A 115,343-nucleotide genomic window follows, 5' to 3' on the forward strand; every position below is an offset into this window, starting at 1 on the left:
ATGGCGACGACGCGGTCGGTCGCGACGAGCCCGAGCATCATCCTCAGCGACGGGACCGACACGCTGCGCTTCCTCGATCCCCAGACTTTCGCCGTGCGCCGCCGCGTTCATGTCGCCGATCACGGCGTTCCTGTGAAGGAGATCAACGAGCTTGAGTACATCCACGGCCAGATCTACGCCAACATCTGGTTCGAAAAGCGCATCGCCCGCATCTCTCCAGCCACCGGTAAGGTCCTCGGCTGGATCGACCTCAGCGGCCTGGTGACCGATGCCGGCGTCACCGACGATAATGCCGTACTCAACGGCATCGCCTACGACGCCAGGCACGATCGCCTCTTCGTGACCGGCAAACTCTGGCCTAAACTCTACGAAATCAAGATTGTGAAGAAGCCGTAGGCTCAGATAGCAGCACAAAACGCCTGTCGTTCCGGCCGGAACGAGCTAAAGGCAAGCGAAGAGGATATTGGTGCCCCGTCCAAGCTCTGCTAGGGCGAGAGGGCACAACTCCCGATCGTCCTCACAAACGGATCAACCAGCGGGAGCGCGGGCAGAAGCCAGAAGGCCCGCAGTGGCCGGTCCCCGCGCAGCACCTCGTATAATCAGAATGGATATCTTTGTGCTGTCTGCGGCATTCCTGCACGAGGAATGCCCGGCGCATGGAATACGGGGCTTACGTTTGACCGATCAGATCGTCATCCGCGGCGCGCGGACTCACAACCTGAAAAATATCGACGTCGATATCCCGCACGGCAAGCTGACTGTCGTCAGCGGTGTTTCCGGCTCGGGCAAATCGTCGCTCGCTTTCGATACGGTCTACGCCGAAGGCCAGCGCCGCTATGTCGAATCGCTTTCGGCCTACGCCCGCCAGTTCCTCGAGCGTATCGAAAAGCCCGACGTAGACCTCATCGATGGCCTCGCGCCTGCTATCGCCATCAAGCAGAAGAACTCCACGCGCAACCCGCGCTCCACCGTCGCGACAGCCACCGAGATCTACGACTACATGCGTCTGCTCTGGGCGCGCTGCGGCACCGTTCATTGCATCGTCTGCAATGGCATTGTCCGACGCGATTCGGTGGACGAAATCGCCGCCGCTGTTCTCGCTCTTGATGAAGGCACACGCCTGCACGCTCTCTTCCCCATCAAGCCCACGCCGCGCCCTGAGCCTGCGGCGGAAACCGCGGCCGAGATCACGCCGAAACCGACGCGCGCAAAGAAGACCGCCCGCAAGACCACGAAGAAGGCTGCGGAAGAGTCGCCCCTAACGGAGGAACTGAAGGAGCGCCTGGGAGATCTGCGTAAGCGCGGCTTCAACCGCCTCTATCAGAACGGCAACATCTACGAGTTCTCGACGCCCGAATCGCTGCTTGAGATCAATTTCGCGCTGCCCGTCTTTATCCTCGTTGACCGCATCGTGGTCTCGCCCGAAAACCGCGCCCGCATCGTCGACGCTGCGGAAATCGGCTACCGCGAAACCGGTGAAGTGCTCTTCGAGATCGTTCCCCGCGCGCCTGAGGCCGACGGCCATCAGGAGCCCGAGCGCGAACGCCTGCGCTTCTCCGCCGCCTTTGAGTGCAAGAACTGCCACCGTCTCTATCGTGAGCCGGAGCCGCGCCTCTTCTCGTTCAATAACCCTTTCGGCGCCTGCCCGCGCTGCCAGGGCTTCGGCAACACCATCGACTTCGACCTCGATCTCATCATCCCGGACAAGTCGAAGACCCTCGACGACGGCGCGATCGATCCATGGAATCGTCCGAAGTACCGTACCTACTTCACCGAACTCAAGCGCGCCGCCAAGCAGCACGGCATCCCCATGGATGTGCCATGGTGGGATCTCACGCTCGACCAGCAGACTTTCGTTCTCGATGGGCACGGCAGCTTCCTCGGCGTGCATGGGTTCTTCAACTTTCTCGAGACCAAGAAGTACAAGCTGCATGTCCGCGTGATGCTCTCGAAGTATCGCGGCTATGCGACATGCCCGGAGTGCAAGGGCCAGCGCCTTCGCGCAGAAGCCCGCGCTGTGCGCATCGCAGGCAAGAACATCTGCGACGCCGCCGCGCTCACCATTCGCAATGCGAACGATTTCTTCCAGGCCATCGAGCTCTCGCCCATGCAGCAGGAGATCGCCGGAAGCATTCTTATCGAGGTACAACAGCGCCTGCACTTCCTCGACGAAGTCGGTCTCGACTACCTCACGCTCGACCGCCTGGCTTCGACACTTTCCGGCGGCGAGTCGCAGCGCATTCAACTCGCGACCTCGCTTGGTTCGCGTCTCGTCGGTGCGCTCTACGTGCTCGATGAGCCTTCCATCGGCCTGCACACGCGCGACACTGCCAAGCTCATCCGCATTCTCGAGAGCCTGCGCGATCTCGGCAATACCATCCTCGTTGTCGAGCACGATCCCGATGTCATCCGCGCCGCCGATCACCTGCTCGATCTCGGCCCCGGCGCGGGCGAATTCGGCGGCAAGCTGCTGGCCAGCGGTACCGTCGCGGAGGTCGAGCGCAATCCCGACTCCATCACCGGACGTTATCTTGCGAACCACTTCACCATTCCTGTGCCCACCCAACGCCGCGAGCCCGGCGGCCCGAAGGACTGGATCAATCTGCGCGGAGCCCGTGCGAACAACCTCAAGGGCCTGAACATCGATATTCCCATGGGCATGCTGGTCGCCATCACCGGCGTCTCCGGCTCGGGTAAATCCACGCTGGTGCATGAAGTCCTCTACCGCGTGATCGCGCATCAACTCGGCAAGACCGAGGGCGGCGACCCGTCGAATCTCTACAAGGAGATCAAGAACGCCGATCGCCTGAACGACATCGTCCTTGTCGATCAGAACCCCATCGGCCGCACGCCACGCTCGAACCCTGTCACCTACATCAAGGCCTTTGACGCTATTCGCGAGCTCTTTGCTTCGCAGCCAGAGGCTCAGCGACGCGGCTATGGTGCGGGACACTTCTCCTTCAACGTGCCCGGCGGACGCTGTGATGTCTGCGAAGGCGACGGCACTGTCACCGTCGAGATGCAGTTCCTCGCGGACGTGGAGCTGCCCTGCGAAGAGTGCGGTGGCACGCGCTACAAGGCAAGCACCCTCGAAATCAAGTACAAGAGCAAGAACATCCACGAAGTCCTCGGCATGACGGTCAAAGAAGCCCTGCGTTTCTTCACCGGCACACCCAAAATCGTCGATAAGCTCGCTGTTCTTGAAGAGACCGGCCTCGGCTATGTGCGCCTCGGCCAGTCCGCCACCACGCTCTCCGGCGGCGAGGCGCAGCGCGTCAAACTGGCCGCGCACCTGGCCACCGTACGCAGCGATCCGAAGAAGCAGAGCCGCGTGCTCTACATCCTCGATGAGCCCACCACTGGCCTGCACTTCGACGACGTCAGCAAGCTTCTGACTGCCTTCCGCAAGCTCATCGACGGCGGCGGCTCACTGGTCGTCATCGAGCACAATCTCGATGTGATCAAATCCGCCGACTGGGTGCTCGATCTCGGCCCCGAAGGCGGCTCTGCCGGTGGACAACTCGTTGCCGCAGGTACGCCCGAGGAGATCGCTGCCAACGAGTTTTCGCACACCGGCTACTGGCTTGCAAAAGTCCTCGCCGCTCGCCGCGAGCCTGTTAACGAATCTGTTTCTTAGCCGTCCGATGTAGGTGAACTTCTTGCAGCCTGTTCGTATCAAGCTTTTGTCGTTGCTCGTGCTTTCTCCCCTGGCTCTCAGTGCGCCCTTCGTCCACGCGCAGGCCAGCCAGCTGCCTCCCGGCACATCCGATCCGGATCAGACTTCGGCAGCCCAGCAGTCTGCCGCGCCGCAATCTACGGACGGTCCGCTGGCGAACATCGAAAGCGAGATTGAGCAGAAGCACTTCGACCAGGCCCGCACCCAGCTTGACCAGTACCTCGCCACGCATCCGGACGATGCTCGTGCCCTCTTCGATCGCGGCTACTGTGATGATGCTGAAGACAAGGGTGACCAGGCCCTCGCCTGGTATCGCAAGGCCGTTGCCGCTGATCCGAAGCAGTTTGAAGCACAGATGGCGCTTGGACTGGCCCTCGCCGATCAGAATTCTACGGACGAGGCCGTCAAGGCCCTGCAGGCCGCCGTCGCGCTTGAGCCCAACCCGCCGAATCCTGCAGCCAAAGCACAGGCATATCGCACCCTGGCCCGCCTGCTGGCAAAGTCCGATCCTGACGATGCCCGCGATGCCCTGCTCGCTGCCCTCAAGCTGACCCAGGAAACGCCCGAGGATACGCTCCTCACCGCCTCCATTGCCGAGGCCGAAGACGATCCCACGGTCGCTGAGCAGGCCTATCGCCAGGTTCTCAAGGCACAGCCCGAGGATGGCACAGCCATCGCTGGCCTGGCCCATCTGCTCATCTCCGAGAAGAAATTCGACGAGGCCACCCCGCTGGTCCACTCCGCTCTGCTCCGCGACCCCGACGATCCGGCCCTGAACGCCCAGTATGCGGCCCTCCTCGCCGCGCAGGGAAAGGGAGACGAGGCTACCGCAACGCTCGAGAAGCTGCATACCCTCAAGCCACAGGATCGCCAGGTTTCGCAGATGCTCGCGGATGCGTACGTCAGCGCTGGCGCTCTCGATAAGGCCGACGCCCTCTATGCGGCACTGCTCTCCGCCTCTCCCAACGATCCCGACCTGCTCTCCGCTCGCGGCCAGCTGCTCATCGGGGAGCAAAAGTACGCCGAAGCCCTGCCGCTATTTCAGCAGGCAGTAAAGCTCGCGCCTCAGGACGCCGATGCATGGAGTGGGGTAGCCTTTGCCGCATCCAAAACCGGCAATCCCACCCTGGAACTGGACGCCCTTGCAGCCCGGTCAAAATTGGCGCCCGAAACCCCCGCTACTTACTTCCTGTGGGCCACCGCGCATGATCATCTTCACCACACGAAGCAGGCAGTGGAGTATTATCGTCTGTTCCTGAGCGCGTCTCAGGGCAAACTGCCGGACGAGGAGTGGCAGGCAAAGCAGAGGCTGGCGCTTCTCTCCAAGTAGAAATCCCACGTGGTCCTCGACGTTCCGTAGCACCCAGGAGGTGCATCATGCGGTTCGTAAGACTAGCAATCCTCACCGTCGCCGTCTCCCCCGCGGCTGTGATCTCACCCACCGCCCAGGCGGCCACCGAAAAATTCCTCGACAGCCAGCAGATCACCGCACTTGAAACTCGCGCCGCGCAGGCTGCTCCCAAAGAACAGTGCTTCCTCTACGCCGAGCTTGTGCACTCTATGGCACAGATTGCCGGTCAGCAGCTCAATGCCGGGAATGAGCATGATGCCGCCGAGTCGATACGCACCATGCAGCGCTACGCGGACAAGATCCACATGAACGTGGCGGACGACACGCGCAAGCTGAAGAACGCCGAAATTCTCATGCGACAGACCGCCTTCCGCCTTAAGTCGATCATGCTCGACGCCTCGCTCGACGACCGGCCCTCGCTCGAAACCACGCTCAGGCAGCTCGATCAGGTGGAGTCCGAAATCATGATCCAGGTCTTCCGGCACTAGAGCGATCGCACGGGATATCAAAAAGTTGCCGGAAAGCATCTATTCTGTTGCAGTGAAAGAGACCCCGGTGCCAGTCCGTCGACCATCCAGCCGCTCTCGTACCCGGCTGGCGTTGCTTTGCTCTCTGCTGCTGTGTGCAGGCCTTTTTTTGCCCGCGCCGCTCCGCGCTCAACAAGACAAAGACCCGATGAGCGATCAGGAAGTCGATCAGGTCCGCGAGCTCCGGGATCAGCCCGTCCAGCGCATCAAGCTATACCAGAAGTTCATCGAGCAGCGGATCAAGGAAATCAAGGAGATCGGGGCACACCCGAAGAACGACGATCGCAAGGCGGAACTTCGCGCCAAGCTTGAAGAGTTCACGCGCCTCGCCGAAGAATTGCAGGACAACCTCGAGACCTTCGATACGGCACACGCCGATATCCGCAAGGCGCTGAAGGATCTCGTACCTGCCACCTCGAAATGGCGCGAAACCCTTCAGGCGCCGGAGCCGAATCCGGTTTACGATTTCGCCCAGGAGACCGCACTCGATGCGGCCCAGAGCACCATCGATCAAGCGCGCGAGCTCCAGAAGAGCCAGCAGAAATACTTTGCCGAGCACAAGGACGAAGCGAATAAGAACGGTACCGGCCCAGGCTAGAGCACCAGCTAGAGACTCGCGCATTCACGATTTTGCAGCGCGCTTCTTGGTATCCTTGAACCAGTGAATCCTGAGCTCGTCCGCTGGTTTGAAGAGGAGTATCGTGTGCTGCGCCCACGCGCACCGATGCCCGCCATCGAAGTCCGCTTCTACCGCTTCACCAGCCTCAACACCACAATTCGTCTGCGGGAAGGCGTGCTCAAGGTTCGCCTTTCCGACATCCTCGAAGGCGCGCCCGAGTCGGTGCTCCGCGCCATCGCGCACATCCTCATCGCCAAGCTCTATCGTAAGCAGATTGAGCCCTCGCACGCGACGCGCTACCGCCGTTACACCGCGAGCGATGCCGTCGTGCGCCACACGGAGCGCATCCGCCAGTCACGCGGACGCAAGCGCATCTCGACAGCCAAGGGCGATCATTACGATCTCGAAGAAGTCTTCGAGTCCATCAACGTGCGCTTCTTTCATGGATTGCTCGGACGCCCCATGCTCACCTGGAGCGAACATCGCGCGCGCCGCCTGCTCGGCCACTACGACGCCGCACACAACACCATCATGATCAGCAAGGTATTCGATCGCCGAAATACGCCACGGTACGCGATCGAATACCTCATGTATCACGAGATGCTGCACCTCAAGCATCCGGTGAAGACCCGCAACGGCCGCCGCTGCGTACACTCGCGCGAGTTTCAGGCCGACGAGAATCTCTTTCCTGAGCTGGATCAGGCCAAGGCCTTTCTCCGCACGTTATAGACACTCTTCCCTGTTAGACTCACCTTCGGGCCGGGTTCCATCCGGCCTCGATTTTTCTCAAGGAGTCACCGTGTCCGAAAACCAGCCCCAGAATGAAGTCAAGATCACCGTCCGCCCCAACGGCCCTTTCCGCATTGAAGGCGCCGTCAAGCTGGTCGATGCTCAGGGAGGCCAGTGGGATCTGACCGGCAAGCCGGCGTTCTCGCTTTGTCGCTGCGGCGCCTCCGCCAACAAGCCCTTCTGCGACGGCGCGCACAACAAGATCGCCTTCCAGGCCAACGACACCGCACCGCCGCCGGTCGTTCCGCCCGCAGCCACCGAAAACAGCTAGTTCCTATCCAACACCAGACCGCCGGCAGCGCGATTCTCCATCTGCCGGCGGTTCTTATTGCAGCGATCACTGTTTTCGATCGCGAGTGCATGCTTCCTGGACTCGCCATCGGCCCGCAAGTGGCAGACAATAGAGGCATGAGCACCGCAAGCCCGTTCACCGATGTACCCGGAGCCCTGGCAGAATTCCGCGCCGGCCGCATGATCGTTGTCGTCGACGATGAGGATCGCGAAAACGAAGGCGATCTTACTCTTCCCGCTGAGTTTGTAACTCCGGAAGCCATCAACTTCATGGCGAAGTACGGCCGCGGCCTCATCTGCCTCACGCTGACCGAAGAGCGCGCCGACTATCTGCGCCTCGATCCGATGACCCAGCAGAACTCCTCGCGCTTCGGCACCGCGTTCACTGAGACCATCGAAGCCCGCGAAGGCGTCACCACCGGCATCTCCGCCGCGGATCGCGCCCACACCATCAAGGTCGCCATCGATCCCAGATCCACCGCGCACGACCTCGCCCGTCCCGGACACGTCTTTCCACTTCGTGCCCGCCGCGGCGGCGTGCTTGTCCGCGCAGGGCAAACCGAAGCTTCCGTCGATCTCTCCCGCATGGCCGGCCTCGTCCCTGCCGGCATCATCTGCGAAATCATGAATGACGACGGCAGCATGGCTCGCGTGCCTGACCTCATCAAGTTCTGCGAAGAGCACGACATGAAGATGCTCACCGTCGCCGAACTCATCCGCTACCGGCTGCAGAACGAGCGTTATATCTTCCGCGTGGCCGAAAGCACGCTCGCCACGCCTCACGGCGAGTTCCGCGTCATTGCCTACGAAAGCGAAGTCAACGGCGGCGAGAGCCATCTCGCACTCGTAAGAGGCGATGTCGGCAAGGGTGATCAGCCGGACCTCGTGCGAGTCCATTCGCATTGCCTCGCCGGCGATGTATTCGGCGCATCCACCTGCGACTGCCGCCATCTTGTCCAACAATCGCTCAAGCAGATTGCGGAAGCCGGACACGGCGCCCTCATCTACCTGCACAATACAACTCGCGGCTTTGACATTGACCGCACGGTGCAGCCGAATCGCATACTCTTTCACCGCGAAGCTCGCCCCAACGAGGCCGATCGCCAACAGCGGATCCTCCGCCAGGTAGGTCTCGGCGGCCAAATCCTGGCCGATCTCGGCATTACGCGGATTCGCCTGCTCTCGAACACGCCCACGCATGTACCTGCGCTTCAGGGGTTCAACGTCGAGATCGTCGAACAGGTTCCGGTGCTCGCGGCCACCCCACAGGAAACCGCCTGATCGTCTTTAAGCGGAACTTTTCATAACTTGTTTACGTAGCCGGTGAAGGCGCTCTTGCGCCAAAGTTTCAGTCCCGGAGCCGATCCTATGCGACGCCTGTTGTACGCCGCCTTCACCGCCCTGCTCTTCTGCGTGGCCGCACACTCCGCCCACGCAGAAGGCGACCGGGTCTCCTTTCTGCACGACATCCAGGTAAGTAACGATGAACAGGCGCACGATCTGGTCTGCTTCCTGTGCTCCATCCATGTGGAAGGCCCGGTGCACGGAGACACGGTCGCGCTCCTCGGCAGCATCGACAGCAATGCTCCCATGCACGGAAGCGCCGTCGTGATCCTCGGCAGCATCAAGCTTGGCCCCAATGCCCATGTCGAAGAGGATTGTGTTGCCGTTCTCGGCGCAGTCTTTCAACAGCAGTTCAACCAGGTAAGCGGCGATACCGTTCAGATCCCTGTCATCCTGATCCTGATTCCCTTCCTCGTCCTGGCCTTCCTCATCTACATCATTCGCGCGATCTTCCGCCGTCCGCGTCCACCCTTTCCTATGGCGCCCCCGCCTCCGTTTCGATAGCACTCCGCGTCTTCTCGAAAACCTGCATCTATCTATCAGCCGGAAACGATTCAGGCGGACTCTGCTCAGCCTGCAGCCGCGCGCCCTCCCCTCGCGCCGCTGACACATCTGTTTCTGCGCACAAACAGGTTTTCGAGGAGAAGTCGAATGAGCGTCATGCTGCAGGCGTTTTACTGGGATTGTCCTGCCAAGGAAGATAAGGTCGGCGAATGGTGGAATTTTGTCGCCGAAAAGATTGAAGGACTCGCCAAATCCGGATTCAACTCCATCTGGCTGCCTCCTATCTCGAAAGCCGCAAGCAACACGTCCATGGGCTATGACCCTTACGACTTCTTCGATCTCGGCGATTACGACCAGAAGGGCGGCACCAAGACGTTCTTCGGCAATCGCGCCGAGCTGGAAGCACTGATCAAGAAGGCCCACGAGCATAATATTCAGCTCTACGCGGACGTAGTCATCAATCACAACTCCGGCGCAGACGAGGAAGAAGTCAACCCGCTCGACGGAGAGAAGCGCTGGACGAAATTCACGCCCAAGAGCGGCCGCTTCCCGCGCGACTGGAACTCCTTCCATCCCTCCCGCTACGAAGAGACGCTCGAAGGCGAAGTGTTCGCGGGCTTTCCCCACCTCTGCCATCGCAATCCCCACGTTTACACCAACATCATGGAGTACGCGCAGATGCTCATCGAAGAGCTTGGCTTCGACGGCTTCCGCTTCGACTTCGTGAAGGGCTACGGCCCGTGGATGGTCGGCACCATCGCCAAGTATCGCTACGAGCGCAACGGCGAGCGCATCACGCCCTTCGTCGTCGGCGAATACTGGGAGGACGGTGAAAGCATCGACAACTGGCTCACCAAGGTCAACGGCTTTACGGATACTCAGGTCGCGGCCTTCGATTTCCCGCTGCGCTATCGCCTGAAGGATATCTGCGATACGCCGAATTACGATCTGCGCAACCTCACGCAGGAAGGCGCGATTGTCACCAAGCGCCCGATGCACGCCGTCACCTTCATCGACAACCACGATACGGTGAACGAAGGCAACGGCATCGTGAACGACAAGCTGCTGGCCTACTCCGTCATCCTTACCCACGAAGGCTATCCCTCCGTCTTCTGGCTCGACTATTTCAATTTCGAGCTGGCGCGGCCGAACACCCCCAACGGCATCGACGCACTGATTGATGCGCACCATCGCTACGCCGGCGGCGAGTCCTCGATCCTGCACTGCGATCCGGATCTCTACATCATGCAGCGTGAGGGCTTCAAGGACGACACCACCGATCAACCGGGCCTCGTCTACGTTCTCAACAACCTCGGCAACCAATGGAGCGGCACCTCGGTGAAAACCAAGTGGCCCAACCAGAAGTTCAAGCCTCTTGCCTGGGACGGACATGACCAGGTAGCCAAGCCGGAAGAGCGCACCACGGACGCGGAAGGCAATGCCGAGTTCCCCGCTCCGCCCCGTGGCTACGCCATCTACGTTCCCGTCTAGCCCATAAGCAACGAATCCGGGCGTCCCACGTCTCGACTCTGAGACGTGGGGCACTCACCCTGTGCCAGCTTGCGACCAAAGGGAGCAGAAGCCGGAGGCGAATCGCCCTGCGCGAAGCAGACGAAGGCGAATCGCCTGCGCGAAGCAGCAGTTGATATTCTCGATAGAGAATCCTGCAGCACATCGAGGCACATTGGTACCCGTTCGACCCTTTGAGTATCCCGGCAGCAAGGCTCCGCTTTCCTGCGGGCCCGTTTCCCTCGCATCGCTCGCCAAGAAGCACGGCACGCCGCTCTATGTTTACTCGGCCGACGCCATACGCTACCGCTTCGGCCTCTTCCAGCAGGCCTTCGAAGGGCAGCGCCATCTCATCTGCTACGCCGTGAAAGCGAACTCCTCGCTTGCCATCCTTAAGCTGCTGGCCGCTGAGGGCGCAGGCTTTGACATCGTCTCCGGTGGTGAGCTCGAGCGCGTCCTCGCCGTGGCTCCGGAAGCGGCGAATCGTGTCGTCTTCTCCGGCGTAGGAAAAACTGCCCCCGAGCTCGACCTTGCATTGCGCTCCGGCATCCTGCTCTTCAATGTCGAGAGCGAAGGCGAGCTCGAACTACTCGCCGAACGCGCCGCGAAGCTCCGCAAACGCGCCCGCATCGCCCTGCGAGTGAACCCTGACGTCTTCGCCGAGACGCATCCTTACATCTCCACCGGTCTGCGCGAGCATAAGTTCGGCATCGATATCCGCCGCGCCCGCGCTGTCTATCGCCGCGCCGCGCAGGACAAGTGGCTCGACCCCGCAGGCATCAGCGTCCACATCGGCTCGCAGATCCGCTCGGCCGATCCCTTTGGCGCCGCCGCGGATCGCGTTGCAAAGCTCGTTCGCGATCTCCGCAAGGAAGGCCTGCCCATCCAGTACCTCGACGCTGGCGGCGGTCTCGGCATCGAATATCATGCCTCGCAGCCGTTCCATCCCGAAGAGAAAGTGCAGCAGTACGCCGCCGCCGTGCGGAAAGCGGTCAGCGAACTTTCCGACCTCACGCTGCTACTCGAGCCCGGCCGTTTCCTCGTCGCTCAGGCGGGTGCGCTCATCGCGCGTGTTCTGTACGTCAAGAAGAATGGCGAGAAGACCTTCGTGATTACCGACGCAGGCATGAACGATCTCATTCGCCCCACGCTCTACCAGGCGCATCACGAGATTCTCCCCGTTGAGCCGGCCGCCTCGCGCCGTACCATCACGGCCGATGTTGTCGGTCCGGTCTGCGAAAGCGGCGACTTCTTCGCACGCGATCGCGTGCTGGCGCCCGTGAAGCCGGGGGATCTTGTCGCCATCCTCGACGCCGGCGCCTACGGCATGTCGCTGGCCTCCAACTACAATACCCGCGGCCGCGCAGCCGAAGTGCTGGTGGAAGGCAAGCGCGCACGCCTCATTCGCCGCCGCGAAACATTGGCTGACATGTTAAGCACTGAACAACCGTAACAACCGGTTGCCGATTTCACGTCGGCCCGGTTATGGTGATGGGCGTGATGACTCGCGCCCTGAAAGCCTCTGCCCCTTTCGTCTTCGCATTCTCACTCGCAGCCCTGGCCGCCAATCCTCTCGTCGTCAAAACCGACAAAGGCAAGGTCCAGGGCGCGTCCACTTCCGACGGCCAGGTCATCGCCTTCAAAGGCATCCCCTACGCCGCTCCGCCCGTCGGCGACCTTCGCTGGAAACCTCCGGTACCCTCCGAAAAGTGGAGCGGCATCCGTCAGGCAACCGAGTACGGCTCGCACTGCGTCCAGACCAATCCCTTCGCCGACATGGTCTTTCACGATCCAGGTGAGAGTGAAGACTGCCTGACGCTGAATGTCTGGGCTCCGAAGGACGCCAAGCCAGGATCCCTGCCCGTGATGGTGTGGATCTATGGCGGCGGCTACTACGCGGGTGGAACCTCTGAGGCACGCCAGGACGGCCAGTTCCTCGCGCATCGCAACGTCGTCGTCGTGACACTCAACTACCGCCTCGGCATCTTCGGCTTCTTCGCACATCCCGGCCTTAGCGCCGAATCTCCGCATCACGCCTCCGGCAATTACGGCCTCCTCGACCAGGCTGCGGCCATCGATTGGGTTGTGCGGAATATCAAGGCATTCGGAGGCGATCCGAAGAACCTCACCCTCTTCGGTGAATCCGCCGGCTCATTCTCAGTAAGCGCGCAAATGGCCTCGCCTCTTGCAAAGGATCACCTCCAGAAGGCCATCGGCGAGAGTGGCGCGGCCTTCTACAGCAGCGGGCTTGCTTTCCCCGCCCGCGAAGCTGCGGAAAAGACCGACTCCGACTTTGCCGAAGCCACATTCCACACCACGAACATCGCCGATCTTCGCAAAATCTCCGCTGCCGATCTGGTAAAGGCCTCGACCGCAAAAACCACGCCGCCTCCGCCGCGCTTCGGACCCGATGTCGACGGCTACTTCCTGCCGGATAGCGTGCCGAACATCTATGCGGCGGCCAAACAGGCGCATATTCCTGTGCTTGCCGGATGGAACGCGGATGAGATCCGTGCGGCCATCCTGCTCGCTCCGCAGAAAATCACGGCAGATCGCTTCAAGACGCAGGCCAATGCGGAGTTCACCACCAACGCGGATAAGTTTCTCTCGCTTTACCCCGCAAATACCGACGAAGAGGCTGTGCAGTCCGCCGGTGACTACGCCAGCGATCGCTTCATCGCCTACTCCACCTGGAGATGGATTGAGGCGCAAGTGAAAACCGGCAGCGCGCCGGTCTACCGCTATCGTCTCGATCTGGCTGCTCCCACGGACAAGTATCATCCCGTCGCGCCAGGAGCATTCCATTCGGATGACATCGAGTACGTCTTTGGCACGCTCGACTCGCGTCCGCAGGCAACGTGGCGTCCCGAAGATCGGAAGCTGTCCGACCAGATTCAGCAGTACTGGACGAACTTTGCCCGTACTGGCGATCCGAACGGCGGCGACCTGCCCAAATGGCCCACCTACAGCGCTGCAGATAACTGGCAGGTCATGCACCTCGACGCCACCTCGGAAGCAAAGCCCGATGCCCAGCGCGATCGCTACCTCTTCCTCGATAGCGTATGGACCACTCCAAAACAACCGTAGCCTCTGACCATGCAAAAAAGACCGCCTGGCTCCGAGACGGAACCAGGCGGTCTTTCTTTCTCCTCGAGAAGACTACGACTTCGCGGCTACAGAATCGACCGTAATCGTATCGCCGTCAATCGCACCGGTCACGGTCACATTCTCACCGGCATGCGAGGCAACAGCGTCCGTTTTGCCCTTCAGCTGATAGACCTTGCCGTCCTTCACCAGTACCGGCTGGCTACCGCCCTTGAGGCAGCCCTTGATACACTTCGTCGCCTCAGCACTCGGAGAACTATGCTCGGTGCCGCAATGCGACTCGCTCACATAACCGCTGATCGTTTGCGCAGGCTGTGCGAAGAGAGCCGGAACGCTCAGTGCCAGGGTTCCCACCATTGCCGCCACACGAATCTTCATAATGCCTCCTAAAAGCTGCTCTAACGTTACTGCTGGCTATCTCCGGCTGTAAAGCCGGTCCACGGGCCCGCTTTCATATCCTTCAGAACAGGGGCTTGCCATGAATACTCCGGATGCTGCTCCAGGAATGGCTTCACCAGAAAGTCCTCTCCACAGGGATGCCCGGCGCGCGCCACGATGCTCATCTTCGCAGCCATATCGCTGTCCGTGGCCTTGCCCTGCACCGCGCCTCCGGGATAATACGCACCCCAGTCCCATTGCGGGACGCCTTCCTTCGTCGAATCCACATGTCCGCACAGCGAGCGCTGGTCCGCGTTCCGCTTCTTGATAAAGCTGTCCTCGTGATCGGCCAGGAACTGCTCTGCCATCGGAACGTCAATCTTTCCCTTGTTCTCCTTCATCAGCTGCTCCCAGCGGACACGTCGCGCATTCGGCGAGCTGGAAAGATCATTGATGTCGAAGTGATCCGTCTCATCTTTGATCAGGCTCGGATCACGCGCAAAATTCGAGCTGACGAAGTAGCCATCTTTCTTGCGCCAGACGGGCGAATGCTTCAGACCCAGTTCGAGATAGGCAATCTCGCCCGTCTTCCGATCGCCGATCAGCCAATCGTTCGCATAACCACCGTTATTGCCCTCGAGCATCGTGGCAACGTAATCGTCGATCGAGCCGGCGTATTGCAATGCCTTGCGCGAGCGCATGAACTCGGGCTTGCCTTTCGAATCCCATCCCTCGAACTGGGTGATCGTCGTTTCGGTGATCATGATGCCTGCGTCGTTGATCCCAAAATCGTCCGCGCTCGTAATCAACCCGGGCGCACCGTCCATCAGGATGCGATGCCCCTTCGCCGGCTGAATATCGAAAACAACCACCCAGCGTTCGCCATCCGCATACGAGGACCAGTTGTTGTGCGCGATGACGATCTTGCCATCCTTCGTGTAACTGCCCGTCGCAATGAACGCACTGCAGTTACCGGGAGCCTTCGGATCGGTCTTCGCCAAATCAGGCCTCGCGCCTGCAGCCACATTCTTGCCCTTGTCGAGCCACGGGACGTAATACTCCGTCAGCTCGATGTCGCCGTTCATGGCCACAATATCCCAAAGATCGAGATTGCCGCCGTGCGCCTTCACCCCGGCCGCGATGCCCTTCAACTCCGCCTGGTACTCCGGATCGATATTCGGCCAAAGCACCGTCCGCCCCGCATCACGAAAGAACGCCCAGTCACGATGCGTCGAATGCTCGGCCTCGAGCTTCAGCGTCTTGTAATTGTCCTCGATCGCATCCGCCAGCAGATAGCCATGCTGAAAGCCGATGGCGTCCGGGCTACCCTGCAGATGGATGTACGTCCAGCCGCCACGCTCGAAGCGGTAGGCATGTTCCAGACGCGGATCACTGTGATTCTGACCTGCCGCGAGGCCGGTCAAAGGAACAAAAGCAAGGACAGCAAAGAGGCCGCGAAGAAATCGACACATGCGTAAATTGAGCTCCCGTACCGAGGCTGGACTGAGGATGGTCTTCATCCTACAGGCACGGGGGCTCTTCCAAAGAAAAAGAGAGCGGCGAATTTCTTCGCCGCTCTCTGGCTATTGCTGAATGCGCTGATTAGCGCTTCTTTGCTGCTGGCTTGGCCACAACCTTCTTTGCGGGGACTGCCTTCTTCGCCGGGGCCTTTACCGCTGCCTTCACTGGAGCTGCCTTCTTTGCGACAGGCTTGGCTGCCGGCTTCGCAGCTTTTGCGGGTGCTTTAACCGGGGCCTTCGCTGGAACCGGCTTCGCCGATTTGGCTGGCGCTGCGGGCGCGGATTTATGCGCCGTCTTGGCAGGTGCATGTGCAGGTGCAGCCTTGACCGGAGCAGCTTTCGCTGGCGCAGCCTTGACCGTGGCTGTTGCAGCCTTCACTGCGACCGGTGCAGCTTTCACCGGCTTTGCCGCAGCCTTGGCAGCGATCGCTACGGGCTTCGCCGCAGCCGCCGATTCCTTTTTGGGCTCAGCCTTTGCTTCGACTTTCGCTTCCGACTTCGCCTTGACTTCCGGCTTAGCAGGAGCAGTCTTGGCGCGAACCGGAGGCGGCAGAGGCGCGTCGTCCTCCGAGTCCGTCTCTTCGTCGGCGTCGAGATCGTCGTCGAGGTTATTCTCCGCCTCGTCTTCAAGCTCTTCACGCGACGGCAGATCCTGCTCGTCCAGATCTTCGTCTTCGACTTTGATCTTGGCGCTGCCGCGTTTGCCACGCGAGCGCTTGATACTTACCGGCGGCGGAGGTGCGGGTGGCGAATGCGGCTCAAGGAAGGCACGCATCGCCTCATCCGTCGTCAGGTTTCCGTCCATCAGCTGGAAGAAGATCTCCTGTACCAGTGCTTCATAGCCGGGAAGATCCGGCGTAATGCGCATCTCCAGCATCAGCGTGGTTGGAATCTTCTGACGGAACTCCGGCCACACGGTCGAGAAGTTCTTGAATTTCGTCTGTACGGCAGCGTTCTTGCTGGTATACGCCAGCCAGAGCACCGCTTCGGGCGCATAGCTCGTCAGCAGCTTCCAGGTGGCCGAGGGAGAAGCATTTTTCTTATCCAGCAGCTCCTTCTGGAACTCCTTCGCCGACTCGTCCAGCTGCTCCCACTGGTGCACAAAGCCGTGCTGCGGGAAGAGCTTCTTCAGCGCATCCAGTTCCTTGGCCGGCAGCTTTGCCGTCAGCAGCTGCATCTGCGCCGCTGAATGGTCCGGATGGATTCCCTGCATCAGCAGCTGAATTAGCGTCGTATGCAGCGACTCGAGCGCATGCGCGTCCGCTTTCGCCGAGGTCCACGCCGGCTCGACTATCTTCAGCCAGCCTTCGGCCTCGAGCGCCTTCAGCGCCTTCAGGCCGTCGTCCTCGTGGCCGATCTCTTCCAGCTCGTATCCCTTGAGATACGGAGAGATCGCCGCGATCGAGTTTTCTTCCTTGGCGTTGTCGTACCGCGTCCGGGTCCGCTCGTCCATCTCCCAGCCTGTACGGGCCAGAAGACGGGTCGCACGCAGCAGGCGCGAGGGATCTTCGATGAATCCGTAGGGGCTGACCAGCCGGAGGATCCGAGCTTCAAGATCGGCAATGCCGTTCAGCGGATCGAGCAGCAGGCCGTACGAGCCATCGTTCAGCGAGACCGCCATCGCGTTCGCCGTAAAATCACGACGACGCAGATCCTCGAGGATCGGCGCCCACTCATAGACCGGTTTTCCAGGCTTCGGAAAGCTCTCACGCCGCGCGCTCGATACCTCGATGCGCACACCGTTCAGCCAGAAGAAAAGAGTACGGGAGGGTTCGTGCTCGCCCCATAATGCAGCGCCCGCTTTCTCTAAATCTTTCTTGAGCTTAAGGGCATTTCCTTGAACCGAAAAGTCAAGATCGCGCACCGGAAAGCCTGTCGTCAGGTCGCGAACTGCACCACCTGCCAGAAAGACATTCATGCCGTGCGCACGTGCGACATCGCGAACTATGGTCAGGGAGTTTCGCTGCGCCAGGGAGAGACGGTTTTCCAGGAGATAAACGTAATCGGGCATGCCTGAACGAATTGATGCAAAATCGACGCCTGGACTTCAAACATTGCCTAACTATTTTTACTGCAATAGCTTAGGAGCACTTCCCGGGCGTTTCCAATTGTTCAATGTAACACACCGCACACAACTTGGCTACACATTTGCACAATTCCTGCTGCAGTGAGTGACGTTCATGCAACAATTCTCTATCCTTACTGGAAAGTTTTTGACGGATCGCGCCGCATGTCTTCCAGCCGAAAGAAGGTCATCGTCCGCAGGCTCGCCCGCGACTGGGTGCCGGGATATCTTCCGTCCGAAGGCTTCGTGCGCGGCGGTTCGGTCGAGCTTCTGGGGCTGGACGGCAAGGTGCTCTTCGTCGATGTCTCCCAGGTGAAGTGGATCGCCTACGTGCGCGATTTCAATTCCGGCGATCCCTCGAACCCGGAGCGGCTTCTCCGCAAGACCTTCACCGGCCGCCCCCGTGCCTCCGGAGTCTTTTTCCGCATCCGGATCGTTGACGGCGATCTCGTTGAAGGCGTCGCTGCGAACGATGCAAGCCTGATTGCCTCTCACGGCGTCTTTCTCACGCCGCCCGACACCCGTTCCAACACGCAGCGCCTATGGATCCCTGCCGCCGCAGTCAATGAGCTCGAAGCCGTCGCCGTCATCGGCAGCGCCGCGAAGCCCAAGGCTACACCCGCACCTGCACCGGCACATCTGGAAACCCAAGAAGAGCTCTTCTAAGTCACTCGCTGCGCAGCGCCCGCGCCGGATCCACCGCAGCCACCCGCAGCGCGGGGAACAGCGAAGCCGCCAGCGCCAGCAACAGCAGCACCGCGATGGAAACCGCCAGCACCAACGGATCGGCCGCGCTCACTTCAAAGAGAAAACTGCCCAGAGAACGCGCGGCCACGATGGCCCCGCCGACACCCAGCAGGCATCCCCATAGCGAAAGACGCGCTCCGGATGCCAGCATCAGCGAGAGCACATTTCCCCGCCCCGCCCCCAACGCCATCCGGATCGCCATCTCCTGGGCGCGCCGCGCTGCCGTAAAGGCAATCACGCCGTACACCCCGGCCGACGAAAGCAGCAGAGCAGCCAGCGCAAACGCCGCCAGGATATGCGTATAAAAACTGCGCTCACCTTCAGCCTCATCGATCTGCGCCGTCATGGTGCGCACATGACGAAGCGGTAGTTGGGGGTCGAGCGACCGCACTTCGCGTTCCAGCAGAGGCATCGCCGCCTGGGGTTCCATCCGCGCACGCAGGACCATCGTCCCTGCGGAGCCATAGATCATCGAAGCGTTACCCACGGTTCCCAGCATGACGACCCCTTGATCCACAGCCTCGTAGAACTGCACCTTCCGTGGCCCATCCGGCGCACCCTCCGGCACATCCGCAACCTCGCCAACTACAGTCAGCCATTGCGTACCAGGGGTTCCAAGCCGGATGCGCCGGCCGATCGGATCCTGTCCCGGCCACACCTGTTCCGCCAGCCCCCGGCTCACCACCGTCGCCAGAGGCGCAGCCGCATTGTCCCGGGCATCCAGATAGCGCCCCCGAAGCAGAGGAATCCCCATGGCCTGGAAGTACTTCCCCTCGATCACGACTAGTGTCGCCAGGTCGTGCCCCGAGAGCGATTCCGCATTCCCCTCAGCAACATACGGGGAATCCTGATCGAATCCTGTGGCCGGCAGAATCGACGTCATTCCCGCAGCCTCTACTCCCGGCTCGGATTCCAGCCGGCGGATCAGCTCCCGATTGAAGCTATCCACCTTCTGCTGGGTGTCGTAAATCCTCCCCGGCAATCCAAACTCCGCCACCACCACATTCTCCGGGGCAAAGCCTAGGGGGACGGCTCGCATTCGCGAAAAACTGCGCAACAAAAGTCCTGCGGAAGCCAACAGGACCAGCGCGACGGCCACTTCAAGCACCACCAGCCCGGAGCGCAGCCGCCCGTGGGTACTGCCGGAGCTCGACGTCCGTCCACCTTCACTCAGGGTCGCATTGACCGGCACACGGACCGCTGCAAAGGTCGGCACCAGCGCGCAGATCACTCCGGTCGACACCGCCAGCCCCAGCGCCAGCGCCACCACCGGCAAACTCAGGTGGATCGAATCCAGCCGCGGCAGCGTCTCCGGCAGCATCGCAACCAGAACACGGTCGGCTATCGCTGCTCCCACGATCCCCAATAGTCCACCAACGAGGCTCAGCAGGAGGCTCTCCGTCACGGCCTGACGCAGCAAGTCAACCGGACTGGCTCCCAGCGCCAGCCGCACTGCGATCTCCCTCTGCTGCTCGATCGCCCGTACCAGCATCCAGCCCGCGGTATTTGCGCAGGCAATCAGAAGCACCACGATGACCGCGGCGGAAAGCGTCCTCAATAAAGGACGAGAAGCCTCCACCGTCTCTTCGAGAAGTCCGCGCACGACCGGGCGCACGGTATAGCCAGCCACTGCCGCGGCATGTTCGCGTACTGTCTGCGCGGACACGGCAGCTGCGTCCTGAGCCGCAGCCTCGCGGCTCACCCCCGGCTTCAGCCGCCCAGCCATAAAGAATTGCCAGTCTCCGGCCTCGATGGTCAGCTCCTCCGGCGTCAGAGCCATCGGCACCCATAACTCGCTGTGCCCTTCGTGTCCCAGCACCAGCGGGAAATCGAAGCCCTGCGGCATTACCCCGATGACCTGGTACGGCCGCCGGCTCAACTGCACGGTCTTTCCCACCACGGCCGGGTCTCCATGAAAGCGCGACTTCCAGGTGCCGTAGCTGAGAACCGTTACGCGGTCATGCTGCTCATCTTCAGCCTGCGTATACCAGCGCCCCAGAAGCGGCTGCACCGCGAGCGCGGTGAATACGCCGCTCGACATCCGCGCTCCACTCACAATGGCCGGCTCGCCCACGCCGCTGAGCTCATAACTGACACTTAGGTATCCACCCAACCCGTCAAAGCTGTGGGTCCTGTGGATGTAATTGAAAATATCCGGTCCGGTGACGCCCTCTTCGCCATTCCCGGTAACACCCGGCCCCTGCAAAACGTCCGTCACCACCATGAGCCGGTCAGCATCCGGGAATGCCAGCCGGTGCAGCAACACCCCTTCTACGACGGAGAAGATCGAGGTTGCCGACCCGATACCGAGAGCCAGCATGAGAATCACCCCGACAGAGTACCGGGGAGTGGCGAGCAGGCGGCGAACCGCCAGGCGGATGTCCTGGTTCACGAGCGAAAACACCTCCAGGCAACGCGAGGAAAGAGCTGAAGATATACGCTTAGTAAGCCGTCAAAGCTCCTCAGCGGTCAAGCGTTATGCACTTCACCCTTCATCCGCGCACGATACAATCGCCTCCATGAAGCTCGCTGAACTGGCGCTGTTGCTCGAAGCGGAACTCCACGGCAATGGCGATCTCGAAGTCCAGGGCGTTGCCGGCATCGAACACGCCGGCCCCCAGCATGTCACCTTCGTCGCCAACTCCCGTTACACGGCCCTGGCCCGCACCACCACAGCCGCCGCTGTCATCGTGGCTCCCGATTTTCCTGAAATCGCCGCGGCCACACTGCGTCTGAAGAACCCGTACTTCGCCTGGTCGAAGACGATACGCATTTTCCATCCCGATCCGGTCTACGCTCCCGGCATTCATCCCAGCGCCTCCATCCATCCCACCGCGACCATTGGCAAGGATGCGCACATCGGCGCATTCGTCGCCGTTGAAGAGGGTGCAGTTATCGGCGATCACGCCGTGCTGCTGCCCCACGTCGTCATTTATCCCCACGTGGTGATCGGCGATCACTTCTTCGCCCACGCCCATTCGGTCGTCCGCGAATACTGCCGCATCGGCAACCACGTCGTCCTGCAAAACGGCGTCATCGTCGGCTGCGACGGCTTCGGCTTCGCCAAGGACAACGCCGGCGCGTGGCAGAAAATCCCTCAGCCAGGCCCTGTTGTCATCGGCGACAACGTCGAAATCCAGGCCAACTCCTGCATCGACCGCGCCAGCGTCGGCGAGACCCGCATCGATTCCGGAGCCAAGGTCGATAACCTTGTCCAGGTGGGTCACGGCTCGATCGTCGGCGAACATACCCTGCTCTGCTCACAGGTCGGCCTCGCCGGCTCTTCCGAAATCGGCAGAAATGCGATCCTCGCCGGACAGGCCGGGGTTGCCGGCCACTGCCGCCTCGGCGACGGCGTCATTATGACGGCGCAGGCGGGCGTCTCGCACGATGTGCCGGACGGCAAAATGATCAGCGGCTCGCCGGCCTTCGACAATCGCCAGTGGCTACGCTCCACCGCCCTTTTCTCCCGGCTTCCTGATATCGTTCGGCAGATGCAAAAACGGGACAAAGCCGAGAGAGCGTAGACTCAAGAGCGGCAGATTCTTCCACCAGCGCATCCAACTCGTTGTCCATGTCCAACGAAACAGAAAACTCGCGCAGTCGTGAAAGCGATTCCTCTCAGGCCCTTGCTGACCCCATCCGGGTGCTCCTGCTCGACGATCACCCGGAGAATTTGCTCCTGCGCTCCACGATTCTTCGCAAGCACGGCTATCTGACCGAGACCGCATCGACCGTCGAGGAAGCCATCAAACTCCTCGACGAGATCGATATCGCTGTGCTCGATTACCACCTTGGTGCTGGCCAGTTCGGCACCGAGGTTGCCAATGCCCTTCGCAGGCAGCGTCCCGAGGTCCCCATCATCATTCTCTCGGCCACGCTCGAGCGACGCTTCGGCGGCGTTGAAGACATGCACCTGCTTAAGGGCTACAGCTCGATCGACGACCTGGTTACCGCCCTGCGCTCCTTTGAAGCCAAGCTGCGCGGCAAGCCGGTGGTAGTCAATGCTCGAGACTTCTTCTACTCCCGCATCAACATGGCTGTAGGCGAAGACGTCTTCCTCGAGGTGCTCGACAGCGAAGGCAACTGGCAGTATGTGAATGATACCTGCGCCCGCCTGCTCGAGCGCCCCCGCGACTGGTTCCCCGGCCGGAATATCTTCGTTGAGATGCCGGAACTCGCTTCGGACTGGCGCGATATTCTGCGCACTGTCGCCGTAACCCGCGAAACCTACATCGACCGCACCTATCGCGGACTCCTCAACCTTCCCCGCAAGGGAGAGGAATGGGTCTGGAGCGTACTCGCCTTTCCCATCACTCTGCACAACCGTGAGACCGGGGTGGTCGTGACGGCGCGGGCGCTTGAGCGCAAACCAATGGTTTAAAGCCCGGCCTTAAGGCATCATGAACCCAATGAACCTCAGGCCCCAGAGCATCCAGTCTGCCTGCAATACGTGCAGGCTTGTCCGTATTGCCGCCGCTCTCGCTCTCTGTATGGCGTTTTTCCTACCGGTCGGCTGCCGCTCGGCATTCGTAGATGCGTCAATCCGCAATGATGGGGACAATCCGATCCGCCTTGTCGAGGTCGACTACCCCAGCGCCAGTTTCGGCACCCAGACGCTTGCCGCGCACACAACCTTCAACTACCACTTTAAGATTCAGGGCTCGGGTCAGGTCTCTCTCAGCTTCACCGGCGCTGACGGAAGTACGCACACGGCCAAGGGCCCTGATCTCTCAGAAGGCCAGGAAGGCAAGCTTGGTATCGAGATCGACTCCAGCAATCGCGTCAGCTGGTCCGAGCGCCTGATGAAATCCCGCTGAGCCTATTCTGGCGAAGGCATGGTCGGATGGATAGGAGCAGGCGCTGCCGGTTGAGTCGAACCAGATGCAGGCGTCGATGTCGATGACTGCGCACTTCCTTGTGCCTGTCCACTCGAAGTAGCTGTCCCCGCTGCGCCACTCGTGGAAGATCCATTCGTTGAACTGCTTGTCGAACTGCCGCCGCTTCCCTTGGGGAACTGTACCGGCCCCGTCTGTGGCGTGTTTTTGTCATCGTCCGAGGGCAGCTTTTCCCCCGGCATCCGCAGCGTTGGAGGCGCGTGTGCAGCAGCCTCAGTATTCGCGGGGGCCGGCTGTGCGTCGCCCAGCCTCACGATGCGTGCATTTTCATTAGGCTGGGTATCCCAGTAGTCCCCCATCTCGTTCTCGCTGTGGATCACCGGCGGCTCGCCCACCTTCGCTATTTCCACCCGGATGACGCGGTTTCCATTGAAGCGAACGAACTGGACCGGCTCCGGCGGCTCTCCGTAGATCCATTCCTCAAAGGGCGTCTGTCCCTCTGTCTCACGCACCTTGTCGTGCGGCGTGCCCAGAGCGCTCAGCACCATGCGGTCGCTCATGCCCACCAAAACATGGTGTTCGAGAATGGTCTTGCGCAGCGCGGATGGCAGCGTGTCCGTGTAGGCCTGCTGCGGTGACTTCACGGCAAAATCGACTACCGGCTTGAGCAACGCTTCGACCTGCAGCCCGGTCACATCCGGAACGCCATGCTCGAATTCGAGCACGACCCGTGAGCCGCTGGGTTTCTCGGGATCGTCATGCACCACCGGGGTGTCCACTTCGGGCGATGCCCCTACCGAAACATGCCGCAGGAATTTGTGCTTGTGCTCCGGACCACCGTTCAGATCAAGGATGATGCGATCTTTTTCAACACGCACATCGGTGATATTCACCCGTTCGCCAGCTTTTACAGACAGCCCGTGATTGCGTACGGCGTCAGCATAATCCGATCCCGAAGGATGGAGCGCGCCGTTGGCATGGAGCGTGAGTGTCGTGATCGGCAAAGGGCGCATCGAAAAGCCCTGCTCGGCCTGGAGAAAGCGCAGCAGATCCTGGCGATTGTGCGTCGTCAGCGGTGCAGTCGGAAGAGGAATGCTGGTCGGCTCAAAGTCGAGATACCGGGCCTCCACGCCTTCGGGCGTCACTGTAAAAACCTGGGCAAAACCGGCTGGCACTGAAATCAGAAAAGCCACGCAGAAGAACGGCACTACCGCGGACAGATACCGCGAAGGGCAGGCATATCGCAAACAGCGAAAGAGCGCGTGGCCGGAAAGGAAAGTGGGTGAGAAGACTCGCATCGCGGCCTCCTATGTGTGCACAAGGATGATCCCATTCCCGGGAATTGGCAAGCTGAGTGCCCTGTGATGAGCCGCTCGCCTCTCTACGGGGCAATGCGAAGTCAGGATTTGCCAAAGCTGCTCTTCAGGCAGACCAGGACGCGGTGCTCTCGGCTTCCCCGTTCGCGCCCGGCGGCCCTGACGGGGTTTGCTCGAAGGACGAACGCTGTAAGAGTTCTAAGACTTCCGGATCGCGCGCGACCACCTGCCATGCCTCTCGCACATCACGCACGCAGGCGATCGCCTCTTTCAGGCGAGCCGTAGAGGCCAGCCGTGACCCCTCGATGCAGAGCGCGAAAATGGCCGCATAAAACTCCGAGAGAGACCGCGCGGAACTCCCTCCGGTATCCGTACGCAACCTGGATTGCAGGTGCATCAAGATGTCGAGAGTACGCTTGATCGCGATCCTCCGCTCAGCGATGTCCCCTGCATCGATCGCATCGATCGCGCGGTACAGAAAGCGGATCATGCCATCGTACAGAGCCACAATCAACTCGACGGGATTCATCCCCGCAATGGCTTTTTGCTGGTAGCTCATATGCTTTTACGCCACGCTCCCCGCCCGGAAAGACCACGATCAGCCATTCGGGTTCTCGTTATAACCGGTGATGGCGCTATAAAGCTCATTCACCTCGTCTATCTGTTCGGGAATCTCCTGCAGGGTATAGTTCGCCTCGGTCAGCTCCGTCGTCAGGCTCGATTGCTGCGCCGTAATGTACTCTTCTTCATTACTGATATCGGTCTCGAGCCCCGACTCGGTACTCGAGTTGCTGGAAATCGCGAGGCTCAGCACTCCACTCGTACTCGAGGTGCCGAGGTTATCGAGAACCGTGGACAGATTGTCTCCGAAGCTGTTGTAGGTCCCACTCGGTTCGAGAAAGTTGATGACATCCTCATAATTACTGTCGAGTACCGATTCCAGCGTGCTCGAGTCAAGGCTCAGCGTGCCGTCACTGTTGGCTGTAATCCCGAGCTGGACGAGCGAGGTAATGGCGTTGCTCTGGGAAGACGAAAACGTAATGCCCGCGCTTGTTGTAGCGTCCGTCAGGTTGCTCGAGTTCACAGTAATCGCACCGGCGGTTCCCGACGTCGCACTTGCGAGGCTCAGCACGGCTGTCGTTCCCGAGGTGATGATCGTCGCGGTTACGCTGATGCCGGCGCTATTGATGGCCGAGGCCAGGTCGGCCAGGGTGCCGCCGGAAGGTACATCCACTTCGGTCGCACTCCCCGAACCCACCTGGATCGTCAGGCTACCGGAAAGCGTGTCCGAGGTCCCGATTGTGCTGGTGGATCCGACGGCATTGGCCGCCTGCGTGTAATTGAGCGCATCGTAGAGGCTCTCCTGCAGTGTGGCGACCGTCGGATTGCCGTAAAGCGGTTCGGCATTGCCGGAGCTGTCGGTGCCCTCCTGCGCATTCAGATCGGAGACAACCGTGTTGTAGGCGGAGACGAAGGTCTCAAGCGCCGACTCGACCGCGGAGTCGTCATTGGTGATCTCTACCTGCACCGTCTCGTTCGCGTTATAGCCAAGCAGCTGGAAGGTAACCCCGGGAATTCCATCCGTGACCATGTTCGAGGCCGAGCTCTGCGTAATGCCGTTGATGGTAAAGAGCGCATCCTGCCCGGGCTCACCTTCCGTAAAGTTCACGGCAGTCCCGCTGGCATCGGTCAAACTGCCGCCGACGGCGATCTGTCCGGCCGCGCCCGTAGTATTGCTCTGCAATGCCAGCTCTTCGCCTGACGTGCTGTTCACCACGCTCGCCGTCACCCCGTAGTTCCCGGCGTTGATGGCGCTCGCAAGGCTCGAAAGCGTGTCGTTGGTCGAATCGATGGTGATCGTCTGCGTGCTTCCACTGCCTACGCTGAGGGTGAGCGTTCCGCCCGTGGCCAGCGTATCGGTCGAGCTCAGCGCACTCGAGTAATAGCTCGAAGTCTGCGCCAGCTGATCCACCACCACTGCATAGGTGCCGGCCACCGCCGTGTCATCGGCAGACGTCAGCTCAAGAATCGAGGTATCCGAACTCGAGCCTTCCTTGCCGGCAAGCACTCCTTCGAAATCGGTGAGGTCGCTCAGAGCCGACGATAGCGTGCTGAGGTCTGAGCCGATCGTACTCAGCACTGTGTCCTGTGATTCGAGGGAGGTCAGCTGCGTCTGCCAGGGGTCTTCGACCTCACGCAGGTTGGCCACAATCTGGCTCACCGTGCTGCTGACATCAAACCCCTGCCCGCTGGTGGGCGATCCAAAAGAAATGCCTACCGTGCTCATGGGACCTCCATCGTCACAAGTTGATCGCGACTTGATGCATGCCAATGCAGCAGGCGTACCGAAGATCCGGCCTCATCTTAGAAATGTCTCAGAGAATGTCCGGGGACAAAGTATGACCTTCGCCCCCGGATACCGCTACTGCAACAGCTTGGTCACCAGCTGCTGCGTCGTGTTTGCCTGGGCCAATGCGCTGATGCCTGTCTGCTCCAGGATTTCGTACTTCGAAAGATTCGAAGTCGCCGACGCATAGTCCGTCGCCTGGATCGAGTTCTGAGCCGATGCCACGTTGACCTGCTCCGTGCTTTCGACGTTGCTCACCGCCGTCAGCGTATTGCTCTGCGCGCCGGTGTAGCCACGTTCGGCGGCGACATCCTGCACGGCGTCATAAATGTCAGTCAGCGCCGTCTGCGCGGCGGCGGTTGTGGACAGGTCGGTCGTGCTCAGATTCTCGCTGTCCGCCGCCACCGGCGTGTAGGTTAGTGTCGAGGTCGCCGTACCGCCGCCCGAGGTGTAGGTCAGGCCGGACGAACCAGTAGCGTCACCGACAGCGGCACTCGTGAGCGCAGCCAGCGTGATCGTATCGGTGAAGCCGCCGCCACCCGTCGCATCACCGGTGTAGACCATGAAGCTGCCGCCGAAGATGGTTTGCCCGTTGTACGTGGTGGTGCTGCCGATATTGTTGATTTCGTCGAGGATCGACTGGTACTCCGAGTTCGCCGCGCTCAGCTGCGTGGTGTTCAGCGTACCGTTCGAAGCCTCGGTGGCCAGCGTGATCGCGCGGTTCAGCAGGCTGGTGACCTGAGAAAGCGCGCCATCTGCCACCTGCAGCAGACCCACACCTTCGCTTGCGTTGGTCGAGGACTGCGTCAGCGCAGCGGAGTTTGCGGCGAGACCATCGGCCAGTGAAAGTCCAGCCGCGTCGTCCGCGCCGGAGTTGATACGGGAACCGGAAGACAGCTGCGTCAGCACGGTCTGCAGGCTCGCATCGGTCTGGTTCAGGTTGTTTTCCGCGTACATCGCGGAGATGTTATTCAGGACACCCAAGGACATGGGAATCACTCCTTTGTATCGGTGTAAGCCGTTCGTTCGATGGGTTCCTGCTTGCGACGTTTCCCGGTCCCGCCGCGCCATGCGCCGGCCGGTCCGTCCAGGGAAGGAACCGTGACCCAATGCCTGTATCGGCATGGGACGCGGTGCCTTTATCCTCTCCGGTGGTTTTGGCCCCTCACGTGCACGCGGCTTTTCGTCATCCTTGCCGCCACACCGCCGATAAGCATCACAGGAGGCCTACGTTGATCGCCCTGACACGCCTGAACGGAAGCCGCTTCGTCCTCAACAGCGACCTGATCCAGACAATCGAATCCTCGCCCGACACCACCGTCACGCTGATGAGCGGCGACAAGATGCTGGTCCGCGAAGGCGTCGACGAGGTGAAGGAGCTGACGCTTGCCTTTCGCGCCAGGCTCATCGCTGACGCCGCCCGGCAGTCGCCCGAGGGCCTGGTCATCGCCACCGGGCAGCTCTGGCACGAATCCCCTGCCGCCTCACTGGGGATTGCCGCTCGCAGAGCCCCGCATTCCCTGCCTGACATCGATTCTGATTTCGAATCCGATCGCGATTCCGACCTGGATTCCGATTTGGACCGCCCGCTTTAATCGCCACCACGGAGAAAGCTGACCCATGGACATCAGCAGCGCTCTCGGGATCATCATCGCCATCGCCGGCATCCTGCTCGGCCTGCTCATCGAAGGCGGACATGTCGGGCAGGTCCTGCAGCCCACCGCCGCCATGATCGTGCTCGGAGGCACCACCGGTGCGGTGATGCTGCAGTTTCCGCTGACCACCGTCGCCACCGGCTTCGTCCGATTGGTGCAGGTCTTTCTGGTTCCACGCTCCAACTCCGAGGCCATCCTCAAACAATTGCTCGCCTTTGCGCATAAGGCACGGCGCAACGGCATCGTCTCGCTAGACCAGGAGACCAACTCCGTGCAGGATCCCTTCTTTCGCCAGGCGCTCATGCTCGCCGTCGACGGGACAGAGCCCTCGGAGCTGCGGGACATCATGGAGCTGCGCATCCATATCTTTATGGAGCGCGAAGACAAGATCCCTGCTCTCTATGAGGCAGCCGGCGGCTTCTCCCCGACGATCGGCATCATCGGCGCTGTCCTCGGGCTCATCCAGGTCATGCAGCATCTCGATCACATCGACGAGGTCGGCCGCGGTATTGCCGTGGCTTTTGTCGCGACCATCTATGGGGTTGGCGCCGCCAACATCATCCTGCTACCGGCCGCCGGTAAATTGCGTCAGCGGATCAAGGAACAGCAGGCCACCATGGAGATGATCCTCGAAGGCGTCGTCTCCATCCTCGAAGGCATGAACCCCAACATGATGGAAGTGAAGCTCAGCGCCTTCCTTCCCGGACGAAAGACCACTCCGGGGAAGCCGATGAAGGTAGAACGGGGGGCTGCATGAGACGCCGCGAACGCCGTCACGGACACGTCAACCATGAGCGCTGGCTGGTCTCCTATGCCGACTTCATTACGCTGATGTTCGCCTTCTTCGTTGTGCTCTACGCCAGCTCCCAGGCCGACAAGCGCAAACAGGCCGAGGTCTCGCAGTCGATCAACCAGGCCTTCCGTGCTCTCGGGCTCTTCCAGAACACCAGCGCAACACCCAAGTCCGGTCTTTCCTCCGCGCAGGATGAATCCGTATCGCCGGTCAACGTCGTACTCGGTGAGGAACTGGCCGCCTCGGAAGACGTCAAGCACGACCTCACCCGCATCCAGCACCAACTCGAAGGCAAGCTCTCGAATCAGATCGCGCACCATGTGGTCGCTCTCAAAATGGGCCGCGATGGGCTGGTCATCTCCCTGCGCGAGGCGGGCTTTTACACCAGCGGTTCGGCGACGCCGAACCCCGGCTCTATCAGTGGACTCGACCAGATTGGCCAGACCCTCGCGGCCACGCCATACGATATGCGCATTGAAGGCCATACCGACAACGTGCCCATCCATACCGGGCAGTTCGCCTCGAACTGGGAGCTTTCCGCCGCACGCGCCACGGCCATGGCCGAGCTTTTCATCGATCGCTACCGGATCATACCCGGCCGGCTCTCAGCCGCTGGCTATGCAGAGTTTCATCCTGTCGCTTCGAATGACAGCGAAGAAGGCCGCTCGCAGAACCGCCGCGTCGATGTCATCGTGCTCTCACGCATCAGCGTGCCGGGCGCAAATCCGAATACGGCAGATCCATCTTCCGCTGGAGCAACACACGAGACAGAACCTCCGGCCGCGAAATAGCTAAAATGGGCGCATGCCGCTCACTCCGCAACCGGAGCACGTTTCACCGGGGATCGATGCCCAATCGCTTTACGATCTTGCACTCGACGCTCTCGCCGACGGCGATGTCTCCACAGCCGTTGCGCGCTTCCGTGCCAGCATTGCTGCCGATCCCGCATTCGCCGATGCCCGCCACGGCCTGATCCATGCCCTGCGTGACGCAGGCGAATTCGAGACCGCCATCACCGAAGCTCGTGCTCTCATTGCTGACTACCCGGACGATCCGCTCGGCTATACGAGTCTGTCCATCCTGCTCCAGCAGCAGAACCGCATCGAGGAAGCCGAAGCAGCCGCCCTGCAGGCAAAGCTTGCAGGCTGGAAGCAGCAATTGCGACAGCCATCCGGGGCACCATCCTTCGTCCCTGAACGAAACGAGCCGTGAACAAGCGTGTAACCTCATCCCCGCAACATTCCGCTTCTCACACCGCAGTAATCTCCAGAGATCACGCCCGTCGACTGCGCGCGCTCTATACGCATCTCGCAAAGCACTTCGGTCCCCTTGGCTGGTGGCCTGCCAATAGCGCCTTCGAAGTTGTCATCGGAGCCTATCTCACACAGAACACTGCCTGGACTTCCGTAGAGCGCTCGATCGCCAACCTGCGCGAACATGGTGCGCTGACACTCGATGGGCTGCGCGCACTGCAGGAAGACGAACTGCGCCTGCTCATTCGCCCATCCGGGTATATGATCCGCAAGGCTGCCGCCCTCAAAGTTTTTGTCGCATGGCTCGATGACCGATATGGCGGCTCCCTCGACGCGCTTGCGCAAGCACCCATGGAACAGGCTCGCGTCGAACTGCTGGCGCTGCCCGGCGTAGGTCCGGAGACCGCCGACGCGATCCTGCTCTATGCCCTGCATCAGCCTGCCATGGTTGTCGATGAATATCTCCGCCGCATCGTCACGCGCCACGGTCTGCTTCACGCCAAGCCGCGTCATGCGGAGATTCAGTCGCTCGCCATCGCGGCCTTTCACGGCGATGCTCCCGATAGTCTGGTCCGCCACTTCAACGAATTCCACGCTGTCATCGTCGAAGTGGGCAAGCGCTGGTGCCGCCCGACTCCACGCTGCGAGGAGTGTCCACTCGCCTTCGATCTCAAGCAGATAGGCGGCAGGCCGCTATCCTGATAAAGACATGCTGAAGCTTTTTCTCGCTACCACCAACGCTGGCAAGATCCGCGACTTCTCCGCCGCCGGCCTTCATGACGCCACGCTCGAACCGTTACCCGGCCTCAAAGATGTCCCTGCACCCGAGGAGAATGAAGTCACCTTCTCCGGCAATGCCGTGCTCAAAGCGGTGTACTACAGCCGTCTTGCACCGGGAGAGATCGTTCTCGCCGACGACTCCGGTCTTGAGGTCGACGCGCTCGACGGCCTGCCCGGCGTGCGTTCGGCCCGTTTTGCCGCCGATGCAAACTTCTCGGTGCCCGGCGTCACTGAGACTGACGCCATCAACAACCTTCTACTCCTCAAACGCCTCGATGGCATTCCTGAAGCAAGTCGCGGTGGTCGCTATCGCTGCGCACTGGCGGCAGCCCGCGATGGCAGACTCCTGCTCACCGCCGATGGCTCCGTGGAAGGCCTCATCCTCGGCGCTCCCAAAGGGACCGGTGGCTTCGGCTACGATCCACTCTTCTTCCTGCCGGAATACAACCTGACCATGGCCGAGCTCGATCCCACAATCAAGATCGCGATCAATCACCGAGGCCGCGCCCTGGCAAAGCTCCTGTTAACGCTTTCGGGTGCAGCACTTAGCTAGCCGATCGACCCAATTCCGGAAGAATGCCGAAACCGAAATTCCGACCATTTTGGTCGCAAGTCGTTTCCTTGACGGGCTTTGCGCGGAACACGAATAATAGGTGTTGATCCTTTCACAGATCAACTAAGAGTTTTGCTGACGCAGTTCCGCCTCGGGCCGGTGTCAGCTGCAGCCGTCCGCATCGGCCTCCGGCATCCCTCCGGTTCCCTGTTTCGTGCGGCCATAGGAACCGCCCTCGTGAGAACAGATGTTTTCCGGGGACGAACATCAATCATGCGGATGATTCCGCCAGCCGATACTCAAGGAGTGCGACTGTGAGTGCAGCAACCGCGGTGAACGTCGGCGAAGGCCGCGCGCCCAGCTTCTGGCAATCGACCAACGGCAAGAAGGCCGTTATGGCCGTCACCGGAGCCATCCTTTTCCTCTTCGTCATTGGCCACGTAGCGGGCAACCTCCAGATCTTCGAGGGCCGCGACAAGCTCAACGCTTACGGCCACTTCCTGCACAGCATCGGCGAGATCCTCTGGGTCGTCCGCGCCGTGCTGATTCTGAGCATTGTGCTGCACATCGTCGCGACCGTTCAGCTCGCGCTGCGCAACAAGGCTGCCCGCCCGGTCGGCTACTCGCGCAAGAAGGCCATCAAGTCCTCCTATGCTTCGCGGACGATGTACTGGAGCGGCCCGATCGTGCTCGCCTTCGTCATCTTCCACCTGCTGCAGTTCACCGCCGGCTACATCCATCCCGAGTCGCAGTTTATTGAGGGTGATGTCTATCACAACGTCGTCGCCGGCTTCCAGGTATGGTGGGTTTCGGTGTGGTACATCCTCTCGGTCAGCCTGCTTGGCCTGCACCTCAGCCACGGTCTCTCGAGCCTCTTCCAGTCGCTGGGCTTTCATCATCCGAAGCACACGCCGCTGCTCAAAAAGGCCGCTGTCGTCATCGCGCTGCTCATCACCCTTGGCTACATCTCCATTCCGATTAGCGTTCTGGCGGGGTTTGTAAAGTAATGACACTCGATTCGAAGCTTCCCTCCGGGCCGATTGAAACCGCGTGGCAGCGGACCAAGTTCGACCTCAAGCTGGTTAATCCAGCCAACAAGCGCAAGCACACCCTAATCGTGGTCGGCTCCGGTCTCGCAGGCGGCTCGGCTGCCGCGACCCTTGGCGAGCTTGGCTACAACGTCAAGTGCTTCTGCTTCCAGGATTCGCCCCGCCGCGCGCACTCCATCGCCGCGCAGGGTGGCATCAACGCCGCCAAGAACTACCAGAACGACGGCGACAGCGTCTATCGCCTCTTCTATGACACGGTGAAGGGCGGCGACTTCCGCGCCCGCGAAGGCAACGTCTATCGCCTCGCCGAGATCTCGGTCTCGATCATCGACCAGTGCGTAGCGCAGGGTGTTCCCTTTGCCCGCGAATACGGCGGCGCGCTCACCAACCGTTCGTTCGGCGGCGCGCAGGTCTCGCGTACCTTTTACGCACGCGGACAAACGGGTCAGCAGCTGCTGCTCGGCGCCTACCAGGCGCTGGAGCGCCAGGTGCAGGCCGGCACCGTCACCATGTTCCCGCGCACCGAGATGCTCGACCTCATCGTCATCGACGGTCGCGCACGCGGCATCGTGGCCCGCAACCTGATCACCGGCGAGACCAGCATCCACATTGCCGACGCGGTCATCCTCGGCTCGGGTGGTTATGGCAACGTCTACTACCTCTCGACAAACGCCAAGGGTTCGAACGTCACGGCGAGCTGGCGCGCACACAAGCGCGGCGCACTCTTCGCGAACCCCTGCTACACGCAGATCCATCCGACCTGCATCCCGGTCTCGGGCGACTATCAGTCGAAGCTCACGCTCATGTCCGAGTCGCTGCGCAACGACGGCCGCATCTGGGTGCCGCTGCAGAAGGGCGACAAGCGCTCGCCCGATCAGATTCCCGAGGCGGAGCGCGATTACTATCTCGAGCGCCGCTACCCCAGCTTCGGCAACCTCGTCCCGCGTGACGTCGCCTCGCGTAATGCGAAGGCCGTTTGCGACGAAGGCCGCGGCGTGGGCGAATCGGGCCTCGGCGTCTATCTCGACTTCACGGATGCCATCAAGCGCCTCGGCAAGCACGTCATCCAGGAGCGCTACGGCAACCTCTTCGACATGTACCAGCGCATCACCGACGAAGATCCTTACAAGGTTCCGATGCGTATTTACCCCGCCATCCACTACACCATGGGCGGTCTCTGGGTGGATTACCACCTGCAGAGCACCATCCCCGGCCTGTTCGTGGTGGGCGAGGCAAACTTCTCCGACCACGGCGCGAACCGCCTGGGCGCGAGCGCGCTGATGCAGGGCCTCTCTGACGGCTACTTCGTCATTCCCTACACCGTTGGCAATTATCTGGCCTCGACCAAGCTGGCCAAGGTCGATGCTTCGCATCCCGAAGCGCAGGCTGTGCTCGGCTCGGTCCGCGCGGATGTGCAGAAGCTGCTCTCCATCAAGGGCAAGCGTACCGTCGACTCTTTCCATCGCGAGCTCGGCAAGATCATGTGGGATTACTGCGGCATGTCCCGCACCGCCGAAGGCCTCAAGGAAGCCATCGCCAAGATCGATGTCCTCCGCGAAGAGTTCTGGACGAACGTCAACGTGCCCGGCTCGGGCGATGACCTCAACCAGAGCCTCGAAAAGGCCGGCCGCGTCGCCGACTTCTTCGAACTCGGCCGCCTGATGTGCGTCGACGCACTCGAGCGTAACGAGTCCTGCGGTGGACACTTCCGCGAGGAATACCAGACCCCCGATGGCGAAGCACAGCGCGACGATGAGCACTACTCCTACGTCGCGGCCTGGGGCTACACCGGCATGGGCCAATCGCCGGAGCTCAACAAGGAACCGCTCGAGTTCGACTACGTTCACCCCAGCCAGAGGAGCTACAAGTAATGAAATTGACGCTGAAAATCTGGCGCCAGAAGAGCAAGGGCGACAAGGGCAAGTTCGTCGACTACAAGATGAACGACGTGAACCCCGAGATGTCCATGCTCGAGTGTCTCGATGTTCTCAACGAAACCCTCATCGAGAAGGGCGAAGAGCCTGTCGCGTTCGAACACGATTGCCGTGAAGGCATCTGCGGCTCCTGCGGCTTCATGATCAACGGTGTGGCGCACGGTCCCGAACGCGCCACCACCGTTTGCCAGCTCACCATGCGCCACTTCAAGGATGGCGAAGAGCTGGTGGTCGAGCCTTGGCGTGCCGCGGCCTTCCCCCAGATCAAGGACCTCGTCGTCGATCGCCGCGCCTTCGATCGCATCATCGCTTCGGGCGGCTACGTGTCGGTTTCGACCGGCAACGCCCCTGACGGCAACGTCCACCCCATCGGCAAGGAGATCTCCGACCGCGCCATGGACGCCGCCGCCTGCATCGGCTGCGGAGCCTGCGTCGCAGCCTGCCCCAACGCCTCGGCTGCGCTCTTCACCGGCGCCAAGATCGCTCACCTTGGCATCCTGCCCCAGGGCAAGCCCGAGCAGGATCGCCGCGCCGTCGGCATGGTATCGCAGCTGAACACCGAACTCTTCGGAAGCTGCACCAACATCGGCGAGTGCACCGCCGCCTGCCCGAAGGAAGTGCCTCTCGAAGTCATCGCCATGATGAATCGCGACTACGTGCGCGGCGCCTTCAAGAAGCGCGACGACGAGGTCAAGGTCACGCAGCCTGTAACCGGCTGGGCCAACGGCAGCAAGTAACACTGCTCTCACTCCAAATGCGAAAGGCTTCCGCAGTGTGCGGGAGCCTTTCGCACTGCATCTGCTACTCGTTCCGCAACGCCGAGATGGGGTCAACCCGCGCAGCTTGCCATGCCGGAGCAGCGCTCGCAATCAGCGCCAGGAAGGCCACCAGCAGAGCGACGCAGCCGTAGGTCACCGGGTCGAGAGCCGTCACTCCGTAGAGCAGGCTCTGTACATAGCGCGTGAGCACCGCCGAAGCTGCGAGGCCGATCGCCAGTCCCACCGCGGCGAGGCCAGCCCCCCGCTTCAGCACCAGCCGCAGCACGTCGCCGCGTTGCGCGCCCAAAGCCAGCCGCAGCCCCATCTCGTTCTCCCGCTGCGCCACCATGTAGGCCAGCACGCCGTAGAGACCAAGTGCCGAGAGCAGCAACGCCATGCCTGCAAAGGCACTGAGCAGAACCATCTGGAAGCGCCGGCTGGACGCCGCGCCGGAGAGCAGATCTTCCAGCGTATGCACGTCATAGACCGGAACGTCCCGCCGAAGACCTGCGACCTGCGCACGCACCGCCGGAATCAGCGATACGGGGTCACCCGCTGTACGAATCACCAGAAGCGGTGGCGTAATCACACATTGCGTGATCGGCAGGTAGATAGCCGCCGGCGCCGCGGTCGTGAGACGCTGCCCCTTCACATCGCCCACCACCGCAACAATCCGCCGCATTGGATGAACGTGAACATCGTCCGAGATCTGAGGCGCAATCATCTTGCCCATTGGATCTTCATTCGCAAAAAACTTCTTCACAAAAGCCTGGTTCACGATTGCGACAGGCTGCGATTCGCCAGTATCTGCTGCGCTGAAGTCACGCCCGCGTAGCACCGGAACTCGAAGTGTCGCGAAGAAATTCGGCGTAATCACGCTCACGTCTACGATTGGTCTATCGCCAGGGGCCATCGGCCGATCTGCGAACGCAACATCCACTCCGATACCACTGTTTGCGAGCGGCACGGGAAATGCGCTGGCCACCGAACGCACACCTGGCAAAGCAGCAATCCGTGGCAGCAGCTGATCGTAGAAGCGCACAACTCCCGTCGTGAAATCCTTGTCTCCCGGATAATCCAGCCTCGCTGTCAGCACGTTGCGCCCGTCAAATCCTGGATCGATCGACGTCACACGCAGAAAGCTACGGAGAAATAGCCCGGCCACCACCAGCAACACCAGCCCCAGCGCTGTCTCCGCGATGACCAGTGCAGCATGCAGCCGTTGCTGCCCCCGCCCTGCCGTCGTCGACCGCGTGGAATCTCGCAGCGCCAGTGAAGGATCCAGCTTCGACATCCGCCACGCGGGAAGCACGCCAAAGAGTAGCCCTGTCACGACCGATACACCAACAGCGAAAGCCAGGACAGTGCCATCCACCGTCAACGTGCCGATGCGTGGCAGATCCTTTGGCAACAGCCTGCTCATCGCTTCAAGGAAGAGCGTCGAAAATGCCAGCCCCAGCGCGCCGCCGAGCAGCGAAAGGATCAGTGACTCGATGAGGATCTGCCGCATGATCAGGCCCCGGCTTGCGCCGAGAGCCGCTCGCAGCGCAATCTCGCCGCGCCGCTTTGCCGACCGCGCCAGCAACAGGCCGGCTACGTTCGCGCAGGCGATCAACAACAGCAGACCTACCGCCGCAAAGAGCACATGCAGCGCGGGCCTCACGTCTCCCACCAGCTGTTCCAGTTCGGGCCTCACAAACGCCGAACTCAAGCCCTTATTCGAATCCGGAAATTCCTCCGCCAGGCGCGCATCAATGGTACTCAGATCTGCCTGCGCCTGCTCCGGCGTCACACCGGCCTTGAGGCGTCCGATCACATGCAGCATGTCGTTACCACGCTGCGCGGAGAACGGCGTACCACCCCCTGGATCGAAGGAGTCCTCTGCCAGCGTCATCCACATCTGCGGCCCCGGATTCTCAAGCGGGAAACCCACGCCTGCAGGCATTACGCCAATCACGACACTCGACGCCCCCTCCTGCTGGATTGGACGCCCGACGATGTTCGGATCACTGCCGAAGGCCGACTGCCACAGAGCGTGGCTGAGAATGACGACGTTCCCTGCGTGCTCATCCGCCGCCGTGAAGTCCCGGCCAAGCTCCGGGTGCACGCCAAGCACGTGAAAGAACTCGGACGAGACAATCTCTCCGTTCAGTTCTTCAGCATGCCCCTTCGTTATCAGCTTGAAGGAAGTGTCCCGGTAACTCGCCATCGCCTCGAAGGAGTGATTCTGCGTGCGCCAATCGAAGAAGTCCGGATAGCTGATCGTATTCGGCGTGACCAGTCCACCGTTATGAAAAGCATGCTCAGCCCACATCAGCTGTTCCGAGTGAGGAAACGGCAGCGGCCGCAGCAGCACCGCGTCCACGAGGCTGAAGATGCCGGTGGCCGCGCCAATGCCCAGCGCAAGGGTGAGCACCACAGTGAGGGAGAAGCCCGGATTCTTGCGGATCTGGCGGGCAGCGAGTCGCAGTTGAGAGAAGAGATCGATCATGGCGGTTCCGTCAGATCTATGTGCACGATCCGTGCCAGAGGGACCGCCGCTAAGTAATTGATTCTTTGTGCCAGCATGAGGCGTCTCCTGTCCGTATCCGGAGAACGGTGTTCACCCTGAGACATATCTAAGGGCGACTGAGCACGCAAAAGGGGAGAGCCCGATGGCTCTCCCCTTTTAAGAATCGACCGGAGACGAGTTAGATCGCCTGGACGTTCTCGGCCTGCAGGCCCTTGGGGCCGCTCACCACGTTGAACTGCACACGCTGCGCCTGCTGCAGGCTGCGGAAGCCGTTCGAATTGATGGCCGAGAAATGCACGAAGATGTCTTCGTTGTTGACGTCGCGGGTGATGAATCCGAAGCCCTTGGCGTCATTGAACCACTTAACGATACCCTGTTCCATTTGGGGTGTTCCTTTGGTGTTGATTTGCGCTTGAAGATTTCGAGGAAGGTGTATCGGCAGGCAGTGCTTTGAAGGGCATTACAACCGGTGTTACCCACTCGGGTACGAGCGTACCCTTAGTATAGCCCAAATCACAAAATGACGTCCGAGTCACCCTTTTTTTAGACCCTTCTCAACGCTCGAAAATACCGGCAAATTTCGTCCGGTAATACGCAAAAACCACCAGCCAAAGTACGGTGCAGAGCAGGCCCATCTGGATCCCGGTATGGAACAGGAAAAGATGAAAGAGCAGGATGTTCACCAGAATCGGACCAAAGATGAGCAGCCCGAGCGGCACGAAGAAACCGGTCAGCAGCAGAATGCCGCCCAGCACCTGCAACGCCGCGACAATCTGCATGTAATGTGACTGACTTAACACCGTCACAAACTCACCGGCAGCACCGGGCGGCACCATATTCGAACCCGGCAGGAAGTGGAAAAACACATTCAAGCCAAAAACCACGAAGGCCAGTCCCAGCAGAATCCTTGCGATGATCGCAGCAATCTTCACGTGCGGTCCTCCATGACGATGGGTACCTTTGTACGCCACAAGCGATACAAAATACAGGCTCTAGCGATGGGCAGTCGACTCATCCGCATAAAACGCTTCGATCTCTGAAGCGTATTTCTCCGCGATGACACGGCGCTTTAGCTTCATACTCGGGGTCAATTCGCCGGAGTCAATCGCCCACTCAGTTAGAACAAGTCGGAAGCGCTTGATGCTTTCGTAATTCGAGAGCCCCGCATTCACCTCGTCGATAATCGCCTGGTAGCGCGCGGCCACTCGCGCATCACTCAGCAGTTCCCTGCGCGTCATCGCCGTGATGCCTTCCGTCCGCGCCCAAGCCTCCAGCGCAGCGAAGTTTGGAGAGATCAAAGCAGCCGCGAACTTGTGCCGGTCGCCCACCAGCGCAGCGCCGCCTACAAGCAGGTGCGACTTCAACCGGTTCTCGATCGGCTGAGGCGCGATCAGCTTCCCGCCTGAAGTCTTCAGCAGCTCCTTCTTACGGTCGGTGATGTAAAGAAAACCATCCACATCCGCGTTTCCAATATCTCCGGTGCGAAACCAACCTTCGGCGTCGAAGCTCTCTTCCTCATGCGGCGCACGCTTCCAGTAACCGGAGAAGACATTCGGACCTTTCACCAGAAGCTCTCCGTCCTCGGCGAAGCGGTACTGCACCTGTGGCAACGCCTTCCCCACCGAGCCCATGCGGTAGGCAGACGGCGTGTTAATCGCCAGCACCGGCGAGGTCTCCGTCAGCCCGTAGCCTTCCAGAACACGAATCCCAACCGAGGCAAACCACTCTGCCGTGTCCTTTCCGAGAGGGGCGCCGCCCGAAATGAAATAGCGCACACGGCCTCCGAAAAAGTCCGTCACTTTGCTGTAGACAAGCTTGCGCGCCAGCTTCCAGCCGATCGCACCCGGCGCCTGGCCGCGTGCGATCTCGGGCTTGTGCCTGCTTCCGGTTCTTACCGCCCAGTCGAAGATGCGTTTTTTCGCCGGTGACAACCCGGCTTTGCGCTCGACTTCCTGCCTGACTTTTTCGTAGACCCGCGGCACGGCGACCATGACGGTCGGCCGCACCTCGGCCAGTGCAGAAGGCAGCTGCTCGAAGGCCGCGCAGTAGGCCACGGTCGCCAGCTTTGTGTAGATCGCGTAATCGAGATGCCGTGCCGTGATGTGGGAGAGCGGCAGAAAGGAGACACAGCTGTCGTTCTCGCCAATCTCGAAGCCCAGCAGCGACTCGTTCAGATTCGAGGCGATATTGCCGTGCGTCAGCGCCACGCCTTTTGACTCCCCCGTAGTGCCTGAGGTGTAGATCAGGGTTGCCACATCGTCAGGCTGCACGTCGTAGGCATGACGATCGAACTCCGCATCGCGGCCTGTCACGATGTCCGCGCCTTCGAGGAGCGTAGCTAGCGGAATGCCGTCCGGCGTCCCAACGTTGTCCATCACCACGATGCGCTCGATGGACGTCTCACCACGAATTGCGGCTACTTTTTCGTACTGCGCGCGAGACGAGACAAATGCCACGGTCGCACCGGAGTCCGCCAGAAGCGTTGCCGTCTGCTCCGCGTGCAAGGTGGGATAGATCGGCACGTCAATCGCCCCGATTGCGAGCGCCGCGAAATCCACGACAGCCCATTCCCAGCGATTTTCCGCCAGAATCGCGACCCGGTCCCCTTTGGATATGCCCCAGTCGTGCAGCACCCGCGCCAGCCTGCGGACACGCTGGTACACCTGCCCGCTCGTAATGGGTTCCCACTTGAGGCTCCCGCCCGCTTCAGCGACCGGAGTCAGCATCACCCGCGCCCGCTCGCCGGCGGTGAGCAGGAAGAAAATGTCGTTCAATGTCTGCAGATTTGCCACGGCGCACCACTCTAGCGGAGCCGCGCAAGCACAGACAAGCCTGTCCGAAGCCGCCCGTGCAATTTTGCCGCCCCATTCCAGATGCAGCCCTGCTAGCCTATATGTGTATGAAAATCGGTGTTCTTGTCTTCCCCGGCTCCAATTGTGACCATGACACGTATCACGTCATCTCCGAGCTCGCCCATCAGCCGGTTACGTTCCTCTGGCATGATTCCTCCAGCCTCGAGAACTGCGACGCCATCCTCGTCCCCGGCGGTTTCGCCTACGGCGACTACCTCCGCACCGGCGCTATCGCCCGTTTCTCGCCCGTCATGCAGTCGGTAAAGAAGTTCGCCGCCGACGGCGGCCTGGTTCTCGGCATCTGCAACGGCTTCCAGATCCTCTGCGAATCCGGTCTGCTGCCCGGCGCGCTCATGCGCAATGCCGGCCTCAAGTACATCTGCAAGCAGGTTTACCTGCGTACCGAGACGACCGAGACGCCGTTTACGCACCAGTTGAACAAGGGCGACGTGGTCAAGATTCCCATCGGTCACATGGAAGGCAACTACTTCTGCGACGATGCAACGCTCGCGCAGCTCCGCGACCAGGATCGCGTGGCCTTCCGCTATGCCACCCCTGAAGGCGAGATCACCCGCGACGCAAACCCCAATGGCTCGCTCGATAACATTGCAGGCATCCTCAGCGAGGGCCGTAATGTTCTTGGCATGATGCCCCATCCCGATCGCTCGAGCGAAGCCTTGCTCGGCTCGGCCGATGGTTTCAGGATTTTCCAGTCCCTCGTCTCCTCGCTCGCCGGACAGACGGCAGCGACCCGCTAACCGGAACCGGCCACTCGCGCAGGGATTGCATCCATGATCGATATCCATCACCACCTGCTCTTCGGTCTCGATGACGGCTCGCCCGACATCGAGACTTCGGTAGCCATGGCAGAGGCGGCAATTGCAGACGGCATCACCCATGTCGTCTGCACGCCCCATGCGAGCGGCCGCTACGAGTACAAGCCGGAGCTCAACCAGGAACGGCTTGAGGCATTGCGAGAGCGTCTCGGTGACCGGATCACCCTCGGACTCGGCTGCGACTTCCATCTTTCTTACGACAACATCGAAGACGCGCTTAAGAACCGCAGCCGGTACACCATCAATCAGAAGAAATACCTGCTGGTTGAGTTCAACGACTTCATGATTCCGCAGAACATCACGGAAGTCTTTTATGAGCTCACCATCGCGGGTCAGCGGCCGATCATCACTCACCCCGAGCGCAACGCCGTGATCCAGCGCAATCCCGAGCGCATGAAGGATTGGATCCGCGAGGGCGCGCTGGTGCAGTTGACGTCATCTTCGCTCACCGGTCGCTTCGGCAAGACTGCGCAGTCGCTCTCACACCAGTTTCTTGAGAAGAACTGGGTCCACTTCCTGGCGACCGACGCACACAACCTCACCTCACGTCCGCCAAAGCTCAGCGAAGGTTACGAAGTGCTTGAGAAGCGCTATGGTAAGGAGACCGCCGAACGCCTTTGCGTCGCCAACCCGCGCGCGGTTTTCTATGGGGAGGATCTGCCTCGCCAGCCACGGTCTCTCGACATCGGCGAGGATGATGGTGGACGCCCTGAAGCCAGGAAAGGCTTCTTCGGCAGGCTGTTTTCGCGCGGCTGACCCCAGCCGCGCGCCAGTTCCGACTAAAGCCCGAGACCGCCGTCCACGCCAAGCAGTTGGCCGGTGATGAAATGCGGGCCCGAAGCAAAGAACACCACCGCTGCCGCCACTTCCTGCGGAGAGCCGTTGCGCTGCATCGGCGTTTTCTTTGCGAAGTGCTCGTACTCGGCTGAGACTTCCCCGTTCACAATCATTCCCGGTGCGACGCAGTTCACGCTGATCTCAGGCGCAAAGGCCTTCGACATTGTCTGCGTCAGCATGTGCAGCGCCGCCTTCGATGTGCAGTAGTGCGCGTGCGTAGGCCAGGGATGAATCCCGCCCAGCGAACCGATGTTGACGATCCGTCCGCGCGCCGCCTTCAGGTACGGATGCGCAGCCTGCGCTGCCAGAAAAGGGCCACGGGTGTTCGTCTCGAACATCGCATCCCACTGCTCCACACTGATGTTCTCGATCGCCGCGGTCTCGAATCGGCCGGCGTTGTTCACCAGCACATCCAGACCACCGAGAAACTCTGCAGCGTCCTTTACGGCCTGCCGGATGCTTTCGGGCTTCCGAAGATCGGCATGCACCGCGCTCGCGCGGACACCTTTTTCCTGAAGCTCTTCCACCGTCCGCGCCGCCACATCTGACGATTCACGGTAAGTGATCACCACATCGGCGCCTTCAGACGCCAAAGCCAGCGCGATGCTGCGCCCAATTCTCTTTGCAGCGCCGGTTACCAGCGCTTTCTTTCCAGCGAGAGATGACATATATCTCAATTTTAAATGCCGATAAAAACATTGCGCCTGGCGCAGACAGCCTTTTTGCCGTCTGCTACATCAAAGCCCCTGTTCTTCCATAAATCCGGAGCTACGCAAGTCGGTGTCCGCCCCTTACGACCGTCCTGATTCCCCTATGCGGGATCCTCTCTCTGCCCTTGCTTCTGCTCGTACCCGCGAACCGCTTCTGACGGCCGGTCTCCTTCTTGTCCTCGTCATTATCTGCGCCAACTCATGGTTTGCACTGCGCTCCATCCAGGTCCTGAACGAGAGCGAGTACTGGGTCGCACATACCTGGGAGGTCATTCAGCAACTGGAGCGCGTCATCAGCTCCGCAAAGGATGCGGAGACCGGCAGCCGCGGTTTTCTGCTCACCGGGGATGACACCTACCTCGAGCCCTACACTCAGGCTCGCCACGATCTTCCGGCAGCCATCGACCAGGCCCAGCAACTCACCATCGATAACCCTGTTCAGCAGCGCAACATTACAGAATTGCGCGCGGTCACGGAAAGCCGCCTCCAGCTTCTCGAAGATGGAATCGAAGGCAAACGCAGCGGCGATGCCACTCCCCTTCAGCTGATGGTTCTGAGCGGCACCGGCAAGGCCGAGATGGACCACATGCGCCAGCTGATCGACGCCATGCAGTCGGAAGAGAAGAGCCTGCTCCAGCAGCGCACCTCGCGCTCCTCGACGGCCCGTCGGCAGGCCATCTGGACAGTTCTCTTCGCCAGCATCTTCGATGTCGCAATGATCGGCCTGGCCTTCTGGCTGCTGACCCGCGAACGCGGCCTGCGCCAACGCGCGGACCTCGCTGCAGAGCGCCTCGAAAAGCTCCAGTCGATCAGCGACACTGGCCTGAACCGCCTGGACAGCAGCGAGCTGACCACAGCACTTACCGGCCGCCTGCGTGCCGTGCTCCAGGCGGACGGCGTCGTGATTTGTAACTGGCACGATGGCGAAATCGAAGTCGTGCATGGCGACGGTGTCCCCGTTCGTCCTGGCCGCAAGGTGCGGCTCGACCCCGCCGGCCCGCTCTATCGCGCCGGCTCGGAAAAACGCCTCGTTGTCGCGCAGGGCGCTGAGTCCAAGGCCATCCCGCTCACCGGCCTCAGCGCAAATATGGCGGCTGTTCTGGTGGCGCCGGTCATCGTAGCCGGTGAAGTTCGCGCCCTGCTTCTTGCAGGCACCCACAAAACGGGATTCTTCACCTCGCAGGATGAGCAGCTTCTTGTCCTCGCCGCTGACCGCATCGGCCTCGCGATCGACCGAGCCCGGGCTTATGAGGCGGAACGCACGGCCCGCGAACAGGCCGAAGCCTTGGCCGCCGAGGTCACTACTCTCAACTCAGAGCTTGAAGACCGTGTGCGCGTCCGTACCGCCGAGCTCGAGGCAACGAATCGCGAGCTCGAAGCATTCAGCTACTCGGTTTCCCACGATCTCCGTGCCCCGCTTCGCTCGGTCGATGGCTTCAGCCTCGCGCTCGAAGAGGACTTCCTAGAGTCGCTCAATGAAGAAGGCCGCGACTTCATCCGCCGCATCCGCACCGGCGTACAGCGCATGGGACAGCTCATCGATTCCCTGCTCCAGCTCTCGCGCATTACGCGCGCCGAGATCAGCCGTGAAGACTTCAGCCTGAGTGAGCTGGCGGACGATGTAGCCCGTGAGCTGGCGTCCCAGAATTCCGAACGCTCCCTGGACTTCCACATTCAGCCGGGGATGGACGTCAACGCCGACCCGAGGCTGCTGCGCGTCGCGCTGGAAAACCTCATCGGCAACGCCGTCAAGTTCACCGCTCGCAAGCCGGAAGCCGTCATCGAGGTCGGATATTTCCCCGAATCCGACGAGTATTACGTCCGTGATAACGGCGCCGGCTTCGATATGCAGTACGCGAATAAACTTTTTGTCGCCTTCCAGCGTCTCCATGGCGACAAGGACTTCAAAGGTTCGGGCATTGGCCTCGCCACCGTCGCCCGCGTCATCCGCCGCCACCATGGCTCCATGCGTGCCGAAGCGCAACTGAATGAAGGCGCAACCTTCTGCTTTACTTTAAGATAGAGGTGCCATGCCAGAGCCTTTGAAAACCATCCTCCTCGTCGAAGACGACCCCGACCACGAAGTATTAACCATTCGCGCGCTGCGCAAATCCAATATCGCGAATGAAATCCGGGTCGCACGGGACGGTGAGGAAGCCATCCGCATTCTTTTCGGCTCTGACCCCGACTCGCTGCAGTCCGCACCGCAGGTCATCCTGCTCGACCTCAAGCTGCCGAAGATCGACGGCCTCGAAGTTCTGCGCCGCATCCGCGAAAGCGACAAGACACGAATGCTGCCCGTTGTGATTCTCACCTCCTCGGACGAAGAAAGCGACATCGTGCGCAGCTATCGTCTTGGCGTCAACAGCTATATCCGCAAGCCTGTCAATTTCAACGAATTTGCGGAAGCTACCCGGCAGTTAGGCATGTACTGGCTGGTATTGAACGAATGCCCACCTCTCAGCAACTAAACGGCACCCCATTACGCGTCCTCCTCGTTGAGGACAATGCAGATGACGCTTTCATCCTCGAGCGTCATCTGCGCCGCGCTGGCTATAGCGTTTTCGTGCGCCGGGTCGAAACAGGCGAAGACATGCGCGAGGCGCTCAGCGCCGAGTCTGCCTGGAATGTCATCCTCGCCGACTATCATCTGCCCACGTTCAGTGCGCCCGCCGCTCTTACCCTACTCAAGTCCACCGGGCACGATATTCCTTTCATCATGATGTCCGGCGCTGTCGACGAAGAGACAGCGGTCTCTGCCATGCGCGCCGGCGCTCACGATTACATCGCGAAGCAGAACCTCGCACGCCTTGTCCCTGCGATCGAGCGCGAGGTGAAGGAAGCGGAAGCCCGCCGGGCCCGCCGCCAGACAGAGTCCGCTCTTCGCTCGATGGAAGAACGTTTCCATCGCCTCGTCGAGGCGATGCCTCTCGCTCTGCTGATCAGCGATATCGATGGCCGCATCACTTACGCGAACCAGGGCATCGAGAACCTGCTCGGCTACTCGCAGGCGGAAATCGCCAGTGGCGCGGTAACACTTTCGCGCATCTTCGGAACCTCCGGCATCGGGCTTCCCTGCGCGGTTGGTCCATCCAAGACCAGCGAGCCCGCGGAAGTGGAATGCATCAACGCCTCAGGAGCGCGCGTCCCTGTTCTTGTGGGTTCGGCCGAGCTCAATCCCGGATCACAGGACAGCGCCCCGCAGATCGCCGCTTTTCTTGTGGACCTTACCGAGCAGCGCCGAAGCCAGGAAGTCCTTCGCCGCACCGAGAAGCTGGCGGCGGCAGGCAGGCTCGCAGCCTCCATCGCGCACGAAATCAATAACCCGCTCGAAGCGGTGACGAACTGCCTCTATCTCCTTGGCCAGATGCAGTTCGACGAGCAGGCCCGTACCTTCCTCGATCTTGCGCAACGCGAGTTGAACCGCGTCGTCCACATCACCACCCAGACGCTACGCTTCTATCGCCAAAGCACCAAGCCCATTGAAACCGACCTGCACGAGCTGCTCGAAACCGTCGTCGCTCTCTATGAAGGCCGCCTCCGTTCACAGTGCATCCAGATCGAGCGCGAATACGGCCAGCTGCCTCCGGTCGTGGTGCATGACGGCGAGATTCGCCAGGTCATGGCCAACCTGCTCGGCAACGCGATCGATGCGATGGCCTCCAGCGGGGGCCGCCTCGTTCTACGCACTGCAGTCAGCCGCGACTGGGCGACCGGCCGGGAAGGTTTCTCCTTCACCATTGCCGACACCGGCACCGGCATCGACGCGGCCACGCGCGCCCATCTTTTTGAGCCGTTCTACTCCACCAAGGGCATCACCGGCACCGGTCTCGGCCTCTGGGTAAGCCGCGGCATCGTAGAAAAGCACGGAGGCCGCATTTCGCTGCGCTCGCATGCCGCGCAGAACGGGGGCACCGTATTCCGCATCTTTCTGCCCTTCGCCGCACCGCCTGTCGAGATCGCCAGCACGCCGTTGTTACAAGTCACCGCCTGAGCGAAGACACAAGCAACGTTCCTGTCCCCGCGTGCCTCTGAACGAGAAAATACCGTCTCAGAGGATCGCGAGGACGTTCGATGGAACTCAAGCTTCTACCCGGGAAGCCTTACCCGCTTGGCGCAAAGTGGGATGGCACCGGGGTTAACTTCGCTCTCTTCTCGGAAAACGCCACCGGCGTCGAGCTTTGTCTCTTCAACGAGAACGACGAGCAGACCCATCGCCTGGAACTGCGCGAGACCACAGCGTTCGTATGGCACTGCTATATCCCCGGCGTGCATCCGGGCCAGCGCTACGGCTATCGCGTTCACGGCCCATGGAATCCCGAGCAGGGACAGCGCTTCAATCCCGCAAAGCTTCTCGTGGACCCTTATGCGCAGGCCATCTCCGGCCGCGTCGACTGGAGCCAACCGATCTTCCCTTATCAGTTCGGAGGAGAGGACGCCGATCTCAATCGCGATGAGCGCGACAGCGCCGCAGGCGTGCCGAAATGCATCGTAGTCAATCCTTACTTCGACTGGGAGCATGACCACCCGCTGCGCACGCCGCTCGCGGACTCAGTGATCTATGAGACCCATGTGCGCGGCTTCAGCATTCAAAACCCCGAGGTCCCCGAACAACTGCGCGGCACCTATGCCGGGCTTGCATCGCCTGCCAGCCTGCGCCACCTGAAGAAGCTTGGAGTCACGGCCATCGAACTGATGCCGGTGCATCACTTCGTCAACGACAGCCACCTCGTCGAGAAGGGCCTCACCAATTACTGGGGCTACAACACCCTCAGCTATCTCGCGCCCGCTGGCCGCTATGCCGCAACTGGAGAAGACGGCAACCAGGTCTCCGAGTTTAAGGCCATGGTCAAGGCTCTGCATCGCGAGGGCATCGAGGTCATCCTCGACGTGGTCTATAACCACACTGCGGAAGGCAATCATCTTGGGCCGATGCTCTCCATGCGTGGCATCGACAACGCGACCTACTATCGCCTTGTCGCCGACAATCCGCGCTATTACATGGACTACACCGGCACCGGCAACAGCCTCAATGTGCGCCATCCACAGGTGCTCAAGCTCATCATGGACTCGCTCCGTTACTGGGTCACCGAGATGCATGTCGATGGCTTCCGCTTCGATCTTGCCGCCACTCTCGCGCGCGAGTTGCATGACGTCGATCGCCTCAGCGGCTTCTTCGATATCATTCACCAGGATCCGACGCTCGCCGACGTCAAGCTCATCGCAGAGCCATGGGACGTAGGCGAGGGCGGCTACCAGGTCGGCAACTTCCCGATCCTGTGGGCGGAGTGGAACGGCAAATATCGTGACACAGTGCGGCGTTACTGGAAGGGCGACGACGGCCAACTCTCCGACCTCGGCTATCGCCTCACAGGATCGAGCGACCTGTATCAGCACGATGGCCGCCGCCCCTATGCGAGCATCAACTTCATCACCGCGCATGACGGCTTCACTCTGCATGACCTCGTCAGCTACAACGACAAGCACAACGAGGCCAACGGCGAGAACAATCAGGACGGCGCGAACGACAACAACTCCTGGAACATGGGCGCTGAGGGCGAGACTCATGACGAGGGGATCTGCTACGCGCGACAGCGGCAGATGCGCAACCTCATGGCGACGCTTCTTCTGTCACAGGGCGTACCCATGATCTCCGGCGGGGATGAGATCTGCCGCACGCAGGGCGGCAACAACAACGCCTACTGCCAGGACAATCCCATCAGCTGGTATGACTGGTCCCCCACAGAGGAAAAAGAGGCGATGGTGGCATTCGTCTGCCGGCTCATCGAGATGCGCAAGACGCATCCGAACCTGCGTCGCAGAAAGTTCTTCCAGGGCCGCGCCATTCACCACTCCGCCGATATCGCCTGGTACGGCACGAACGGCAAGGAGCTGAGCGAGGCCGCGTGGAATGCCGGCTGGATTCGCAGCTTCGGTATGCTGCTCAACGGGCAAACACTCGAGGCCACTGACGAGCTCGGCAACCAGGTGAGCGACGACACCTTCCTGATCCTCTTCAATGCGCATCACGAGGCCGTGAGCTTCGCTCTTCCGCGGCCGCCCGCCGGTGGCCGCTGGCGCGTCACCATGAACACCAACGACCTCGCCAATCCGTTCAAAACGGTGCATACCCGCACGCGCATCAAGGTCGAAGGCCGCTCGACGATGTTGCTCTGCGAGAAGAAGGCGAAGGAAAACATCCTGCCCTGAAGGCTTGCATCATGCGTGGGCTGGCAGCTGACTACTTAGCGCACCGGCCCCGCATGCTTCTTCAACTCTGCCAGGGGATAGAAGGTGCCGCGCCACTGGACTCCGCCGCGCGAGAGCGTAACAACCATTGAGCGCAGAATGGAATAGACCATCACGCACAGCCCGATGGGGAAGGTCACGCAGTACCACGTGGCGATACCGGTATAGCGGCGGTAATAGCGATAAAGCAGGAACAGCATCAGCAGAACCGTCACTGCCGGCCAGACCAGCGCGTGCCCTAACGACGCTGCCGCAAATGGTCCTACGCAAAATGCCGTCATGCCTGCGCACGCCAGTACAGTGATCCATACGGTAAAGCGGAAGACCGCGAAGAAATTCTTCGTGATGTTGCGGACCATGCCGGCGAGTCCCACAGCCCAGCGCACTCGCACCATGCCCTTGCCGAAGGCCACGCGCTGACGGTATCCCTGCCGCTTTACCTCGACGCCAAAGCGCAGATCCTCAAGCACCTCAAGCCTCAGCGCCTCAAAGCCACCCATCGCGCGATACACATCGGCGCGCACCATGTTGAAGGCGCCCACGCCGATCGACTCCTTCGCCTTCGGATCGGGGATCTTCCAGAAACGCGACGAAAGCGCAGCGATGCCTTGAAAAACGGCAATCATCATACGTTCGCCGAACGACTTCAGAATCAACGTCGGAAATACGACGAGATGATCGGCCTCATGCTCCTTGGCCACGCGCCCTTCCGCGAAGTTCACAGCACGGAGCAGCGAGTCGGGCGTGTAGAAGATGTCCGCATCCGTAAAGAGCAGCCATCGTCCCGAGGCTTGCCGCGCGGCACAAGCCATCGCATGCGTCTTGCCCATCCAGCCTTCAGGCAATGCTTCGATATGCACAACGCGCATCAGGCGGCCGGCTGCCGTTGCCTCGGCCGCCACGCGATCCATGATCGCGCCGGTCGCATCGGTCGAGCGATCGTTCACTGCGACGATCTCGATCGTCAGCCCCTCGACCGCCAGCAATGTGCGCAGCGCAGCTTCGACCGCTTCTTCTTCATTTTTCGCCGGTACGATCACCGAGATCTCCGGCGTCTCGCTCTTTTCGCGCGGCAGACCGAACCGCGCATCCAGCAGATCGGGGATTCGGGGCAGGTTCCGCAGCGCCTGCAGCGTCGAAACCACCCACAACAGCGCAATCAGCCAGTCCACTGACAGCAGGGCTACGTGCATCGTCGTTCTATTTCTCTTCCTCAAGCGGCATCGCAAAGCGCGCCCCTGAAAACAAAATGATCCCTGAAATAAAGAGCGCCACAACCGTGATGCTCAGTCCCACGCGCAGATTGAACCTGTCCGACAGCAGCCCGACCAGATGAGGCGAGGAAGCATCACCCAGCGCGTGAATAAGAAAAAGGTTCAGCGAAATCGCCGTGGCGCGGATCGGCGCTGCAACCGAGTTCACAATCGCTGCATTCAGCGGCCCATTGCCAAGAAACAGGAAGAACTCTGCCGCGAAGGCCGCCGGAATCAGCAGCTTCAATGGTCCGAAGAGCACCAGCGCCACAAAAGGGATCGAGAGCAGCGAACCCCATCCCGAAACGAGATAGAGCGCGCGATGATTTCGCCGCATCCATCGCTGCGCAAGCCATCCACCCACAGCCGTTCCAACAAGGCCGTCTACCACAGTCACTGCGCCTGCAACGGTCCCAGCCTGCCCAACACTCATGCCCGCGAAGCGATGAAAGAAAGTCGGCAGAAACGTAGAGAGAGCGCCGACCGCGAACGTCCATGCAGCGAGCCCGAGCGTTGCCGTCCAGAAGGACGGATTCTGCCGCAGCCCGCGCAGCGTGGCGCGATTCTCTGTCGCCTGCAGGCGATCCGCACTGCCCTGCTTCGGCTCCTTCAAAAAGAAGAATGCAATGGCGATGAGCACACCCGGCAATGCCGCCACATAAAACGGTGCGCGCCACCCGTAATGATCTCCCACGATTCCGCCGGTGAGATAACCCAGCGCGCCGCCGATCGGAATCGTCAGGTAGAAGATGCTGAGCACGCGATTGCGTGCCGTCTCCGGATAGAAGTCCGCCAGAAGCGACGGCGCGAAGATGCTGAAGGTCGCCTCACCGACGCCCACCAGGGCATGCCGCAGCAGCAGCGTCTCATAGCTATGGACCTTCGCCGTGTAGAGCGTAGCCACGCTCCATAGCAGAGCACTGATGATGATCAGGGGTTTGCGGCGAAAACGGTCCCCGAGCCACCCCGTCAGCGGTGCGGCAAGCATGTATGTGAAGAAGAACGCCGAAGTCAGCAGCCCCATCTTCGCGTCGTTTACGCCGAACTCCCGCTGCACCAGCGGCTGCACACCCGGCAAGATGTAACGGTCGATGAAATTTAAGAGGTTGAGCGCTGTGAGAAGAAACAGCGCAAGCCCTGCCGTGCGCGCGGCAGGAATTCGTGCGCTCGCTTGGGTGGCTGCAGGCATTCCGATGAACTAGAGGATAGCTGAAACCGTGAATCTAGGTTGAGTCCTGACAAAGAAACGCGGCCCGTTCGAACCGGCCGCGTCTTTGTTGTGATCCTGCTGAAGACTATTCTTCGATTTTGGGCCGGGGCCAGCGAGCCTCGACGATGGTCGAGATGCCGCCACGCGGACGAAAATCACCGGTCACAACTGCCCAGACCGGGTCGCACGCCTTCACCACATCTTCGAGGATCTGGTTCACGACGTTTTCCTGAAAGATGCCCAGATTGCGGTAGCAGAAGAGATATTCCTTCCACGACTTGAGCTCAAGGCAGCGTTCGCGGGGCATGTAGCGCAGCTTGATGACGCCAAAATCCGGCAGGCTGGTCTTGGGGCACACCGAGGTGAACTCCGGATCGTCGATCAGGATCTCATAGGCCGGGAATTGGTTCGGCCAGGTGTCGATCGGAGGAAACGCGAAGTCGAGACCTGCGCTGGCGTGGTCGTCGGTGTAGCCGGTGCGCTGGGTATTGGATGTGCTCATACCCCGATTGTAGAAGATCTCGACGCAAACCCGACGGAGCGAGCTTCTGCTTTCTGTCGTTCCCGGTGGTCCGGAACTGTGTCAGACATCACACAGTCGCATATTTTTTGACGCCCACTCCCATCTTCAGGAGTCTTATATACTTACAAGGTTTTGAGGTGGTTTTCACCCACGCATGGTTACGAAGAGTAAATCGCGAAATACCCGTTGGATTTGGCTGGCGACTGCCATTGCCCTGCTGCTGATCTTTTACGGCGTCCATATGCTGACGCGCACCAAGGTGCCCATCCGTGTCGCGGAGGCCGAGCGCGGCGAGCTTCGCAGCACGACCTCCACCAATGGCAAGGTCGAGCCCCAGGTCAACTTTGAAGCGCACGCCCCCTTCCCTGGCGTCGTCAAGGCGCTGTACGTGCATGAAGGCGAGAAGGTGAAGGCAGGCCAACTGCTGCTCGAACTGGACGACTCCGATGCGCGCGCGCACGTCGCCGCCGCTCTTGCCACGCTGCGTGCCGCGCAGTCCGGCTATAGCGACACCCTCGCCGGCGGCACACAGGAAGAGCGCCTCTCACTGAACAGCGATCTTGCCAAAGCGCAGATGGATCGCGATCAGGCAGCGCGCAGCCTGGCTACGCTTGAGAAGCTCCAGCTTACCGGCGCCGCTTCCGCCAATGAAGTGAGCAGCGCAAAAGATCGTCTTGCCGCCGCGGATCAGTCGCTCGCTTCGACGCAACAGCGCAAGACCAACCGCTACAGCTCCGGCGACGTCGGCCGTTCAAAGAGCACGCTCGAAGAGGCACAGGCGGGCTACGCCGCCGCGCTCGACAGCCTGAATCAGGCGCACGTGCATGCTCCCTTTGACGGCACGGTGTATGCCCTGCCCGTCTCCCGTACTGAATACGTCCAGCAGGGTGATCGTCTGCTGCAGATGGCCGATCTCGAAAAGATGCAGGTACGCGGTTATTTCGATGAGCCGGAGATCGGCAAGCTGAAGGTTGGTCAGCCTATCACCATCGCCTGGGATGCGCGCCCCAGTGAGATCTGGCATGGCTCCGTCTCACGCGTGCCATCCACGATCATCACCTACGGCACCCGCAACGTGGGTGAAGTACTCGTAACGCTCACGGACGCGGACGGCAACCTGCTCCCTGCTACCAACGTGCGCATCACCGTCACCACGGCAAACGAGAGCGACGCACTTTATATTCCGCGCGAAGCCCTGCACACCGAGGCTGGCCAGGACTACGTCTTCCGCGTAGACAAGGGTATCCTCCATCGCGTCATCGTCATCCCCGGCAACATCAACCTGACCCAGGTTGAGATCCGCAGCGGCCTCAAGCAGGGCGATGTCGTCGCGCTGAGCAGCACCAACGGCCAGCCGCTGGGCAACCGCACGCCAGTCACCCCCGTGCAGTAGGTAGCGTTCGATTGTTTCGTCCCCGCACTCTCGTTCTGGCAGCGGCGCTGGTGACCACCACCATCGCCGCGCACGCCCTGTCTGCGACAACCACGGGCGAGGCACAGGATGCCCTCAACCGTGGCCAGGCGGATCGCGCCCTTAGCATTCTCAATGACGATCTTCAGCAGAATCCCACAGACGCCCTCGCGCTGAACCTGCGCTGCCGGGTTTATTACGCGGAAGAGCGCTGGGATGAAGCCATCGGCGACTGTGCCCAGGCCGTGCGTCTCTCGCCGCAGAACAGCAATTTCCATCTCTGGCTCGGCCGCGCGTACGGCGAAAAGGCCAGCCGCGTAAATTTCGTTACCGCCTACAAGATTGCCAAGCTTACCCGCGAAGAATTTGAAGCTGCCGCCAGCCTCGACCCTCACAACGGAGAAGCTCTCTCGGACGTTGGCCAGTTTTATATCGAAGCACCGGCGGTACTCGGCGGAGGCGCCTCCAAGGCGCAGGCTGTAGCGCAGCAACTCCAGGCCTATGCCCCGATCCGCGCACACGAACTCCTGGCCCGCATCGCCGAACAGAAAAAAGACTACGGCACCGCAGAGCAGGAGTTCCGTCAGCGGGTCACACTCGCAGCCGACCTCACGCCCGCTGATGCCGCCCAGACATGGATGGATCTCGGCAGTTTCTACCGTCGACGCGCGCAGTGGGATCAAATGGAGTCCGCCTTGCTCAGCGGAGCGAGCAAGGCTACCGATCACGGCCCGGCGCTCGTGGACGGCGCATCGACGCTCATCGAGACGAAACGCCATCCCGAACTCGCCACACAGTGGATGCAGCAGTATCTCTCAGGTAGTTCCCTTAGCGAAGATGCCCCCGCCTTTGTCGTGCTGGACAAACTCGGAAGCCTGTACCGCAGTCAGGGAGACACCGTGCAGGCCGAGAAGTCCTATACAGCCGCACGCGCATTAGCCACAGGCTTTACCGGCACGCGGCAGGAATCAAAGAAAGTGCAGTCCGGACGTTAGTCCACTAACCCGTCCGGTCGATAGCCCGTGCCGGCGAACACAGATCGTCACCGGGCAACTGGCAAGAGGACGATAGAATGAAGCTGTTTTCTCTATGAATCAAAAGGCATTCCATACCCGGATCGCCGTTGCGCTCACGGCCTGCGCTCTTGCCGCGACCCCTCACGTGCATGCCCAGGTTTCGCTGGCCTCGGTCGTCGACCTCGCCATGCGCAACAGCAGCCAGGTCCGCATCGCCCAGGCCAACGTGCAGAAGGCCGCAGCCGGCTTATCCGAATCCAAGGACGTGTATCTGCCCAGCGCCGTACTCGGTTCGAGCCTTGGTTACTCCTACGGCTTCCCGGTCGGCCAACCCTCCGTCTACAACGTCGCACTGCAGTCGCTTATTTATTCGTTTTCGCAACCGGACTACATCCGCTCGGCGCGCGCATCGCTGGAATCGGCACAGATCAGCCTGAAGGACGACCAGGAGCAGGTCGCCCTCGACACCACGACTGCCTATATCCAGCTTGACAATGATCTGCAGCAGATCGCGGCGTTGGATGAGGAGAAACAGTTCGCGGACAAGCTGGTCTCGATCGAGCAACAGCGGCTGCAAGCCGGCGTAGACGGCCGCACCGAGCTGACCAGGGCCGAGCTTACCTCTGCGCAGGTCGACGAAAAGCGCATGCATCTGGAAGACGATGCCGACGAGATGCGCCAGAAGATCTCACACCTGGCCGGCATCCCGACTGCAGGCCTGACCACGGACCGTGCCAGCGTCCCAGCCGAGCCGAACTTCACGGATGCCTTGGACTCCAACGCGATCGCGTCGAATAACAGCATCCGCGCGGCTTACCTGAATGCCAAGTCGAAGACGCAGATCGCGTTCGGCGACGAAAAGCAAAATTACCGCCCGCAATTCGGTTTCGGCCTCGAATATAACCGTTACGCCGAGTTCAACAACTACAACGAGTACTACCTGCGCTTCCAGCACAACAACTTCGACGTCGGCGTCCAGATCACCTTCCCCATCTTCGACGCAAGCCGTCGCGCCAAGGCCCGCGAATCGGCGGCCGACGCTGCGCGCGCCAATGTCGAGGCCAATCAGGCCAAGGAGAAGGTCAGCGAACAGGTGCTTGTACTCAACCACGGCATTCGTGAACTGAAGGTCCAGCGCCGCGTTGCGCAACTCCAATCCGAGCTGGCGCAGGAGCAGCTCGCCACCGTCGAAGCACAGCTTCAGGGGTCTGGCAGTGGCGGTTCGCAGCCGCAGGTCACCCCTAAGGATGCTGCTCTCGCTCACATTGAAGAGCGCGAGCGCTACGAAGGAGCCCTCGACGCGCAGATGCAGCTGATGCGCTCCGAGCTTGGACTGATGCGTTCGCTGGGCGAGGTTGCGAACTGGGTCCACTCGTCGGTAGCCGCCACGCCGCAGCCCTGAGCACACCCCGTACCGTTCAGGTCAACGATTTTGATTTCTTTAAGTTAGCCGCGCTTTGATGCGCAAATGGTAAAATAGGTGAGATTGCCATGCCTCTGAAAACACTGTTTCTGAATCCTCCATCCTTCGAGAACTTCGACGGCGGCGCAAGCTCCCGCTGGCCTGCAACCCGCGAGATCGAGTCCTACTGGTACCCGGTATGGCTGGCTTACCCTGCCGGCATGCTCGAAGGCTCCAAGCTTCTCGACGCTCCGCCGCATCACGTCTCTGCGGAAGAGACGATCGAATTGGCGAAGAGCTTCGACTTCCTGGTGCTCTTCACCAGCACCCCGGGCTGGACGGGCGATCAGAAGCTGGCTGAGGCCATCAAGCGCGCCAACCCGAACATTCGCATCGCCTTCGTCGGGCCGCCGGTCACCACCTCGCCGGATCGCGCACTGAACGAGTGCTCCGTCATCGACTTCGTTTGCCGCCGAGAGTTCGACTTCTCGACGGTCGAGTTTGCCAACGGCAAGCCGCTCGACGAAATCCTCGGGATCAGCTACCGCAAGGACGGCCAGATCGTACATAACCCGGATCGTCCGCAGGTCGAAGACCTCGACGCGATGCCCTGGGTCACGGATATCTACGCCCGCGACATGGACGTGACGAAGTACAACGTTCCGTTCCTGCTGCACCCCTACGTTTCGCTTTACTCGACGCGCGGATGCCCAGCGCAGTGCACCTTCTGCCTCTGGCCGCAGACGCTCTCGGGCCACGCGTGGCGCAAGCGCTCCACCGATGACGTCGCCGCCGAAATGGCGCACGCCAAGAAGCTCTTCCCGCACGTAAAGGAATTTTTCTTCGACGACGACACCTTCAATATCCAGAAGGCTCGCACCATCGAGCTCTGCGCAAAGCTGAAGCCGCTCGGTCTCACCTGGTCCTGCACCTCGCGCGTTACCACCGACCGCGAGACGCTGAAGGCCATGCGCGAAGCCGGCTGCCGCCTGCTCATCGTCGGCTACGAGTCGGGCGATCCGCAGATCCTCAAGAACATCAAGAAGGGCGCCACCGTCGAGCGTGCGCGTGACTTCACGAAGGATTGCCACGATCTCGGCCTGACCATCCACGGCGACTTCATCCTCGGCCTGCCCGGCGAGACGAAGGAATCGATCCGCAACACCATCAACTTCGCCAAGAGCCTGGACGTTGAAACCATTCAGGTCTCCATCGCGCACGCCTACCCCGGCACCGAGTTCCACGAGTACGCCAAGGCGAACGGCTTCATCATCAACGACGGCAAGATGGTCGACGAAGAAGGCCACCAGCTCGCGCACATCGAGTACCCTGGTCTGCCCAAGGAGTACGTGCTCGAGATGGTTCACCGCTTCTACGACGAGTACTACTTCCGCCCCAAGGCAGCATGGCGCGTCGTTTCGAAGGCGATCATCAACCGCGACCTCAAGCGTCTCTATGCCGAGTCGAAGTCCTTCCTCAAGCTCCGCGCGCAGCGTAATCGCGTTGTGAAGCAGGCCAAGGCGCAGCAAGGGTCTGAAACCACTACGCCGGCCAAGGCTGGCGCATAAACCTGAGCAGCAACGGGAAACGGCCAGCAGATTCGCTGGCCGTTTCTTCTTTTCGAGCATCAAACACCTGTCTTAGCCTTTGTCCGGAACGTAGATGACCAAATCCACCATGACATTGCCGCGCTATCTGGTGCTGGCTGTCGTCGCCGTCACAGCCCCACTGGGTGACACCCTACTCAGCGTAGGCATGAAGAAGGTCGGCCCGGTCGATCTACACCACCTCTCCTCGCTCATCCACGCCATCGCCGTACCCCAGGTATTTCTCGGGATCGCGCTGCTCATCGGATTCTTCGCGTCGTATCTCGCGTCTCTCTCGTGGGCCGATCTCACCTATGTTCTGCCCGCAACTTCCATCGGCAATGTCATCGTTGCCCTGCTGGCAAAGTTCTGGCGTCATGAGCAGATCTCTCCCCTGCGCTGGCTCGGAATCCTGCTTATTACCATGGCTGTTGGCTTTGTGGCACAAGGCCCCTCCTACACAGAAGTCGAAGACTCCGGCAAGGATCACGCTGACTCCGATTCAGCCGCGTTGCCGCAGCGGGAGCGTGTCTCGTGATGATTCAGAATGCCGGCGCCGATGCCCTCATGATCGGCTCAGTCGTCGTCACCGCAACCGTTGGCGACATCATGATCGCCTCCGCCATGCGCTCCATCGGCGACCTCGATGAAATCCGGGCCAAGCGCGGCATCTTCGGCGCAATCGGCGCCGTTCTGAGCAGCGTGAAATTTATCACCGGTGTGACGTTCATGGCCCTGAGCTTCTTTTCGTTGCTCTTCGCCCTGAGCAATGCGGATCTGAGCCTTGTCGCTCCGGCGACAGCGTCACTCACCTTTGTGACCAACGCCGTCGCTGCAAAATTCTTTCTCAAGGAAGCCGTCGATCGCCGCCGCTGGATCGCCGCGATACTTGTTTGCGCCGGTGTCGCTCTCATCACGCACTAAGCAATTTGCTCACGGCGCGCTTAACGCCACGCCGTGAGTGAATGCCCGTCGTTCAGTGCCTTGTCGAGATAGGTCGCCGCACTGATCAACGCAAGATGCGTAAATGCCTGCGGAAAGTTCCCCAGGTGCTCGCCGCTCGATCCAAGCTGCTCGGCATAGAGTCCGAGATGGTTCGCATAGCCCAGCATCTTCTCTAGAAGTAAACGCGCCTTGTCCACCTGGTGCGAACGCGCCAGCGCCTCCACAAACCAGAAGGAGCAGGCTGTAAAGCTGCCTTCGCTTCCGCTCAGTCCATCCACATTGTCAGAAAGATTGTTATAGCGATAAACCAGTGCGTCCTCGGTCAGGCGCTCCTCGATCGCCTTCAGCGTCGAGAGCCAGCGTGGATCTGCCGGGCTGATGAAACGCATCAGCGGCATGAGCAATACCGAGGCATCCACAGTTTCCGCCCCCTTGTACTGCACAAACGACTGGAGATTCTCGCTCCAGAATTCCTCGAAGATGCTTTCGTAGATCTCATCCCGCACTTTGAGCCATCGTTCAAAGGGTGCGGCGAGCGACCGCTTTTCTGCCAAGCGGATCATGCGGTCAAAGGCAACCCAGCACATCAGCCTTGAGTGGAGGAACTCTTTCGCGCCGCCGCGCACCTCCCAGATGCCTTCGTCCGGCCGTCGCCAGTTCTTCTCCAGCCAATCCATCGTGCGCTTGATGCCCTTCCAGCCGTCATAGGTGATCGCGTCACCGTACTTGTTGGCCAGATAAACGGCGTCCAGCAGCTCACCGTAAATATCGAGCTGAAGCTGTTGATAGGCGGCATTGCCGATGCGCACCGGGCGGGAATCACGGTATCCGCGAAGATTTTCGAGGATTTCCTCATCGATCTCCTGATTGCCGTCGGGGCGATACATCACCTGCAGCGGACCATGCTCGGCATCTTCATGCACGCGCTGGCGCAGCCAGCGCGTAAATTCCGAAGCCTCTTCGACGAATCCGAGTCGCATGAATGCATAGAGCGAGAAGGCTGAATCGCGCAGCCACGTGTAGCGATAATCCCAGTTTCGCTCGCCACCCACGCGCTCCGGCAGCCCGAAGGTTGCAGCCGCAATCAACGATCCATACTCCTGGCTGCACATCAACTTCAGCGTGAGCGCTGAGCGATTCACCATTTCGCGCCAGCGACCCTTATAGTTCGATCTCGAAATCCATTCGCGCCAATAGCGTGCTGTCTCTTCAAAGTGCTCGACGATGTTCGCCTTGTCGAGCTCCGCGTAATCGGACTTCTCTTCCTTGTCCACTTCACCGAAGGCCAGCATCGCAGTTTCACCGGCTTTGAGCGTGAACTTCGCTACTGTGTCGTTACCATCAATTTCGATCGGAAAAGTCGCGTGCAGAGCCATGCTGGGCTGCTGTTCCCCTTCGGGCACAAAGCACACTGCATCCTGATTCCTGTTGGCCGTATGGCTTGATCGCGCATAGTTGAAGCGCGGTGCGCAATGCATTTCAAACGGCACATCTCCCTTCACCACGCGCAGCATGCGGATGATGTGGTGCCCGTAATGGCTCTTCGTCGGATCCTCCACGACCGGCATGAAGTCCGTAAGCTCCACCACGCCATCTTCCGACAGAAACCGTGTCAGCAGGATGTTTGTATCGGGCAGATACATCTGCTTGATGCGCATATCCGGCATGCACGGCGCGAGCTTTAGATGGCCACCCTTGTCCGGATCCAACAGCCCGGCAAAAACACTCGGTGAATCGAAATTCGGAAAGCAGAGGAAGTCGATGCTGCCCTCGATACTGACCAATGCGATCGAGCGCATATTGCCGATCACACCGTAGTTCTGAATGGGCTGGAAGGCGGGTTCGTTCTTTGTGTCTGGCATGTCACTGGCTTAGAGTGCGCAATCCCCCGGAAAGGTTGATACGTATTTCCGAGAGAGTTCGATGTCGCCGAACGCCTATGTGAAAAACTTCATCCATCCCGTGGGCTGTAGGTCAGGGACCAGAAACTTTGTTTCGTCCTGATTCGTATGCGCAAGGGCCTCAGCTGCGATGTAACCGCTGCGCACGCCGCTCTCCATTGAGGAAGGCCAGCCCGTCGCCGTCCAGTCCCCTGCCAGATAGATGCTCTTCCACGGGCTCTCCGGTCCGGGGCGCAGTGTATCGAGCGGCGGTGGCAGGTTGCAGGTTGCGTGCATTTCCTTGATGACTGTGGCCTTCACCAATACCGCCTCCGCCACTTCTGGCAGAAAGCGCGCCAGCTCTTCCATCGCAAGGTCGATGATTTCGGAGCGCTGCATCTCGGCCATGCTCTTTGACGAAGTGACCACCAGCTCGATATAGCTGCGCCCCCCGTTGGCGTGGCCCGGTTGCAGCTTTGACTTGTGAAAGAGCCAGTGGAGCGGCGAATCGAGCAGCGCCGCATGCGTAAGATCGGTGACCTCCCGGTCGAACCACAGGTGCACGCTGACGATCGGTGCATGCGAAAAACTTCCGAGGCCTAAAGTCAGTTGCCGGCTCGCGTCGCTGCGGGGCAGCCCGGACATCAGCTCATCCAGCGCGTCGACAGGCACAGCCAGGATCACATTGTCACTATGGAAGGCTTGCCCATCCTCAGTGCGTGCCCTCCACTGTTCGCCAATGCGTTCAAAGCATGCGACGTTCGTGCGCAGATGTACCTTCCCGCCCCGTGCTTCGATGTACTGCTGCGCGCGGCCGTGCAACTCGCTCAGCGGCAGCCGCGGGATGCCCATGCTTCCGCCCTCCGCAGAAAGCAAGAAGGCTTCGCGAAAAAGTTTTACCGCATGCTTCAGCGGAATATGCTCTGGCTCCTCGTTCAGCGCGTTCACCAGCAGTGGATGCCAGAAACGCCGGATTGCGGCTTCTGTCTGCTGGTGATGCTCAAGCCATTGCGCAAGGCTCTCTTCTTCCCCGTCGGGCTTATGAAAAAGGAAGGCGCGTATACCAGCCGCAATCGTGATCTTGTCAGAGGTCGAGAAGCAGCTGGCCTTGAGGAGCGAGGCGGAGAAGTGTAGCGGCGCTGGCATCGACGATGGCTCGAGGATGCTCCTTCGTCCACCAGGTTCAAGCAGTGTCAGTGCACGGAACCATGAGATTTCATCTTCGAGACCGAGCCTGCGATAGAGGTCGATGAGATTTGTGCAGCAGCCCAGCAGCACATGCTGGCAGTTATCTATCACTTCCCCAGTCCCCGGGTGCTCATATGAGCAGGCGCGGCCACCGAGATACGATTGCCGCTCCAGCAACTGCACGCGATAGCCATGATCCGCCAGCGCGCATCCCGCCGCGATTCCCGCAACGCCACCGCCCACTACAATCACGGCCTGGCGAGCGGGAGGAGGCATCAGCGTCCTCCGCTTACCCTTACCAGCAGAGTCCTCAGGATACCCAGCCCCAGGAAGCTGAGTTTCTTCGCCGTGGAAACCTGTACCCGCTCCGTGAACACATCGAAGCGCTTCAACTCGATCTCGCGCAGCAGCTGGTGGTAGATGCGAATCAGCACCCACAACGCAGGCCGAGCGTCGGACGAAATCAGTGGCAGCAGCGCCTGGCCGGATTTGTAATAGTGCTCGGCACGATTTGCCTCGAAGGCCAGCAGGCGCCTTACATTCTCGTTCGGAGCGCCGCCACGTTCAGCCAGCGTAGCGAGACCATCCAGCTCCACACCTTGCGCACGCAAATCTTCAAGCGGCAGATATACTCGCCGACGTTCAACATCTTCCTTCACATCCCGCAGGATGTTTGTGATCTGAAAGGCAATACCCGTCTCTTCCGCCAGCTTCTCCGCGCGTGGATCGGTATAACCGAAGATACGAATGCAGACCAAGCCCACCACCGACGCAACGAGATAGCAGTAGTGATAGAGCTCCTCGAAGCGCTCATAGGTCTCGAGCGGCATAGAAGCGAGATCACTCACCGCGAGTGCATCCCGGCGTAGATCCATCGTCACGCCCTCCACCAGCTGATCGAGCAGCTCATGCGAGATGGAGAAACGCACCTGAGCGTCGCGCAGCGCGATGAATACCGGGTCGGACGTTGCGCCGCCTGCCGCGGCTGCATGCCATGCCGCCAGCCATGCTTCCATCGTCCTGCGCCGCTCGGAGAGAGGTACCCGTTCGTCATCGGAGATATCATCGGCATGGCGCATGAAAGCGTAAACCGCGCAGATGGCATTCCGTTTCGCTTCGGGAAGCGCAAGGAAGGAATAGTAGAAGTTCTTCGCCTCGCGCCGCGCGATCTCGCGACACGTACGGTAGGCTTCCTGAATTTCCGGCGAGTTCTTGAGGGTCACGCCGCAGCCACCGGCTGCCGCATCGGCAGCGCGCACTGAGCTTTCGCGCCGTTCATCTTGGAAATCATCTTTGCAGTCATCTGCCGTGGACCTTACGGAATAATCGCCGTCTTGATATCGCCCAACCCATCCTGCCGCGTGCGCTTCAGATAGCTCTGCAGCACCGCATCCAGATCCGCCAGCGGAGCGCGCCCGGTAATCGTCTCGCGGCTCTTGTACTGGCCGCTGCGAATCATCTCGAATGCGCGGCGTACAGTACCCGGTGTGTGATGGAACGTAGCCTTCAGCGTGATGTCGTTATAGTGCAGGCGATTCGTATCAAGTTCCACCTTGGTGCCCGAGGCTGGTCCACCAAAGAAGTTCACCGTTCCGCCCTTGCGCACCATGTCCACGGCCCATTGCCAGGTCTCGGGAACCGCGACCGCTTCGATGGCGATATCCACACCACGGCCTTCCGGCGTCAGGGCACGCACCGCTGCAATCGGATCCTCGACCTTCGTTGTCTGCACCACCCACTCGGCACCGAAGGTCTTCGCCGCGTCCACCTGGGCGTCATGCTTCACCACCGCGATCACGCGCACGCCAGCGATCTTCGCTGCCTGCATGAACATCAGCCCGATCGGACCCGCGCCGATGACTGCCATCAGATCGCCCGGCTGCGCCTGGCTCTCTTCGAGGCCTCGCACCACGCAGGCCAGCGGCTCAGTCAAAGCTGCGTGCTCGAAGGGTAGCTCTTCCGGCACCAACAAAGTGTTCTTTTCGACGATGCGCGCCGGGATGCGGATGTACTCCGCATATGCGCCGTTGTTGAACAGCAGGTCGTCGCAGAGATTCTGCTGACCTTTCCTGCAGAAATAGCACACATCGCATGGAGCCGAGTTCAACGCCACAACGCGGTCGCCTTCGCGGAAAGCCGTCACACCCTCGCCGACTTCATGCACTGTACCGGCCAGCTCGTGACCAAAAGGAATGGGTGGCTTCAGCATGCGCGCGTGATAGCCCCGCCGATAGACCTTCAGATCGGTCCCGCAGGTGAGCGCCGCATGCACCTTCACGACGATCTCACCCGGTCCGGCCTTCGGTACGGGCAGCCGTTCAATCCGCACATCCTCTCGCCCGTAGAGGACCGCCGCTGTCATTTCCTGACCCATTTTCTGGTACGTCTCTTCCCTGTTTATTCTCTCAGACCGCTATTCATGACCCGGATGGATGAATATCTTCATCGACTGCGCCGTAGGATGCGAAGCAACATCAATCGCCTCGACCGCCTGCTCAATCGAATAACGGTGCGAGATCAGCTTCGTCAGATCGAAGCCGTTCGCGTAGCCGTCAAAGACCAGCTGCGCACCTTCGTCCTGAATCTCAACGGACGCACTGTACGAGCCGATCAGAAACTTCTCATCCATACAGATCGCCGCCGGATCAACCGTCGCCTCGCCATGCTGCGTCTGCGCGAAAAGCAGTACACGGCCACCGGGCCGCGCCGCGTCCATTGCCGTCTTTATCAGTGAATCCACGCCCACTGCCAGGATCACCGCATCCGCCCCGCGGCCTTCGCTCGCTTCACGTGCAGCAGCGACCATATCGGTCTGGCCGGAGAGGATCGGATGCTTCAGCCCATAGCTCGCAGCTACGGCATGGCGCTCCTCATAGAGGTCCGCAGTCAGCACCTTCGCGCCCGTGCGTGCTGCCAGCGCCGCAAGCAGAATGCCGATCGGACCCTGGCCAATCACCAGCACAGTCTCGTCCGGCTGCAGATCGAGGTTCTTAATCGCCTTGTAGCAGGTATTCACCGGCTCCACGAACGCCGCCTGCTCGAATGGCACGCCATCGGGAATGCGAATCACGCCACCGTCCACGATCCAATCCATGACGCGCACATATTCCGCAAAGCCGCCGCCCGAAGGCTCGAAGCCCGCCGTGATACCAACCTTCTTGTAGACCGCACACTGCGCGAAAGTCTTCTTCCGGCAGTAGTAGCAGCTTCCGCACGGAATATGATGGAAGGCCATCACGCGGTCGCCCACGGCAAACTTTGTCACACCCTCGCCGACAGCAACCACCGTGCCCGCGGTCTCATGCCCGAAGATACGCGGAGCCGAATGCGAGCCGGTGTGAATCTTCTTGAGGTCGGTACCGCAGATGCCGCACGCCGCCACGCGGATCAGGATTTCGCCCCGGCCGATCTCCGGCACCGGGACCGTCTCCACCCGCACATCGTTCACGCCGCGATAGACAGCAGCGCGCATGGTCGTGGGAATCGCACCGCCTGCGACTTCATTCGTTACTGCAGAAGCTGTAGCCATGGTTATCCCTTTGATTATAAAGACTGGCGCAAAGACTCACGCGTGAGGTCCGCCAGCTCCGCCGCGGCTTTGCGGCTATTCGTGCCGAGCTTCGCCAGGGAGCGCCAATACCACGGCCGCATCCCCACAAACTGTAGAAACGGCAGCATGCGCAGCTGGCCCTGGTTCGAGATAAAGCGCCCGAAGTCCGGCAGATCGTCGAGATATCCGTCCGAGACGCCTTTGAAGCAGTAGAAGCCCAGCCGATACTCCTTCGCCAGCCGCGCCACCGCCGCCGCTTCCATATCTACGAGAACGGCGCGGTTTTGTTCCGCGAGCTTGCGCTTATCGGCTGCCCGCGCCACGTAGTTCAGCGTCAGCAGCCGTGTTCCTTCGGCGTTTTGCGACTCATAGCGCTTGCCAGAAGCCAGGTGCACCACCTCGGTGATGCCGCTCGCCATGCCCGGCTTCAGCCCGCAGGTCAGCGCTCCAGCCCAGCCATAGGAGACCAGCACCTCCGGCTCGAAGCTGCCGCGCACCGCATTTACCGCGCGATTCGCCGCCGCTGCGCCCATGCCCCCCGCCACGGCAACGCACTCATGCTCACCCAGCTTGCCGGACCAGCTATACTTGCCCGTCTGCTTCCAGCCTTTTACCAGCGGAGTCAGCTCGCCGGGAATCGCCGCCACAATTGCAATCCGCGTGCTCATGATGCGGGCGCGTACCCGTGCGCGCGAAACCAGTCGATCGCTGTCCGCAGAGCCTCGTACACCGGGATCACCCGGAAGCCGAGCTCACGCTGCGCCTTCGCCGACGAAGCGAACATCTTTTTCTTGCCCATCCGCACCGCCTCTACCGTTGCCCGCGGCTCCTTGCCGCGAATCTTCCCCGTCCACGTCTCGTCGAAGAACGCAAAGGCCATGGCCACGTTATGCGGCACCTTCATCGTGGGAGAAGGCAGGCCGGTGATCGCAGACATCTTGTCGAGAATCTGCTTCAGCGTCAGATTTTCGCCGCCGAGAATGTACCGCTCACCCGGTCGCCCGACTTCAAGCGCAGCAACATGCGCCTTCGCCACCTCGCGCACATCCACCAGATTCAGTCCGGTGTCGACATAGGCTGGAAACTTCTTATTCAAAAAGTCCACGATGATGCGCCCGGTCGGCGTCGGCTTAATGTCCTGCGACCCGATCGGCGTGGTGGGATTCAGGATCATCACCTGCTGCCCTGCACGCGCCGCTTCAATCGCTACCTGCTCACCCAAAAACTTCGACCGCTTGTAGTGGCCGACCATGTCCGCGAGCGAGACCGGTGTTGTCTCGTCCACGATCGTGCCGTCTTCCTTGAAGCCCATCGTCGCTACGCTCGAAGTGCAGATGACGCGCCGCACTCCCTCTTCCTGCGCGATGCGCAGCAGTGAGCGTGTGCCCTCGACATTCGAGGCATACATCGTCTCCGGTTCGCGCACCCACAGCCGGTAGTCCGCGGCCACATGCATCAACGCATCGCAGCCCCGGATCGACGAGCGAAGCGTCTCCGGCTTCAGCAGGTCGCCGACGATGGTTTCCGCAGGCAGCCCTTCAAGATTAGTGAGCTTGCTGGTCGCGCGCACCAGCAGGCGCATCTCCGCGCCCTGCGCTGCAAGCGCCTTCGCGACATGCGCGCCGACAAATCCCGTTGCTCCAGTAAGAAAAATTTTCATACGTTGCGTAAAGGCTTATTTTACGGGAAGAAAGGCGCATTCCCCGCTCAGGAAAACTTACCTTCTCAGCCTCGTTATACTGGCGCCCATGCGAAAGATATCCATGGAGGATCTGGCAGCCGCGATCGAACACGCCGGGCTGCCCCCGGAGACACTCGTCCGCATCCAGGCGGAGCTCCGCCGAGAGCCGGACACCGTTCCCAACTTCGAGGCTGCGCACGTCAGCTATTACCTGGGCGCGCTGCTCATCATCGGTGCCATGGGCTGGTTCGTTACCAGCTCATGGGATACGCTCTCCGGCCAGATGCTCAGCGCCATCGCACTCGCCTATGGCGCACTCTTCGGATGCACCGGATGGCTGCTCTTTCAAAGAAACGCAACAAAGATTCCCGGCGGCCTACTTGTCGCGGTAGCGGTTTCCATGACGCCGCTTGCCATTTATGGGATTGAAAGAGCCGTCGGCTGGTGGCCGGTCTCCGATCCCGGCGGCTACAGCAACTTCCATCCCTACATCAATGGCAGCTGGATCGCGATGGAGATCTCAACTGTCGTAGTCGCGCTGACCGCTTTGTGGTTCGTCCGCTTCCCGTTCGTCGCCGCACCTGCGGCCTATGCGCTGTGGTATCTCTCCATGGACGCATCCGCATATCTCTTCCACGCAAATTGGAGCTTTCATCAGGAATGCATGATCTCGACGGCCTTCGGCATCGGCATGCTGATCTGCGGCTATCTTTTGGACAGTCTCTCGGAACTCGACTTTGCTTTCTGGTTCTATCTCTTCGGCCTGCTCGCCTTCACCGGCGGATTAAGCCTGATGGGCAGTGGCAGCCAGCTCGGACGTGCCGTCTACTGCCTTATTCACCTGCTGATGATCGCCGTGTCCATCATCCTGCAGCGCAGAGCCTTCCTGGTCTTCGGCGCACTCGGGGTCTTCGCATTTCTCGTAAGCGAGGCAGAAGGCTACTTCCACGATTCTTTTGGATTCACGATCGCCCTGACCGTCATCGGCGCGCTCTTCATCGCGCTCGGCATTCTCTTCAAGCGCAACAGCGAGGCCATCGAAGGCCGGCTGGCACCGCTCGCGCCTGAGCACATCCGCCGCCGCAGAGAAGCTCACCGCTCACTGCGCCTTCAGCCTTGAAACGCAAAGCGCGGCCGAATCCGGCCGCGCTTTGCGTTTCGTGATCAGGTTTAGTCGTAATATTCCAGACCCAGGTGCGTGATCAGTTCCTCGCCCTTGATATGGCGCAGCGTGTTCTTCAGCTTCATCTGCTGGATGAACAGGTCGTGCTCCGGGTAAAGCCCCTCGGCCGTCTGCGGCGACTTGAAGTAGAAGCTCAGCCACTCCTGGATGCCACGGTGCTTCAGCCCCGGCGTGCGCTGTGCAAGGTCGAGGAAGAGGACGAGATCGAGCGCCAGCGGAGCGGCAAGGATCGAATCACGGCAGAGGAAATCCACCTTAATCTGCATCGGGTAGCCGAGCCATCCGAAGATGTCGATGTTGTCCCAGCCCTCTTTGTTATCGCCGCGCGGCGGGTAATAGTTGATGCGGACCTTGTGGTAGATGTCCTTGTAGAGCGCCGGATGGAGCTCGGGCTGCAGGATGTAATCGAGCACGCCGAGCTTCGACTCTTCCTTCGTCTTGAAGGACTCCGGATCGTCCAGCACTTCGCCATCACGATTGCCGAGGATGTTCGTCGAGTACCAGCCGCTCAGACCCAGCATGCGCGACTTGAAGGCCGGGGCCAGCACCGTCTTGATGAATGTCTGACCGGTCTTGAAATCCTTGCCGCAGATGGGCGCACCGGTCTGCCGTGAGAGCTCGATCATGCACGGTAGATCGACGGTAAGGTTCGGCGCACCGTTCGCAAACGGAATACCTTCCTTCAACGCCGCGTAGGCATAGATCTGCGAAGGTGCGATGCCGGGATCGTTGTCGACCAGACCCTTCTCAAACGAAGCCAGCGTCTGGTGAACCTCGGTCGGCTCCAGGAAGATCTCCGTCGAGCCGGTCCAGATCATCACCACGCGATCGACCTTCTGGCGGAAACTCTGGATGTCGGCCCGCACCTGCTGCGCAAGATCACACTTGCTCTTGCCGGTCTTTACGTGTGTGCCGTTCAGGCGCTTCACATAGTGCTGATCAAAGACCGCGGGCATCGGCTTGATGCTCTCAAGGAATGGCTTGATCGTCCGCAGATGGTCCTTGTCGAGCACCGCGGCATGGCTCGCCGCCTCGTACATGTCTTCCGGAAAAATCTCCCAGCCGGCAAACTCGATATCGTCCAGCGATGCGAGCGGCACGAAGTCCTTGATCAACGGGGTGTTATTGTCGGTCCGCTTCCCGAGCCGGATCGTGCCCATCTGGGTCAGCGACCCGACCGGCTGGGCCAGCCCTTTACGCACTGCCTCTACGCCGGCGATCAACGTGGTGGCCACGGATCCCATGCCGACCACCATCACTCCAAGTTTTCCGTTTGCTGGCTGAATGGTTTCAGCCTGAGGTGTAGACATCGCTTGCAGGTTCTCCTCACTGATTTGCCTGTGCACCAGACATGTCAGTCTCACCCGTTCAAGCATGAATCGACAACACCAAAAGGCCCAGTCGCGAGAATCGCGGGGCCAATGGCAGCAGGAGCGATATGTCCTGCATTTTCATAAATTTGCAGGCGATTAAGCGTAAGCGCTTAAGCCTTGGGCCGCGATTTTGCGTCGCCTTTCGCGGCCACAATCAGAGTACCAGAATTACGCTTCCTGGGGGCGGACGCGATCCTTCCAGTGCGTCCATACAAACCAGACAATGCCCACCAGCAGAACCACAACAACCGCAGTATGGAAGCGATGGAAGGCCGTCTTGAACGCTGGATTGGTCTCCCACGCCTGTCCCAGCTTCATGCCCACATAGGCGAGCGCGAAGCACCACGGCCACGAGCCCAGGAACGTGTAGATATGGAAGCGAAGCTGCGGCATTCGTGCGATTCCCGCGGGCAGCGCGATGAAGGTGCGGATCACCGGCAGCAGGCGGCCGACAAACACGGTGATCGAACCGTATTTCGAGAAGAAATGCTCTGCGCGGTCAAGGTCACGGTGGTCCAGCAACACGAAACGCCCGTATTTCGCAATGAAGGGCCGGCCGCCAACGGCGCCGACCCAGTACGCCACGGCCGAACCGAGATTGCAGCCAAGAGCTCCGGCCGTCGCCACGCCCAGCAGGGTGAGCGTGCCCATATGCACCAGGTAGCCGGCAAACGGCATGATGATTTCCGAAGGCAGCGGCACGCAGGCCGACTCGATTCCCATCAGCAGGGCCACTCCGGCGTATCCGGAAGCAGAAATAGTGGCAATGATGAAGTGGGCAAGAAGCGCGAGAATTTTCTCTGTCATTCGTGGGCAAGTATACGTGATTGCCTTTACGCCTCCGCCATGCGCATTTCCGTCATCCCACTGGATATGGAGAGTGGCGAATGAAGGTTCCCATCAGCCAGTGCCAGCCAGAAACGGGTGTCGTGATTCCCGTTATCGATCGCAGCCGCTGTGACGGCAAACAGGACTGCGTGGCTGTGTGCCCTTTCGATGTCTTCGAGATGCAGCGGCTCACGGCGGAAGATACGTTCTGGCTTCCTGTCTCGGCGAAGAAGCGCCAGAAGCTCGTGGGCCGCTGGCAGGCCTTCACACCGAATGCAGACCGATGCCACGCCTGTAATCTCTGCGTTGTGGCCTGCCCTGAAGATGCGATCCGTCTTGTCCGCCAGACGCAACCGGACGCCGAGGATGCAGCGAGCGCTGAACCGTGACCCTGGCTAGCCTGCGACTCGTTCATCGCGGAGAGTGATCCACACCCCGCTTGCGATACAGAGCAGAAATGCCAGCAGTCCGCCAAGAGCATAACTGCCCGTAACAGCGTTTCCCGTCACAGCATTCATCGACACGTCGAGGTGGGAAAACATCGGGGTGATGCTCGCGGCAGCTGTCTGCACAGTATTGAAGTTCCCCAGATGCGAGAGCAGATGCAGCAGCCACGCCGCCACAGCCAGCCCGTAGGCCACGCCCACCACGCGCAGCGCATGGAAGATCGTCGTCGCACGCTCCAGTGCCGCTTTCTTTCGCCGGCTCGCGACCTCGTTCAGAATTTGGGCCAGCGGCGGGATCGTCGCCGCGTGAGTCAGCTGTTCTTCTTCCTGCTGAAAGAGCGCGGCTAGTCTCACTGTCTGCATGCATCCCGTGCAAGCCTCCACATGCTGCCGAAGCCCGGCATATCCTTCCGATTCGATTCCACCATCGCGCATCGCGCGCCGTACTTCCTCGTCACGTTCACATCCAGAAAATGTCATACGCGCTCCTTCCTCGAGGGCTCGAGAAGCTCCGCCGCCTTCTTTCGTGCGCGAAAGAGGAGCATCTTCACGCTCAGCCGGTTCAGCCCGGTCACCGCTGCGATTTCCGCGTGGTCCATGCCTTCGACGTACGCCAGCCACAGCAATTCCCGTTCGCGCGGCTTCATCTCCGCCAGAGCACGCTGCAGGTCGAGCTGCATTTCCCGCTCCAGGCCAGCCTTTGCCGGGAGTTCACTTCCCAGCTCATCCGGCAACGCCTCTTCAGCGCCGCGCCCCTTGCGACGCCAGACATCGTGCATCAGGTTGGTGGCGATGCGGAAGAGATATCGCCGCGCCTCGACCTCGTCCATGGACGTATAGCTGGCGGATTTGCGGTCGCCGGAGCGCAGCAGGTAGCGGCAGAAGGTCTCCTGAACGAGGTCGTCCGCCACATCGCGGCGTCCGGAGACACGCGCCAGATAGGCCCAAAGCGGACGCGCCGTGCGCTCGTAGAGGACGGCGAATGCCTCCTCCCCGAGCGCTTGCTCATTGCCAGCCCGTGCGCCGCTGCTCCTGATAGCAGCAGATTGCGAAATTGTCTCCGCCACCGTCATCCGAGCCCGTTAACCTCTGCGCACCGAATCCACTTCAAGCAGCCCGAAGGACCGCGACAGGAGGTAGGAAGCTGCTCCCGAGATGCCGAAGCCTATGCCCAGACCCACCGCCAGAGTTCCGAACACCGTGAAGCCCTCCTCCGGAAACTGAAGCTTTGAGCGCAGAAACAGCATCGCCGCGCCGAAGCAGGTGAGGATAATCCCCGCCTGAACGCTGTTGAGGATACGGCTGTAGGGCGTCCGCTGTTCCCGCTCGAGCGTCAGTCCGTCGAGAAATTGGCGCCCGGCCTCGGTCTGAGAATAGGCGAGCAGGCTTTGAGAAGACTCCAGCTTGTGCAGAACGATCGCCTGCAATTCCGCCTGGCGACGAGCGATGCGCGAACGCCTGAGGTTGGTAAAAACAATGCTTGCCAGCCAGATAAATGCAGCGAAAAATCCGAGCGGAATGACGATGTTGTCTGACATGGAAACTTCCCCCTGAAATGTAACCTTCACCCGCTATAACGAAGCGGTCCCCTTCCCGGTTAACAACTGTTTCAAACTTTTTCTGGCCGAACCGCTATCCTGATCAGGACGCCCTATGCCCACCCAGCTCGAACCCAACGAACTCCGCGTCCTCGGCTCACTGATCGAAAAAGAGATCACCACCCCCGAGTACTATCCGCTCTCGCTCAACGCGCTGGTCAATGCCTGCAATCAGAAATCCAGCCGCGAGCCGGTAATGCAGCTCGATGAGATTGCCGTGGAGCGCGCCCTTTCTCAGCTCGAAGACCTGTCCCTGGTCCGCCGGGTACACGATTCCCGCGTGGCCAAGTACGAGCACCAGGCTCGCAGCCTACTCGACCTCAAGCGTCCGGAGATCGCGGTGCTGTGCCTGCTATTGCTGCGCGGCCCGCAGACGCCCGGCGAGCTGCGCAGCCGCGCCGACCGACTTTATACCTTCGACGACATCGGAGCTGTCACCTCTACACTTGAGCGCCTGAGCCGCCAGCCGTCGGAAGAGGACTCCGCACAGCGCCGCGAACACGCTCCTCTCGTGACCCTGCTGCCCCGTCAGCCCGGCGAGAAGGAAGCCCGCTATGCGCACACCTTGGGCGGCACGCCAGTCTTGACTCCGCGCGAAGCCTCACCCGCTACGGCATCGAATACCGCCCCGTCGTACGACCGCATCGCCGTTCTCGAAGCAGAAGTAACCAGCCTCCGGGCAGAACTCAACGAAACACGGGAGCGTCTGGCGCGGCTCGAAAGCCTCTTCGGCATTGAGACTGCCGAAACAAATACTGGCGGCAACCCGAATTAGCTTTTTTCTAATCTGACAGTGATCCACTCCAAATAACTCCACCATGGCTACGACAAAGAGCGCCGCAAAATCCGTGAAGAGCCCCGCGAAGAAGACAGCCTCCGCGGCAAAAAGCAAAGCCAGTCCAAAGCGCAGCGCGAAGACCGATCTCGCCCCGGAGCGCATTGACGAGATTCTTCGCCGCCTCGCCGCCGCTTATCCCAATGCGGAGTGCGCGCTGCATCACCGCAACGCGTGGGAACTGCTGGTTGCGACGATTCTTTCCGCGCAATGCACGGATGCCCGCGTGAACATGGTTACCCCGGAGCTCTTCCGCAAATATCCAACCCCGGAGGCCATGGCCCAGGCCTCGACGACTGCGATCGAAGAAGAGATTCGCTCTACCGGCTTTTATCGAAATAAGGCAAAATCGATCGCCGGCGCGGCGCGGCGCATCGCTTATGACTTCAAGGGCAAGGTGCCACGCACGCTCGCCGAACTCATCACCGTGCCCGGCGCAGCTCGCAAGACCGCCAGTGTCGTACTCGGTGTCGCCTACGGCCTTGCCGAGGGCGTCGTCGTCGATACGCACGTACTGCGCATCTCACGTCGTCTCGGCCTTACCCAGGCCACTGAGCCCAAGAAGGTCGAGCAGGATCTGATGAAAATCCTGCCCCAGGACCGCTGGATTCAGTATTCCCACGAAATCATCCACCATGGACGCCAGGTCTGCATCGCGCGCAAGCCACGTTGCGTGGACTGCACTCTCGAAGACCTTTGCTATTCCACGGACAAGACCTGGTCCAGCGTGGACGCGGAGAAACTGCGCTAGGCCAGCACCTTCACAAGCGCCTCTACCAGCCCGTCGAGATCATGCGGGGCCGCTTCAACAGCAGGTTCCCATCCCGCTGCGCGCAATGCTTCGCTGGTGATCGGACCGATTGAGACAGCTCGCAGGCCAGCCGGGCGTGCCAATCCGGCGCGCTCCAGCAATGCGAGGAAATTCGTAACCGTGGATGCGCTTGTAAAGGTCGCGGCGTCCAGCTTCGGCGCTCCTTCTGCAAACAATGTGCGGATCATCTCGATCGAGCTCTGCGGAATCACCGTCCGGTAAGCGTCGGCAACGGTTACCTCCGCGCCCTGCGCCCGCAAGCCTTCGGGGAGCACATCCCGCGCCACAGCTGCTCTTACCACCAGCACCAGCTGCCCGGCAACATCCTCACGCAATGCGGCCAGCAGCGACTCGGCTACATATTCTTCCGGAATCACATCCACCCGCACACCGGCTTCACGCAGAGCCCGTGCCGTCGCAGGACCGATCGCAGCCACGCGCAACGCAGCCAGAGCCTCGATGGAGACGCCCGCCCGCTGCATCCGCTCAAGCAGCGGCGCAACCGCATTGGCGCTCGTCAGAGTGAGTAACTGATACCGTGACAGATCGCGCAAAGCCGCATCGAGAATCTCGAACGACTCCGGAGGCTCGATCGCTATGGCTGGAATTTCTATCGCCTCGGCCCCCAGCTCTGTCAGCTTCGCCGAGAGACGGCCGGCCTGGACCGATGCCCGCGTGACCAGCACGCGCCGTCCCGTGAGCGGAAGGCTCATATCCTCAAGCCCTCAAATCCGGGGCGCATCGCCCAGCAGCGCAAGGATATCTCCGGCGCCCTGCTCCAGCAGCCGGGCCGCAAGCTTGTGGCCCAGGGCGGCAGGGCTTTCGCTCGACTGACATTCCAGCTCTGCCCGCACCAGGCTCGTGCCATCCGGCGCAGCCACCGTGCCGAGAATGCTGTAGCCGCTGCATGCCGCATTCAGAGGACGACAGTGAATGCCGATCGGCACCTGGCAGCCTCCGCCGAGCGCCGCAAGTGCTTCGCGCTCTGCCGTTACCGCGAAGCGCGTCGGCGCGTCATCGAGAAACGCCAGCGCCGCAAGCGTCGTTTCGTCGCCTGCGCGCGTCTCTATTGCCAGCGCGCCCTGCCCGGCTGCCGGGCAAACGATCAGCGCTGGGAAACGTTCGCGTACATGCTCTGTCAGCTGAAGCCGCTCCAGACCAGCGGCTGCAAGGATAATCGCTTCGACCTGCCCCTCGGCCAGCTTGCGCAAACGCGTATCGATATTGCCGCGAAACTCCACGTAATCGAGATCGTGCCGCTGCGCGCGAAGCTGCGCCTGCCGGCGCAGGCTACTCGTCCCCACACGCGCGCCCTGCGGCAGAGACGCAAACGTCTCGTGATGGATGGACACGAAGGCATCGCTCGGATCGACACGCGGCGGGATCGCCGCCAGAGTGAACGGAGCCTCGAGCGTTGTCGGCAGATCCTTCAGGCTATGCACGGCAAGATCGATGCGCCCTTCGAGCAGCGCCTCTTCGATCTCCTTGGTGAACATGCCTTTCGTGCCCACCTGCTTGAAGCTGACCGTCTGCAGCGCATCGCCCGTGGTGCGGATGATCTCGATTTCGACGCCATAACCCTGCGCCCTCAGCTTGTCCGCAATGTAGTTGGCCTGCCACAACGCCAGCTGTGAGCCGCGCGAGCCGATCCGGAGAGGCTCTGCGCTCTCTGCCATGCTAGGGGAAATCTCAGTCATGATCCTCTTGCAGCGCCAGCCGCTCATGCAGCGCGGACGCAGAATCTGCAGGGCGCGCCATCGGCTCATCGATGGTCGGGCCCAGGTGGAATGCCGTACGGATGGCGTCGATCGCCGTCACGTCACCTTCCCGCGCCGCGCTCTTCAGCGCCTGCAGCGGATGGTGGAGAAACTTGTTCACCAATCCGCGGGTGACAGCCTCCACAGCTGCCATCTGATCCGGGGTCAAAGCCTGCAGGCGTGCCTGCGCACGGCGCAGCTCACCCTGCCGGATCTGCTCGGCATACCCTTGCAGCTCGCGCAACGTAGGCACCACGTCCAGCGTTTCCAGGCGGCTGCGATAGCGATCGATCTCTTCATCGAGAATCGTCTCGGCCATCTGCGCCTCGCGCTCGCGATCGACAAGATTGCTCGCTGCCACCTGCTGCAGATCGTCGATGTCGTAAACGAACGCGCCTTCCAGGCGATTGATTTCGGGATCGACATCGCGCGGTACGGCGATATCGATAAACACCATCGGCCGGTTCTTGCGCCTCTGCAAAAACTGCTGCGCATTCGGAGCGGAAAATAGAAACTCCGGTGCGCCGGTCGATGTGATGAGGATGTCAGCCTCATGCGCCCGCGCGTAGATATCTTCGAAGCGAATCACCTGGGCGCTGAACTTATCCGCCAGCCTTATAGCGCGCTCATGTGTACGATTCGAAATAATCAGCGAGCTCGCGCCTTGCTGCATCAGGTGCCGTGCCGCCAGCTCGCTCATCTTGCCGGCGCCTACCAGCAGCACCCGCTTGCCCTTGAGCGAACCGAAAATCTTGCGGACAAGATCGACTGCAACCGAGGCGATCGACACCGATGAAGAGCCGATCTGCGTCTCCGTGCGCACCTTCTTCGCCGCCGCGAATGCGCCCTGCAGCAGCCGCTCCAGGTTACCGCCCATAGCCCCGGCTTCACGCGCCGCGGCGTAAGATTCCTTCACCTGCCCCAGGATCTGCGACTCCCCGACGACCATGGAATCCAGGCTTGCAGCCACACGGAAAAGATGCCGTGCCGCGTCCATTTCGCGGTATTCGTAGAGATGCGGGACCACCAGTTCCCGCCTGACCGCATAGCGCGCCTGCAGAAAATCAGGCAGTTCAGGCTCTGGCCCCTCGTAGGCCACCAGCATCTCCACGCGGTTGCACGTGGAAACGATCATCGCCTCACGAACGCCCTCGTGCTCCAGCAACGCCGCCGTCTCCACGCTCAACCGGTCAGGCGAAACGGCCAGCCGCTCACGCAGCTCCACTGGCGCCGTTTTGTGATTCAAACCTGTGAGGAGCAATTTCATGGAGCGCTGAACCTGTGGACCGTACTGAATAGATTCGCGGCCCATACACTTAGCATCACAAGAAATACAACCGACGAGAGATACACCGCCCGTCTGCCGCGCAGTCCCCGGCTCCGCCGTACAAACAGCATCACCATGTACAGCGCCCACATCACGAAAGACAGCACGACCTTAGGATCGGCAAAATACGCCGCGCCGACACTCTCCTGCGCGATCAGCGAACCCGCCAGCAGACCCACAGTCATCCCGTGGAAGCCCAGCACCAGCGTCTTCTGCGCGATCTGATCCATCGTCTCAAGCGGCGGCAGCCAGTTGAGGAACGCAGGCGAGCGTGGGCTCTTAAGCCTCCGCTCCTGCATCAGGTAGAGGCTGCTGGCCGTAAGGCTGAAGAGCAGCGCCGCGTAAGCCAGCAGCAGGGCTCCGATATGCAGGAACAGCCACCCGCTGCGAATCATCGGCGAAGAAAAGGTGTACTTGTCCGGTCCCAGCGCGGGCACGACCGTGAGCAGGAACGCCAGCGGCAACGCAAAGATTCCAAAGGAGAGCGTGCGGTAGAAGATCGCAACCGCCAGGAATACCGTCACGATCAGCAGAGCCAGCGCCGACTGCACCTCGTGCGTGCCGACAGGCAGCCAGCGGTGCGCCAGCACCAGCCGTTCTACCGTTGAAGTCAGGTGAGCGAACCACGCTGCGCCAGCCAGCGGCAGGCAGACCTTGCGCCAGCCTTCCCGGTTCCCGAGCACCGCCGCAAATGCCGACACCGAGGCGCAGCCATAAAGTACCACCGCCACCCGGAGCCAGAGTAGAAACATATCTCTCCTAAACACTTGCGTAATCTTTAGTATACGCGCCTTTTCCAGAGGAATTTGTGAGCTGCGACACACATCCGGCGCGGTTTCCGCGGTGATCTCACCAATAACGCCGCGGCCTGGCTTTCATCCAGTGACAAACTTCGCCTTCCCCTGGCCGAGCAGCTCGGCCTCCTCGCATCCCAACCAGCAGAACGACAGAAAACGAAATCCAGAATGCGGAGAGTGCAATATGACGGACTATCGCGTGAAACCGGGCCAGGTCCATGAAGATCAGGTCACCTCGTATCTCGAAAGCCAGTCGTCGAAGCTGCCTTCCAGCTTCTTCCTCGGCGCAGCGCTTGCCTCGATGGCGACATCCCTCACGCTGAAGGCCTTCGGCAAGCACCAGACCGCGCTTTTCGTCGGCCAGTGGGCCGCCCCGTTCCTTCTGCTGGGTACCTATAACAAGATGGTCAAACAGCACGGCAGCGACGCCATCTCCCATATCGCAGACGCCGCTTAGCCCGATCACAGGGGGTCACACTACACGCCAGCCTATCCTTCGCGATATGCTGGCGTTTCCGTGTCTGATATCACCGCATCGCAAAATGAAGCCGCGCAGACTCCGCTCATGCGCCAGTACTGGGCCGCCAAGCGCCAGCATCCCGACGCCCTGCTCTTCTTCCGCATGGGCGACTTTTACGAGCTCTTTTACGAGGACGCCAAGGTCGCCTCGCGCGAACTGCAGCTCACGCTGACCGCCCGTGACCGTGAAAAGACCCAGCCCATGTGCGGTATGCCCTACCACGCGGTCGAGGGCTACATCACTCGCCTGCTCCGCAAGGGCTACCGCATTGCCATCTGCGAACAGCTCGAAGACCCGAAGCTCACCAAGAAAATCGTCAAGCGCGATGTGACCCGTGTACTCACGCCGGGCACCGCCATCGACCCGACGCTCGGCTCCAGCGAGAACAACTACCTCGCCTCCGTCCATGTCGACGGCCCGACCATCGGTCTCGCCTTCCTCGATCTCTCAACCGGCGACTTCCGCGCGACGGAATTCTCCGGCCCGACTGCGCAGCAGCAGGCCGCCGATGAGTTGGAAAAACTCGGGGCCACCGAGGTGCTCGCCAACCCCGGCAGCAGCCTGCTGAATGAGAGCCAGGAGCTCTCAGCCGCGCTTTCGCGCACACGCACCAGAACCAGCGTCGACGATTACGCCTTCAGTGCGGATTACGCCCTGCCGCTGCTCGAGCGCCAGCTCGGTGCACTTTCTCTGGAAGGCTTCGGACTCTCACAGCATCGGGCGGCCGCCGTTGCCGCCGGCGTGATCGTCCATTACGTACGGCAGACGCAGCAGAACGACGCTACGCACGTCGACGCCATCCGCTACTACGAGCGCAGCCAGCATATGCACCTCGACCAGGTGACGGTGCGCAATCTCGAGCTGCTCGATCCCATCTTCACGGACGCTGGAACCAACGCGACGCTCTTCCGCTCGCTCGATTGCCTGATGACGCCGATGGGCAAACGCCTGCTGCGTTCTTCCCTGCTTCGTCCACTGCTTGAGCCTGTAGAAATTCAGCATCGCTATGATGCCGTCGCCAAAGTGCGCGGCGATCTCATTCAGCGCGAACAGATCCGGCGCGGCCTCAGTGGCATCCTTGACCTCGAACGCCTGCTGGCACGCCTCTCGCTCGACAGTGCAGGCCCGCGCGACCTCATGGCAATGGCAGCATCCATCCGCCATCTGCCGCAGCTGCGCGCCGACATCGCGCCGCTCAACGCGCATCTCTGGAAGAGCGCGAACAACCGCCTCGACACGCTCGAAGACCTACACCAGGAGATCTCTGGCACTCTCATCCCCGAACCTCCGCTCACGCTCGCGGATGGCGGCGTGATCGCGACCGGCATTCATGCTGAGCTCGATGAGCTGCGGGCTATCAGTCACAGCGGGCGCTCGTCCATCGCTGCGATTGAAGAGCGCGAACGCCAGCGCACCGGCATTTCATCCTTAAAGGTTCGCTTTAATAACGTCTTCGGCTACTACATCGAAATTACGAAGTCGAACCTCGCGAATGTGCCCACGGATTACGAGCGCAAACAGACACTCGTCAATGCCGAGCGATTCACCACGCCCGAGCTGAAGGAATACGAAACCAAGGTCCTCACCGCTCACGACCGCTCTATCGAGATTGAGAAACAGATCTTCGGCGAACTGCGCCGCCGCATCATGGCCGGCTCGGGCCGCATTCGCAAGACCAGCGCCATCGTCGCCGAAATCGATCTGCTCACAAGCTTCGCGCACCTCGCCGCATCGCGCGGATACACGCAACCGCTGCTCGCAGAGACATCGGTTCTTGAAATCGTTGCGGGTCGGCACCCCGTCATCGAGTGCCTGATGGAGGAGGCAGGCGAAGGCCGCTTCATCCCCAACAACCTCTATCTCGACACGGATGGCCCAAGCCTGCTGCTGCTCACCGGTCCGAACATGGGCGGTAAGTCGACCTACCTGCGGCAGGCTGCACTGCTCGCCATCATGGCGCAGATCGGCTCCTTCGTTCCTGCCGAGCGCATGCGCTACGGCATCGTCGATCGCGTCTACACCCGCATTGGTGCAAGCGACAATGTTGCACGAGGCCGTTCGACATTCATGGTCGAGATGATGGAGACCGCGACCATCCTCAACACAGCCACGTCACAATCACTGATCCTTTTAGACGAGATGGGCCGCGGCACCTCGACGTACGACGGTCTCGCACTCGCCTGGGCCACGGTCGAACACCTGCATGCCCGCGTCGGCGCACGTACTTTGTTCGCCACGCACTATCACGAGCTCACCATCCTCGCCGAGCAGTTGACGAAGCTGAAGAATCTGCGTGTCGCCGTGAAGGAGTCGCCACAGGGCATTGTCTTCCTGCATTCCATTGAAGAAGGTCCCGCGAACAAGAGCTACGGTATCGATGTCGCACGGCTTGCCGGATTGCCGTCGCAGGTCATCCAGCGTGCACGCCAGGTTCTCAAGCAGCATGAGCGCTCCGAACGTATGCAGGTCGCTGCGGAAGCTGAAGCACCCATGCAGATGACCATGTTCACGCCGCTCTCGCAGCATGTGATCGATCGCCTGGAAGCGACGGACATCAATGCCCTCACTCCATTGCAGGCACTCAACTTTCTCGAAGAGTTGAAGACCGAGATCAAGGCAGGCCAGTCGACGCGATGAACTCACTCCGCCAGCGTGTCGGGAAACTGCTCTTCGTTGGGCTCGAAGGCAAAGCGATTACCCCCATGGAACGCGCATGGCTGAGGCTGATCGAGCCAAGCGGTGTGATCCTCTTTCGTCGAAACATCGAGGAAATCCATCAGACCCGTGCATTGCTGCAGGATGCACAGAGCCTCTCGTCACAACCGCAGTTCCGCTGTGTCGATCTCGAAGGCGGCCTTGTCGATCGCCTTCGGGATCTCATCGCGCCGATGCCTGCACCCGCCGCGGTGTTCGCCACCGGCAAGTCCCGCTTTTATCAGCGTCACGGTCGCCTGATCGGCGCAGAAGTGCGGCTCGCAGGCTTCAATATGACGCTCGCACCGGTGCTTGACCTCGCCCTGCCCGCGTCGTCTGCGGTAATGCGCACGCGCGTCGTTGCAGAAAATCCGGAGCACGTCGCAACCTACGCCAATGCCTTCCTCGATGGCCTTGCGCAGGAAGATGTCCTCGGCTGCGGCAAGCACTTCCCTGGCCTTGGCGGTGGAACGCTCGACTCGCACCATGCCATGCCCTCGATCGAACGCACATGGCCGGAACTATGGAAGAACGACCTCGCGGTCTATCGCGCGCTCGCACCACGGCTGCCCATGGTGATGGTTGCACACGCCTCTTATCCTCAAACACAGGACACCGCACCCGCATCCGTCTCGCGCTTCTGGATCGACAGTGTGCTACGAAAGAAAATTGGTTTTCGCGGCGTCGTCATCTCGGATGACATGGAGATGGGCGGTATTCTCACGCAGCGTTCCATCGAAGACGCGGCCGTAGAAGCCGTCGCGGCCGGGACAGACGTCATCGAGATCTGCAAGGATCCCGTTCTAACCCTCCGCGCTTTTGAAGCGCTGCTACGCGAGTCCGAGCGTTCTGCCACATTTCTCCGGCGTATCGAAGCCGCGGGACGCCGTATCGACACGCTGCGCCGCAAACTGCCAGCCGCAACGCTTGATCGCCGTATCCCGCAGGATCGCATTCTCCGCATGCGCACCGTAGTCCAGAAGTTCGCTGAGGAAATCGCCCGATGAAGAACAGCATGCTCGTCGCAGGCATCATGAGCGGCACTTCAGCCGATGGTATCGACGTCGCACTCGTCCGCATCACTCCCGGCGCCAATGGCCCGCGCCTCAAACTGCTTACCCATCACGCAGAACGCTACCCGGCGAAGCTGCGCGCGGCTGTTCTCGCAGCCATGAACTCGCCTGAAATCTCTACCGCAGAGCTGGCGCGTCTCAACTGGCGGCTCGGTCTTGCCTATGCCGCATCTGTCACAGCAGCGGTAGCAAATGCAGGTGTGCGTCCTGATCTGATCGGTTGCCACGGCCAGACGATCTACCACCAGGGCAAAGCAGAACCGTATCTCGGAGAAAGATTCGCCTGCACCTGGCAGCTCGGTGAGGCTTCTCTCATCGCAGCGAAGGCCGGCATTCCCGTCGTCTCCAACTTTCGTCCTGCCGATATGGCCGCAGGTGGCCAGGGCGCACCGCTGGTTCCCTTCCTCGACTACACACTCTTCCGGCATCCTCGCCGCGCACGCGTGCTGCAGAATCTCGGCGGCATCGCAAATCTTACCGTAATCCCCCGCGATGCTGCTCCCGATCAACTGATCGCCTTCGATACCGGCCCGGCGAACATGATCGTCGATGCGCTCATGGAGCAGCTCTCCGGCAAACGTTTCGATCGCAACGGCTCCGTCGCTCGCCGCGGCACTGTGATCCCTGCGGTGCTGGCCGAACTTCTGCGCGATGCCTACTTCGCTGCCGAACCTCCAAAATCCTGCGGCCGCGAGCAGTACGGTGCGGATTACACAGCACGCTTCCTCTCACTCTGCCGTAAGCACAGTCAGAAGCCGGAAGACGCCATCGCTACAGCCACAGCCTTCACCGCGGAGACAATCGCCAATGCCTGGCAGCGTTTCGTCGCACCACGCATTGCCGGCCAGCCGGTCGACTACATCGTGGCCGGCGGCGGAGCGCAGAATCGTACATTGATGCACATGCTCACCGAGCGTCTGACTCCGTTCGGCGCCTGCGTCCTCACAACAGACGAAACCGGCATGCCTGCACAGGCAAAAGAAGCAGCGGCGTTTGCATTGCTCGCATGGCAAACGTGGCACCATCAACCTTCGAACATCCCAGCCGCCACCGGCGCCGCGCGCCCTGCAATCCTCGGTCAGATTACCTATGTCTAAGCGGATTCTCAGCGCAGTAGCCACGTCGCTCCTCGCCTGCACACTCACTGCATGCGGACACCACGCTTCGAACAGCGATACGGTGACCATGCTCATCGAGAGCAGCCCCACGAACCTCGATCCACGCATCGGTACCGATGCACAGTCAGAGCGCATTGACGCGCTCGTCTTCGACGCACTTGTCGCACGCAACAGCCACTTCGGCCTCGACCCCGCGCTCGCGCTGCGCTGGGAAACGCCCGATCCACAGACTTACATCTTTCATCTGCGCAGCGGCGTGCATTTTCAGGATGGCCGCCCGCTCACCTCGCGCGACGTGAAGTGGACGCTCGACACGATCACCAATGGCAGCGTCGTCACGGTAAAGTCCGGCTCTTATCGCACGATTCAATCGGTGGAGACACCCGATCCCCTCACAGTCGTCATTCATCTCAAGAAACCCGACCCCGCATTGTTGTGGAACCTCTGCGACGGTGCTTTCGGCGTGGTTCCTTATGGCAGTGGCAAGGACTTCTGGCGGCATCCCATAGGCAGCGGCCCTTTTCGCTTTGTGAGCCAGACGATCGATAAAGATGTGCTGCTCGATCGATCGGAAAACTACTGGGCAGCACCAGCTAAGATCCCGCACCTCGCCTTCGCCGTCGTGCCGGATGCGACCACCCGCGCACTCGAACTCGAGAAAGGTTCAGCCGACGTGGAAGTCAATGCGCTGACGCCGGATATGGTGGAAACGCTACGCACACGTCCCAGCCTCACGGTGGAAGACGGTCCCGGCACGACGCTGGTGTATACCGTCTTCAATATGCACGACGCGCCGCTCAGGGATAGCCGCATCCGCCGCGCCATCGCACTCGGCATCAATCGACCGCTCATCATTCAGTCGCTGCTGCGCGGTGAAGCCCGCGTGGCAGACAGCATTCTGCCACCGGAACAGCCTCTTTATTGGAGTGCTCACGGCACGCTCGACGCAGTCAGCTATGATCCAGGCGCCGCCAATGCACTGCTCGATGCAGCTGGTTATCGTCGCGGCCCAGATGGAATTCGCTTCCATCTGGGGATGAAAACTTCGACCGACGAAACCACGCGGCTCCTCGCCGTGATTCTGCAACAACAGTTGTCACAAATCGGGATTTCACTGGACCTGCGCAGTTACGAATTCGCGACGTTCTATGCCGACCTCGTAAAAGGCGCCTTCCAGCTCGCGCCGTCACGTTGGATCGGCGGCAATGAGCAGCCGGATATTTTCCATTATGCTTACGCCGGTTCCAGCATTCCGCCTCATGGCGGCAATCGCGGATACTATTCCAATCCGCAGGTAGATGCCCTGCTCGATGACGCCGCAGCTGCCACCAGCGATGCACAGCGTGCCGGCGATTACCGCCAGGTACAGCAGGTTCTGGCACACGACCTTCCGTCACTCAATCTTTGGTACCTCGATACCGTCATCGTGCATTCGCGGCGTTTAACGAACGTCACCACATCGCCATCCGGAGACTTTGCGTTTTTACGCACTGCGGCGCTGGCACGCTGATCGTTCCCTCATGCATCGAGTCAATCCGGATTAGCACTCGTATCCCGCCGCAAATTCACTCAAGGAAAGATTGCATCCCATGTATCATCGAGTGGAATTCCAGCTTCGCGAGAACCAACCATGATCGGCTTTCTTCTGACAGTAGGCCCGAAAGAGGGCGGTATCGCAGTACAAGCAATTCAATCCATCCTTCGCCACTACCATGATGCGAAGATATGGGTTCGCGACGATGCTACGACCGACGGCTCTTATGAGCTCTTGAAAGGCCTCGCCGACCAGCATCCGGATCGCATCGACCTCGCACGCAACCCGCAGCCGATGGGCTACCGAGGCATCCCGGTTTCTATCTTCCGCTCCTACCATCGCATTGCGAATGCGCCGGAAAAACTGGAGATGCTGATTCAGCTCGATCCCGACGTATGGCTTCGTGATGGCATCGATGAGCTGGCCCGGAAGAAGTTTGCAGAGCAAGGCCCCGGCATCGTGGGATCCTACATGCGTTCACCTTCCCAGACCACGCGCAGCCATTCCTGGCACCGCAATAACATGATCCGGGATCTCTTTCCCCTTGGCTGGGACAAAGCCACAAAGAAGTTTCGAGCGGGCTTTCCGTTCTATCTTCCCTACTTGTCCACAGCGATGCGCAACGGCTATAAGCCTGGACATCATGTCCTCGGCGCCTTCTACATCATGAGTGGCGAAACGCTCTATGCTTTGGAAAAAGTCGGATTCTGGGACTCCATGCCCGACGCAGGAAGCCGGATCATCAAGGAAGATGACCCACTCGTCTCCATAGGAGCCTTCATCGTGGGCCATAAACTTATCGAGTTACACGATGAAGGCACGCCGAAAGTATGGATCCAGGTGGCGAACCCGCTTCCCTTTTCCGCGCAGGAGATTCTCGAAAGGAATTACATGGCCGTTCACCCGCTCAAGTACGATGAGCGGGCGCTTGCCATTCGTCGTGAACTCGCCGAGGCGACCGCGGTCGCCTGATTCAGCAGCGCACGATCTTTTCCGAGACAATCCCCTTCGTCGCGTTGCGCGTATCCACGATCAGCTTCGATTCGCGCACGATGCGCTCGTAGTCGTAGTCCGAGTGATCCGTCACAATCAGCACGCAATCGTAGCTGCCAAGGTTTTCGAGCGGCGCGCAGTGCATGTCGAGGTGATAGTGCCGTCCCTGTCCAACATACGGGAAATACGGGTCGTTGTAGGAAACGATCGCGCCCTTCTGACGCAGTAACTCAATCACGGTAAGTGACGGCGATTCGCGCAGGTCGTCGACATCCCGCTTGTACGACATGCCCAGTACCAGCACCTTCGCGTTCTTCAACGCCTTCTCGTGCTCGTTCAGCGCGTCGGCCGTGCGCTCGATGACGTAATACGGCATGGCCGTATTCACTTCGCCTGCAAGCTCGATGAACCGGGTGCGGAAATCGAACTGCTTCGCCTTCCACGAGAGATAGAACGGGTCGATCGGGATGCAATGGCCGCCGAGCCCCGGACCTGGATAAAACGCCTGGAAGCCGAAAGGCTTGGTCTTCGCCGCATCGATGACTTCGAAAATATCGATCCCCATACGCTCGCAGAGCTGCTTCAGTTCGTTCACCAGCGCGATGTTCACACACCGATAGATGTTCTCGAGCAGCTTGGTCATCTCGGCTGTGGCAGGCGTCGAAACGGGCACCGTCCGATTGAAGATCGTGGCATAGAGCGAAGAGGCCAGCTCCTGCGCAACAGGCCCGGCACCGCCCACCACCTTCGGGATATCGCGGCGCGCCACAGTGTCATTGCCCGGGTCTTCCCGCTCCGGCGAGAACGCCACGTAGAAGCCCTCTGCCTGCGCATCCCGTGCCACGCGAAGACCACCGGGATTCTTTGCCTCGAGGATCGGGATCAACTCTTCTTCTGTCGTTCCCGGGTAGGTCGTGCTTTCGAGCACAACCAGCTGCCCCGCGCGCAGATGCGGAGCGATCGCCTCGGCCGTCGCCTGCACATAGCTCAGATCGGGTTCATGGAAGTCCGTTAGCGGTGTCGGCACGCACACGATGACCGCGTCCATCTCCGTAATCGCTGCAAAATCGGTAGTCGCCAGAAAGCCAGCCCGCTGCGCGGCCTGGATCTCGGTAGCCGGGATGCGAACGATATAAGAGCCGCCCTGGTTGAGCGTCGAAACCTTCTTTTCGTCGATGTCAAAACCCGTGACACGGAAGCCGGCCTCACTGAAGAGGAGCATCAACGGCAGTCCTACGTAACCCATGCCGATTACGCCGATTCGCGCTGTGCGTCCCTCAATCTTCTTCAACCATTCCTCGGCCGCACGGCTCACTGCAACTGCCATAACTCTTGCCCTCGCTTCACTTTTCACTGTTCCGAAATGCTTCTTCCTTTATGATATCAATCAGTTTCCTCTTATCTGCAGTCGTAGCTTCCGCGTCATCGCGGAGGTGCGCCTTGGTGTCGAAAATCAGCACGAGTAACCTTGGTAACGTATATAAGGTACTGTTGCGCGTAAGCCGAATTACTGTTAGGGTCTTTACATCCCCCTAGGCGCTGCCTGCTCCTCCCCCCGCAGGAAATGTAAGTCCCCCTTATTTGCCCTTGTGGGCCTGCTTTTCCCTCTCTGCCGATCTGCCCCTTATTACCTTGCTTTCCGCGGCCACCATGACGCCGCGATCAGGAGCTGATATGCGCACTGTTTGGTCCTCTTTTGGACTGCTAACGAAATCCCTGTCTTTTCTTGGGATTATTTCGATCTTGATGGTTTTGTCGCCGCAGCGCGCCGTTGCCTCTCAGCCAACCATGACGCTCAGCGCCTCGAGCGTCGATGGGCTCAACTCCGGCACTGCCCGACTCGGCATGCATGTGCAGCTCACGCCCGTGGTAAGCGGCAGCAGCAGCACTTCAGTAACCTGGTCGATGTCTGGAGCTGGTTCCATTACGACCGCTGGCCTCTATTCGGCGCCGGATTCCGGTTCTGTCGGCACAACCGTGAAGTTCACGGCGACCCTCGACAGCACGCCCGCGGTCAGCGCGACATACACGCTCACGATCGTCAATCCCGTGCCCAGCATCACGAAGGTCAGCCCGGCCGCTCTGCCTCGCGGCACCAGCACCGTGGCGCTGACCGGCTGGGGCTTCATTCCCGGCACCGTTGTCTACATGAACGGCGCAGCTCTGCCGACGACCTATGTCTCGATCAGTCAGGTCAATGTACAGGTAACCCTGTCATCCACGGCCACCGGCAGTGTGTCCTTCGTTGCGGTAAACGGTAGCCCGTCGGGCGGTACCAGCCCCGCGGTCTCCGCCTCCATCGCGGCGATCGGGCTGACCCTCCAGGCACAGAGCGCGGGTGGTTTGAATACCGGCAGCGTGACGATGGGTCTGCACATGCAGCTCACGCCCGTCGTTACGGGCACGACGAGCACAGCGGTCACGTACAGCCTCAGCGGAGCCGGCACTCTCACATCGGCAGGCCTCTACACCGCGCCCGCCTCCGGTACGGCAGGACAGAGCATCACGGTCAAGGCCGCTCTCACCTCCGACTCTTCGGTGACTGCCTCATACACCTTCGAGCTGCTGAACCCCGCGCCCGTACTGACAAAGCTCTCTGTCAGCTCGCTCCCCAAGGGAACCACAACGGTTCTCGTTGCCGGGAGTGGCTTCATCCCCTCGACCACCGTACTGGTCAGCGGCAAAGCCGTCGCAACCTCGTACGTTTCCCCGTATGAAGTAAGCGCACCGGTCACGGTTTCGACGAGCGGCGTCTCCATCGCTACGTACAATGCCGGTCCCGGAGGCGGAACCTCGTCGGCCATCCAGGTGCCGCTCTCCGGCCTGAGCATGACGCTGAATGCCACCAGTGCGGACGGCGCGAACACCCATACCGGACGGCTTGGCCTCCACGTGCAGCTGACGCCGGTCATCACCGGCACCACCAGCACGGCAGTCACCTGGACCCTGAGCGGGCCCGGCACGATCAGTTCGGCCGGACTGTATACCGCTCCTTCGGCGAACGATACAGGCCAGGTAGCGACTGTAACGGCCGCGCTGACCTCCGACCCCACCACCACTGCGACCTATGCGATCACGCTGATCAACCCGGCGCCGTCGGTCTACTCCTTCACACCGACGAGCCTGACGAGCACCAGCAACACGGTCTCCGTCGTCGGCGCGCAGATGGTCCCCGGCACCACGGTGCTCATCAACGGATCGGCCGTAGCGACGACCTACGTCTCCTGGAACAAAGTCACGGCCGTCGTACCCGGTACCGCGGGCGAAAACACCACTCTCTCCATGACGGTGCAGAATCCCTCGCCCGGCGGCGGAAGCACATCCGCATACTCGCTGCCGATCTCTGTCCCCGGCGGCCTTTCCGTAAGCCCTGCCAGCCTGCCCATCAACAGCAGCACCATCACGGTGACCGGCACCGGCTTCTCCAGCTCATCCGTAGTCTGGGTGAACAGCGAAGCCGTACCGACGACTTATGTTTCTGCCACCAAACTCACCGCCACGGCCTTCGTTCCACCGTGGCGGACCGCCGCGGTCACTGTCGGCGTAGGCAATGCGACCAGCGCCAGCGATACCGTCAGCGTGCCTGTCGTGAATCAGACTGCTGTCACGTGGGACGCCGCTGTCCGCTTCAGCTATCAGGCGGCCTTCGGACCGCGTCCGGATGTCGTCGCGCAGATCCAGCAGGAAGGCTTCGACACCTTCCTCACGCAGCAGTTCGCCCAGCCTGTCTCGACCTACCCCGTCGAGTCTTCGTCGAGCGATCTCACCAAGATCCAGTTCTTCTATAACGCGCTCGGCGGCAGCAATCTCCTCCGCCAGCGTGTGGCCTTCGCGCTTGAGGAGTTCATCACGGCGTCGGAGATCGATGGATACATCTACCCCACCGTGGTTCCCTGGCAGACGCTCATGGAGAAGGATGCTTTTGCGAACTTCCGCACTCTGATGAACGACGTCACTCTCAACGCGACGATGGGCTATTGGCTAAACCTGGGCAATGACTTCTCGCCCTTGAACCCGGCACAGCACCCCAACCAGAACTATGCCCGCGAGTTCATGCAGCTGTTCACGATTGGCCCCGTGATGCTCAATGACGACGGCTCGCAGGTTCTCGATTCGAATGGCAAGACCATCGCCACGTATGACACGGCCAACGTACTCGACATGAGCCGCGCGCTCACCGGATGGGCAAATCCGGCGAACGATTCGAGCGCGACCGCTGCCTTGCTCATGGACTTCGGCCTTCCCCTTCAGGCGAACGAGAGCCGGCATGACACGGGCTCGAAGACGCTCCTCGGCAATGTGACGCTGCCCGCGGGCCAGACCATCACCGAAGACCTGAAGAGCGCGCTGGATACGGTCTTCAACCACCAGAATGTGCCACCCTTCATCTCCAAGCTGCTGATCCAGCATCTGGTGAAGAGCGACCCCTCGCCCGAATACATCGAGCGCATCTCCAAGGTGTTCGAGAATGACGGCACCGGCGTCCGGGGCAACCTGCAGGCTGTCGTGCGCGCGATTCTTCTCGATACGGAAGCTCGCGCCGGAGACAGCGACACGGTCGCCGCCTCTGACGGTCATCTCCAGGAACCGATCCTCTATTTCCTGGCCGTGATGAGCGGCGTCCAGACGACCCCGACCACGACTGCGCTGGTGTACACCGAGCGCAGCCTGGGCGAGCACATCTGGAATCCAAACTCGGTCTTCAGCTTCTACCAGCCGACATTCGACATTCCCGGCACTACGATCAATGCTCCGGAGTTCCAGCTTTACGACTCGAACTACCTGCCGCAACGTTCCCAGGTGCTCTACAGCGTGCTTGAAGGTACCCAGCTTGGCTTCAACAAGAACTATCAGACACAGAGCTGGCTCTTCTCGCACTTCTCTAACATTCCTGACCTGCTCGACGCGGTCGACCACCTCTTCTTCCACGGAACCATGCCGACGGCAACCAAGAGCGTGATCGAAAACTACGTCGCATCCGTTCCCACGCTGCGCGAGCAGCAGGTGGAAGCTCTGTATCTCGCACTGAATTCTGACTCATTCCAAATTTCTCACTAAGAGGTCATATGCTGAATCGCAGAGGATTTCTACGTCTCGGGGCCCAGACCGGGCTCGCCACGGCCTTTATGCCGCTATGGATGCGGATGGCCGGCGTGCAGGCCTATGCCCAGTCCAGCGGTGGTTACAAGGCCATCGTCTGCATCACGCTCGAAGGCGGCAACGACGGCAACAACACCGTCGTGCCGCTCGAAAGCTCTCTCTATAACCAGTACACCTCTCTGCGCCAGACCCTCGCGCTCTCGCAGAGCCAGCTCCACCAGGTGCAGTGTGCCACCAGCGGCACGCTCCTCGGTCTCCACCCGAGCCTCACCAATCTGGCGTCGATCTTCTCTCAGGGCAATGCTTCCATCATTGCCAACTGTGGGCCGATGGATCAGCCGCTCACCAAGGCTCAGCTGCAGGCGGACGCGACCCTGCTGCCCGAACTCTTTGGCTCTCACCCCGCTGCCATCGCACAGTGGGAAAGCGCCACTACGGATGCCTACCCCACCAGCGGCTGGGGCGGACGTATCGCCGACCAGATCACCAGCCTCTCCGGTTCCCTTCCGCCCGTAATCAGCGTGACCGGTGTCAGCACCTTCACCGTGGGTGAAAGCATCCAGTCGATATCCGCGATGAAGTCTGCCTACGGCAGCCAGACTCTGCCTGCCGCGCTCGCGGCTCCCGCAGCTGAAATCGCGGCGCTCGACCAGCAGTCCGCGAATACGCTCATCGAGCAGTCGGCGAACATGCGCATCCAGGCAAACAATCTGCAAAGCATCTTGCAGCAGAGCCTGACCGCCGGATCTACGTTCAAGACAACCTTCCCCACCAGCACCCTGGGGCAGAACCTGTTGACTGCCGCTCAGGCCATCAACGGACGCTCGGTCGTCGGGGCTTCCCGCCAGATCTTCTACTGCAGCACCGGCAACTTCGACACGCACGGCGCTCAGGTTGGAACCCAGGCCACCCTGCTCTCGGACCTCGACGCCAGCCTCGGCGCCTTCGTGGCGGCAATGCAGGAAATCGGCATGTTGAACGATGTCCTGATCGTGACACTCTCGGACTTCGGGCGCACCATGCAGTCGAACTCCTCCGACGGCAGCGACCACGGCTGGGGCAATCACCAGTTCGTCATCGGCGGCGGACTCACCGGCAGGCAGCTTATCGGCTCGCTGCCCGACTTCGACCTCGGCGGCAGCCAGGACTACACCGGCCAGGGTGTGTGGATTCCCACGATTGCCACACAGCAGATCTCCGGCGCCATCGCTTCCTGGTTCGGTCTCACTTCATCGCAGATCGCATCGATCTTCCCGAACCTCGCTGCGTTCTCCTCAAGCACATTCAGTCTTTAGTTCGTTCCATAAACGAAAAAGACTCCCGCACCATGCGGGAGTCTTTTTCGTTAACCAGATGAATTCTGAAACGCCCTACCCCTTCAGACTGCCGGCTTCCTGCGTGTCGATCGATTCCGCCCCTTGAGAGCCTGCGGGCATGTGATTCACTCCGCCGTTCACCACCTCGTCGTAAATGGCTTCCAACTCGCGCGTCTGCCTGTCGATATCGAACTGCTCGGCCACCCAGGCCATGCCACGCTCACGGGAGCGCGACCAGATATCATCATCGTTCAGGTAGAGGAGCAGGTTCTCTGCCAGCTGCGCGATGTTGCCTTCCGGAGCAAGGAGTCCGCCCTCGCCGTGCCTGACGACCTCCGGGATGCCGCCATGCTCAAAACTGGCTACCGGTACGCCCATGGCCTGCGCCTCAGCAAACACCATCCCCAGCCCTTCGCTGTCGCCGTTATCCGCTGTGACACTGGGAACGCAGAAAACCCGCGCGGCACGCAGTTCCTTGCGAATCACGCTACCCGGCTGCGACCCCATGAAGAGACATCGCACGCCGAGACTCTTCGCCAGCTCCGTCAGCCGGGGGCGCAACGCGCCGTCGCCGATGATCGTCAACTCCACATCCGGCCGCTGCTTCTGCACCAAAGCCATGGCGCGTAGCAGGTACTCGCAGCCCTTCTTCTGCACAAGACGGCTTACGAAGAGAACGGAGTTGCGCTTCGCCTGCGTGCCCTCCGGACGAAACTGCTTCAGGTCGATGCCGATGGAGTGGACGCGCAGCTTCTCCGGCGGAAAGCCGGCACGGATGGCCCGCTCCCGGATGAACTGAGACACACACAAGAAGGCGGATGCCCTCTTCCAGAGATACTCATACCCGGCATTCGATCGCTGGGAGATTGTGACGTCGTAGCCGTGCAGTGTCACGATGAGTGGGAGCTGTAGCCGATCCGCAATATGCGCCGCGGTGATACCGTCGGGGCCAAAATGGGCGTGGATCAGGTCTGCCTTCACATCCGCAACCCTGCGATGGAAGAGCGGTGCAACCCACGTCCACCAATAAAGCCGTTTGCGAATACGGGTGGCAACAGATGGCTCCCCGGTCAGCAGAATGGCGTTATTGGGAACTTCGAGACTGCGCCTCACCCTGCACATGCCGACGAACCGGGGCTCAAACGCCTGCAGCGCATTGGCCTGGGCGGCGATAAATGTCTCACTGATGGGAAGAAGGTCCGTCCTGTAGATCAGAACTCTTCGCCTGTTTGCCGTCACGAGATGCCTGTGGAATACCCCTCGTCACCGTTGTGTTCGGAAGGGCGCCGCGGGCTACGCAGCCCGCGAAATGAAGCGTAGTAGAGCACCTTTTTCCGGACATCCGGCGTCATTACTTTTCGTAGATACGGATATAGCATACCGTTCAGGAACAGCAGCCACAAAATTTTCACGTCGAACGCGCCATACTGCCAGCAGTCCTTCACCAGAGAGAAACGCTCGCGCAGTGGAACTTTGTCCTGTGCTGCAAGGTTCATCGGTGAAATTGCCAGGTACGATGAGAGCGCCTTGGGAGTAAAAATCTCCCTGCTGCCGACGGCCCAGTTCCGGCAGTCCTGCCAATCCATACTGGCCGTGATCCGCTTCCGCTTGCGCTCGTTGTAGAAGATGCTGAGCACCTCAGGCACCAGCGCCACGCTCACATTCGGCAGCCGCAATGCGCGCAGAAGCCAATCGGTATCCTGGTTCCTCTTGAGCCCCTTGGTGAAGGGCGCCTCTAAGAAGAACTCGCGCGAGATCAACCAGGTGGAGGTCTGCGGGAAGCCTTCCATCAGGCCGAGCCAGGAGACTTCGCTATAGAGAAAATCACTGATCTTCTGCCCAGGGGCAATAAAACGCCGGGGACGGACCAGTTCCGTATCTCCCATGCGATCCAGATACTGGCAGGCGACGACGATCCTCGGCCCCGGCAGGGTCTTCGCCAGAGCCAGCTGCTTCTCAATCTTTTCCGGCAGCCATTCGTCGTCGTCATCGAGCAGCGCAATCCACTGCCCGGTGGCAGCGCGGGCTCCTACATTTCTGGCTTCCGAACCGCCAACGCCCTCCTGCAGCGCAAGCACTCGCACACGGGGATCGCGAATTGCCTCGAGAGCGGCAATGGTCTCCTCATCGGGACCATCCACCACCACGACCGCTTCAATATCCTCAAAGGTCTGGCGAAGAACACTCTCCACCGCCCGGCAAACCAGCGCGGGACGATTACGCGTTGGGATTACAGCACTCACTTGATAGGGCACTTGGCGAGTTTCTCCTTAGAGTTCTTAGTTCATCGGTCGCCCCACTACAGGGCGCCTGAATACAATTCGCTTCCAGATCAGCGGCTTCCGCGAGAATCGACTTTCACCGCATTCGCCGGCACATCCGGCTGCACCCGAACCGGAGTACGAGACTTTCGCAGGTCATTTCCTAGAAACGCGACGTCCTGACTGGCAGTCCCTGAGACCACAGCATAGGTCTCCACCGGCTCGAGGGCCACGCAATGCTGGATGGAAGCATGCTGAACATTTTTCAATGCAACCAGCTGTTGCGCATTGGTTGTCCCGCTCGCATCCACGTCGGTCAGTACCAGGCCATTTACATCTTCAAAGCTCAGAGCTGGCCTCGGATCGCCTACGCTCGAGTGAAAATGCACATCGTTCAACGTGATGCCCTCGGCATGGCGGCAGTAGAGACCAAACACGGGGAGGCGGCCAAACATCTTTGACTCCGGTCCGCCATTCGGCAGCTCGCCAGGCTGATTACTTGCCCAAACTGTCTGCCCCTGCTCTGAGGTCTCGATGCGAACATTCTCCAGAGTCACGTTCTTTACCGGAAACCCAGGAAGCCCTGTGATCGAGGAGGTGATCTCGGCGCCCGTCGCGCGAACATTGGATATTTTCACGTTACTAAGGCGGCCCGCCATTGCAACGGTCTTGTCTTTATAGGAGTTCTGCAGGCGCACAAGGATCGGACCGCGCACGTTGCTCAATGAGATATTCGAGACCGTCACGCCGTCGATCCAGCCATTGTCGGCCATCGCAATGGTGATACCGCCGATCGCCCGCTCGTTCATCTGACCTGCCGTGGAGATGATCTGCGAATCGCGGAAGACAATATTCTCAAACCCTCCAAAGCCCTCAATCCCGACCTTGAAGCCATTACAGGTAGTGGTGATCCGGCAATTGCTGACCTCGATATTGCGCGATACCGGTGTGGCTCCGTAAGGATTGAATGCCTTCAGGCAGATCGCATCGTCGCCTGTCACAATGTCGCAATCGATGATCCGTACATTCTGGCAGGCCGTCGGATCTATCCCGTCAGAGTTCGGAATGTTGAACGAGTTGCGGATCTTGATACCACGGATCAGGACCGTGTCGCAGGCAATCGGCCGCAGGGTCCATCCCGCTGCGTTTTGCAGCGTCACTCCCTCGAGCCGCACCTGCTTACACTCGGCAAGCTCCACCATCGGCGAGAAGAAATGCCCCAGCTTCCAGTGAGCGCCTTCCACTTCTTTCCAGGCCCATTCTGGCCCCGGCTCCGGCGTTCCATTCGGCACGGGTCGTGCCTGCCCATCGATGGTGCCCTGCCCGGTAATCGCGATGTTCTGCTGCTGGAAGGCAAAGATCAGATGCTCTTCGACCCTGCCTTTGATCGCCGCCCGGGCTTCCGGAGAGAGCGCATAGTCTCGCTCGTCCTGACTTCCGAGAAGCACCGCTCCAGCCTGGAGGTTGAGCTCCACATTGCTCTTGAGGATGACCGTTCCTGTCAGGTAACGCCCCGGAGAGACGGATACAACACCGCCGCCAGTGGCAGCGCAGGTGTCGATCGCGCGCTGCAAAGCCTGCGTATCCTTGGCCGCGCCGTCTCCTACTGCTCCAAACCGCCTGGGATCCCAGACCTTACCGGCGGAAGCCTGCTGCGCGAAGGCAGCCAGCGGAACGCCCTGAAGTACACCTGCTGCTGCAAACCCGGACGCGCTCTTTGCGGCGGCCTTCATCCATGTGCGGCGACTCATGCCGCGCACGCCTACTCGATCCTTCCCTTGGCCCATCATCCCTGTCCGTCTTCCGCCTAGTAGCCCAGGTTCTCAGCCACGCGGTTGGAGCCGGTCAGGATCTCTCCCCCCACGCCAAACACCGCCAGATACGCACGCCGTGCCGCGGCCGGATGATATTTGCGCAGAACGAGCTCCCGCGCCCTGCGTCCGTACTCAACACGAAGAGCCGAGTCTGCAAGCAGCTGGCGCAATTGCTCTACCAGCACCTCGGAATGACCGTTGTCGAAGAGCAGAGCGGCATTTCCACCTTCGGTGATCTCGTGATGCACATCAAGGCTGCTGAAGACACATGGCAGTCCGTGGCCCATGGCCTCCAGGCACACCATGGGCAATCCTTCAGGGCCCATCGACGGCATCACAAAGATGTCTGTCCGGGCATAGAAGACCTCCGGATCCTTCCGGAAACCGGCAAACTCGACATCCAGGCCTTCCGCCATGGCTTCGAGTTCCTTGCGATACGGTCCATCGCCGACCACCGTGAGCTTCACACGGGGCACTCCGCGCAGAGCCTCAATCAATAAGTGCAGGCCCTTATAGCGCTCGAGTCTCCCAACGTAGAGAATCTCCAGACGGTTGGGATCGGTTTCGTTGAGATCCCTGGGCATCTCCGGAATCTTGCTGACCCAGTTCGGGATGACTCTCGCTCGCTCGACCGGCAGGATGCTCTCAAGATCACGGCCGACTGTTTCGGAAACACTCACGGTATTGGTCGAAAGCCGAACCAGCATGCGCGAGGCCAAGCGGGGAAAATACTTATGCGGGCTGCGGAACCAGGAATAGACATCCTTCTCGAAGGGACCATGGCGCGAATAGACCGTTTCCCGTCCCAGGATGCGGGCCGGAATCAGGAAGATCGATTCGAGCATGCCGTTCATCTGGACTACATCGATGCTCTGCCAGATGATTACTCCGACTGCAACCGCCAACGCGGCCAGAAAGCGCAGCGGCTTCAACATGCCGCCGAACGCCGGCGTCACATAAACCCGTACCCCTTCGCGGCGCATCGCCTCGGCCAGTTCCGGCAGAACACAGACAGCGAAAAGATCCGCGTGGTCTCCAAGCATCGTCGCCAAACCCAGGAGATAGGTCTCCACGCCGCCCATCGGCGTTCCTATATCGATAAAAAGGATCCGCTTTCGCTTCTTTGCCATTGCATCCCTTTCCTTTTCGGACGATCCATCGCAAGCCATATGCACTGCCACCTGGGTTGGAAAGCCGTATCTTCAGCGGAGAACCATCGCAGCACGCAATCCCACACCAACATCTTTACTCTTAATTTTCATCCGGCCTTAAAAGGCCTGTCGAGCTTTCGCTCTGTCCGAGTGCTCTCTCAGTTACCCGGGGATCTTACTCCTACGACAAGAGTTCCTGCACAATTGCCCTATTGCCGGTGGGGCAAACAGGCATTTCCAGATATACATTTCAGATACACCGGGGTTGCCCTGTAACAGCAGGCGCAATCCCCAATTTTGTGAACAACGGCCAAAGACTGGCCTTGAAGGGAGACCTGTGCGGTTCGTGGCTCTCGCCACCTACAGCTCTCCTGCACAAGGATTCGGTTGAGCTTTTAGATAGCTTGCCGAATGTGCAGGTTGTTTTCAACGCGAGGCTTCCGTCCAAAAAACGAAAGTAATCGATACCTTCCCGAATCGGATCATGCGGCCGTTGCCACAACCTGACGCGCGGCAGCCGCAGCCCGGGATAGACGCTGCACGATCACCCAGTTCATCACCGCGAGGCCTCCATCTGTAATCAGGCTGGCCCATGCTGCGCCCAGCCATCCATGCCGGGGAATCAGCCATAGATTCAGGCAGAAGTTGAAGGCTGCGGCGACGCACTGGCTCGTGGTCCGGTAACGCTGCATTCCTGAGCCCGTCAAAGCCGAGCCGGTCATCTGGTGAATGCTGCGAAACACCGGGATCAGGCACAGCCAGCGCAGCGCCAGCACACTTTTCGCGTAGTCATGGCCCACGACGTAAGGAATGATCGGCGCGAGGAGGAACATGCCGGCAGCACCGGCAGCGGCAAGCCAGATCGCCTTGCGCAGCAGGGTCCGCCCCAATTCCGCCGCATGGTCGATTCCCTTCGCACCCTGCTGAAAGTACCGCGGCATCGCAGCGTCACGCAGCGAAAAAATCGGGATCGTGGCAATGTCCACCACGCGATACGCCATCGAGTAGATGCCGTTGCCCACGTTCATCCCGTAGTGGCTCAGCATCGTCTTATCGAGATCGTTATAGGCCGAAGAGGTCGACTGAGAGAACGAGTATTGCAGGCCTTCCCCGGCATGCTTCTTTGCCAGCGAGAAGTCGAACTTCGGCAGACCGAACTGCATCGTCACTGCGACCACGGCAATGACCGCGCCGATCAGCGAAACAATCAGCGAAGCGATCGTCCACCGCCCTGCCGTTGCGCGGTGCATCGTCACCACCATGACCGCCGCCGCAATCAGGCGCATCACGTTCGTCAGCAGGTTCATGGTTGCCGTCACCCGCATCTTTTCGAAGGTCTGAAAAACGCGCCCCGCCGCAAAGCCCATTTGCGTGCAGAGGCAGATGCTGATGGCTGCCGGAAAGACGATCGCTGCGCTTTCCTTGTCGAGGATGAAGCGGCCAATGACCTGCAGCACCAGGGCAACAATCAGACTCAGGCCGCAGACGAAGATCAGCACATTTCCCCAGTACTTGGCGAAGCGCTCCTTATCGGCGCTTACATAACGGAGGAAAACCGTGTCAGAGCCAAGCGAGCTGTATTGTCCCACCAGCGATACGAGCGCGAAGGTACCCGCATAGACTCCATACTGCGCGGTGCCCAGCAGGCGGGCGAGCAGGATGAAGTACAGCGCCTGCGAGATCAGCCCGAGTCCCTGCCCCAGGAACATCCATCCGGCATTTTTCGCGAGCGTGCTCTTTTTCAGCTTTTCGATCGATTGCCTTACCTGAAACATCACGCCAGCTGCCGCCTTCCGTTTGTCCGTACATGTTCGGCAAGCCCGACTCCCGCCATCACAAACATCACCCATTCGATGCTGTGCGGAAGCATGAATTTGTCTCCGTCCACAATCGCCAGCAGCGTGATGAAAAGCATCGACATATACCAGAGCACATGGGGCGGCGTATCCGCTTTCAGGCTGCGCATCGCGCTCCGGGAGGCCATGCCCAGCGCAATGAACTGGAGCAGCACGCCCACAAAGCCAACCTCGAGCCAGAGTTCAAGGATGCCGTTCTCCGCGTTGCCCAGTCCCGGAAAGCCGCTGGCCAGGGCGAGGTGCATCGACTCACCTTTGAAGCCCATCCAGAACGCGTCATAACCATAGCCGAGCATCGGTCTCTTAAAGATCGACAGGAAGACGGCCTTCCATATCTGGGTGCGGCCGCTCATGCTGGGATCCTTGCCCATCGCGACCACAATCTGCCGGAAATACACGGTCGCAATCCAGATGATGAGAGCGATCAGCCCCACCAGCAGGAAAGACACAAGCAGCTTCTGCAACGGAGTCATGTGCCGCATGGCACGCAGCGTGATCGCACAGGCGATGCAGCACAGCAGGACCAGCCATCCGGTACGGGAGGTGGTCGCCAGGACCAGCAGACCCGTAATCGCGAGGTAGGCAATCCGCTTCATGTTGCCGAGCTTTCCCGGGAACTTATAGAAGAAAGCAGGAAGCATGAAGGAGATCATCACCACAGAACAGACATTCTTGTGGGGGAAGATGCCCTCCACACCGATCATCGCGTTCTTATGGTCGATGCCCGCTCTTGGCAGCACTGCCGCGATAGCAAAGCTGAAGAGCGTCACCACCAGCCCGACAAAGATAAAGAACTGCATCTGCTGTTTCGGCTTGAGCCTTACAGCCAGATAGATCGAAAACGCCGTCAGGATCATGGTCTGCACAGCAAAGACGAAGCTGCGCTTCGGATCCTGTGACCATGCGGCGGAGGCCATCGCCCACAACGGCATGATCAGGTAAAACCAATTGCGCGTGCAGACGTCGAGAAGAGGCTTCCAGATGACGGCCATCGCAAGGCAGATCAGGCCATAGCAGGCGACCATTTCGATCGAGTGCGCGGCCGACCCCTGACCGAAGTTCGAGTTGACGAGTGCGCCGTACTGCCCTTCCGCTGGTGTGTTCAGGCTCATGTACTCGAACGAGAAGCTGCCGCGAGCCGCGAAGAACACCATCGGAAACAGCAGCCCATAGGTGAGCACTAACCCGAAAACCGAGCTGCTGTCCTTCCTCAGTACGCTTCGCTCGCGCGATACGGGCAAAGCGCTTTGGGTTGCAGTAAAGGTCGCCACCGAAATCTCGTTCTCCTAAGTGAGCAAGTGCCTGTTTTTAGAATGCGTACACAGAAGCGGTCGCCGCGGCGGTTTCCACCGAGGAGATACCGAGCAGCGAGTTCTTGGCAAAGCTGAACGGCAGGTAGATGATGTCGTTCGCCTGGAGAGTCATGTCCGGCTTCTTGCCCTTTTCCATGTCGCCCAGATTCAGCTTGATCAGATAGGGACGACCCTCTGGATCCTTACGCACCAGCCGTGCCTTGCCGACAGAGGCGCTCTTGTCCGCGCCGCCCGCAAAGGCAACCAGTTGCAGAACCGTCAGCTTGGAATCGTTGTTCACGATCGGAAAGCCGCCCGGCTTGTTGAAGTCGCCAATGGCATAGACCAGTTCCGCGCGCGCAACCCGGACGACGTCCCCGGGATAGACCATCGTGTCGCGGACTCGCAGGGCTTCCGCAGCCGCCGGCTTGAGGCCTGGCGCCGCGGAGTCGGGCACAAGGGTCGGCTGGTTCGACGAGTAGTAGGTCACCATCTCGCCGGTGCCATGGCGCTGGATGACGACGTTGCGATCGGCATCCTGCTGCAGGCCGCCGGCCAGTGCCAGCACCTCGGCAACAGATTTCGGCGAAGTCACAGGATACGCACCCGGCAGGCGAACCTCACCGAGGACCGAAATGTTCTGCTCCGCATACTGCGCCACAGTCACGGCCACACGCGGATTCACCAGATAGTGCTGCGCAACCAGCGCTGCTCCGATGGCCTCAGAGGCCTGGAGCGGCGTCATGCCTGCAACCTTCACGTTTCCGCCGACCATCAGCGGCAGGTTGCCGTTGTCGGTAACACGGGCGTGCTGCTCAAGTTCAGGCGCATCGAGGATCGAGATATGAACCAGATCGCCCGGAGCAATCAGCAGACTATCCTGCGGCTGTTGAGCCACCTGCGCATGCAGGGATAACGCGCCGCCGGCCAGAACAACCATCAGCCACACAAAGTTCTTAAGCGACTTCATTGACGTTCTCCATGTAGTAATGAGTGTTTCCGGGGCCAAAGTAGCTGTGATACGCGTCCGAGTTCATCTGCACGGCGTTAAACACGATTCCCACCGAGCTCTTGCCGCGACGCGAGCTGAGCAGATGATAAGCACGCTTGAGCGAGCCCATCGGCGTTACTCCCTGGCGCGCCACCAGCAGCGCCGAATCCGAGTACTCGCTCAGCATCAGGGCATCGACCACCGGAAGAATCGGCGGCGTATCGATGACCACCACTTCGTACTTCTCCTTCAGGTTAGTCATCAGCTGATGCATCTTCTGCGAGGCCAGAAGCTCAGAGGGGTTCGAGGGAACCGGTCCGGCCGGCAGCACGGAGAGGTTGCTCAGGCCGTCCACCTGGACGATGCTCATCACATCCTGCTCACCCGAAAGGAACGTGCTCAGGCCGTCCTTGCTCGATGAATAATTCCCTTCCTTGCTATCGGTGGGCCGGCGCATATCCGCATCCACGAGCAAGACCCGCTTGCCCTGCTGCGCCATGCTCACCGCCAGATTTTTGGCCGTGATGCTCTTGCCTTCGTCCGAGCTGGCGCTCGTCACCAGCACCACCTGCGACTTCTTCTCGCCCGGAACCACCGGCGAGAGAGACGCACGCAGTCCGCGAACAGCCTCGCTGTATGCCGACTTCGGAGCTTCCAGCGTGCGGAAGTGCGCGGTTGAACTGAATGATCCCTTTTCCTTTGCATACTTCGGAAGAATGGCGACCAGCGGCGCACCAAGAGCTTCGATCTGCTCAACAGTGTGGAGACGGTCATCCGCGACTTCGGCGATCAATGTCGCGCCGAAACCCAGGATCGCGCCAACTACTACCGACAGGGCGAGGAAGAGCGGTACATTCGGCTTCTTCGGCTTCGCGGGCACGCGCGCCGGATCCACGATCGAAATATCCGAGCCGCGCAGCCCCTGCAGAACACCGGCTTCCTTCAGCTTGCGCAGCAGGTCCTCGTAGAGGGTGCGGCTCTGGTTCGCCTCTTCCCGCAGGATCGAGTAGTCGATCGTCTTATCCTTCAGCGCGTTGGCCTCGGCGCGGTTGGACTCGTACTGCTGTCGCGTCTGGTCTTCCTGCTGCTTCGCAACGTCGTAGTCGTTCTTGGCGCGTTCCTGCACACGAGCCACTTCGTCGGCGATCGCCTGGTTCACCTTGTCGAGCGAGGCGCGCATTTCAATCATGCGCGGATACGCATCGCCGTAGTGCTGCTCGGCGGTAGCGATCTGCTGCTGCAGCTGTGACTGCTGCAGACGCAGGTTCTGGATCAGGCTCAGCGCGTTGTTGACCGCCGGACCATTGCCGCTCTGCGAGGTGCCGCTCAGTTCGGAGAGCAGTTCGGCGTTGCCGCCCTGCACGGCCTTGTAGACCGCTTCCTTCAGGATGCGATTCTGGTCGGCAGCGGAGAGGGCGGTCGTCGACTGCTCCAGCCGATCCAGCACATCCGAATAAAGCTGCTCATGTCCCTGGGCATCACTTCCGAGGCTGAAAATACCGGTCTGCTTCTGCAGATCTCCCAGCTTTTCCTGCTCCTCTTCACTCTGCTTGCGGAGGTCGCTCAGCTGGCTGGAGAGCCAGTTGGCCGCTTCCGACGTAGAAGCCAGCTTGGTCTGGAAGGTGTAGTCGTTCAGGCCCTGGATCAGGTGATTGACCACAGCCGCGGCGACCTTCGGGTCGGAATTGGTGTAGTCGATCTCCAGCAGTCTCGTACCGCTGATCACCTTCACATCGAGGTGCTTCTCGAAGGCTGCGACCAGACGGCTGCGGCGAGCCGGGGAATTCTCCAGCGAAGCGCCGACCGGATCGGCAATGCCCTTCGATGCGAACAGCCCCATCACCCAGCCAATGGGGTTGAAGTGCGGCTCAAAATCGCGCTGATGTTCGAGATTCAGATCCTCGATCGCCTTGATCGCGAGGGTGTCCGACTGCAGAATCTGCGACTGCGTCTCGAGATTGATGGTGGTCTGGAGCGCATCACCGCCGGCGGCATCTCCTCCTGCACCGCCCTCGAGATCTGCGGCGTTCAGTCCGGTCGCATCGTCCTTCTGCAGCTGCACGATGCCGGTCGCGACATAACGACGAGTGGCAAAGATGCAGTAGATGGTCGTCAGCAGCACTACGCTGCCGAGAACCAGGTAGAACACGCGACGACGCCGGCGGAATACCTTCCACACGTCATTGACCGTCAATCCGGCTTCTACTGATGACGGAGGGGCTTCCAGGAGATAGTTAGTCATAAATTTTCCTTACCGCAGAGTGAGTTAACGGACTCGGTGTTTCCAGCGGGCTGCAGGCACAACAAGAGCCGCGGTGAGCGAAGTCCTGATGCAATCGGCTCTTCAAACTTGTTTAATACTGATCTTTTTTCACCCGGGACTTGACCCAGTCTTTCGCCCTGAAGACAGCGGGAGGGGTGAACTCCTTCATGACCCGCTTCACCAGTGGCTCGCGCTTCGAATAAAAACTCGGCGCGTAAACCGACGCGTGCGGGATCAGGGAGTCATCCGGCACGGTGTGGAAATAGGCAGCGAAGGACTGCCGGGCCCGGCCATCGACAACCACAGGCCGAACGCCGTGGAAGTTCTGATCCGCAACCTCGAAAATCACGGTGCGGTTGAAGATCGGCTCCACCACTCGCTCACACCGTGAGCCGCTGGTATCCCACAACTCAAGCTGGCCGCCGAATTCATGGTCCCAGTTCTTATTCAGGTAGGTGAGCATCACCAGCCGCCGCCGCAGGCCGGTGTTCTGATCAATGTTCCGGTCCGCATGCACATCGAACTGACCGCCCTTCGGCACGACATGGAAACCGGCGCCACCCATATAAGGATCGGGAAGCAGGCCGCGCACACCGCTCAGTTCGGTCATCAGGTAGAGAAACTTGGCAGAGTTTATAAATGAGGCAAACTGGTAGCCGGCTTCCTGGAACTCTACGGCCGATCTGAGATTTGACTTGGAGAGACGCTCACGGCGCTCATGCACCCACTTGTCATCGGTAAGGGGAGGAATCTCATTCAGGACCCCGTCGAGCACGTCATCCCGGAACATATTGTCGATGACCAGGTGCGGAAAGGGCTTTGCGTTCTTGAACTGCTCCTGAAGCTCTTGCGTAGATGCCGGCAGAGAAATCTTATCGGACAGGATGCTCATGATTCCTGCCTCTTGCATGGTTGCCATGATCGTTCCCTTCTTGCCCTGAGATGCAGCATGCTGCTCTTTTTTGGGGATTTGCGAGGCGAAAAGCTCTAGTACCTGAAAGAGATTGGGCGCGGAGCAGTGTAGAGTTCGGCCTGAATCCCTATTTTGTCTGCCATCACAAGTTTTACTCGATCCACGCAGGGGTGAATACCTTACGGGAGTAAGCAAAAAGGCAAACTATTATTCAAACGAACAGGTAAGCCACGGCAGTTCGCGGGCTTCGCCCATTTCAGTCACATCCCGTATGGGGCAGCGAACCGCGGGGTCTCCTGGTGAGCGTGCGCTGAGTGTACGCCCAGCCGCTCTTGTCCTGACACTAGGAAAAGTAGCAAAAGCGACAACAAATTGTTATACCCGCTTGGTAACGATCACCATGATCTTTGGAACCCGCAACAAGGTCGCACTTCTGTAACCAGACCGGTTAGTGACTTCCTATTGTCTGCAGATACGAACGCACCCCAGTCGCCACAATCTGAATGCCGATGCATACCAGAATGAACGACGACATGCGCATCACCACGATGGTTCCGGTCTTGCCGAGCAGGCGCTCAGCGCGCCGCGCATAGCGGTAGCAGGTGTAGATCACCAGGCAGACCAGGATAGCGCCCACAATGCCCGGAATCAGGACACGCGGGGAAAGAAACGCCAACCCGCCGCGATCCGCCATCAGGTGCGCGCCCAACGTAATCGCAACCGAGATCGAACCGGGACCCACGGTGATCGGCAGGGTAAACGGATAAAAGGCATGATCGATCAGATTGGAGCCGTCGTCCCCGTCATTACGCGCCTTCCGCGCATCCTGATTCAGCAGCGACCATCCAGCAACCGTCACGATAAGACCGCCACCAATCTGGACCGCATAGATCGAGATGCCGAAGAACGACAGCACCTCGACGCCCCACAACATCGAGACAATCAGCAAGACCACGCTGTAGATCGCGATCTTGCGCGCCACAATCTCCTGGATCCGCTCATCCACATCGCCGATCAGGCTGCTGAAGATGGCGGCGCTGCCAAGAGGATTCACGATCGGAAACAGTGCCGCAACGACCAGTACGGTTTCCTTCAACAGATATGTGGGATCGATCGAAAAGATATTCACCACCTCGAAGTCTAATCGAATCAGCGCATCCTGTAGTCACCATTCCGCGAGCTCTGGCCCGGCACAAAAAAGGCGCCCCGACGAGTTTCGTCAGGGCGCCTCTATCACTGCAGCCGGCTCTTCAGTTTTGGAGAGCCGCCTGCCGATTACGCATCGGCATGCTGCAGAACTTCTTCTCGTACGACCTCGTCGTGCTGCTCTTCGGCGAGCGATTGCGGCAGAGCGATCCGAAGCACATCTTCAATCCGGCTCGCGTAATGGATCGAGACGCCTTCCACCTGCTCAGGCATCAGGTCTTCTTCCACGTTCTGCCGGTTATCCGCCGGGAGAATGACGGTTGTGACGCCGGCGCGCTTGGCCGCAAGGAACTTCTCCTTGATGCCGCCGACCGGCAGAACATTGCCGCTCAGCGTGATCTCGCCGGTCATCGCGGTCAGCGGATGCACCGGGCGATCGGTCATCAGCGAAACCAGAGCCGTGGCCATGGTCACACCTGCCGAAGGACCGTCCTTGGGAATAGCCCCAGCCGGCACGTGAATGTGAATGTCCACATTGCTCGTGAAGTCCTCATCCAGTCCGACCTTACGGGCATTCGAGCGAACCCACGTCAGTGCGGCCTGCATAGACTCCTGCATCACCTCGCCGATCTGGCCGGTCACGGTGAAGCCGCCCTTACCCTTCATCTTGTTTGCCTCGATGAAGAGCACATCGCCTCCGGCCGGTGTCCAGGCCAAGCCGACGGCTACACCCGCACGCTTGGTGCGTTCCGCGATCTCGGTATCCACTCTCACCTTGATGCCACCCAGGAACTCCTGAATGACCTCCTTGGTGATGAGCAGCTTCTCGGTCTTGCCCTCGGCAATGCGCCGTGCCTGCTTGCGGCACACTGTTCCAATCAGCTGTTCCAGCCTGCGGACGCCGGCTTCCCGCGTGTAATGCCGCACGATGTAGGAGACTGCCTCGCGGGGGAAATCGATGTTCTCCTCCGTGATGCCGTTTTCCTTGATCTGCCGCGGGATGAGGTAGCGGTACGCGATGTGCGTTTTCTCCTCCTCGGTGTAGCCGGTCAGATCGATAATCTCCATACGATCGAGCAGCGGAGCCGGAATCGGATCGAGCTGGTTCGCCGTGCAGATGAACAGCACCTTGGACAGATCGAAAGGCTGATCGAGATAGTTGTCGCGGAACGTGTTGTTCTGCTCCGGATCGAGAATCTCGAGCAGGGCCGACGACGGATCGCCGCGGAAATCCCGGCCCAGCTTGTCGATCTCATCCAGCATGAAGACCGGGTCGTTGGTTCCCGCCCGGCGCAGATTCTGGATGATCTGGCCCGGAAGCGCACCGATATACGTCCGGCGATGTCCACGCAGCTCCGCCTCGTCGTGCATGCCGCCGAGCGAGATGCGACGGAACTCACGATCGAGTGCCTTCGCAATCGAACGGCCGAGCGAGGTCTTACCCACACCCGGAGGTCCGACAAAGCACAGGATCGGTCCCTTCATGTCCGGCTTCAGACGACGCACCGCGAGATAGTCGAGGATGCGGTCCTTCACCTTCTTCAGGTCATAGTGATCGGTGTCCAGCACCTCGCGCGCTTTCGCGATGTCGACCGCCCCGCCGGAAGACTTGGCCCACGGCAGCACAGCCAGCCACTCGATATAGTTACGCGTGAGCGAGTAGTCCGCCGCCATCGGAGACATGCGCTGCAGGCGGCTCAACTCCTTAAGCGCCTCCTTCTTCGTCTCTTCGGGCATGCCGGCCGCTTCGATCTTCTGTCGCAGATCTTCAATGTCCTTCTGGCCCTCGTCCTGTTCGCCGAGCTCCTTCTGGATGGCCTTCATCTGCTCGCGCAGATAGTAATCACGCTGCGACTGCTGGACCTGATCCTGCACCTCGGACTGGATCTTGTTGCGGAGCTGCTGGACCTCGATCTCCTTGGCAAGGTGCTTGTTGATGCGCTCCAGGCGCGCCGTCACATCCACCGTCTCAAGCAGTTCCTGCTTGTCGGCGGTCGTGAGGAATGGCAGCGATGAGGCGATGAAATCCACCAGCCGGCCAGGCTCGTCGATATTCATGGCAATCGTCTGCAACTCATCGGAGAGCGTTGCCGAAGAGGTGACAATCTGCTGGAACTGGGTGAGAACGTTACGCTGCAGGGCCTCGAGCGCGGGCCCCTTAGCCGGAATGATCTCCGGCACGCCCTCGACCGTCGCCGTCATAAACGGTTCGGTCTGGGAGAAATTGCCGAGCTTCACCCGCTCTGTGCCTTCGGTGAAGACGAAAAGACTCTGGTTCGGCATCTTGACGACTTTATGAATGGTCGCGAGAGCGCCGTAACTATATAAGTCGGACGGCTGGGGGGCGTCGATGCGGGCGTCGCGCTGCGCAACCACGACAATCGACTTCTCCTCGCCAAGAGAATTGATGAGCTGAATCGAGCTCTCCCGCCCCACGGTAAGGGGGAGAACCGCATGCGGAAACAGTACGGTGTCCCGGACCGGAAGAACGGGAAGCGTCCGGTCCCCAGGGCGATCCTCACGTTTGGCGCCGCCGGGTTGAATCACACTTACAAAATCGCTGGCCATTGAGTGCCCTCGTATCAAATAATTAGCTATTAGACGCAGCAACTATTGATTCGGTCGCATCTATCGTTCGTAGCCCCATAAGCCACTTGCCTGCAATGATTTACGTCATTTCGCAAGCAATCGTTCCACATCCTGGCATTGCTTTTCCCGGATTTTCCCTCTTCCAGCTGTGATGCACGCACGGAGATCCAGCCCGCGCCATTCGAAATCTCCCCCACCGATCACTCATCGGCACCTGAACCACGGCTAATCACGTACGTAAGGCATAGATCTGCTCTTTCGCCCACTAAGCGCTGGAGCAGGCCAGATTCAGCCCAAAATGAAAACGCCGCCGGAGGCTCTCCTGCGGCGTTCCGTCTTTCTGACTAGTCCGTTTACGCTTCGGGCTGCGCTGCGACGTAGCGCCCAAGCTCCCTCACCATGGAACAGTGCCCGGCAAGGACTTCGAGCGCGCGGCCTGCCGTCTCCGGCGTGGGCAGCTGGTAGTCGGTATAGAAGACGTAATGCCAGGGGCTGCCCGGCACCGGGCGGGATTCGATCTTCGTCAGGTTGACGCCAAGCCCCGCAAAGGCCTGCAATGCATCGACAAGGGTGCCCGGGCGATTCTCGACCTGAAAGGCAAGGCTCACCTTGTCGGCAACAGACGAGAGCTCCGCATCGGCTCGCCGGCGGACGAGAAAGAAGCGCGTGTAGTTCTCCGGAGAATCTTCGAGGTTGCGTTCGAGAATTTCCGCACTGAAGTGAGCCGCCGCACGCACGCCAGCGATCGCGGCTACGCTCTTGTCGCCTTCGGCCATCAGGCGCTTTACGCTGCCAGCCGTATCGTAGGCAGCCCGCGCTGCAATCTGCGGCTGCCGTGCGAAGAAGCGACGGCACTGCGCAAGCGCAATCGGATGCGAGTCCACCACGCGAATCTCATCGAGACGCGTTCCCGGAACCACGATCAGGTTGTGATGGATAGGCAGAAGATATTCCCGCTCCACCAGCACATCGTGTTGCAGCAACAGGTCGTAATGCTCAAGCACCGAACCGGCGAGAGCGTTCTCAATCGGGATCACTGCCGCATCCACGTCACCGCTCGAGAGGGCCTGAAAGACCTCAGCAGAAAAAGCACAGTGCTTCACCGCTGCATCCTGCACCATGCGCAGCGCAGCCTCGTGACTAAAAGAGCCGGGCTCTCCCTGAATAGCAATCCGCATTCCGTTTCCTCGAATTTTTCATTGTACGGCAACCCAATTTCCACGCTGCGCACCTTAACACAACGTAGAACGACGCTGGAGCGACGGTGAAAACAGCCTTCGACAAAGGCGATCGAATGAACAGGAGAGAAGAATCATGCTCTGGACAATTTTTGTAATCCTTCTCGTTTTGTGGCTGGTGGGTCTGGTGAGTTTCCACGCAATTGGCGCGTATATTCACATCCTGCTGGTGATCGCCCTTGTGGTGCTGCTAATTCAGCTCATCAGCGGACGTCGGCCGGTCGTCTAGGCTGCACGCCTGACGGAATTGGCCGTCCCCTACACGTGCGCAGTGCACGGTCTCTTTCCTGCGCACGTTTTCACTCAATCAAACCGTAACGAACGACTGACCGTAGGACTGGAGTATCCCCATGAACAAGGACCAGGTAAGCGGAAAGATCGATCAGGCTGTGGGCAAGGTCAAAGAGAAGGTGGGCGAAGCCACCGGCAACCAGAATCTCGCGAATCGCGGCGCCGCCGAGCAGGTAAAAGGCGCGGCGAAGGAGACCTGGGGCAACGCGAAGGATGTGGCTCAGGAGCACGCTCGCGAACATCGCCGCGAAGCCGAGGTTCACGCCAACGACACGCGCAGCAAGGTGACCGGCGCCGTGCAGGACATCAAGGATCGCGTGAACGAAAAGATCGACGAACACAAGGATCATCTGCGCAATCGTCGTCCGGCGTAACTCTTCCCTCTCAAAATAAGAAAAGCCCGCACACGTGCGGGCTTTTTCTTTTGCTGCAAGAGATCTACTTGTGAAGCATCAGCGCAGCGGCCATAAACAGGAAATACAGCACCGAGATCACGCCGTTCATCGTAAAGAACGCTGCATTCATTCGGCGCAGATCTCCGGGCGAGACAATCATGTGCTCATAGCAGAGCAGGAGTGCCACAGCGGCGATGCCAGCGTAGGCAATCGCGCCGAGACCAAACGCGTGGGCCAGAAGCAACAGGAGCGTCAGCATCGCGACGTGCATTAGGCGCGCAATCCAGAAGGCGCCGGAAACACCAAAGGTGGACGGCACACTGAACAGCCCTTCCCTGCGGTCGTGATCTACATCCTGGCACGAATAGAGCACGTCGAAACCCGCGACCCACAGCATGACAGCCGCCGTAAGCAGGATGATGCGCGGATCGAGGCTGCCCCGGACCGCGATCCACGCAGCCGAGGGCGCGATGCCCAATGCGATGCCCAGCACCACGTGCGACCACCGCGTAATACGCTTCATGTACGAGTACGAGAGCACCACGAGAAGGACGACCGGGCTCAGGATCAGAGTCAACCGGTTCAACTGGCTCGCGGCCACCAGGAACAGCGCCGCCATCACCACCGTGAATCCTCCGACGAAACCCCGCGAAAGAAGGCCCGCCGGGATTGCGCGCATCGCCGTCCGCGGATTGCTCGCGTCAATATCCGCATCGGCCCAGCGATTGAACGCCATCGCCGCAGAGCGCGCCGTGACCATGCACACCACGATCCATGCCAGCTGCTGCGCGTGCGGAATACCCCGCGCCGCCAGCATCGCGCCCGTGAGGGCAAAGGGTAATGCGAAGATCGAGTGTTCCCACTTGATCATCTCCAGCGTGACGCGCACATTGCGAAAAAAGGCCATACCAGCAGTGTAACGAATGGCCTCTCACCAACGCCAAAAGCAAAAGCCCCCGGCGTGCGGGGGCTTTTGAACACAGCCGGAAGCCTACTTTTCGTTCGACCCGTTGGCCACCTGTAGGTTGTTCGTCACATGGAAGACTCCGGGGACGGCATTCGCGCGAATGCCTGCCGCGTCCTTGTCCGCCTGCGAATCCACCAAGCCATAAAGCGTGACATTGCCATTCTGCACAGAGATGCGAATCGGCTTACCCGGATCGATCGCGTACTTGTTCAGCGATGGGAATCCATAGACCGAACGGAAGACCGCGATACGGATGCGGTCATCCATGGGAGAAAGCGGATCGACCTGGATCTCATTCACCACATCCTTCACGCCCTTGGTGTTCGCAGCCACAGCCACAGCCGAATCCGCATCCACGGGTCCGTAGGCATGGCCGGAGAGCGTCACAACGCCTCCCTGAACGTTTACAGCGATGGCGTTGAAGGGCGTGGTGCCATAGCCTACGCGGTCATATTGGATCGCCTTCACAAGCTTGCTCTGCAGCTCACCATCGGGAACCGAGGGACCGGCGACCTGGATTTCATTGTCCACGCCGGTGACACCCTTCACGCGATGCACGCGCTTGTCAGCATCTTCCTTCGTGTCGAAGACATCCACCGTGCCAGTCAGCTTTACAACGCCGTTGGATACAGAAACCTGAACATCCTTGAACTTCGACTTGTTCAGGGCCTTATTTATCACTTCCGCGCGCAGGTTGTTATCAGGCGCCATGGACTGCGCCATCGCGGTGCCCGCACCAGCAACCGGCACCAGGCTCGGACCAAGAAACAGCAGGAAACCTACAGCCATCGTCGTTCCGCGCATCATGCTTCGCATTCCCTTCCTCCTCACTCGATATTCCGGCTCCTCCGAGCCGTGGGGTCAGACGACTACAGATACGGATACGCTCACAGATCACCCGTGCGCGCTACCATACGGCAACAGCGCTGCAAATGCCAGCACCATAAGAGCGATGAACTTCAACTTTTAACGATAGCGGCGCCGGATCTTGAAGAGGAGGCTGAAGACGCCCTGCTCATCACGCACCGCCAGAACCGAGAAAGTTTCCGTCAGATTCCACTGCGCCTGGATCAACTGCTCTTCTGTCGAGTTCACGTTGGTCGCATAGGTCAGAGTGGCGTTCTTCGAGACCTGTTGCTGCACCGTGATGCGCGCTGTCGAATCGCCCGTGCCACTCACAAAGGTCGGATCGATTTTCACGCTTCCGCCGCCAAAGAGCTTCTGGATGCGGCTGCTCACCGTTGCGTTCAATGCGCCGCCCAACAGCGTATCCGCGGTCGAGTTTACTCCCGCCTGCGATTGCTCATTGGAGTAGATCTGCTGCTCCTCCTGCGTGCGTCCCAGGGCGAGCAGCGAGAAGATGTCCTGCTCGGAGAGCGGAGGCTCAGAGCGGAAGGCCGGCGTAAGCTTCGATGAAGTTCCGGTAAGCCCGACCGTGATGTCGTAATCCTCAACCCTTGCCGTCGCGCTCAGATCGATCGTCGGTTCAATGCGCAGAGGATTGTTGAAGTAGATGTCGCCATGCTGCAACTCGTATTGAACGCCGGCGAAGGTCGCGCTGCCGTCGGTCACGGTGATATGCCCCAGCACGGAAGGCTGTGCCAGCGTGCCTCTCAGGCGCAGATCCACATCCCCTGCCAGCTTTGCATACGAGTTCTGGAAGTCGAGCTCCGGCGCAGAGACGACATGAACATCGAGGCGCAGCTTGTTCGAGGGAGAGTTCGGGTCCGGAGGAAGCGAGACGGAACCGGCGGACGAGCTAAGCGATGCGAGATCCAGGTCGGGTCCAATCACAAAGCGCGTGATCGTCACGGTACCGCTAAGAAGCAGAGATGCCTGCGTGCCCTGCAGCCGCATCTTCGCATCCGCCATTGAGCTGACGCCCTGCGGATAGCGCACGCGCACATCCTTGGCCGTTGCATTCAGGTCCGCATACAGGCCCTGCTGGTAGGTGAGGAAGCCGCCCAGCGTGATCTTTCCACCGCCGCTCACCGCCGTCAGATTCTTCACGTCCAGACGATCCTGATCGAAGGCGAGCGTACCGTTCATCTGGCTCAGACCGTTGGGGAAATCCTCAAGCGCAACGGCCACGTTGGTGAATTTCACCTGGCCCGTCAGGCCGGGACGCGACATCGTGCCGCCTGCATCCATGTTGAAGTCGACATGACCCGACGACGTGATGTCCTTATCGAGCACCTGCGCGAGCTTCATGTTCACCGAGCCATCGGCATGCAGATCGAGCTCGCGATCTTTGTCGAAGATGCCGACCTCACCGGAAGCCCGTGTGTTCGTGTCTTCCCCGGTGATATGCAGCGGATCGAGATGCAGCACTCCGGCCGAGAGCGTCGCATGCAGGTCGCCGTCGCTCTTGAGGGGAATTCCTCCCAGCGACACCTGGAACTGAGAGAAGCGCGCGTCGCCGGAAAGCTGCTTCGGCTGCTTCAGCGGACCGCTGACAGAGAGCGCACCGGCGATCGTGCTATGCACCTCCACGCCACGCACGGACAGCGACTCAAGGATCGGGTCCACATCGAGTCCGGTCAGATTCAGCTGCGCCTTGCTTTGATAGTCCCCTGAGAGCTGCACCTGGCCATTCGCCTGCAGCGTTGCCTGGTTCAGATGTGCATTCGCGTTCAGCAGCAGCAATTGCCCCTGCGTATGCGCGTTCAGGTCGAGATATCCGGTCGTCGCCTGAGCGAAGTTCAGCTTTGTGAGGTGCAGCGCAGCCTGAAGATTCGGGTGCTCGATGGTACCGTTGCCCTGCACCTGGAAATCGACCAGGCCAGAGATGGGATACTTCGCGTTCTGCAGCCTCTCGATGTGCGCAAGATCGAAGCCGGTGCCCTGCGCCTGCACATGGAAGTTCTTCGCGCGATAATTGTAGCCGCCGTTGCCGGTTAGCTGGCCACCATCAAGCTGGAAGACGAGATGATTCGCGTCGATCTCCTGGCCGCTAAAGCCCAGATCCGCATTCAGAGTGCGATAAGACTCGCCATACACAGAGCCGCCTGCAATCGCAAGATGTCCGCCTCCGTTCAGATTTCCCAGAGTGCCGCCGACGTTGGCCTGCAGGTTCAACGTGCCTGTTACTGGAAGATCCTGGCCGGCAATCTTGAGAATCTCCGGGATCGACGCATTCTGCATGCCGACATCCGCTTTAAGCGTCGCATCGTCATCGAACGCATGCCTGCCGCGTGAAAGTTCATGCGCATGCAAGGCGCCGCTCAGGTGGATCGTCGTCTTGCCCTGCTGCACGGTGCCGTTCTGAAGCGCGATCAGGTCGGAAGAATAGGTTGCGTGTGCTGCCGCGGCGTCGACATGAATCGACTGACCTGCGGTATTCGGTTGCGCCTCTGCTCCTGAAGCTGGAGGTGTCGCAGCAGCCGGAAGAAGCAGGTCGAAGTTCGTCGCCTGCAATTGTCCGTCGACCTTCGGGTCAAGAATTCCTTGCGAGATCGTGCCCTGGAATGATGCTTGTCCCTGCAGCGCGACCGGCAGAGCCTTCACGCCTTTTTCGCCTCGCGCTGCCAC

The 115,343-nt window shown here is 60.4% G+C and carries 99 protein-coding genes (1 of these 99 running past the window's edge); 51 read left to right on the plus strand and 48 right to left on the minus strand.

The window, feature by feature from the left end; translation table 11 throughout:
• The 12 genes from QM649_RS01430 to QM649_RS01485 form a co-directional block, all read left to right on the plus strand.
• On the plus strand, nt 1-396 hold a 396-nt coding region (locus tag QM649_RS01430; RefSeq protein WP_415197218.1), incomplete at its 5' end, for a glutaminyl-peptide cyclotransferase.
• A gap of 280 nt (nt 397-676) precedes the next feature.
• Nucleotides 677-3,637, plus strand: a complete 2,961-nt coding sequence (gene uvrA, locus QM649_RS01435; protein ID WP_415197219.1) for an excinuclease ABC subunit UvrA — start codon at nt 677-679, stop codon at nt 3,635-3,637.
• Nucleotides 3,638-3,659: 22 nt separating this feature from the next.
• Nucleotides 3,660-5,006 carry a tetratricopeptide repeat protein gene (locus tag QM649_RS01440; RefSeq protein WP_415197220.1) on the plus strand — a complete coding sequence of 449 codons (1,347 nt, stop codon included), beginning with the start codon at nt 3,660-3,662 and terminating at the stop codon, nt 5,004-5,006.
• 47 nt (nt 5,007-5,053) lie between these two features.
• Complete coding sequence (locus tag QM649_RS01445) at nt 5,054-5,515, plus strand: hypothetical protein (RefSeq protein ID WP_415197221.1); 462 nt, start codon at nt 5,054-5,056, stop codon at nt 5,513-5,515.
• A gap of 25 nt (nt 5,516-5,540) precedes the next feature.
• Nucleotides 5,541-6,152 (plus strand): hypothetical protein, encoded by a 612-nt coding sequence (locus QM649_RS01450; RefSeq protein ID WP_415197222.1) that lies wholly within the window; start codon nt 5,541-5,543, stop codon nt 6,150-6,152.
• 63 nt (nt 6,153-6,215) lie between these two features.
• Nucleotides 6,216-6,902, plus strand: coding sequence for a M48 family peptidase (locus QM649_RS01455; protein ID WP_415197223.1), 687 nt, complete (start codon nt 6,216-6,218; stop codon nt 6,900-6,902).
• Between the two features lie 70 nt (nt 6,903-6,972).
• Nucleotides 6,973-7,233, plus strand: a complete 261-nt coding sequence (locus QM649_RS01460) for a CDGSH iron-sulfur domain-containing protein (RefSeq protein WP_415197224.1) — start codon at nt 6,973-6,975, stop codon at nt 7,231-7,233.
• Nucleotides 7,234-7,370: 137 nt separating this feature from the next.
• Complete coding sequence (ribB, locus tag QM649_RS01465; RefSeq protein WP_415197225.1) at nt 7,371-8,534, plus strand: 3,4-dihydroxy-2-butanone-4-phosphate synthase; 1,164 nt, start codon at nt 7,371-7,373, stop codon at nt 8,532-8,534.
• Between the two features lie 87 nt (nt 8,535-8,621).
• Complete coding sequence (locus tag QM649_RS01470) at nt 8,622-9,101, plus strand: hypothetical protein (RefSeq protein WP_415197226.1); 480 nt, start codon at nt 8,622-8,624, stop codon at nt 9,099-9,101.
• 147 nt (nt 9,102-9,248) lie between these two features.
• A complete protein-coding gene (locus QM649_RS01475; RefSeq protein ID WP_415197227.1) occupies nt 9,249-10,592 on the plus strand; it encodes an alpha-amylase domain-containing protein in 1,344 nt (447 codons plus the stop codon).
• Nucleotides 10,593-10,785: 193 nt separating this feature from the next.
• Entirely contained in the window at nt 10,786-12,063 is a 1,278-nt protein-coding gene (gene lysA, locus QM649_RS01480) for a diaminopimelate decarboxylase (RefSeq protein ID WP_415197228.1), read from the plus strand.
• A 47-nt stretch (nt 12,064-12,110) separates the two neighbouring features.
• The gene (locus QM649_RS01485) at nt 12,111-13,697 is read left to right on the plus strand and encodes a carboxylesterase/lipase family protein (protein ID WP_415197360.1); all 1,587 of its coding nucleotides are present in this window, start codon (nt 12,111-12,113) and stop codon (nt 13,695-13,697) included.
• 72 nt (nt 13,698-13,769) lie between these two features.
• On the opposite strand, the gene QM649_RS01490 is transcribed toward QM649_RS01485, so the two are convergent.
• The 3 genes from QM649_RS01490 to QM649_RS01500 all read right to left on the minus strand — a co-directional run bounded on the left by QM649_RS01490 (nt 13,770) and on the right by QM649_RS01500 (nt 17,624).
• Entirely contained in the window at nt 13,770-14,093 is a 324-nt protein-coding gene (locus QM649_RS01490) for a DUF5818 domain-containing protein (protein WP_415197229.1), read from the minus strand.
• A 26-nt stretch (nt 14,094-14,119) separates the two neighbouring features.
• Entirely contained in the window at nt 14,120-15,565 is a 1,446-nt protein-coding gene (locus QM649_RS01495; RefSeq protein WP_415197230.1) for a C45 family autoproteolytic acyltransferase/hydolase, read from the minus strand.
• Nucleotides 15,566-15,695: 130 nt separating this feature from the next.
• Complete coding sequence (locus tag QM649_RS01500) at nt 15,696-17,624, minus strand: CCA tRNA nucleotidyltransferase (RefSeq protein WP_415197231.1); 1,929 nt, start codon at nt 17,622-17,624, stop codon at nt 15,696-15,698.
• A gap of 219 nt (nt 17,625-17,843) precedes the next feature.
• Here QM649_RS01500 and QM649_RS01505 point away from each other — a divergent pair, with 219 nt between their 5' ends.
• On the plus strand, nt 17,844-18,344 hold the full coding sequence (locus tag QM649_RS01505) for a DUF6982 domain-containing protein (RefSeq protein ID WP_415197232.1): 501 nt from the start codon (nt 17,844-17,846) through the stop codon (nt 18,342-18,344).
• A gap of 1 nt (nt 18,345) precedes the next feature.
• Here the strand turns inward: QM649_RS01505 and QM649_RS01510 are convergent, their stop codons facing one another.
• Nucleotides 18,346-20,817 (minus strand): ABC transporter permease, encoded by a 2,472-nt coding sequence (locus QM649_RS01510; RefSeq protein ID WP_415197233.1) that lies wholly within the window; start codon nt 20,815-20,817, stop codon nt 18,346-18,348.
• 127 nt (nt 20,818-20,944) lie between these two features.
• Between QM649_RS01510 and lpxD the strand changes: the two genes are divergently transcribed.
• The 3 genes from lpxD to QM649_RS01525 all read left to right on the plus strand — a co-directional run bounded on the left by lpxD (nt 20,945) and on the right by QM649_RS01525 (nt 23,245).
• Complete coding sequence (lpxD, locus tag QM649_RS01515) at nt 20,945-21,952, plus strand: UDP-3-O-(3-hydroxymyristoyl)glucosamine N-acyltransferase (protein ID WP_415197234.1); 1,008 nt, start codon at nt 20,945-20,947, stop codon at nt 21,950-21,952.
• A 47-nt stretch (nt 21,953-21,999) separates the two neighbouring features.
• Nucleotides 22,000-22,809, plus strand: a complete 810-nt coding sequence (locus tag QM649_RS01520) for a response regulator (RefSeq protein ID WP_415197235.1) — start codon at nt 22,000-22,002, stop codon at nt 22,807-22,809.
• A gap of 109 nt (nt 22,810-22,918) precedes the next feature.
• Nucleotides 22,919-23,245 (plus strand): hypothetical protein, encoded by a 327-nt coding sequence (locus QM649_RS01525; protein ID WP_415197236.1) that lies wholly within the window; start codon nt 22,919-22,921, stop codon nt 23,243-23,245.
• A gap of 2 nt (nt 23,246-23,247) precedes the next feature.
• Here QM649_RS01525 and QM649_RS01530 read toward each other — a convergent pair whose 3' ends face one another.
• The 4 genes from QM649_RS01530 to QM649_RS01545 all read right to left on the minus strand — a co-directional run bounded on the left by QM649_RS01530 (nt 23,248) and on the right by QM649_RS01545 (nt 27,916).
• Nucleotides 23,248-24,408 (minus strand): hypothetical protein, encoded by a 1,161-nt coding sequence (locus QM649_RS01530; protein ID WP_415197237.1) that lies wholly within the window; start codon nt 24,406-24,408, stop codon nt 23,248-23,250.
• Between the two features lie 277 nt (nt 24,409-24,685).
• The gene (fliS, locus tag QM649_RS01535) at nt 24,686-25,138 is read right to left on the minus strand and encodes a flagellar export chaperone FliS (RefSeq protein ID WP_415197238.1); all 453 of its coding nucleotides are present in this window, start codon (nt 25,136-25,138) and stop codon (nt 24,686-24,688) included.
• Between the two features lie 39 nt (nt 25,139-25,177).
• Complete coding sequence (fliD, locus tag QM649_RS01540) at nt 25,178-26,866, minus strand: flagellar filament capping protein FliD (protein ID WP_415197239.1); 1,689 nt, start codon at nt 26,864-26,866, stop codon at nt 25,178-25,180.
• Between the two features lie 135 nt (nt 26,867-27,001).
• Nucleotides 27,002-27,916 (minus strand): flagellin, encoded by a 915-nt coding sequence (locus tag QM649_RS01545; RefSeq protein ID WP_415197240.1) that lies wholly within the window; start codon nt 27,914-27,916, stop codon nt 27,002-27,004.
• 242 nt (nt 27,917-28,158) lie between these two features.
• On the opposite strand from QM649_RS01545, the gene QM649_RS01550 reads away from it, so the two are divergent.
• The 9 genes from QM649_RS01550 to QM649_RS01590 all read left to right on the plus strand — a co-directional run bounded on the left by QM649_RS01550 (nt 28,159) and on the right by QM649_RS01590 (nt 35,680).
• The gene (locus tag QM649_RS01550) at nt 28,159-28,521 is read left to right on the plus strand and encodes a flagellar FlbD family protein (protein WP_415197241.1); all 363 of its coding nucleotides are present in this window, start codon (nt 28,159-28,161) and stop codon (nt 28,519-28,521) included.
• A gap of 25 nt (nt 28,522-28,546) precedes the next feature.
• Nucleotides 28,547-29,338, plus strand: coding sequence for a flagellar motor protein (locus QM649_RS01555; RefSeq protein WP_415197242.1), 792 nt, complete (start codon nt 28,547-28,549; stop codon nt 29,336-29,338).
• On the plus strand, nt 29,335-30,165 hold the full coding sequence (locus QM649_RS01560; RefSeq protein ID WP_415197243.1) for a flagellar motor protein MotB: 831 nt from the start codon (nt 29,335-29,337) through the stop codon (nt 30,163-30,165). Before QM649_RS01555 ends, QM649_RS01560 begins: the two co-directional genes overlap by 4 nt.
• A 13-nt stretch (nt 30,166-30,178) precedes the next feature.
• A complete protein-coding gene (locus QM649_RS01565) occupies nt 30,179-30,586 on the plus strand; it encodes a tetratricopeptide repeat protein (protein ID WP_415197244.1) in 408 nt (135 codons plus the stop codon).
• Nucleotides 30,583-31,329: an endonuclease III domain-containing protein gene (locus tag QM649_RS01570; protein ID WP_415197245.1), complete on the plus strand. Its 747-nt coding sequence runs from the start codon at nt 30,583-30,585 to the stop codon at nt 31,327-31,329. The genes QM649_RS01565 and QM649_RS01570 overlap by 4 nt, the downstream gene beginning before the upstream one ends.
• A 7-nt stretch (nt 31,330-31,336) precedes the next feature.
• Complete coding sequence (locus QM649_RS01575; RefSeq protein ID WP_415197246.1) at nt 31,337-31,960, plus strand: non-canonical purine NTP pyrophosphatase; 624 nt, start codon at nt 31,337-31,339, stop codon at nt 31,958-31,960.
• A 314-nt stretch (nt 31,961-32,274) separates the two neighbouring features.
• Nucleotides 32,275-32,967 carry a succinate dehydrogenase cytochrome b subunit gene (locus tag QM649_RS01580; RefSeq protein WP_415197247.1) on the plus strand — a complete coding sequence of 231 codons (693 nt, stop codon included), beginning with the start codon at nt 32,275-32,277 and terminating at the stop codon, nt 32,965-32,967.
• Nucleotides 32,967-34,880: a fumarate reductase/succinate dehydrogenase flavoprotein subunit gene (locus QM649_RS01585; RefSeq protein WP_415197248.1), complete on the plus strand. Its 1,914-nt coding sequence runs from the start codon at nt 32,967-32,969 to the stop codon at nt 34,878-34,880. The genes QM649_RS01580 and QM649_RS01585 overlap by 1 nt, the downstream gene beginning before the upstream one ends.
• Nucleotides 34,880-35,680, plus strand: a complete 801-nt coding sequence (locus tag QM649_RS01590; protein WP_415197249.1) for a succinate dehydrogenase/fumarate reductase iron-sulfur subunit — start codon at nt 34,880-34,882, stop codon at nt 35,678-35,680. The genes QM649_RS01585 and QM649_RS01590 overlap by 1 nt, the downstream gene beginning before the upstream one ends.
• Before the next feature lie 64 nt (nt 35,681-35,744).
• On the opposite strand, the gene QM649_RS01595 is transcribed toward QM649_RS01590, so the two are convergent.
• From QM649_RS01595 to QM649_RS01610, 4 genes are all read right to left on the minus strand, one after another.
• Nucleotides 35,745-38,192, minus strand: coding sequence for an ABC transporter permease (locus QM649_RS01595; protein WP_415197250.1), 2,448 nt, complete (start codon nt 38,190-38,192; stop codon nt 35,745-35,747).
• Nucleotides 38,193-38,391: 199 nt separating this feature from the next.
• Nucleotides 38,392-38,595: a cold-shock protein gene (locus QM649_RS01600; protein WP_415197251.1), complete on the minus strand. Its 204-nt coding sequence runs from the start codon at nt 38,593-38,595 to the stop codon at nt 38,392-38,394.
• A 172-nt stretch (nt 38,596-38,767) separates the two neighbouring features.
• Nucleotides 38,768-39,145 carry a DoxX family membrane protein gene (locus QM649_RS01605; protein ID WP_415197252.1) on the minus strand — a complete coding sequence of 126 codons (378 nt, stop codon included), beginning with the start codon at nt 39,143-39,145 and terminating at the stop codon, nt 38,768-38,770.
• 60 nt (nt 39,146-39,205) lie between these two features.
• Nucleotides 39,206-41,005 (minus strand): AMP-dependent synthetase/ligase, encoded by a 1,800-nt coding sequence (locus QM649_RS01610; RefSeq protein ID WP_415197253.1) that lies wholly within the window; start codon nt 41,003-41,005, stop codon nt 39,206-39,208.
• A gap of 107 nt (nt 41,006-41,112) precedes the next feature.
• Between QM649_RS01610 and purQ the strand changes: the two genes are divergently transcribed.
• Together purQ and QM649_RS01620 are read left to right on the plus strand one after the other, a co-directional pair.
• A complete protein-coding gene (gene purQ / locus QM649_RS01615; protein ID WP_415197254.1) occupies nt 41,113-41,823 on the plus strand; it encodes a phosphoribosylformylglycinamidine synthase subunit PurQ in 711 nt (236 codons plus the stop codon).
• A 33-nt stretch (nt 41,824-41,856) separates the two neighbouring features.
• The gene (locus tag QM649_RS01620) at nt 41,857-42,657 is read left to right on the plus strand and encodes a tyrosine-protein phosphatase (protein WP_415197255.1); all 801 of its coding nucleotides are present in this window, start codon (nt 41,857-41,859) and stop codon (nt 42,655-42,657) included.
• 23 nt (nt 42,658-42,680) lie between these two features.
• Here the strand turns inward: QM649_RS01620 and QM649_RS01625 are convergent, their stop codons facing one another.
• Nucleotides 42,681-43,406: an SDR family NAD(P)-dependent oxidoreductase gene (locus tag QM649_RS01625; RefSeq protein WP_415197256.1), complete on the minus strand. Its 726-nt coding sequence runs from the start codon at nt 43,404-43,406 to the stop codon at nt 42,681-42,683.
• 145 nt (nt 43,407-43,551) lie between these two features.
• On the opposite strand from QM649_RS01625, the gene QM649_RS01630 reads away from it, so the two are divergent.
• From QM649_RS01630 to glgX, 4 genes are all read left to right on the plus strand, one after another.
• Nucleotides 43,552-45,471 (plus strand): CHASE3 domain-containing protein, encoded by a 1,920-nt coding sequence (locus QM649_RS01630; protein WP_415197257.1) that lies wholly within the window; start codon nt 43,552-43,554, stop codon nt 45,469-45,471.
• A 7-nt stretch (nt 45,472-45,478) separates the two neighbouring features.
• Nucleotides 45,479-45,919 carry a response regulator gene (locus tag QM649_RS01635; protein WP_415197258.1) on the plus strand — a complete coding sequence of 147 codons (441 nt, stop codon included), beginning with the start codon at nt 45,479-45,481 and terminating at the stop codon, nt 45,917-45,919.
• Complete coding sequence (locus QM649_RS01640; RefSeq protein WP_415197259.1) at nt 45,898-47,442, plus strand: ATP-binding protein; 1,545 nt, start codon at nt 45,898-45,900, stop codon at nt 47,440-47,442. The genes QM649_RS01635 and QM649_RS01640 overlap by 22 nt, the downstream gene beginning before the upstream one ends.
• 80 nt (nt 47,443-47,522) lie before the next feature.
• The gene (glgX, locus tag QM649_RS01645; RefSeq protein WP_415197260.1) at nt 47,523-49,658 is read left to right on the plus strand and encodes a glycogen debranching protein GlgX; all 2,136 of its coding nucleotides are present in this window, start codon (nt 47,523-47,525) and stop codon (nt 49,656-49,658) included.
• Between the two features lie 35 nt (nt 49,659-49,693).
• Here the strand turns inward: glgX and QM649_RS01650 are convergent, their stop codons facing one another.
• The 3 genes from QM649_RS01650 to queF form a co-directional block, all read right to left on the minus strand.
• The gene (locus tag QM649_RS01650; RefSeq protein ID WP_415197261.1) at nt 49,694-50,890 is read right to left on the minus strand and encodes a glycosyltransferase; all 1,197 of its coding nucleotides are present in this window, start codon (nt 50,888-50,890) and stop codon (nt 49,694-49,696) included.
• 7 nt (nt 50,891-50,897) lie between these two features.
• Nucleotides 50,898-52,139, minus strand: coding sequence for a spinster family MFS transporter (locus QM649_RS01655; protein ID WP_415197262.1), 1,242 nt, complete (start codon nt 52,137-52,139; stop codon nt 50,898-50,900).
• 106 nt (nt 52,140-52,245) lie between these two features.
• The gene (gene queF / locus QM649_RS01660; RefSeq protein ID WP_415197263.1) at nt 52,246-52,662 is read right to left on the minus strand and encodes a preQ(1) synthase; all 417 of its coding nucleotides are present in this window, start codon (nt 52,660-52,662) and stop codon (nt 52,246-52,248) included.
• Between the two features lie 175 nt (nt 52,663-52,837).
• On the opposite strand from queF, the gene QM649_RS01665 reads away from it, so the two are divergent.
• The 6 genes from QM649_RS01665 (at nt 52,838) to QM649_RS01690 (ending at nt 59,022) form a co-directional block, all read left to right on the plus strand.
• Nucleotides 52,838-54,076, plus strand: coding sequence for an efflux RND transporter periplasmic adaptor subunit (locus QM649_RS01665; protein WP_415197264.1), 1,239 nt, complete (start codon nt 52,838-52,840; stop codon nt 54,074-54,076).
• An 11-nt stretch (nt 54,077-54,087) separates the two neighbouring features.
• Nucleotides 54,088-55,089 carry a tetratricopeptide repeat protein gene (locus QM649_RS01670; protein WP_415197265.1) on the plus strand — a complete coding sequence of 334 codons (1,002 nt, stop codon included), beginning with the start codon at nt 54,088-54,090 and terminating at the stop codon, nt 55,087-55,089.
• A gap of 94 nt (nt 55,090-55,183) precedes the next feature.
• Nucleotides 55,184-56,512, plus strand: a complete 1,329-nt coding sequence (locus tag QM649_RS01675; protein ID WP_415197266.1) for a TolC family protein — start codon at nt 55,184-55,186, stop codon at nt 56,510-56,512.
• 89 nt (nt 56,513-56,601) lie between these two features.
• Nucleotides 56,602-58,080 carry a hopanoid biosynthesis associated radical SAM protein HpnJ gene (gene hpnJ / locus QM649_RS01680; protein ID WP_415197267.1) on the plus strand — a complete coding sequence of 493 codons (1,479 nt, stop codon included), beginning with the start codon at nt 56,602-56,604 and terminating at the stop codon, nt 58,078-58,080.
• A gap of 94 nt (nt 58,081-58,174) precedes the next feature.
• On the plus strand, nt 58,175-58,636 hold the full coding sequence (locus QM649_RS01685; RefSeq protein WP_415197268.1) for an EamA family transporter: 462 nt from the start codon (nt 58,175-58,177) through the stop codon (nt 58,634-58,636).
• A complete protein-coding gene (locus tag QM649_RS01690; RefSeq protein ID WP_415197361.1) occupies nt 58,636-59,022 on the plus strand; it encodes an EamA family transporter in 387 nt (128 codons plus the stop codon). Before QM649_RS01685 ends, QM649_RS01690 begins: the two co-directional genes overlap by 1 nt.
• 20 nt (nt 59,023-59,042) lie before the next feature.
• Here the strand turns inward: QM649_RS01690 and QM649_RS01695 are convergent, their stop codons facing one another.
• The 7 genes from QM649_RS01695 to hpnA form a co-directional block, all read right to left on the minus strand.
• On the minus strand, nt 59,043-60,905 hold the full coding sequence (locus QM649_RS01695; protein ID WP_415197269.1) for a glycoside hydrolase family 15 protein: 1,863 nt from the start codon (nt 60,903-60,905) through the stop codon (nt 59,043-59,045).
• A 75-nt stretch (nt 60,906-60,980) separates the two neighbouring features.
• The gene (gene hpnE / locus QM649_RS01700) at nt 60,981-62,387 is read right to left on the minus strand and encodes a hydroxysqualene dehydroxylase HpnE (protein WP_415197270.1); all 1,407 of its coding nucleotides are present in this window, start codon (nt 62,385-62,387) and stop codon (nt 60,981-60,983) included.
• Entirely contained in the window at nt 62,387-63,370 is a 984-nt protein-coding gene (locus tag QM649_RS01705; RefSeq protein ID WP_415197271.1) for a phytoene/squalene synthase family protein, read from the minus strand. Before QM649_RS01705 ends, hpnE begins: the two co-directional genes overlap by 1 nt.
• A 56-nt stretch (nt 63,371-63,426) precedes the next feature.
• Nucleotides 63,427-64,485 carry a zinc-dependent alcohol dehydrogenase gene (locus QM649_RS01710; RefSeq protein WP_415197272.1) on the minus strand — a complete coding sequence of 353 codons (1,059 nt, stop codon included), beginning with the start codon at nt 64,483-64,485 and terminating at the stop codon, nt 63,427-63,429.
• A 39-nt stretch (nt 64,486-64,524) separates the two neighbouring features.
• Nucleotides 64,525-65,640: a zinc-dependent dehydrogenase gene (locus tag QM649_RS01715; RefSeq protein ID WP_415197273.1), complete on the minus strand. Its 1,116-nt coding sequence runs from the start codon at nt 65,638-65,640 to the stop codon at nt 64,525-64,527.
• Nucleotides 65,641-65,654: 14 nt separating this feature from the next.
• On the minus strand, nt 65,655-66,329 hold the full coding sequence (locus QM649_RS01720; RefSeq protein ID WP_415197274.1) for a nucleoside phosphorylase: 675 nt from the start codon (nt 66,327-66,329) through the stop codon (nt 65,655-65,657).
• Complete coding sequence (gene hpnA / locus QM649_RS01725; protein ID WP_415197275.1) at nt 66,326-67,321, minus strand: hopanoid-associated sugar epimerase; 996 nt, start codon at nt 67,319-67,321, stop codon at nt 66,326-66,328. The genes QM649_RS01720 and hpnA overlap by 4 nt, the downstream gene beginning before the upstream one ends.
• Before the next feature lie 103 nt (nt 67,322-67,424).
• Between hpnA and QM649_RS01730 the strand changes: the two genes are divergently transcribed.
• Nucleotides 67,425-68,462 (plus strand): hypothetical protein, encoded by a 1,038-nt coding sequence (locus QM649_RS01730; protein ID WP_415197276.1) that lies wholly within the window; start codon nt 67,425-67,427, stop codon nt 68,460-68,462.
• 50 nt (nt 68,463-68,512) lie between these two features.
• Here the strand turns inward: QM649_RS01730 and QM649_RS01735 are convergent, their stop codons facing one another.
• Together QM649_RS01735 and QM649_RS01740 are read right to left on the minus strand one after the other, a co-directional pair.
• Nucleotides 68,513-69,835 (minus strand): inositol-3-phosphate synthase, encoded by a 1,323-nt coding sequence (locus QM649_RS01735; protein ID WP_415197277.1) that lies wholly within the window; start codon nt 69,833-69,835, stop codon nt 68,513-68,515.
• A 231-nt stretch (nt 69,836-70,066) separates the two neighbouring features.
• On the minus strand, nt 70,067-70,705 hold the full coding sequence (locus tag QM649_RS01740; RefSeq protein WP_415197278.1) for a DedA family protein: 639 nt from the start codon (nt 70,703-70,705) through the stop codon (nt 70,067-70,069).
• An 80-nt stretch (nt 70,706-70,785) separates the two neighbouring features.
• Between QM649_RS01740 and QM649_RS01745 the strand changes: the two genes are divergently transcribed.
• On the plus strand, nt 70,786-71,115 hold the full coding sequence (locus QM649_RS01745) for an ATP-binding protein (RefSeq protein ID WP_415197279.1): 330 nt from the start codon (nt 70,786-70,788) through the stop codon (nt 71,113-71,115).
• A gap of 6 nt (nt 71,116-71,121) precedes the next feature.
• Here the strand turns inward: QM649_RS01745 and QM649_RS01750 are convergent, their stop codons facing one another.
• From QM649_RS01750 to QM649_RS01760, 3 genes are all read right to left on the minus strand, one after another.
• Nucleotides 71,122-71,535, minus strand: coding sequence for a hypothetical protein (locus QM649_RS01750; protein ID WP_415197280.1), 414 nt, complete (start codon nt 71,533-71,535; stop codon nt 71,122-71,124).
• A gap of 113 nt (nt 71,536-71,648) precedes the next feature.
• Nucleotides 71,649-72,239, minus strand: a complete 591-nt coding sequence (locus QM649_RS01755) for an RNA polymerase sigma factor (RefSeq protein WP_415197281.1) — start codon at nt 72,237-72,239, stop codon at nt 71,649-71,651.
• A 15-nt stretch (nt 72,240-72,254) separates the two neighbouring features.
• Nucleotides 72,255-72,710 (minus strand): hypothetical protein, encoded by a 456-nt coding sequence (locus QM649_RS01760; RefSeq protein WP_415197282.1) that lies wholly within the window; start codon nt 72,708-72,710, stop codon nt 72,255-72,257.
• Nucleotides 72,711-72,825: 115 nt separating this feature from the next.
• On the opposite strand from QM649_RS01760, the gene QM649_RS01765 reads away from it, so the two are divergent.
• The gene (locus QM649_RS01765; protein WP_415197283.1) at nt 72,826-73,545 is read left to right on the plus strand and encodes a YceH family protein; all 720 of its coding nucleotides are present in this window, start codon (nt 72,826-72,828) and stop codon (nt 73,543-73,545) included.
• Nucleotides 73,546-73,588: 43 nt separating this feature from the next.
• Nucleotides 73,589-74,356 carry an endonuclease III gene (nth, locus tag QM649_RS01770; RefSeq protein ID WP_415197284.1) on the plus strand — a complete coding sequence of 256 codons (768 nt, stop codon included), beginning with the start codon at nt 73,589-73,591 and terminating at the stop codon, nt 74,354-74,356.
• Here the strand turns inward: nth and QM649_RS01775 are convergent.
• From QM649_RS01775 to ccsA, 4 genes are read right to left on the minus strand one after another with little or no spacing between them, the layout of a single operon-like run.
• Nucleotides 74,353-75,129 (minus strand): uroporphyrinogen-III synthase, encoded by a 777-nt coding sequence (locus tag QM649_RS01775; RefSeq protein ID WP_415197285.1) that lies wholly within the window; start codon nt 75,127-75,129, stop codon nt 74,353-74,355. The two genes, nth and QM649_RS01775, sit on opposite strands and share 4 nt — an antisense overlap.
• A 12-nt stretch (nt 75,130-75,141) precedes the next feature.
• Nucleotides 75,142-76,092 (minus strand): hydroxymethylbilane synthase, encoded by a 951-nt coding sequence (hemC, locus tag QM649_RS01780; RefSeq protein WP_415197286.1) that lies wholly within the window; start codon nt 76,090-76,092, stop codon nt 75,142-75,144.
• 13 nt (nt 76,093-76,105) lie between these two features.
• Complete coding sequence (hemA, locus tag QM649_RS01785; RefSeq protein ID WP_415197287.1) at nt 76,106-77,440, minus strand: glutamyl-tRNA reductase; 1,335 nt, start codon at nt 77,438-77,440, stop codon at nt 76,106-76,108.
• Nucleotides 77,437-78,252: a cytochrome c biogenesis protein CcsA gene (gene ccsA, locus QM649_RS01790; protein ID WP_415197288.1), complete on the minus strand. Its 816-nt coding sequence runs from the start codon at nt 78,250-78,252 to the stop codon at nt 77,437-77,439. Before ccsA ends, hemA begins: the two co-directional genes overlap by 4 nt.
• Before the next feature lie 229 nt (nt 78,253-78,481).
• Between ccsA and QM649_RS01795 the strand changes: the two genes are divergently transcribed.
• From QM649_RS01795 to QM649_RS01820, 6 genes are all read left to right on the plus strand, one after another.
• Entirely contained in the window at nt 78,482-78,754 is a 273-nt protein-coding gene (locus tag QM649_RS01795; RefSeq protein WP_415197289.1) for a hypothetical protein, read from the plus strand.
• 60 nt (nt 78,755-78,814) lie between these two features.
• Nucleotides 78,815-81,454, plus strand: coding sequence for a DNA mismatch repair protein MutS (gene mutS / locus QM649_RS01800; RefSeq protein WP_415197290.1), 2,640 nt, complete (start codon nt 78,815-78,817; stop codon nt 81,452-81,454).
• A complete protein-coding gene (gene nagZ, locus QM649_RS01805; RefSeq protein ID WP_415197291.1) occupies nt 81,451-82,518 on the plus strand; it encodes a beta-N-acetylhexosaminidase in 1,068 nt (355 codons plus the stop codon). Before mutS ends, nagZ begins: the two co-directional genes overlap by 4 nt.
• A complete protein-coding gene (locus QM649_RS01810; RefSeq protein WP_415197292.1) occupies nt 82,515-83,681 on the plus strand; it encodes an anhydro-N-acetylmuramic acid kinase in 1,167 nt (388 codons plus the stop codon). Before nagZ ends, QM649_RS01810 begins: the two co-directional genes overlap by 4 nt.
• Nucleotides 83,674-85,212 (plus strand): ABC transporter substrate-binding protein, encoded by a 1,539-nt coding sequence (locus QM649_RS01815; protein ID WP_415197293.1) that lies wholly within the window; start codon nt 83,674-83,676, stop codon nt 85,210-85,212. Before QM649_RS01810 ends, QM649_RS01815 begins: the two co-directional genes overlap by 8 nt.
• 120 nt (nt 85,213-85,332) lie before the next feature.
• On the plus strand, nt 85,333-86,208 hold the full coding sequence (locus tag QM649_RS01820) for a hypothetical protein (RefSeq protein WP_415197294.1): 876 nt from the start codon (nt 85,333-85,335) through the stop codon (nt 86,206-86,208).
• 1 nt (nt 86,209) lies between these two features.
• On the opposite strand, the gene QM649_RS01825 is transcribed toward QM649_RS01820, so the two are convergent.
• Nucleotides 86,210-87,556 carry a nucleotide sugar dehydrogenase gene (locus tag QM649_RS01825; RefSeq protein WP_415197295.1) on the minus strand — a complete coding sequence of 449 codons (1,347 nt, stop codon included), beginning with the start codon at nt 87,554-87,556 and terminating at the stop codon, nt 86,210-86,212.
• Nucleotides 87,557-87,975: 419 nt separating this feature from the next.
• Between QM649_RS01825 and QM649_RS01830 the strand changes: the two genes are divergently transcribed.
• Together QM649_RS01830 and QM649_RS01835 are read left to right on the plus strand one after the other, a co-directional pair.
• Nucleotides 87,976-91,287 (plus strand): DUF1800 family protein, encoded by a 3,312-nt coding sequence (locus QM649_RS01830; RefSeq protein ID WP_415197362.1) that lies wholly within the window; start codon nt 87,976-87,978, stop codon nt 91,285-91,287.
• Between the two features lie 8 nt (nt 91,288-91,295).
• Complete coding sequence (locus QM649_RS01835; RefSeq protein WP_415197296.1) at nt 91,296-92,624, plus strand: DUF1501 domain-containing protein; 1,329 nt, start codon at nt 91,296-91,298, stop codon at nt 92,622-92,624.
• 75 nt (nt 92,625-92,699) lie between these two features.
• On the opposite strand, the gene QM649_RS01840 is transcribed toward QM649_RS01835, so the two are convergent.
• From QM649_RS01840 to pheA, 12 genes are all read right to left on the minus strand, one after another.
• Nucleotides 92,700-93,758, minus strand: coding sequence for a glycosyltransferase (locus QM649_RS01840; protein ID WP_415197297.1), 1,059 nt, complete (start codon nt 93,756-93,758; stop codon nt 92,700-92,702).
• A gap of 122 nt (nt 93,759-93,880) precedes the next feature.
• Entirely contained in the window at nt 93,881-94,888 is a 1,008-nt protein-coding gene (locus QM649_RS01845) for a glycosyltransferase family 2 protein (RefSeq protein ID WP_415197298.1), read from the minus strand.
• Between the two features lie 89 nt (nt 94,889-94,977).
• Complete coding sequence (locus QM649_RS01850) at nt 94,978-96,657, minus strand: glycoside hydrolase family 28 protein (protein ID WP_415197299.1); 1,680 nt, start codon at nt 96,655-96,657, stop codon at nt 94,978-94,980.
• Between the two features lie 56 nt (nt 96,658-96,713).
• Entirely contained in the window at nt 96,714-97,850 is a 1,137-nt protein-coding gene (locus QM649_RS01855; protein WP_415197300.1) for a glycosyltransferase family 4 protein, read from the minus strand.
• Nucleotides 97,851-98,353: 503 nt separating this feature from the next.
• On the minus strand, nt 98,354-99,646 hold the full coding sequence (locus tag QM649_RS01860; RefSeq protein WP_415197363.1) for a flippase: 1,293 nt from the start codon (nt 99,644-99,646) through the stop codon (nt 98,354-98,356).
• Complete coding sequence (locus tag QM649_RS01865) at nt 99,646-100,998, minus strand: O-antigen ligase family protein (protein WP_415197301.1); 1,353 nt, start codon at nt 100,996-100,998, stop codon at nt 99,646-99,648. Before QM649_RS01865 ends, QM649_RS01860 begins: the two co-directional genes overlap by 1 nt.
• 37 nt (nt 100,999-101,035) lie before the next feature.
• Nucleotides 101,036-101,989, minus strand: a complete 954-nt coding sequence (locus QM649_RS01870) for a polysaccharide biosynthesis/export family protein (RefSeq protein ID WP_415197302.1) — start codon at nt 101,987-101,989, stop codon at nt 101,036-101,038.
• The gene (locus tag QM649_RS01875; protein ID WP_415197303.1) at nt 101,976-104,252 is read right to left on the minus strand and encodes a GumC family protein; all 2,277 of its coding nucleotides are present in this window, start codon (nt 104,250-104,252) and stop codon (nt 101,976-101,978) included. The genes QM649_RS01870 and QM649_RS01875 overlap by 14 nt, the downstream gene beginning before the upstream one ends.
• Before the next feature lie 112 nt (nt 104,253-104,364).
• Nucleotides 104,365-105,192 carry a 2OG-Fe(II) oxygenase gene (locus QM649_RS01880; protein ID WP_415197304.1) on the minus strand — a complete coding sequence of 276 codons (828 nt, stop codon included), beginning with the start codon at nt 105,190-105,192 and terminating at the stop codon, nt 104,365-104,367.
• Between the two features lie 442 nt (nt 105,193-105,634).
• Nucleotides 105,635-106,315: a MarC family protein gene (locus QM649_RS01885; protein WP_415197305.1), complete on the minus strand. Its 681-nt coding sequence runs from the start codon at nt 106,313-106,315 to the stop codon at nt 105,635-105,637.
• A 146-nt stretch (nt 106,316-106,461) separates the two neighbouring features.
• On the minus strand, nt 106,462-108,900 hold the full coding sequence (gene lon / locus QM649_RS01890) for an endopeptidase La (RefSeq protein ID WP_415197306.1): 2,439 nt from the start codon (nt 108,898-108,900) through the stop codon (nt 106,462-106,464).
• Nucleotides 108,901-109,274: 374 nt separating this feature from the next.
• Nucleotides 109,275-110,099: a prephenate dehydratase gene (gene pheA, locus QM649_RS01895; RefSeq protein ID WP_415197307.1), complete on the minus strand. Its 825-nt coding sequence runs from the start codon at nt 110,097-110,099 to the stop codon at nt 109,275-109,277.
• Between the two features lie 136 nt (nt 110,100-110,235).
• Between pheA and QM649_RS01900 the strand changes: the two genes are divergently transcribed.
• Nucleotides 110,236-110,388, plus strand: coding sequence for a lmo0937 family membrane protein (locus QM649_RS01900; protein ID WP_415197308.1), 153 nt, complete (start codon nt 110,236-110,238; stop codon nt 110,386-110,388).
• 121 nt (nt 110,389-110,509) lie between these two features.
• Nucleotides 110,510-110,824 (plus strand): CsbD family protein, encoded by a 315-nt coding sequence (locus tag QM649_RS01905; RefSeq protein ID WP_415197309.1) that lies wholly within the window; start codon nt 110,510-110,512, stop codon nt 110,822-110,824.
• A 64-nt stretch (nt 110,825-110,888) separates the two neighbouring features.
• On the opposite strand, the gene QM649_RS01910 is transcribed toward QM649_RS01905, so the two are convergent.
• The 3 genes from QM649_RS01910 to QM649_RS01920 form a co-directional block, all read right to left on the minus strand.
• Nucleotides 110,889-111,752 (minus strand): UbiA-like polyprenyltransferase, encoded by an 864-nt coding sequence (locus tag QM649_RS01910; RefSeq protein WP_415197310.1) that lies wholly within the window; start codon nt 111,750-111,752, stop codon nt 110,889-110,891.
• An 84-nt stretch (nt 111,753-111,836) separates the two neighbouring features.
• A complete protein-coding gene (locus QM649_RS01915) occupies nt 111,837-112,628 on the minus strand; it encodes a BON domain-containing protein (RefSeq protein WP_415197311.1) in 792 nt (263 codons plus the stop codon).
• Nucleotides 112,629-112,778: 150 nt separating this feature from the next.
• A protein-coding gene (locus tag QM649_RS01920; protein ID WP_415197312.1) for a translocation/assembly module TamB domain-containing protein crosses the window boundary here: on the minus strand, nt 112,779-115,343 show its 3' portion. 1,671 nt of this gene lie beyond the right edge of the window; only the last 2,565 of its 4,236 coding nucleotides appear in the window; the start codon falls outside the window, past its right edge; its stop codon occupies nt 112,779-112,781.

This window comes from Silvibacterium sp. (assembly GCF_047605705.1).
Lineage (GTDB): Bacteria > Acidobacteriota > Terriglobia > Terriglobales > Acidobacteriaceae > Silvibacterium.

Coding starts and splice junctions, on each gene's coding strand:
- QM649_RS01735 (WP_415197277.1), bottom strand. CDS start 69,835: ATGTCTACACCTCAGGCTGAAACCATTCAGCCAGCAAACGGAAAACTT.
- ribB (WP_415197225.1), top strand. CDS start 7,371: ATGAGCACCGCAAGCCCGTTCACCGATGTACCCGGAGCCCTGGCAGAA.
- QM649_RS01555 (WP_415197242.1), top strand. CDS start 28,547: ATGGACATCAGCAGCGCTCTCGGGATCATCATCGCCATCGCCGGCATC.
- hemC (WP_415197286.1), bottom strand. CDS start 76,092: ATGGCAGAGAGCGCAGAGCCTCTCCGGATCGGCTCGCGCGGCTCACAG.
- QM649_RS01600 (WP_415197251.1), bottom strand. CDS start 38,595: ATGGAACAGGGTATCGTTAAGTGGTTCAATGACGCCAAGGGCTTCGGA.
- QM649_RS01490 (WP_415197229.1), bottom strand. CDS start 14,093: ATGAAGATTCGTGTGGCGGCAATGGTGGGAACCCTGGCACTGAGCGTT.
- QM649_RS01900 (WP_415197308.1), top strand. CDS start 110,236: ATGCTCTGGACAATTTTTGTAATCCTTCTCGTTTTGTGGCTGGTGGGT.
- QM649_RS01915 (WP_415197311.1), bottom strand. CDS start 112,628: ATGCGAAGCATGATGCGCGGAACGACGATGGCTGTAGGTTTCCTGCTG.
- hpnE (WP_415197270.1), bottom strand. CDS start 62,387: ATGCCTCCTCCCGCTCGCCAGGCCGTGATTGTAGTGGGCGGTGGCGTT.
- QM649_RS01585 (WP_415197248.1), top strand. CDS start 32,967: ATGACACTCGATTCGAAGCTTCCCTCCGGGCCGATTGAAACCGCGTGG.
- QM649_RS01720 (WP_415197274.1), bottom strand. CDS start 66,329: ATGAGCACGCGGATTGCAATTGTGGCGGCGATTCCCGGCGAGCTGACT.
- nagZ (WP_415197291.1), top strand. CDS start 81,451: ATGAACTCACTCCGCCAGCGTGTCGGGAAACTGCTCTTCGTTGGGCTC.
- QM649_RS01445 (WP_415197221.1), top strand. CDS start 5,054: ATGCGGTTCGTAAGACTAGCAATCCTCACCGTCGCCGTCTCCCCCGCG.
- QM649_RS01690 (WP_415197361.1), top strand. CDS start 58,636: ATGATTCAGAATGCCGGCGCCGATGCCCTCATGATCGGCTCAGTCGTC.
- queF (WP_415197263.1), bottom strand. CDS start 52,662: ATGAGCACATCCAATACCCAGCGCACCGGCTACACCGACGACCACGCC.
- hemA (WP_415197287.1), bottom strand. CDS start 77,440: ATGAAATTGCTCCTCACAGGTTTGAATCACAAAACGGCGCCAGTGGAG.
- QM649_RS01520 (WP_415197235.1), top strand. CDS start 22,000: ATGTCCAACGAAACAGAAAACTCGCGCAGTCGTGAAAGCGATTCCTCT.
- fliS (WP_415197238.1), bottom strand. CDS start 25,138: ATGAGCTACCAGCAAAAAGCCATTGCGGGGATGAATCCCGTCGAGTTG.
- QM649_RS01620 (WP_415197255.1), top strand. CDS start 41,857: ATGATCGATATCCATCACCACCTGCTCTTCGGTCTCGATGACGGCTCG.
- QM649_RS01715 (WP_415197273.1), bottom strand. CDS start 65,640: ATGGCTACAGCTTCTGCAGTAACGAATGAAGTCGCAGGCGGTGCGATT.
- QM649_RS01640 (WP_415197259.1), top strand. CDS start 45,898: ATGCCCACCTCTCAGCAACTAAACGGCACCCCATTACGCGTCCTCCTC.
- QM649_RS01855 (WP_415197300.1), bottom strand. CDS start 97,850: ATGGCAAAGAAGCGAAAGCGGATCCTTTTTATCGATATAGGAACGCCG.
- QM649_RS01630 (WP_415197257.1), top strand. CDS start 43,552: ATGCGGGATCCTCTCTCTGCCCTTGCTTCTGCTCGTACCCGCGAACCG.
- QM649_RS01710 (WP_415197272.1), bottom strand. CDS start 64,485: ATGGGTCAGGAAATGACAGCGGCGGTCCTCTACGGGCGAGAGGATGTG.
- QM649_RS01475 (WP_415197227.1), top strand. CDS start 9,249: ATGAGCGTCATGCTGCAGGCGTTTTACTGGGATTGTCCTGCCAAGGAA.
- QM649_RS01655 (WP_415197262.1), bottom strand. CDS start 52,139: ATGCCTGCAGCCACCCAAGCGAGCGCACGAATTCCTGCCGCGCGCACG.
- QM649_RS01575 (WP_415197246.1), top strand. CDS start 31,337: ATGCTGAAGCTTTTTCTCGCTACCACCAACGCTGGCAAGATCCGCGAC.
- QM649_RS01590 (WP_415197249.1), top strand. CDS start 34,880: ATGAAATTGACGCTGAAAATCTGGCGCCAGAAGAGCAAGGGCGACAAG.
- QM649_RS01905 (WP_415197309.1), top strand. CDS start 110,510: ATGAACAAGGACCAGGTAAGCGGAAAGATCGATCAGGCTGTGGGCAAG.
- glgX (WP_415197260.1), top strand. CDS start 47,523: ATGGAACTCAAGCTTCTACCCGGGAAGCCTTACCCGCTTGGCGCAAAG.
- purQ (WP_415197254.1), top strand. CDS start 41,113: ATGAAAATCGGTGTTCTTGTCTTCCCCGGCTCCAATTGTGACCATGAC.
- fliD (WP_415197239.1), bottom strand. CDS start 26,866: ATGAGCACGGTAGGCATTTCTTTTGGATCGCCCACCAGCGGGCAGGGG.
- QM649_RS01485 (WP_415197360.1), top strand. CDS start 12,111: ATGACTCGCGCCCTGAAAGCCTCTGCCCCTTTCGTCTTCGCATTCTCA.
- hpnJ (WP_415197267.1), top strand. CDS start 56,602: ATGCCTCTGAAAACACTGTTTCTGAATCCTCCATCCTTCGAGAACTTC.
- QM649_RS01860 (WP_415197363.1), bottom strand. CDS start 99,646: ATGTTTCAGGTAAGGCAATCGATCGAAAAGCTGAAAAAGAGCACGCTC.
- hpnA (WP_415197275.1), bottom strand. CDS start 67,321: ATGAAAATTTTTCTTACTGGAGCAACGGGATTTGTCGGCGCGCATGTC.
- QM649_RS01810 (WP_415197292.1), top strand. CDS start 82,515: ATGAAGAACAGCATGCTCGTCGCAGGCATCATGAGCGGCACTTCAGCC.
- QM649_RS01740 (WP_415197278.1), bottom strand. CDS start 70,705: ATGACAGAGAAAATTCTCGCGCTTCTTGCCCACTTCATCATTGCCACT.
- QM649_RS01650 (WP_415197261.1), bottom strand. CDS start 50,890: ATGCACGTAGCCCTGCTGTCAGTGGACTGGCTGATTGCGCTGTTGTGG.
- QM649_RS01730 (WP_415197276.1), top strand. CDS start 67,425: ATGGAGGATCTGGCAGCCGCGATCGAACACGCCGGGCTGCCCCCGGAG.
- nth (WP_415197284.1), top strand. CDS start 73,589: ATGGCTACGACAAAGAGCGCCGCAAAATCCGTGAAGAGCCCCGCGAAG.
- QM649_RS01695 (WP_415197269.1), bottom strand. CDS start 60,905: ATGCCAGACACAAAGAACGAACCCGCCTTCCAGCCCATTCAGAACTAC.
- QM649_RS01835 (WP_415197296.1), top strand. CDS start 91,296: ATGCTGAATCGCAGAGGATTTCTACGTCTCGGGGCCCAGACCGGGCTC.
- QM649_RS01825 (WP_415197295.1), bottom strand. CDS start 87,556: ATGGCAGTTGCAGTGAGCCGTGCGGCCGAGGAATGGTTGAAGAAGATT.
- QM649_RS01880 (WP_415197304.1), bottom strand. CDS start 105,192: ATGGCAACCATGCAAGAGGCAGGAATCATGAGCATCCTGTCCGATAAG.
- QM649_RS01765 (WP_415197283.1), top strand. CDS start 72,826: ATGCCCACCCAGCTCGAACCCAACGAACTCCGCGTCCTCGGCTCACTG.
- QM649_RS01795 (WP_415197289.1), top strand. CDS start 78,482: ATGACGGACTATCGCGTGAAACCGGGCCAGGTCCATGAAGATCAGGTC.
- QM649_RS01470 (WP_415197226.1), top strand. CDS start 8,622: ATGCGACGCCTGTTGTACGCCGCCTTCACCGCCCTGCTCTTCTGCGTG.
- lpxD (WP_415197234.1), top strand. CDS start 20,945: ATGAAGCTCGCTGAACTGGCGCTGTTGCTCGAAGCGGAACTCCACGGC.
- QM649_RS01760 (WP_415197282.1), bottom strand. CDS start 72,710: ATGTCAGACAACATCGTCATTCCGCTCGGATTTTTCGCTGCATTTATC.
- QM649_RS01815 (WP_415197293.1), top strand. CDS start 83,674: ATGTCTAAGCGGATTCTCAGCGCAGTAGCCACGTCGCTCCTCGCCTGC.
- QM649_RS01830 (WP_415197362.1), top strand. CDS start 87,976: ATGGTTTTGTCGCCGCAGCGCGCCGTTGCCTCTCAGCCAACCATGACG.
- QM649_RS01525 (WP_415197236.1), top strand. CDS start 22,919: ATGGCGTTTTTCCTACCGGTCGGCTGCCGCTCGGCATTCGTAGATGCG.
- QM649_RS01850 (WP_415197299.1), bottom strand. CDS start 96,657: ATGAGTCGCCGCACATGGATGAAGGCCGCCGCAAAGAGCGCGTCCGGG.
- QM649_RS01500 (WP_415197231.1), bottom strand. CDS start 17,624: ATGCCCGATTACGTTTATCTCCTGGAAAACCGTCTCTCCCTGGCGCAG.
- QM649_RS01875 (WP_415197303.1), bottom strand. CDS start 104,252: ATGACTAACTATCTCCTGGAAGCCCCTCCGTCATCAGTAGAAGCCGGA.
- QM649_RS01910 (WP_415197310.1), bottom strand. CDS start 111,752: ATGGCCTTTTTTCGCAATGTGCGCGTCACGCTGGAGATGATCAAGTGG.
- QM649_RS01625 (WP_415197256.1), bottom strand. CDS start 43,406: ATGTCATCTCTCGCTGGAAAGAAAGCGCTGGTAACCGGCGCTGCAAAG.
- QM649_RS01675 (WP_415197266.1), top strand. CDS start 55,184: ATGAATCAAAAGGCATTCCATACCCGGATCGCCGTTGCGCTCACGGCC.
- QM649_RS01505 (WP_415197232.1), top strand. CDS start 17,844: ATGTCTTCCAGCCGAAAGAAGGTCATCGTCCGCAGGCTCGCCCGCGAC.
- QM649_RS01495 (WP_415197230.1), bottom strand. CDS start 15,565: ATGTGTCGATTTCTTCGCGGCCTCTTTGCTGTCCTTGCTTTTGTTCCT.
- QM649_RS01750 (WP_415197280.1), bottom strand. CDS start 71,535: ATGCAGACAGTGAGACTAGCCGCGCTCTTTCAGCAGGAAGAAGAACAG.
- lon (WP_415197306.1), bottom strand. CDS start 108,900: ATGGCCAGCGATTTTGTAAGTGTGATTCAACCCGGCGGCGCCAAACGT.
- QM649_RS01565 (WP_415197244.1), top strand. CDS start 30,179: ATGCCGCTCACTCCGCAACCGGAGCACGTTTCACCGGGGATCGATGCC.
- QM649_RS01870 (WP_415197302.1), bottom strand. CDS start 101,989: ATGAAGTCGCTTAAGAACTTTGTGTGGCTGATGGTTGTTCTGGCCGGC.
- QM649_RS01820 (WP_415197294.1), top strand. CDS start 85,333: ATGATCGGCTTTCTTCTGACAGTAGGCCCGAAAGAGGGCGGTATCGCA.
- pheA (WP_415197307.1), bottom strand. CDS start 110,099: ATGCGGATTGCTATTCAGGGAGAGCCCGGCTCTTTTAGTCACGAGGCT.
- QM649_RS01635 (WP_415197258.1), top strand. CDS start 45,479: ATGCCAGAGCCTTTGAAAACCATCCTCCTCGTCGAAGACGACCCCGAC.
- QM649_RS01685 (WP_415197268.1), top strand. CDS start 58,175: ATGACCAAATCCACCATGACATTGCCGCGCTATCTGGTGCTGGCTGTC.
- QM649_RS01545 (WP_415197240.1), bottom strand. CDS start 27,916: ATGTCCTTGGGTGTCCTGAATAACATCTCCGCGATGTACGCGGAAAAC.
- ccsA (WP_415197288.1), bottom strand. CDS start 78,252: ATGTTTCTACTCTGGCTCCGGGTGGCGGTGGTACTTTATGGCTGCGCC.
- QM649_RS01595 (WP_415197250.1), bottom strand. CDS start 38,192: ATGATCGATCTCTTCTCTCAACTGCGACTCGCTGCCCGCCAGATCCGC.
- QM649_RS01665 (WP_415197264.1), top strand. CDS start 52,838: ATGGTTACGAAGAGTAAATCGCGAAATACCCGTTGGATTTGGCTGGCG.
- QM649_RS01560 (WP_415197243.1), top strand. CDS start 29,335: ATGAGACGCCGCGAACGCCGTCACGGACACGTCAACCATGAGCGCTGG.
- QM649_RS01745 (WP_415197279.1), top strand. CDS start 70,786: ATGAAGGTTCCCATCAGCCAGTGCCAGCCAGAAACGGGTGTCGTGATT.
- QM649_RS01775 (WP_415197285.1), bottom strand. CDS start 75,129: ATGAGCCTTCCGCTCACGGGACGGCGCGTGCTGGTCACGCGGGCATCG.